At 49.0% G+C, this 115,343-nt stretch carries 103 protein-coding genes and 1 pseudogene (1 of these 104 only partly in view); 54 read left to right on the forward strand and 50 right to left on the reverse strand.

Annotation, left to right across the window (positions count from 1 at the left end; genetic code table 11):
- The first annotated feature begins 167 nt into the window (after positions 1-167).
- Positions 168-1,745, forward strand: a complete 1,578-nt coding sequence (locus AAIH57_RS10395) for an ATP-binding protein (protein ID WP_430021573.1) — start codon at positions 168-170, stop codon at positions 1,743-1,745.
- A gap of 89 nt (positions 1,746-1,834) precedes the next feature.
- Here the strand turns inward: AAIH57_RS10395 and AAIH57_RS10400 are convergent, their stop codons facing one another.
- From AAIH57_RS10400 to AAIH57_RS10415, 4 genes are all read right to left on the reverse strand, one after another.
- Positions 1,835-3,661 carry an ABC transporter ATP-binding protein gene (locus AAIH57_RS10400; protein WP_430021574.1) on the reverse strand — a complete coding sequence of 609 codons (1,827 nt, stop codon included), beginning with the start codon at positions 3,659-3,661 and terminating at the stop codon, positions 1,835-1,837.
- Positions 3,645-5,426 (reverse strand): ABC transporter ATP-binding protein, encoded by a 1,782-nt coding sequence (locus AAIH57_RS10405; RefSeq protein WP_430021575.1) that lies wholly within the window; start codon positions 5,424-5,426, stop codon positions 3,645-3,647. The genes AAIH57_RS10400 and AAIH57_RS10405 overlap by 17 nt, the downstream gene beginning before the upstream one ends.
- A gap of 60 nt (positions 5,427-5,486) precedes the next feature.
- Positions 5,487-5,921, reverse strand: coding sequence for a MarR family winged helix-turn-helix transcriptional regulator (locus AAIH57_RS10410; protein WP_430021576.1), 435 nt, complete (start codon positions 5,919-5,921; stop codon positions 5,487-5,489).
- Between the two features lie 230 nt (positions 5,922-6,151).
- Positions 6,152-7,303 (reverse strand): DUF418 domain-containing protein, encoded by a 1,152-nt coding sequence (locus AAIH57_RS10415; RefSeq protein WP_175398038.1) that lies wholly within the window; start codon positions 7,301-7,303, stop codon positions 6,152-6,154.
- Between the two features lie 193 nt (positions 7,304-7,496).
- Between AAIH57_RS10415 and AAIH57_RS10420 the strand changes: the two genes are divergently transcribed.
- From AAIH57_RS10420 to AAIH57_RS10435, 4 genes are read left to right on the forward strand one after another with little or no spacing between them, the layout of a single operon-like run.
- On the forward strand, positions 7,497-8,426 hold the full coding sequence (locus tag AAIH57_RS10420) for an NUDIX hydrolase (protein ID WP_175398039.1): 930 nt from the start codon (positions 7,497-7,499) through the stop codon (positions 8,424-8,426).
- A gap of 31 nt (positions 8,427-8,457) precedes the next feature.
- On the forward strand, positions 8,458-8,934 hold the full coding sequence (locus tag AAIH57_RS10425; protein WP_430021577.1) for an NADAR family protein: 477 nt from the start codon (positions 8,458-8,460) through the stop codon (positions 8,932-8,934).
- A 1-nt stretch (position 8,935) separates the two neighbouring features.
- Positions 8,936-9,844: a TIGR02452 family protein gene (locus AAIH57_RS10430; RefSeq protein ID WP_430021578.1), complete on the forward strand. Its 909-nt coding sequence runs from the start codon at positions 8,936-8,938 to the stop codon at positions 9,842-9,844.
- A 32-nt stretch (positions 9,845-9,876) separates the two neighbouring features.
- A complete protein-coding gene (locus tag AAIH57_RS10435) occupies positions 9,877-10,299 on the forward strand; it encodes a macro domain-containing protein (protein ID WP_430021579.1) in 423 nt (140 codons plus the stop codon).
- Positions 10,300-10,442: 143 nt separating this feature from the next.
- Here AAIH57_RS10435 and AAIH57_RS10440 read toward each other — a convergent pair whose 3' ends face one another.
- The 6 genes from AAIH57_RS10440 to AAIH57_RS10465 form a co-directional block, all read right to left on the reverse strand.
- Positions 10,443-11,384 (reverse strand): iron-hydroxamate ABC transporter substrate-binding protein, encoded by a 942-nt coding sequence (locus AAIH57_RS10440; protein WP_430021580.1) that lies wholly within the window; start codon positions 11,382-11,384, stop codon positions 10,443-10,445.
- 76 nt (positions 11,385-11,460) lie between these two features.
- Positions 11,461-12,477 carry a FecCD family ABC transporter permease gene (locus AAIH57_RS10445; protein ID WP_175398044.1) on the reverse strand — a complete coding sequence of 339 codons (1,017 nt, stop codon included), beginning with the start codon at positions 12,475-12,477 and terminating at the stop codon, positions 11,461-11,463.
- A 2-nt stretch (positions 12,478-12,479) separates the two neighbouring features.
- Entirely contained in the window at positions 12,480-13,451 is a 972-nt protein-coding gene (locus tag AAIH57_RS10450; protein WP_430022121.1) for a FecCD family ABC transporter permease, read from the reverse strand.
- 204 nt (positions 13,452-13,655) lie between these two features.
- On the reverse strand, positions 13,656-15,341 hold the full coding sequence (locus AAIH57_RS10455) for a helix-turn-helix domain-containing protein (protein WP_430021581.1): 1,686 nt from the start codon (positions 15,339-15,341) through the stop codon (positions 13,656-13,658).
- Between the two features lie 36 nt (positions 15,342-15,377).
- Positions 15,378-16,127 carry an ABC transporter permease gene (locus tag AAIH57_RS10460; protein ID WP_430021582.1) on the reverse strand — a complete coding sequence of 250 codons (750 nt, stop codon included), beginning with the start codon at positions 16,125-16,127 and terminating at the stop codon, positions 15,378-15,380.
- Complete coding sequence (locus AAIH57_RS10465; protein WP_312884342.1) at positions 16,109-16,876, reverse strand: ABC transporter ATP-binding protein; 768 nt, start codon at positions 16,874-16,876, stop codon at positions 16,109-16,111. Before AAIH57_RS10465 ends, AAIH57_RS10460 begins: the two co-directional genes overlap by 19 nt.
- A 337-nt stretch (positions 16,877-17,213) precedes the next feature.
- Here AAIH57_RS10465 and AAIH57_RS10470 point away from each other — a divergent pair, with 337 nt between their 5' ends.
- Positions 17,214-18,218 (forward strand): Gfo/Idh/MocA family protein, encoded by a 1,005-nt coding sequence (locus tag AAIH57_RS10470; protein ID WP_175398048.1) that lies wholly within the window; start codon positions 17,214-17,216, stop codon positions 18,216-18,218.
- Between the two features lie 91 nt (positions 18,219-18,309).
- Positions 18,310-18,930: a pyroglutamyl-peptidase I gene (locus tag AAIH57_RS10475; protein WP_430021583.1), complete on the forward strand. Its 621-nt coding sequence runs from the start codon at positions 18,310-18,312 to the stop codon at positions 18,928-18,930.
- Between the two features lie 540 nt (positions 18,931-19,470).
- Here AAIH57_RS10475 and AAIH57_RS10480 read toward each other — a convergent pair.
- Both AAIH57_RS10480 and AAIH57_RS10485 read right to left on the reverse strand, forming a co-directional pair.
- Positions 19,471-20,304: a 1,4-dihydroxy-6-naphthoate synthase gene (locus tag AAIH57_RS10480; protein ID WP_175398050.1), complete on the reverse strand. Its 834-nt coding sequence runs from the start codon at positions 20,302-20,304 to the stop codon at positions 19,471-19,473.
- A complete protein-coding gene (locus AAIH57_RS10485; protein WP_430021584.1) occupies positions 20,301-21,131 on the reverse strand; it encodes a futalosine hydrolase in 831 nt (276 codons plus the stop codon). The genes AAIH57_RS10480 and AAIH57_RS10485 overlap by 4 nt, the downstream gene beginning before the upstream one ends.
- Positions 21,132-21,514: 383 nt before the next feature.
- Here AAIH57_RS10485 and AAIH57_RS10490 point away from each other — a divergent pair, with 383 nt between their 5' ends.
- From AAIH57_RS10490 to AAIH57_RS10535, 10 genes are all read left to right on the forward strand, one after another.
- Positions 21,515-21,904 (forward strand): GntR family transcriptional regulator, encoded by a 390-nt coding sequence (locus tag AAIH57_RS10490; RefSeq protein WP_175398052.1) that lies wholly within the window; start codon positions 21,515-21,517, stop codon positions 21,902-21,904.
- On the forward strand, positions 21,897-22,799 hold the full coding sequence (locus AAIH57_RS10495; protein ID WP_430021585.1) for an ABC transporter ATP-binding protein: 903 nt from the start codon (positions 21,897-21,899) through the stop codon (positions 22,797-22,799). Before AAIH57_RS10490 ends, AAIH57_RS10495 begins: the two co-directional genes overlap by 8 nt.
- Positions 22,774-24,798, forward strand: a complete 2,025-nt coding sequence (locus tag AAIH57_RS10500) for a hypothetical protein (RefSeq protein WP_430021586.1) — start codon at positions 22,774-22,776, stop codon at positions 24,796-24,798. Before AAIH57_RS10495 ends, AAIH57_RS10500 begins: the two co-directional genes overlap by 26 nt.
- Before the next feature lie 300 nt (positions 24,799-25,098).
- Positions 25,099-26,004 (forward strand): hypothetical protein, encoded by a 906-nt coding sequence (locus AAIH57_RS10505; RefSeq protein ID WP_430021587.1) that lies wholly within the window; start codon positions 25,099-25,101, stop codon positions 26,002-26,004.
- 122 nt (positions 26,005-26,126) lie between these two features.
- Positions 26,127-26,609, forward strand: coding sequence for a nickel-responsive transcriptional regulator NikR (nikR, locus tag AAIH57_RS10510; protein WP_430021588.1), 483 nt, complete (start codon positions 26,127-26,129; stop codon positions 26,607-26,609).
- A gap of 291 nt (positions 26,610-26,900) precedes the next feature.
- Positions 26,901-28,544: an ABC transporter substrate-binding protein gene (locus AAIH57_RS10515; RefSeq protein WP_430021589.1), complete on the forward strand. Its 1,644-nt coding sequence runs from the start codon at positions 26,901-26,903 to the stop codon at positions 28,542-28,544.
- Positions 28,545-28,586: 42 nt separating this feature from the next.
- Entirely contained in the window at positions 28,587-29,582 is a 996-nt protein-coding gene (locus AAIH57_RS10520) for an ABC transporter permease (RefSeq protein ID WP_430021590.1), read from the forward strand.
- Positions 29,579-30,574: an ABC transporter permease gene (locus AAIH57_RS10525; RefSeq protein ID WP_430021591.1), complete on the forward strand. Its 996-nt coding sequence runs from the start codon at positions 29,579-29,581 to the stop codon at positions 30,572-30,574. Before AAIH57_RS10520 ends, AAIH57_RS10525 begins: the two co-directional genes overlap by 4 nt.
- The gene (locus AAIH57_RS10530) at positions 30,561-31,514 is read left to right on the forward strand and encodes an ABC transporter ATP-binding protein (RefSeq protein WP_430021592.1); all 954 of its coding nucleotides are present in this window, start codon (positions 30,561-30,563) and stop codon (positions 31,512-31,514) included. The genes AAIH57_RS10525 and AAIH57_RS10530 overlap by 14 nt, the downstream gene beginning before the upstream one ends.
- On the forward strand, positions 31,504-32,106 hold the full coding sequence (locus tag AAIH57_RS10535; protein WP_175398060.1) for an ABC transporter ATP-binding protein: 603 nt from the start codon (positions 31,504-31,506) through the stop codon (positions 32,104-32,106). Before AAIH57_RS10530 ends, AAIH57_RS10535 begins: the two co-directional genes overlap by 11 nt.
- Before the next feature lie 79 nt (positions 32,107-32,185).
- On the opposite strand, the gene AAIH57_RS10540 is transcribed toward AAIH57_RS10535, so the two are convergent.
- Together AAIH57_RS10540 and AAIH57_RS10545 are read right to left on the reverse strand one after the other, a co-directional pair.
- Positions 32,186-33,370: a MalY/PatB family protein gene (locus AAIH57_RS10540; RefSeq protein ID WP_175398061.1), complete on the reverse strand. Its 1,185-nt coding sequence runs from the start codon at positions 33,368-33,370 to the stop codon at positions 32,186-32,188.
- Between the two features lie 294 nt (positions 33,371-33,664).
- Positions 33,665-35,662: a S9 family peptidase gene (locus AAIH57_RS10545; protein ID WP_175398062.1), complete on the reverse strand. Its 1,998-nt coding sequence runs from the start codon at positions 35,660-35,662 to the stop codon at positions 33,665-33,667.
- Between the two features lie 347 nt (positions 35,663-36,009).
- Between AAIH57_RS10545 and AAIH57_RS10550 the strand changes: the two genes are divergently transcribed.
- The 6 genes from AAIH57_RS10550 (at position 36,010) to AAIH57_RS10575 (ending at position 40,236) form a co-directional block, all read left to right on the forward strand.
- Positions 36,010-36,573 (forward strand): STM3941 family protein, encoded by a 564-nt coding sequence (locus AAIH57_RS10550; RefSeq protein WP_175398063.1) that lies wholly within the window; start codon positions 36,010-36,012, stop codon positions 36,571-36,573.
- 32 nt (positions 36,574-36,605) lie between these two features.
- Positions 36,606-37,472 carry an aldo/keto reductase gene (locus AAIH57_RS10555; protein WP_175398064.1) on the forward strand — a complete coding sequence of 289 codons (867 nt, stop codon included), beginning with the start codon at positions 36,606-36,608 and terminating at the stop codon, positions 37,470-37,472.
- Positions 37,473-37,680: 208 nt separating this feature from the next.
- Entirely contained in the window at positions 37,681-38,091 is a 411-nt protein-coding gene (locus AAIH57_RS10560; RefSeq protein ID WP_175398065.1) for a GntR family transcriptional regulator, read from the forward strand.
- Positions 38,084-38,782, forward strand: a complete 699-nt coding sequence (locus AAIH57_RS10565; RefSeq protein ID WP_175398066.1) for an ABC transporter ATP-binding protein — start codon at positions 38,084-38,086, stop codon at positions 38,780-38,782. The genes AAIH57_RS10560 and AAIH57_RS10565 overlap by 8 nt, the downstream gene beginning before the upstream one ends.
- Complete coding sequence (locus AAIH57_RS10570; RefSeq protein WP_175398067.1) at positions 38,779-39,519, forward strand: hypothetical protein; 741 nt, start codon at positions 38,779-38,781, stop codon at positions 39,517-39,519. Before AAIH57_RS10565 ends, AAIH57_RS10570 begins: the two co-directional genes overlap by 4 nt.
- Before the next feature lie 228 nt (positions 39,520-39,747).
- Positions 39,748-40,236: a hypothetical protein gene (locus AAIH57_RS10575; RefSeq protein WP_175398068.1), complete on the forward strand. Its 489-nt coding sequence runs from the start codon at positions 39,748-39,750 to the stop codon at positions 40,234-40,236.
- 43 nt (positions 40,237-40,279) lie between these two features.
- On the opposite strand, the gene AAIH57_RS10580 is transcribed toward AAIH57_RS10575, so the two are convergent.
- Complete coding sequence (locus AAIH57_RS10580) at positions 40,280-41,128, reverse strand: WYL domain-containing protein (protein WP_430021593.1); 849 nt, start codon at positions 41,126-41,128, stop codon at positions 40,280-40,282.
- On the reverse strand, positions 41,076-42,431 hold the full coding sequence (locus AAIH57_RS10585) for a helix-turn-helix transcriptional regulator (RefSeq protein WP_430021594.1): 1,356 nt from the start codon (positions 42,429-42,431) through the stop codon (positions 41,076-41,078). The genes AAIH57_RS10580 and AAIH57_RS10585 overlap by 53 nt, the downstream gene beginning before the upstream one ends.
- A gap of 226 nt (positions 42,432-42,657) precedes the next feature.
- Here AAIH57_RS10585 and AAIH57_RS10590 point away from each other — a divergent pair, with 226 nt between their 5' ends.
- The 3 genes and pseudogenes from AAIH57_RS10590 (at position 42,658) to AAIH57_RS10600 (ending at position 44,278) form a co-directional block, all read left to right on the forward strand.
- Complete coding sequence (locus tag AAIH57_RS10590; protein ID WP_430021595.1) at positions 42,658-43,461, forward strand: nucleotidyltransferase domain-containing protein; 804 nt, start codon at positions 42,658-42,660, stop codon at positions 43,459-43,461.
- Between the two features lie 3 nt (positions 43,462-43,464).
- Positions 43,465-43,782 (forward strand): annotated as a pseudogene (locus AAIH57_RS10595) (polynucleotide kinase-phosphatase); the annotation flags it as partial.
- A gap of 244 nt (positions 43,783-44,026) precedes the next feature.
- Positions 44,027-44,278: a hypothetical protein gene (locus AAIH57_RS10600; RefSeq protein WP_095288864.1), complete on the forward strand. Its 252-nt coding sequence runs from the start codon at positions 44,027-44,029 to the stop codon at positions 44,276-44,278.
- Positions 44,279-44,387: 109 nt separating this feature from the next.
- Here AAIH57_RS10600 and AAIH57_RS10605 read toward each other — a convergent pair whose 3' ends face one another.
- Positions 44,388-45,308 carry an AEC family transporter gene (locus AAIH57_RS10605; RefSeq protein ID WP_430021596.1) on the reverse strand — a complete coding sequence of 307 codons (921 nt, stop codon included), beginning with the start codon at positions 45,306-45,308 and terminating at the stop codon, positions 44,388-44,390.
- Positions 45,309-45,401: 93 nt separating this feature from the next.
- Between AAIH57_RS10605 and AAIH57_RS10610 the strand changes: the two genes are divergently transcribed.
- The 3 genes from AAIH57_RS10610 (at position 45,402) to AAIH57_RS10620 (ending at position 48,262) form a co-directional block, all read left to right on the forward strand.
- The gene (locus tag AAIH57_RS10610) at positions 45,402-45,908 is read left to right on the forward strand and encodes a mismatch-specific DNA-glycosylase (protein ID WP_430021597.1); all 507 of its coding nucleotides are present in this window, start codon (positions 45,402-45,404) and stop codon (positions 45,906-45,908) included.
- Between the two features lie 190 nt (positions 45,909-46,098).
- Positions 46,099-46,671, forward strand: coding sequence for an RNA polymerase sigma factor (locus AAIH57_RS10615; protein ID WP_430021598.1), 573 nt, complete (start codon positions 46,099-46,101; stop codon positions 46,669-46,671).
- Positions 46,652-48,262 carry a DUF4179 domain-containing protein gene (locus AAIH57_RS10620; RefSeq protein ID WP_430021599.1) on the forward strand — a complete coding sequence of 537 codons (1,611 nt, stop codon included), beginning with the start codon at positions 46,652-46,654 and terminating at the stop codon, positions 48,260-48,262. Before AAIH57_RS10615 ends, AAIH57_RS10620 begins: the two co-directional genes overlap by 20 nt.
- 138 nt (positions 48,263-48,400) lie before the next feature.
- Here the strand turns inward: AAIH57_RS10620 and AAIH57_RS10625 are convergent, their stop codons facing one another.
- Positions 48,401-49,453: a LacI family DNA-binding transcriptional regulator gene (locus tag AAIH57_RS10625; protein WP_430021600.1), complete on the reverse strand. Its 1,053-nt coding sequence runs from the start codon at positions 49,451-49,453 to the stop codon at positions 48,401-48,403.
- Positions 49,454-49,686: 233 nt separating this feature from the next.
- On the opposite strand from AAIH57_RS10625, the gene AAIH57_RS10630 reads away from it, so the two are divergent.
- The gene (locus AAIH57_RS10630) at positions 49,687-51,006 is read left to right on the forward strand and encodes a glycoside hydrolase family 125 protein (protein WP_430021601.1); all 1,320 of its coding nucleotides are present in this window, start codon (positions 49,687-49,689) and stop codon (positions 51,004-51,006) included.
- 171 nt (positions 51,007-51,177) lie between these two features.
- On the opposite strand, the gene AAIH57_RS10635 is transcribed toward AAIH57_RS10630, so the two are convergent.
- Positions 51,178-52,191 carry a Gfo/Idh/MocA family protein gene (locus AAIH57_RS10635; protein WP_217506559.1) on the reverse strand — a complete coding sequence of 338 codons (1,014 nt, stop codon included), beginning with the start codon at positions 52,189-52,191 and terminating at the stop codon, positions 51,178-51,180.
- Positions 52,192-52,245: 54 nt separating this feature from the next.
- A complete protein-coding gene (locus tag AAIH57_RS10640) occupies positions 52,246-53,133 on the reverse strand; it encodes a sugar phosphate isomerase/epimerase family protein (RefSeq protein ID WP_430021602.1) in 888 nt (295 codons plus the stop codon).
- A 129-nt stretch (positions 53,134-53,262) separates the two neighbouring features.
- Here AAIH57_RS10640 and AAIH57_RS10645 point away from each other — a divergent pair, with 129 nt between their 5' ends.
- Positions 53,263-54,171, forward strand: a complete 909-nt coding sequence (locus tag AAIH57_RS10645) for an AraC family transcriptional regulator (RefSeq protein WP_430021603.1) — start codon at positions 53,263-53,265, stop codon at positions 54,169-54,171.
- Positions 54,172-54,276: 105 nt separating this feature from the next.
- On the opposite strand, the gene AAIH57_RS10650 is transcribed toward AAIH57_RS10645, so the two are convergent.
- Complete coding sequence (locus AAIH57_RS10650; RefSeq protein ID WP_175398081.1) at positions 54,277-54,960, reverse strand: serine/threonine protein kinase; 684 nt, start codon at positions 54,958-54,960, stop codon at positions 54,277-54,279.
- A 261-nt stretch (positions 54,961-55,221) separates the two neighbouring features.
- On the opposite strand from AAIH57_RS10650, the gene AAIH57_RS10655 reads away from it, so the two are divergent.
- Positions 55,222-56,139: a PD-(D/E)XK nuclease family protein gene (locus AAIH57_RS10655; protein ID WP_430021604.1), complete on the forward strand. Its 918-nt coding sequence runs from the start codon at positions 55,222-55,224 to the stop codon at positions 56,137-56,139.
- Positions 56,140-56,295: 156 nt separating this feature from the next.
- Here AAIH57_RS10655 and ald read toward each other — a convergent pair whose 3' ends face one another.
- Positions 56,296-57,429 (reverse strand): alanine dehydrogenase, encoded by a 1,134-nt coding sequence (ald, locus tag AAIH57_RS10660; protein WP_430021605.1) that lies wholly within the window; start codon positions 57,427-57,429, stop codon positions 56,296-56,298.
- A 189-nt stretch (positions 57,430-57,618) separates the two neighbouring features.
- On the opposite strand from ald, the gene AAIH57_RS10665 reads away from it, so the two are divergent.
- The gene (locus AAIH57_RS10665; RefSeq protein WP_430021606.1) at positions 57,619-59,289 is read left to right on the forward strand and encodes a PucR family transcriptional regulator; all 1,671 of its coding nucleotides are present in this window, start codon (positions 57,619-57,621) and stop codon (positions 59,287-59,289) included.
- Positions 59,290-59,315: 26 nt separating this feature from the next.
- Here AAIH57_RS10665 and AAIH57_RS10670 read toward each other — a convergent pair whose 3' ends face one another.
- Positions 59,316-59,597 (reverse strand): hypothetical protein, encoded by a 282-nt coding sequence (locus AAIH57_RS10670; RefSeq protein ID WP_430021607.1) that lies wholly within the window; start codon positions 59,595-59,597, stop codon positions 59,316-59,318.
- Between the two features lie 338 nt (positions 59,598-59,935).
- Between AAIH57_RS10670 and AAIH57_RS10675 the strand changes: the two genes are divergently transcribed.
- Complete coding sequence (locus AAIH57_RS10675; protein WP_430021608.1) at positions 59,936-62,011, forward strand: hypothetical protein; 2,076 nt, start codon at positions 59,936-59,938, stop codon at positions 62,009-62,011.
- 31 nt (positions 62,012-62,042) lie between these two features.
- Here the strand turns inward: AAIH57_RS10675 and AAIH57_RS10680 are convergent, their stop codons facing one another.
- Both AAIH57_RS10680 and AAIH57_RS10685 read right to left on the reverse strand, forming a co-directional pair.
- Positions 62,043-63,725: a sigma-54 interaction domain-containing protein gene (locus tag AAIH57_RS10680; protein WP_430021609.1), complete on the reverse strand. Its 1,683-nt coding sequence runs from the start codon at positions 63,723-63,725 to the stop codon at positions 62,043-62,045.
- 490 nt (positions 63,726-64,215) lie between these two features.
- Complete coding sequence (locus tag AAIH57_RS10685) at positions 64,216-65,139, reverse strand: proline dehydrogenase family protein (protein ID WP_430021610.1); 924 nt, start codon at positions 65,137-65,139, stop codon at positions 64,216-64,218.
- A gap of 256 nt (positions 65,140-65,395) precedes the next feature.
- Here AAIH57_RS10685 and pruA point away from each other — a divergent pair, with 256 nt between their 5' ends.
- On the forward strand, positions 65,396-66,943 hold the full coding sequence (pruA, locus tag AAIH57_RS10690) for an L-glutamate gamma-semialdehyde dehydrogenase (RefSeq protein WP_430021611.1): 1,548 nt from the start codon (positions 65,396-65,398) through the stop codon (positions 66,941-66,943).
- A gap of 115 nt (positions 66,944-67,058) precedes the next feature.
- Complete coding sequence (gene rpoN, locus AAIH57_RS10695; protein WP_430021612.1) at positions 67,059-68,363, forward strand: RNA polymerase factor sigma-54; 1,305 nt, start codon at positions 67,059-67,061, stop codon at positions 68,361-68,363.
- A gap of 121 nt (positions 68,364-68,484) precedes the next feature.
- Here the strand turns inward: rpoN and AAIH57_RS10700 are convergent, their stop codons facing one another.
- Positions 68,485-69,909: an aspartate ammonia-lyase gene (locus tag AAIH57_RS10700; protein WP_430021613.1), complete on the reverse strand. Its 1,425-nt coding sequence runs from the start codon at positions 69,907-69,909 to the stop codon at positions 68,485-68,487.
- A gap of 326 nt (positions 69,910-70,235) precedes the next feature.
- Between AAIH57_RS10700 and AAIH57_RS10705 the strand changes: the two genes are divergently transcribed.
- The 3 genes from AAIH57_RS10705 to AAIH57_RS10715 all read left to right on the forward strand — a co-directional run bounded on the left by AAIH57_RS10705 (position 70,236) and on the right by AAIH57_RS10715 (position 73,479).
- Entirely contained in the window at positions 70,236-71,513 is a 1,278-nt protein-coding gene (locus AAIH57_RS10705) for a methyl-accepting chemotaxis protein (RefSeq protein WP_175398092.1), read from the forward strand.
- 167 nt (positions 71,514-71,680) lie between these two features.
- Complete coding sequence (locus tag AAIH57_RS10710; RefSeq protein WP_175398093.1) at positions 71,681-72,526, forward strand: hypothetical protein; 846 nt, start codon at positions 71,681-71,683, stop codon at positions 72,524-72,526.
- 245 nt (positions 72,527-72,771) lie between these two features.
- The gene (locus AAIH57_RS10715; RefSeq protein ID WP_175398094.1) at positions 72,772-73,479 is read left to right on the forward strand and encodes a stalk domain-containing protein; all 708 of its coding nucleotides are present in this window, start codon (positions 72,772-72,774) and stop codon (positions 73,477-73,479) included.
- 116 nt (positions 73,480-73,595) lie between these two features.
- On the opposite strand, the gene AAIH57_RS10720 is transcribed toward AAIH57_RS10715, so the two are convergent.
- Positions 73,596-74,570: a ring-cleaving dioxygenase gene (locus AAIH57_RS10720; protein ID WP_430021614.1), complete on the reverse strand. Its 975-nt coding sequence runs from the start codon at positions 74,568-74,570 to the stop codon at positions 73,596-73,598.
- Positions 74,571-74,808: 238 nt separating this feature from the next.
- On the opposite strand from AAIH57_RS10720, the gene AAIH57_RS10725 reads away from it, so the two are divergent.
- Complete coding sequence (locus AAIH57_RS10725; RefSeq protein ID WP_430021615.1) at positions 74,809-75,579, forward strand: TIGR02206 family membrane protein; 771 nt, start codon at positions 74,809-74,811, stop codon at positions 75,577-75,579.
- Between the two features lie 89 nt (positions 75,580-75,668).
- Here AAIH57_RS10725 and AAIH57_RS10730 read toward each other — a convergent pair whose 3' ends face one another.
- The 3 genes from AAIH57_RS10730 to AAIH57_RS10740 all read right to left on the reverse strand — a co-directional run bounded on the left by AAIH57_RS10730 (position 75,669) and on the right by AAIH57_RS10740 (position 78,001).
- A complete protein-coding gene (locus AAIH57_RS10730; protein WP_175398097.1) occupies positions 75,669-76,463 on the reverse strand; it encodes an SDR family oxidoreductase in 795 nt (264 codons plus the stop codon).
- A gap of 171 nt (positions 76,464-76,634) precedes the next feature.
- Positions 76,635-76,892: a YqkE family protein gene (locus AAIH57_RS10735; protein WP_430021616.1), complete on the reverse strand. Its 258-nt coding sequence runs from the start codon at positions 76,890-76,892 to the stop codon at positions 76,635-76,637.
- A gap of 455 nt (positions 76,893-77,347) precedes the next feature.
- Positions 77,348-78,001: a peptidylprolyl isomerase gene (locus tag AAIH57_RS10740; protein ID WP_175398099.1), complete on the reverse strand. Its 654-nt coding sequence runs from the start codon at positions 77,999-78,001 to the stop codon at positions 77,348-77,350.
- 165 nt (positions 78,002-78,166) lie between these two features.
- On the opposite strand from AAIH57_RS10740, the gene AAIH57_RS10745 reads away from it, so the two are divergent.
- Positions 78,167-79,489, forward strand: a complete 1,323-nt coding sequence (locus AAIH57_RS10745) for an MFS transporter (protein WP_430021617.1) — start codon at positions 78,167-78,169, stop codon at positions 79,487-79,489.
- Between the two features lie 184 nt (positions 79,490-79,673).
- Here AAIH57_RS10745 and AAIH57_RS10750 read toward each other — a convergent pair whose 3' ends face one another.
- The 3 genes from AAIH57_RS10750 to AAIH57_RS10760 form a co-directional block, all read right to left on the reverse strand.
- On the reverse strand, positions 79,674-79,853 hold the full coding sequence (locus AAIH57_RS10750; RefSeq protein ID WP_430021618.1) for a hypothetical protein: 180 nt from the start codon (positions 79,851-79,853) through the stop codon (positions 79,674-79,676).
- A gap of 43 nt (positions 79,854-79,896) precedes the next feature.
- Positions 79,897-80,268, reverse strand: a complete 372-nt coding sequence (locus AAIH57_RS10755) for a hypothetical protein (RefSeq protein WP_430021619.1) — start codon at positions 80,266-80,268, stop codon at positions 79,897-79,899.
- A gap of 246 nt (positions 80,269-80,514) precedes the next feature.
- Positions 80,515-80,676 (reverse strand): hypothetical protein, encoded by a 162-nt coding sequence (locus tag AAIH57_RS10760; RefSeq protein WP_175398102.1) that lies wholly within the window; start codon positions 80,674-80,676, stop codon positions 80,515-80,517.
- Between the two features lie 141 nt (positions 80,677-80,817).
- Between AAIH57_RS10760 and AAIH57_RS10765 the strand changes: the two genes are divergently transcribed.
- On the forward strand, positions 80,818-81,099 hold the full coding sequence (locus AAIH57_RS10765) for a hypothetical protein (protein WP_175398103.1): 282 nt from the start codon (positions 80,818-80,820) through the stop codon (positions 81,097-81,099).
- Positions 81,100-81,306: 207 nt separating this feature from the next.
- Positions 81,307-83,208, forward strand: coding sequence for an ATP-binding protein (locus tag AAIH57_RS10770; RefSeq protein WP_430021620.1), 1,902 nt, complete (start codon positions 81,307-81,309; stop codon positions 83,206-83,208).
- A gap of 83 nt (positions 83,209-83,291) precedes the next feature.
- Here the strand turns inward: AAIH57_RS10770 and AAIH57_RS10775 are convergent, their stop codons facing one another.
- Both AAIH57_RS10775 and AAIH57_RS10780 read right to left on the reverse strand, forming a co-directional pair.
- Complete coding sequence (locus AAIH57_RS10775) at positions 83,292-83,534, reverse strand: NHLP leader peptide family RiPP precursor (protein WP_175398105.1); 243 nt, start codon at positions 83,532-83,534, stop codon at positions 83,292-83,294.
- 44 nt (positions 83,535-83,578) lie between these two features.
- The gene (locus AAIH57_RS10780; protein ID WP_430021621.1) at positions 83,579-84,538 is read right to left on the reverse strand and encodes a hypothetical protein; all 960 of its coding nucleotides are present in this window, start codon (positions 84,536-84,538) and stop codon (positions 83,579-83,581) included.
- A 223-nt stretch (positions 84,539-84,761) separates the two neighbouring features.
- Here AAIH57_RS10780 and AAIH57_RS10785 point away from each other — a divergent pair, with 223 nt between their 5' ends.
- On the forward strand, positions 84,762-85,493 hold the full coding sequence (locus tag AAIH57_RS10785) for a hypothetical protein (RefSeq protein WP_430021622.1): 732 nt from the start codon (positions 84,762-84,764) through the stop codon (positions 85,491-85,493).
- Positions 85,494-85,618: 125 nt separating this feature from the next.
- On the opposite strand, the gene AAIH57_RS10790 is transcribed toward AAIH57_RS10785, so the two are convergent.
- Positions 85,619-86,869: an acyltransferase gene (locus tag AAIH57_RS10790; RefSeq protein WP_430021623.1), complete on the reverse strand. Its 1,251-nt coding sequence runs from the start codon at positions 86,867-86,869 to the stop codon at positions 85,619-85,621.
- A gap of 126 nt (positions 86,870-86,995) precedes the next feature.
- On the reverse strand, positions 86,996-87,970 hold the full coding sequence (locus tag AAIH57_RS10795) for an LCP family protein (protein WP_175398109.1): 975 nt from the start codon (positions 87,968-87,970) through the stop codon (positions 86,996-86,998).
- Positions 87,971-88,151: 181 nt separating this feature from the next.
- Here AAIH57_RS10795 and AAIH57_RS10800 point away from each other — a divergent pair, with 181 nt between their 5' ends.
- The 3 genes from AAIH57_RS10800 (at position 88,152) to AAIH57_RS10810 (ending at position 91,946) form a co-directional block, all read left to right on the forward strand.
- Positions 88,152-88,703, forward strand: a complete 552-nt coding sequence (locus tag AAIH57_RS10800; RefSeq protein WP_430021624.1) for an undecaprenyl-diphosphatase — start codon at positions 88,152-88,154, stop codon at positions 88,701-88,703.
- 212 nt (positions 88,704-88,915) lie between these two features.
- The gene (locus AAIH57_RS10805; RefSeq protein ID WP_430021625.1) at positions 88,916-90,652 is read left to right on the forward strand and encodes a methyl-accepting chemotaxis protein; all 1,737 of its coding nucleotides are present in this window, start codon (positions 88,916-88,918) and stop codon (positions 90,650-90,652) included.
- Between the two features lie 499 nt (positions 90,653-91,151).
- Positions 91,152-91,946 carry a C40 family peptidase gene (locus tag AAIH57_RS10810; RefSeq protein WP_175398112.1) on the forward strand — a complete coding sequence of 265 codons (795 nt, stop codon included), beginning with the start codon at positions 91,152-91,154 and terminating at the stop codon, positions 91,944-91,946.
- A gap of 129 nt (positions 91,947-92,075) precedes the next feature.
- Here the strand turns inward: AAIH57_RS10810 and AAIH57_RS10815 are convergent, their stop codons facing one another.
- Complete coding sequence (locus AAIH57_RS10815) at positions 92,076-92,981, reverse strand: ArsR/SmtB family transcription factor (protein ID WP_376768990.1); 906 nt, start codon at positions 92,979-92,981, stop codon at positions 92,076-92,078.
- Positions 92,982-93,163: 182 nt separating this feature from the next.
- Between AAIH57_RS10815 and AAIH57_RS10820 the strand changes: the two genes are divergently transcribed.
- Positions 93,164-94,672, forward strand: a complete 1,509-nt coding sequence (locus AAIH57_RS10820) for an alpha-N-arabinofuranosidase (protein WP_175398114.1) — start codon at positions 93,164-93,166, stop codon at positions 94,670-94,672.
- 86 nt (positions 94,673-94,758) lie between these two features.
- Here AAIH57_RS10820 and AAIH57_RS10825 read toward each other — a convergent pair whose 3' ends face one another.
- From AAIH57_RS10825 to AAIH57_RS10835, 3 genes are all read right to left on the reverse strand, one after another.
- The gene (locus tag AAIH57_RS10825) at positions 94,759-95,523 is read right to left on the reverse strand and encodes an MBL fold metallo-hydrolase (RefSeq protein ID WP_430021626.1); all 765 of its coding nucleotides are present in this window, start codon (positions 95,521-95,523) and stop codon (positions 94,759-94,761) included.
- Positions 95,524-95,692: 169 nt separating this feature from the next.
- Positions 95,693-97,438, reverse strand: coding sequence for an ABC transporter ATP-binding protein (locus AAIH57_RS10830; protein WP_430022122.1), 1,746 nt, complete (start codon positions 97,436-97,438; stop codon positions 95,693-95,695).
- Between the two features lie 106 nt (positions 97,439-97,544).
- Positions 97,545-99,293 carry an ABC transporter ATP-binding protein gene (locus AAIH57_RS10835; protein WP_430021627.1) on the reverse strand — a complete coding sequence of 583 codons (1,749 nt, stop codon included), beginning with the start codon at positions 99,291-99,293 and terminating at the stop codon, positions 97,545-97,547.
- Between the two features lie 360 nt (positions 99,294-99,653).
- Between AAIH57_RS10835 and AAIH57_RS10840 the strand changes: the two genes are divergently transcribed.
- Both AAIH57_RS10840 and AAIH57_RS10845 read left to right on the forward strand, forming a co-directional pair.
- Entirely contained in the window at positions 99,654-100,577 is a 924-nt protein-coding gene (locus AAIH57_RS10840) for an S-layer homology domain-containing protein (protein WP_175398117.1), read from the forward strand.
- A 316-nt stretch (positions 100,578-100,893) separates the two neighbouring features.
- Positions 100,894-101,739: an EcsC family protein gene (locus tag AAIH57_RS10845; RefSeq protein ID WP_430021628.1), complete on the forward strand. Its 846-nt coding sequence runs from the start codon at positions 100,894-100,896 to the stop codon at positions 101,737-101,739.
- Between the two features lie 159 nt (positions 101,740-101,898).
- Here the strand turns inward: AAIH57_RS10845 and AAIH57_RS10850 are convergent, their stop codons facing one another.
- From AAIH57_RS10850 to AAIH57_RS10880, 7 genes are all read right to left on the reverse strand, one after another.
- Entirely contained in the window at positions 101,899-103,173 is a 1,275-nt protein-coding gene (locus AAIH57_RS10850) for an MFS transporter (protein ID WP_175398119.1), read from the reverse strand.
- Positions 103,174-103,596: 423 nt separating this feature from the next.
- Positions 103,597-104,070: a preQ(1) synthase gene (gene queF / locus AAIH57_RS10855; RefSeq protein ID WP_175398411.1), complete on the reverse strand. Its 474-nt coding sequence runs from the start codon at positions 104,068-104,070 to the stop codon at positions 103,597-103,599.
- A gap of 155 nt (positions 104,071-104,225) precedes the next feature.
- Positions 104,226-105,002, reverse strand: coding sequence for a 7-carboxy-7-deazaguanine synthase QueE (gene queE, locus AAIH57_RS10860; RefSeq protein ID WP_430021629.1), 777 nt, complete (start codon positions 105,000-105,002; stop codon positions 104,226-104,228).
- Positions 104,995-105,486: a 6-carboxytetrahydropterin synthase QueD gene (gene queD / locus AAIH57_RS10865; RefSeq protein WP_154893068.1), complete on the reverse strand. Its 492-nt coding sequence runs from the start codon at positions 105,484-105,486 to the stop codon at positions 104,995-104,997. The genes queE and queD overlap by 8 nt, the downstream gene beginning before the upstream one ends.
- Complete coding sequence (gene queC, locus AAIH57_RS10870) at positions 105,483-106,163, reverse strand: 7-cyano-7-deazaguanine synthase QueC (RefSeq protein WP_175398412.1); 681 nt, start codon at positions 106,161-106,163, stop codon at positions 105,483-105,485. Before queC ends, queD begins: the two co-directional genes overlap by 4 nt.
- Positions 106,164-106,634: 471 nt before the next feature.
- The gene (locus AAIH57_RS10875; RefSeq protein ID WP_175398121.1) at positions 106,635-107,339 is read right to left on the reverse strand and encodes an AIM24 family protein; all 705 of its coding nucleotides are present in this window, start codon (positions 107,337-107,339) and stop codon (positions 106,635-106,637) included.
- An 18-nt stretch (positions 107,340-107,357) separates the two neighbouring features.
- Positions 107,358-107,816 carry a hypothetical protein gene (locus tag AAIH57_RS10880; protein ID WP_175398122.1) on the reverse strand — a complete coding sequence of 153 codons (459 nt, stop codon included), beginning with the start codon at positions 107,814-107,816 and terminating at the stop codon, positions 107,358-107,360.
- A 302-nt stretch (positions 107,817-108,118) separates the two neighbouring features.
- On the opposite strand from AAIH57_RS10880, the gene AAIH57_RS10885 reads away from it, so the two are divergent.
- The 3 genes from AAIH57_RS10885 (at position 108,119) to AAIH57_RS10895 (ending at position 110,314) form a co-directional block, all read left to right on the forward strand.
- Positions 108,119-108,286 (forward strand): hypothetical protein, encoded by a 168-nt coding sequence (locus tag AAIH57_RS10885; protein WP_430021630.1) that lies wholly within the window; start codon positions 108,119-108,121, stop codon positions 108,284-108,286.
- 207 nt (positions 108,287-108,493) lie between these two features.
- Entirely contained in the window at positions 108,494-109,198 is a 705-nt protein-coding gene (locus AAIH57_RS10890) for a hypothetical protein (protein ID WP_175398124.1), read from the forward strand.
- Positions 109,199-109,354: 156 nt separating this feature from the next.
- A complete protein-coding gene (locus AAIH57_RS10895; RefSeq protein ID WP_430021631.1) occupies positions 109,355-110,314 on the forward strand; it encodes a helix-turn-helix transcriptional regulator in 960 nt (319 codons plus the stop codon).
- A gap of 57 nt (positions 110,315-110,371) precedes the next feature.
- Here the strand turns inward: AAIH57_RS10895 and AAIH57_RS10900 are convergent, their stop codons facing one another.
- Positions 110,372-111,043, reverse strand: coding sequence for a 3'-5' exonuclease (locus AAIH57_RS10900; RefSeq protein ID WP_175398126.1), 672 nt, complete (start codon positions 111,041-111,043; stop codon positions 110,372-110,374).
- Between the two features lie 535 nt (positions 111,044-111,578).
- On the opposite strand from AAIH57_RS10900, the gene AAIH57_RS10905 reads away from it, so the two are divergent.
- Positions 111,579-113,357, forward strand: a complete 1,779-nt coding sequence (locus AAIH57_RS10905; protein WP_430021632.1) for a proline--tRNA ligase — start codon at positions 111,579-111,581, stop codon at positions 113,355-113,357.
- 611 nt (positions 113,358-113,968) lie between these two features.
- On the opposite strand, the gene AAIH57_RS10910 is transcribed toward AAIH57_RS10905, so the two are convergent.
- Positions 113,969-115,343 carry the 3' portion of a 5'-nucleotidase C-terminal domain-containing protein gene (locus AAIH57_RS10910; protein ID WP_430021633.1) on the reverse strand. The gene runs 440 nt beyond the window's last position, so 1,375 of the gene's 1,815 nt are visible here — the last part of the coding sequence; the start codon falls outside the window, past its right edge; the stop codon is at positions 113,969-113,971.

Below are 115,343 nucleotides of genomic sequence, written 5' to 3' on the forward strand. Positions count from 1 at the left end.
CTGAAATATTGTTCGATACAGAATGTATATGGGTATTTATTCCATGAGACCTTCCATTCCAATTTGGAGAGCTTCCATTAATCGACAACATTAGCTACTCATTATGGCTATAATACATGTAAATAAAATGTTAGATGTGAGTAGATTGTCAAAGGGGGCGAGGCTGTTTGCTAACGTACACGATGAAAAGGGTTATATTCCCGCTGGGCTGCCTGCTTGTAATCCTGTCCTCCTATTTTCTGGGCCGCACTTCCAGCCTCACATTGATGATCATTGCGGGATCCCTGTTTGTTGCAAGTATTTATGGGGAAAGACGATATCCTGTATTGCAAAAAATCCAGTGGATCTTCCTTGGACTGTTTCATTACTTCAGTGAATTGAATTGGTGTAACATGCTGTATTATCTGCTCATCATGACGATGATTCAGGACAAACAGCGAGTAGTTCAGACTCTGCCCATTTCTCTCCTGCTCGTGTTGGAATATACTTCGATTCGCCTTTCCTATGTCACCATAGATGCTTACACACTGCTCGTTTCCCTGTTTGATGTACTCACAGCTTTTGTGATTATTTTTCTGTACCATACACTGATTAATAGCGAAGCCGAGAAACGCAGATTGCGCGAAAAAAATTATTTCCTCACCCTACACGATCCACTTACTGGTATGCTCAACTACGAAGGATATATGAATGCACTGCAAGAGACGGCTGACAAGGAGCGTTCCTTTTTCTTAATCCTTCTGAATATTCAGAATTTCAACGGATTCAACAAGGAAGTGGAAGACAATTGGAGCACGATTATAACGGGGACAGGGGACAGCATCTCCAGACATTTCGCGGATGCGTATGGGGTATCCCGCTATGCGGGAGATCGATTTTCAATCATTTTGCCCGAGGTTGCGGGTATCGAGGAACGAATGAGTACGATGCAAACCACCGATCTGAAAGGATTACAGGTTACGTATAGCATTTCGGTCTATCCGGAGACAGCAGAGACCCTCCAGCAGTTAATAACGATTGCAGAGGAGCGACTATTTCAGGCACAGCGCAGCAAGTGGATTAAGAATGAAGAAGAGGTCTACCGTTCGGAAAGGCTCAGGGCTGTTGGAGAACTTGCAGCCGGCATGGCGCATGAAATCCGTAATCCGCTCACGGCGATTCGTGGATTCTTGCAGCTGTCACGCGGACAAGCGTACAATATTGCTCCGTGGTACGAAGTGATTATGGGTGAGGTTATCCGGGTAACGGACCTGACAGCCGAGTTTTTGCAATTCTCCAAACCACAGGCACATCTAATGAAACCGGAGAAGCTGGGTCACTGCCTTGAACGCGTCTTTTCATTAACCGAATCGGATGCAGCATCACGGGGTCACCGGATTTCGCTTGAGTTGACCGGGCAAGGAGTTATGGTGCATATGGACCGGGACAAAATTGTGCAGGTGCTGATTAACCTGATACGCAATGCCTTTGAAGCGATGGATGATCCGGGAGAGGTACATATTGTTCTTTTTCATGAGGGAGACAAAGCTTATACATCCATTAGAGATACGGGAAGCGGTATACCGGAGCCGGCCCTTGCCGAGATATTTAATCCATTCTATACAACCAAGGAAGAAGGGACAGGACTTGGGTTGGCGCTCTGCCAGAAGATTGCCCATGATCATAATGGGGAAATTACGGTGCGAAGTGAAGTGGGAGTTGGGTCCACGTTTACTCTGGAGCTGCCTGTAATGATTGTAGAATAGAGGTTACGCTCAAGTCCAAAAGAAAACGCCGCAAAGGTCCGAAGAACGGAACCTCGTGCGGCGTTTTGTCTGGAAGGGCAAGCGGTGAATCAGTTTTGCTGCCCTTGTTGAAGCTGATAATAAAACCCTTTTTGATGCATGAGATCTTCATGATTACCTCGCTCGGCAATCTGACCTGAATCGATGACCAGGATCTGATCAGCCCCCCGGATTGTGCTCAGTCTATGGGCGATCACGAAGCTGGTCCGGTCTTTCATCAATGTACGCATCGCCTCTTGAATTTGCATTTCCGTACGGGTATCAATGCTGCTGGTTGCTTCATCCAAAATAAGAATGGCTGGATCCGCCAGGATGGCCCTGGCGATCGTCAGCAGTTGCCGCTGCCCTTGGCTAAAGTTGCTTCCGCCCGCAATAATAGGGGTGTCGTAACCTTGGGATAACTTGCGAATGAATGAATGGGCATTGGCCAGCTCGGCTGCCTGCCTGATCTGCTCATCTGTAGCTTCCGGCTTGCCATAGGCGATATTGTCACGGATGGTCCCCGAGAACAGGTAGGCATCCTGCAGCACGATGCCCAGCCCGCGCCGAAGGTGGTCCTTTTCCAGTTCCGAGATGTCGGAGCCATCAATGGTAATTCTTCCGCCTGTAATCTCATAGAAGCGGGGGAGTAAGTTGATAATGGTTGTTTTGCCTGCACCTGTCGGTCCGACGAGGGCGATCATCTCGCCAGGCTGAGCGGTGAAGCTGACATTTTTTAAGATCTCTCTTTCGGAACTGTATGCAAAAGACACATTTTCAAAAACAACTTTGCCCTGAATGTGGTTCAATTGTTTTTGCTGTTTCTCGTCATATTCACTCGGTGTATCGATAATCTGAAACACACGCTCAGCACCAGCAATAGCTGCCTGGATCAGGTTGTACTGGTTCGCCAGATCATTGATCGGCCGCTCAATCTGGCGGGAGTAAGCGAGAAAACTCACAATCAGTCCAATTGACGTCAGATCGTGGTAAGCCATCCATCCACCTACTGCTGCCAGAATGGCAAATCCAATGTTGTTCATGACGTTCATCGTAGGTCCGACCAGTCCGGATACGGTTTGAGCCTGCGTACTGGATGTACGCAGTTTTTCATTCAGGTTCATAAAATGCTTGTGTGCCTGCTCTTGACGGTTATAGGCGGCGACCACCTTTTGTCCGGCAATCGTTTCCTGCGCAAAACCATTCAGCTCCCCGAGCAATTTCTGCTGGGCAGAGAAATGTTTGCGGGTCCTGGAAGCGATCAGCTTGGTGGCGATCGTGATCAATGGCACGGTCACCAGACTGAGGAGTGTCAGCCGGAGATCCAGCGCAAACATGATTGACAGTGAACCAACGAGCAGGATGGCACTGGACATCAATTGCGTGACACTCTGGTTCAGCGTGGTGGAGACGTTATCGACATCATTGGTAGCCCGGCTCATCAGATCTCCGCTTTGATTTTTGTCAAAAAAGCTGATGGGCAGCTGCTGCAACCTGGAGAACAAAGCCTGACGCAGATCCTTCACCGTCAATTGGGAGACACCGATCATGACATAGGACTGCCCCCACATCATAAGCGAACTCAGCACGTATACAGTCAGCAGCTGGAGACAGTCTTTCAAAAGACCATCTGTCACTTTTGGAACGATATGCTCATTGACGGCACGCCCAAGAAGGTAGGGCCCTGCCAGATTAAGCAGTGTTCCCAGAGCGGTAAGCGCCAGAGCCACGATAACCCCTTTGCGATGGCGTCCCATGTACGACCAGACTCGGAGGATGGCATGCTTGGCATTTTTGGCTCTTACTTTGGGAACGGTTCCCCGGCCTGGCGGTCTTCCAATGGGAGGGACGACAGGTGGCTGTGTGGAGGAAGTTGCAGGTTTAGCCAAATTGAACATCCTCCTTCCGCTGTTGTGAATAATAGATGGACTGATAATGTGTGGAGTGGGTCATGAGCTCGTCATGTGTACCACTTGCAACGATTTTCCCCTCGTCAAGCACATAAATGCAGTCTGCATCCTTCACAGAGGAAATGCGCTGTGCAATCAAAAAAGTTGTGCTGTCTTTCATCAGGGAATGCAGTGCTCGCTGAATGCTTGCCTCGGTTCGCAGATCAACTGCACTTGTACTGTCATCCAAAATAAGAACCTCCGGTCGCATGAGCAGGGCACGGGCAATGGAAATACGCTGTTTCTGCCCGCCGGAGAGATTGACTCCCCGTTGTCCCAGCTCCGTGTCATAACCATCTTTCAGGTTCGTGATAAATTCATCCGCTGCCGCTGCCTGTGCCGCAGCACGAATCTCGGCATCGGTGGCATTTGGTCTGCCGAAACCAATATTATCCCGGATGCTGCCACTGAACAGAATGGATTCCTGCAATACGATGGACACCCGGCTGCGAAGCAGCTGAAGATCCCAGTTCCGCACGTTGACTCCGTTTACAAGCACTTCACCCAGCGAGGCATCGTACAGGCGGGGAATCAACTGAACGAGTGATGTTTTGCCTGAACCTGTGGAACCGAGTAACGCCACTTTTTCCCCGGCACGGGCTGTAAGCGTAATTCCCGTGAGAGCATCTTCGCCATCGTAACGGAAGTAGACATCCCGGAATTCCACCTCACCTGTTCTGTTAGCGGGCATGGAGGCCGGATCAGGGTGCATCGAATATACCTGATTTGGCAGTGCCTTTTCCCTGTGAGGCTCATGACCGGATTGAATATCCGGCTCCGTATAGAGAACCTCGTTGATCCGCGCGGCAGATACCTTGGCACGGGAATAACTCATCATCATCATGCCGATGGAGGTAAGGGAAGAGAGTACTACGGTTACGTAATTGATAAAAGCAATCAGATCCCCGGCTGCAATATCGCCCCCTACAACCTGAAAGCCTCCAAACCACAATACGGCCACAATCGTCGCATTCAGCATCAAGCTGAGGACAGGTGCATTCAATGTAACAATGCGCCAGGCTTTTACGGCTGTTCCCGTATAATCCTCATTGGATTGGTTGAAACGCTTTTTCTCCATAACGGCACGGGCAAAAGCCTTAACGACGCGCATACCAGCGAGATTTTCCTGGAGAACGGCATTCACTTTATCCAGCTTGTTCTGCACACTGGCAAACAGCGGGTAGGAAGCGGATATGAGGATATACAAAATAACAAAGAGAACGGGCACGGTCATCATAAGAATCAGGGCCAGCTTGATACTGATCGTGAAGGCCATAATAATACTGCCGATAATCAGCATGGGCGAACGGATGAACATCCGCAGAAGCATCTGCACAAATGTCTGCATCTGGGTAATATCACTCGTTAGCCGCGTGATCAGCGACCCTTCCTGGAACGTATCCAGGTTACGAAAGGAAAAGGTTTGGATATGATCGAAAAGTTCCTGACGCAGATCGGTGCTATAGCCAACAGATGCTTTGCTGGAAAAGAGCGTACAGCCTGCACCACCAACCCAGCCGATCAGGGCAAATAAAAGCATGAACAGTCCTGTGCGCACAATGTGGGACAGGTCCCCCGCAAGTACACCATCATCTACAATGCTGGACATCAGCTTCGGTTGAAGCAGGTCCATGGCGACCTCAAGTACCATGAGTAGTGGAGCGAGTATGGCCGCTGTCTTATAGGGGGTCAAAAATCGTTTTAACGTCCACAATAGGAAAATCACCTCATTCAGTTATGACCTGGAATCATGCTGTAAAAAACCACACATGACTCAGGATTCACGGAGATTCTGAATCATGCGCTGTGCAAGCGCTGACATCAGTTGTGTCTCTTCTGGTGTAAAACCTTCCTGAGCCTGGCGTTCAAGTGCCTGGAACGCTTCTCTCAAATCTTTGAGCGCTGCCCGTCCCTGGTCGGTCAAATAGACACGCAGACTACGCAGATCATTCGGATCGGCTTCACGCCTTACATATCCCGCAGTTTCCATGCGTTTGAGCATGACTGTAACGGTTGCAGGGGCGCGGCGAAGCTGCTCGGCCAGACTTTTCTGGGTTTGACCATCTTCCCGGTCAAGCTGGAACAGCAGTGGCGGTTGTCCGGGGTACAGCTCGGGGTGGTTAACAAGCTTCTCATGAACCTTATAACGCTGCAGCTTCACGAGTTCCGATAACTGCGCCAATAGCCGTTCATTTTGGGCTGAATTCATAAGCTCTCATCCTTTTAATTAGTCGACTAACTAAATCATAGGTTTTATCTGACATATCGTCAAGAGATTTGTGATATCAAAAACGTGCACTTAACTGGGTTTGAGAACGCCCCCTAACTCCAAGGGAAGGTTGTATTTGCAATCAGTAAAACAGGGCTCCGGATAGGATCCGCAGCCCTGTTTGGATAGGAGAACATTTTACAAATGGATAGAAGGGGGATAGCTCGATATTACATTGGTTCAGATCGTGACGGATGTTTGGCTGCAGGAGAGATGGAGAGCTTGCGCCAAAGCCACTCGACCGGACCCAGCGAAAATTGGCGAAGCCAAACATGTGAGAATAACATCATCAGGATACAGATGCCGGCCCACATAGATAAGACCAGAAGCGAGGACGGATGACCACCTAATCCCAGACCCCAACCATAGAAGAGTACAGAAGCCAGAATGTTCTGCAAAATGTAACAGCTCAGCGCCATCTTGCCGATTTCTCCTAAGCGTTCGAAGAGGCGGGGCAAAGTATTTTTTTCCAACAGGTAAGCAATCAGACCAAGATAGCCCAGCGTAAGGACGGGGGCACTGATGTAACGAACAAACAGGTCCATCATTCCTCCGGGGATCAGCAGGAGCAGGTTCAGCGGAATGCCTGCGGCAAGTCCGATGTTCATTAATTTGCGGCGTTTACGTCGTGCAGAAGGGTGGTCTGAAAATACGCCCGCACGCATGAGCAGGGCACCAAACAAGAACAGAAATATATTAAGAGGGATAATCGCGATGGATTCCGTTCGGAAGAAAACGAAGTTGCTGAGCCGGAACAGGACTTGCTCCCACCACGTTCCCGCTGCATATAGCTGCGTAATTATCTCCATGCCATTAAAGGAAGAACCGGACTCTGAAAGTGCCAGCAATGCTGTAATTCCGCCCACTCCAATGAAGTGTATACTGCCCATGATCCCCATGATGATCAAAATGAAACGACGGGAACGGTGGATGATGAAAGACACCATGATGCCTGTAATCGCATAACTCATCAACACGTCATATTCCATGACCAACGTGTAATGCAGCAAACCATCGATGAACAGCAGCACACATGTCCATATGTAAATGCCAGGCCAGGTGTATCCTTTGCGCAGTGCTTTTTGCCTCTTTAATTCCATGCCAGCTCCGAAGAGAAGTGTAAGCAGGCCGAGAAACTTTCCGTTTACCAGCAAAAGCATCAGCGTTTGCAATATGCGATCACCTGTGGCCCACCATGGCTGAAGGGGATCTCCAAACATTTTGTTCAAGTTGCCCAGATAGGCAAAGAGCCAAATATTTGTACCCAGTGTACCGATAATAGCAAATCCCCTGAGAACATCCAGTAACACGATTCTTTTCATTACGGCGTAACCTCCTCTTTTTATAACACGACTGAATTAAAAACAATATAACACAATTGTATTAAAATAAACAACTGAAAGAATGGCTTTTACATAGAGTATGGGAAATATTGACGGAGGAAAAAAGCTGTGTTAAATTCTTATTATCTAATTGTTAATAACAAATTGTTAATAACAGAATGGGGTCGTATATATGGCAAACGAAGGTCATTCTGGTGGTCGTCCGTCGGAGCATCAGGATCACGTAAATATAAGTGAGCAGCAGTTTCTCGAGACATATGATGCTGGGGATTATGAGCGTCCATCCGTAACGGTGGATATGCTTGTATTCACCATACGGAGTGAAGCTCAGTCCAATTACCGCAAGCTTGCCGAGCCGGCACTGCAGCTGCTGATGATTCGCCGGGGTGGTCATCCCGATCTGGGGAAGTGGGCATTACCGGGCGGATTCGTGTCGATGCAGGAATCACTTGAAGATGCGGCACGCCGTGAACTGGTTACAGAGACCGGGCTGGATAACATTTATCTGGAACAGTTGTACACGTGGGGGGATGTGCATCGTGATCCTCGTACAAGGGTTATCAGCTGCTCCTATATGGCACTTGTGGATAGCAGTGAGCTTGAACTGGAAGCTGGAGATGATGCAAGTGAAGCTGGGTGGTTCAGGGTAGATCAGCGATTGGTGGAAGAGAAACGTCATCTTCATGAACACGGTCGTACGACAGAACGGAGAGTACAGTTGATGTTGTCCAATGGAACAGAGGAGCTATCGGCTGTGATTGAGGTGAAGGAAGCGGTAGAGGGCAGTGTGCGAAGCAGCAGCATGACAGTAACGGAGGTTGAGGGCATAGCGTTTGACCACGCCAAAATGATTCATTATGCACTGGAACGGTTGCGATCCAAAGTGGAGTATACGGATATTGCATTTAATCTGATGCCAGAGACATTTACGTTAACGGCACTGCAGAAAGTATATGAGATTATCAGTGGCAAAAAGCTGCTGGCTGCCGCTTTCCGGCGCAAAATCGCGGGTTGGGTGATAGAGACCGGAGAGTTTACAGGTCATGCAGGACACCGCCCTTCCCGCTTATACAGGCTAAACCCGGATCGTCTGACAACATAGTGGTTTTATAAAAAGGAGGGCACATGAATTCATGGAGAAGTTTACGTTTTTCTGGCGTACCGCGTCACCCTTTTCCCAGTGGCATCCGGCGGATTTTACGGTGAATGGAACACATTATACCAGCGCGGAACAGTACATGATGCATCAGAAAGCGCTGCTGTTTGGTGACCAGGTCATTGCGGACAAGATTTTGAAGGCCAGCTCCGCTTCGGTACAAAAAAAGCTTGGCAGACAGGTCGCCGGGTTTGACCAGAAGATATGGGAAGCCGAGTGCAAACGCATTGTTTATGAGGGCAACGAAGCCAAATTCACACAAAATGAAAACCTGCTCGCCGCATTGCTGGCCACTCGAGGGACGACCCTTGTCGAAGCAAGCCCGGATGATCGAATTTGGGGTGTTGGGCTGGCAGAGGAAGATTCGCGCATTCGAAACCGAAGAACATGGCGGGGAACGAACTGGTTGGGCGAGATTTTGACCCGTCTGAGAGAAAATATAGGAAGTGATTAGGATGAATGAAAACAACCAACGAAAAAGTACGAATCAACTGAAAAGCAATAACCAGCGTTCAGGCCGGGCGCGTATCGCTCAGGAGACACTGGCTATTTTGGAAATAGGACAATATATCAACGGATATGATCGCAGGGTACCAATCGATGCAGATCTGAAAAAAGCAATCCAGGGTTCGGTTCTATACCGTCCCAACGAGCTTCCTGCACTTCGGGAGCAGGTGCATCAATTGAGGCTATCGTCTGAGGCAGCAGCTGTTCAGATCGAAGTTACGGGCGAGACCACACTTACGGCAGCTTCACGTCTCGTAGTGGACGAGGGGAGAACGGATGTCGTTTGTCTTAACTTTGCCTCAGCGAAAAATCCTGGCGGAGGATTCCTGGGAGGAAGTCAGGCACAGGAGGAGAGTTTGGCCCGGGCTACAGGGTTATATCCATGTATCGTACAGATGAATGAAATGTATGACCACAATCGCAAGCTGCGCACTTGTCTGTACTCGGATTACATGATCTATTCACCGGATGTTCCGGTCATTCGGGATGATGAAGACCGGCTGTTGGATAAGGCCTATGTAACTTCATTCATTACAGCCCCAGCGGTTAATGCTGGCGTCGTGAGAGAACGGGAGGAAGCAAATGAGCAGCAGATCGAAGCGGTTATGAAACAACGAATTCGATCTATTTTGGACGTGGCTGTGATAAACGGACACCGCGCCCTTGTCCTTGGTGCTTATGGTTGCGGAGTGTTCCGGAATGATCCGGTTGATGTAGCAAAGTATTTTCATGATGTTTTGGTACAGGAAAACTTCAGGCATTCATTTGAGCGAATCGTATTTGCCGTATTCGATCGGTCAACTGGACAGAAAACATTTATGGCATTTCAAGATCGTCTGCATTTGGCTGGCGAGTGATTAAACTTTTTTTCGGAAAGGAGAGGATTCGGATGCAATTTCGAGAGATACAACAGGATTTGTTTGCGATGGATGAAGCCTATACGCTTGCTCACTGCATTTCAGCGGATGCTCGAATGGGTGCGGGGATCGCAGTACAGTTCCGGCAAAAATTCGGATTGGAGGTTCTTCAGGAACAGGCGAAGCAGGAGCCGCTGGAGATCGGCCAGTGTTACGCGGTAGGACGGACATTGAATCTCGTGACCAAGGCGAAGTTTTCAAACAAACCGACCTATTCGTCCTTTACCCAAGCTGTGAAATCCATGCGCGACATATGCGTAGAACAAGGAATCGGCAAGCTGGCGATGCCGCAGATTGGCTGCGGGCTCGACAGATTGAAGTGGGATAAAGTGAGCGGTATTATTCAGGATACGTTTGCTGATACGGATGTTGAGATTGTTGTTTGTACCATATGAGCAATGACAGCAGCATTAGCATATTTAACATATACAGAAAAAAACCTCTGCTTCGAACGGAGGGGAACAGCGCAGTGTTAGTGGCTGCAATGCTCTCCAGTTTCGTAAGCGAGGTTTTTTGTCATTTCATCCTGACATGTTCCTTATTTGCTCTGGGTAAACATCTCTTTGGCGTCATCCAGTGCCATTTTGTTGCCAATCGCGGAATAGTCGAGCCAAGGTTGTGCACCGATCGTATAGACGTGACCTGCCTTAACGGCTTTCAGACCTTGCCAGATCGGATTGTCTTGCAGTTCTTTGAACATGTTTTCCGCTTCTTCATCCGAGTTCACCACCACGAAGATGGCATCTGCATCGAAGTCAGGCAGTATTTCACGGGAAATGACCTGGTAAGGCTTCGAGGAATCAATGTCGGCGATGCCTTTGGCCGGGGTCAACCCGAGATCATCATACAAAATTGGACCCATTGGACGGCGCGTACTGAACACGCGCAATTCTTTGGCCGTTACACGGATGGCCATCACGGTACCGTCACCGATCTCGTCATGAATCAGCGATTTTACTTCATCCGTTTCGGTTGCATAATCCTGAATGTATTGCTCCGCTTCCTTCTCACGATTCACCAGTTTGCCGATGGCTTTCAGATGGTCACGCCATGTGCCGTCATCCAGATTAAATACATGCACAGGAGCAATTTTCTCAAACTTGGCAATGTCATCACCGGAGAATTCTTCATCCAGATAGATGACATCGGGCTTCAGGGCAAGCAATGCTTCCATGTCCGGATCTTTCACCGGGCCCAGTGGAGTTGTGTTTTGCAGTTGATCTGCGACATGGGACAGGAACCCTTTCGCTTCGCCGCCAATAACGGAACCTACAGGTGTGATGCCGAGCGCCAGCAGGTCATTGGTCAAATGAATGGACATGGACGCGATGCGCTGTTCTCCGGAAGCTGGGCTGTTACCCTCTTGTTCGGTTGAAGTGCTGCCAGCAGATGAAGAGCCTGAAGGGTTGGCATTTCCGCAAGCGGCAAGCACAAATATCAGACAGAGGCTCAGGGCAAACAATAGGTTTTTCTTTAACATGAATATTCACATTCTCCTTGAACATCACTTGGATGCTAGTTAGTAATAGGTTTAAAAAAGTAGATCAGCGTATCAATCATTTGGTTCTCACCAGCAGATATAAAAAGTAGGGCGCACCGATGGCAGCCACCACAATTCCTGCGGGGATGGCGTTTGGTTGAAAAATCGTTCGGCCAATCGTATCCGCAGCGACCAGGATCACCATGCCGATCAGTCCGGCCGCCGGAATCAGGTGGCGATGCATGGGACCCACAAGTCTGCGGGCGAGATGCGGTGCTGCCAGCCCGATGAAGCCGATGCCGCCAGCCATGGATACACTCACGGCGGACAGCGCCACAGTACATAAAAGAAGCCATATGCGCTGCGATCTGACGGGTGTGCCAATGCCAGTTGCAGCCGCGTCTCCTAGACCAAAAGCGTCCAGCGTTTTGGAGCGGCTCCAAATGTAGGGGACACAGAGTATAATCCAAGGCAGCAGAGCCTGTACATGAATCCAGTCCCGTCCCCACACACTACCGGCCAGCCAGCGGGCAGCGAAGGAATAGGTGTCTTCATCCAGGCGTAGGGACAGATACAGCGTTAACGCATGAAATCCGGCGGCGACAGCGATACCGACAAGAATGAGCTTGATGGGAGATACCCCGTTATGTCGGTCATAGGCCAGCAGCATAATGATCAGTGCCGAGATGACACCTCCTGCAAAAGAAAACAATGGGATCAGCAGGGCAACCGAGCCGTCGATCGAATAGGACAGACTTACGAAAACCATGAGCCCCAGGGCTGCTCCAGCATGAAGACCAAGAATGCCGGGATCAGCAAGCGGATTGCGAGTGATACCTTGCAGGGCGGCTCCCGAGATGCCCAGTCCTGCTCCGGCCAGTACCGTAATCAGAATGCGGGGCAGGCGGTAATCGAACAACACAATCTGATCGTCCGGACTGCCATTGCCGAGCAATGTTTGCAGTACAGCAAGGGGAGACAGACGAATTGTTCCCGTATTCAGGCTGATTACGATCACTGCACATGCGATACAGAGCAGCGTAACACTGACGACAATGGATCGTTTCCCTCGTGAGGGCACATGGGATCTCATCGTTACAATGCCCTCCTTTCCTTGCGGGCCAGATAGAGGAAGAACGGTACGCCGACAAAGGCAACCATGATGCCTACTGCCAGTTCCTCCGGTGGATTCACAATGCGTGAGCCCAGATCGGCCAATACCAGAAGGATGGCTCCGAGCAGGGAGGACATGGGAATGATCAGACGGTAATTGACACCGACCAGCTTGCGGGAAATATGCGGAATGACCAGCCCGACAAAGCCGATGGAGCCAACGGCGGATACCGACACGCCTGCCAGTATGACGACAGCTGTCAGCGCGAGCAGTCTGGTCATGCGAATATTAATCCCCAGATTAAGCGCGACTTCTTCTCCGAGCGACATGAGCGATACGCGCCGGGCAAGAGGCATGGTCAGCAGCAGCGTGATCAGAAGCACAGGAACAATAAGTCTCAGATGCCGCCATTCAATGCCGCCAAAGCCGCCTGCATACCAGAAAGCGAGATCCTGACTCAGGTCAAAATAAATGGCGACACCCGTGCTGAGCGAGCTTAACATGGCTGCAACGACAGCACCTGCAACAGTCAGCCTCATGGATGTCAGGCCCCCAGGCGTGGCTGATCCAAGCAGGAAAATAAACAGGGTGCTTAGCACCGCACCAGCAAAAGAAAGCCCCATTAGCCAGGCATAAGGCAGTCCTGGCCATAGGGCAAAGCTCAACGCCACCATGAATGTGGCGCCGGCGTTAATGCCCAGCACCCCCGTATCCGCCAGTGGATTGCGGGTGATTCCCTGCATTAAGGCACCGGCAACAGCAAAGGCAGCGCCAACGACAGCAGCAGCAATAACCCGGGGAAGACGGAGCTCATGAATGATCTGGTGAGGTGTCAGAGCCGGGTTATACTTAAATATGGCAGACCATACCGTTTCGAGTGTTAACGATTTGGCACCCAGCGAAATGGCGACAAACAGGCTAATTAGCAAAATGGCGATGGCTGACAAAAACATTAGTCCAACCGTCACCGGGGATTTTCGAGAATTGGACGGACGACGCGGTAGTCCCGGATGTTGAATGGGAGTCACTCCTTTTGTTGCCAGCAAAGTCATTTCTGCTGTTATTGATTATCATTATCAATTAGAGTTCATTATAAAATCTTAATTCAGGCCCGTACATGGCATAAATTAAGATTTGGGAGATGGACATTTTTTAGATTACATAAAGGATAGTTTATTCGTCAACAGCGTTACGGCTTCATCCAGCTGGATGTTGATGGAATAGGGAGCGTATACGACCCAGGAATTCCAATTAATAATATGAACGCGACCGTTCCGTACGGCAGGATACTGATTCCATAGCGGATCAGCAGTGATCTGCTGCAGCAGCGATTCACGTTCCTTTAGTGAAGGAACAGCGAGCAGCAGAATATCGGCCTCCAGTCCATCCCATTCTCCGGGTGTTATGGACATCCAGTTGAACCCCACGCCGGGAGGTTTGCCAGCGAGCTCGGATTGAATACGTTCAGGGGGATTCAGCTCCAGGCTGCGGTAGAACACATGGCCGAAGTTGCGGGTGCTGTACATGCGTGGTCCCTTCGCAGTTAAAGTACAGACTGCAACAGTGGCTTGTCCAACCGTCTCCCTGATCTTCTTGCGTGCACGCTCAGCCTTGCGTTCATGCCGTTCCAGCCAGTCATTCGCTGCCTGGGTGCGGTCCACGATAGATGCAATCGTATGAAGATGACCGAACATATCGGTCTGATTCCAGGGAATGGTGATAATCGGAGCGACATCTCCGATATGTTCCATGGCTTTTGCCGCTGCATTGTCCTTGGTCAAAATGAGGTCGGGATTCACCTCCAGGAAGGCCTGACGACCTTGCTCCCAAGGCTCATAGGCATGAAATGGCAGAGTAAGCGATTTGGGAATATGGGGAAGATGCCCCTGAATCTGAGCTGCACAAGGTGTAATGCCCAGTGTCATCAGGTGATCCGTGTAAGGATACGAGAGAGAAACAATGTTGCGGTGCACCTGTTTCGCATAGGTTGTCGGTGCGTATCCGGCATGATTTCGAAAACGGCGGCTGAAATAGAACTCGTCCCGGTAACCGACACTTCGGGCAACGTCACGAATGCGCATGTCCGAGGCCATCAGCAGCTCCTTGGCCCGATTCATGCGCAAATGGGTTAAATATTCAATCGGGTTTTTGTGCATCCGGCTCTTGAAGAGCTGCGAATAATACGATGGATGCATGCCTGCCAGTTCGGCCAGTTTTTCCAGTTTGATCTCATGCATATAGTTGTCACGCATATATTGCATCGTGAGTTGGAGCCACTGGTTCGCATCCCCATGTGCTTCTGTACCCGTCTGTATCTCCTGAGGCCAGAGCGTGGTCAGCAGCTCAGTCATTAGCAGTTTCTTTTTATGAGCAGGCTGTCCGGTTTCAGCAGTCAACTGCGCTGCAATGCGCTGTATGCCGTAATAAGGGCCTTGTATCCAGCCTGTTACCGGGAAGTTCTGTTCACGTTCGTAGATGCGCCGCTCGTCGGTTTTCTCTGCAGCACGGAACAGATCATAACTGATGATATACAGCTCGGTCTCGTTTCCTGCGTCACTGGATAATTCCAGGGCAGTGCCAGGCGTGCAGAGGAAGGCAGATTTGCGGTTGACCGGGTGCTCGGTCCCGTTCATCATCAGTTTACCCGTAAATTTGTGCATATATATGAAGGTATGGTGGGCAATGTCGGGTTTGCTCCAATACCATTCCTTATCGTCGAACCTAATCAGGTCTGCTTGGTGAAGTTCGAGCAGGGTATCTTCCAGAAAAAGCTCCAAACCCTGACGTTCGCTCACTTCCTGGCCATGATCCGGAGAATCAACTGCGTTTGAATGGCTTATCACCCCGAGTGCCCCCTTTCTTGGTTAGGTTAATTCCTTCTACATGGAGCGTAACCGCATATCTGAAGTAAACCACTGCCGATATGTCAGTAAGCTCAAGATGATGCTGGTAATGGCAGCTGAGCTGGTGAAGGCAAACACAATCAAAATCTGATAACGGACAGCTTCGACCGGGTCGGCTCCTGCGATAATCATGCCGGTCATCATGCCTGGAAGCTGCACAAGCCCAACGGTTTTCATACCGTCAATGGTCGGAATCATGCTTGATTTTACAGAGCGTTTTAATACGTCCTGAAATGCACGCCTTGGCGTAGCGCCTAGGACTAACAGTGTCTCAATTTCACCTTTGGAAGCCTCGACCTCACGTTTCATCTGATTCAAAAACAGCCCCGAGACAACCATCGCATTTCCGATCGTCATGCCGCTCAAAGGAATGATGTATTGCGGGGTCGGCTCCACTATGTGAAGACCTAACAGCAGCCCCATCATCAATAGCTCGGTCACCGTAATGGCAGCTGCAATATAGAGAGAGATTCGGCGAAGTCCCTTGCCGCGCTTGCCCGCGTTGATCGATGCCACAGTAATCATAAAAGCTACAATAACAATAATCAGAGCAGGATGATCCGAGTTGAAAATAAACTGAAGGACATAACCCACCAGCAGAAGCTGTACTGCGGAACGAATCGTACCTATAGCAATATCTCTTTCCAGACCAAGCTTCTGCCAAACGGAAACCAGCATGGTCAGCATAATAAATATGATGGTGAAACTCAGTGCGAGGATGGACATGGGTTCTCCTTATCTGCCTCAGGGGCAGGGTGCAGAATAAATTGCCGGGCCAATTCCGTATTCGGGTGGGCAAAAAAGAGGGATGTGGACTCCCGTTCCAGCAGGGTCTGATTGCCCATGAACCATGTCGTTGTGCTAAACGAGCGCGCCTGTTCCTGATCATGGGTGACCCAGACCAGCGAAATGCCTTCCTGCTTGCTCCATTCCGTCAATTGCTGTTCCACAAGCCGGGCATTGGTCCGGTCCAGAGAAGCCGTGACTTCATCCAGGAGCAGTACCTTTGGACGAAGCATCATGGAACGGATCAGCGATATGCGCTGCTTCTCTCCGCCTGACAGATCACTGGCCCGCTTATGTATATCCAGTCCTTCCAGACCCATTCCGGCAAGCAGAAGTAGAGCCAGTTTCTGATCATAGGGTGTCCGGTGCAAGAGATGGACGGTTTTCAAATTATCTTCAACGCTGCCTGCAAGCATGACGGGTTGCTGCGCGACATAGGACATGCGCATGCGCCAGGCTCTGGGGTCGGAATCAAGGTAAGAAGTGCCTTTCCACAGGATATCTCCATCATCGGGTACATCCAGCAAGGACAGGATGCGGAGGAGTGTGCTTTTGCCTTGACCGGATGCACCCAGTATGGCAATTCGCTCTCCTTCGGCGATGGGGGCATTCACTTTTTCAAACAATAGTCGTCGTTCGGTCGTACCCATATATTTAGTGAGATGCTGAATGGTTACCAGATTAGACACAGCGGGATCGTCCTTTCATCCGTGATCTGCTGATAATCTTAGCAAAAATGCTGGAGAATTGAAATGAAAGCGGGGCTTAGCCAGGCATGCAGGAGCAGAAGGTGAAACCATCGTCTGACGCCAGAGGTTCTTTTTGGTAATATAGAGGAGAGTCAGATTTGGAAATGCATATAATAGAGCATTTTGCATAAACCGATTGAGTGATTTCCAATCAGCAAGATATAAATCGAAATGATACTATTCGTCTAAATCTTGTATTCGGGAGCGACTTGAATCGAATTATGCAAAATGCGGAGTGAAGTCGGTTCTACCAATTTGGTACTAGGGAGGCTTTAATATGACGGGAGTTACTGGAGGACAGGACAAAGTCAAGTGGGGCATTATGGGCACGGGATGGATCGCATCCCAGTTTGCCAGAGATCTGGAACATGCCGGAAATGCCGTGAAGGCAGCTGTTGGCTCGCGGACGCAGGAAAGCGCGGAGAAATTCGCAGCTGAATATGGTTTTGCAAGCGGATACGGATCATATGAAAAATTGCTGCAGGACCCGGAAGTGGACATTATCTATGTCGCTACACCCCATCCGTTCCATAAGGAGAACGTAATGGCTTGTCTGGAAGCGGGAAAAGCAGTGCTGTGCGAGAAGCCGTTCACGATGAATGGCCGCCAGCTGGAGCAATTGGTGGAAACGGCGCGTAGCCGCAAACTCTTCCTGATGGAGGGCATGTGGACCCGTTTCTTGCCTCCGATCGTTCAGGCGCGGAAATGGATTGCGGAAGGTCGAATTGGCGAAGTGCGACTTGTCAAAGCGGACTTTGGTTTCCGTATAGGCTGGGAGCCTGAAGGAAGGCTGCTTAACCCGGACCTAGGCGGGGGTGCGCTGCTGGATGCAGGCGTATATCCCGTTTCATTCGCCTCCATGATCTTTGGGGAGCAGCCGCAGCATGTGTGGAGCACAGCGAATATCGGAGAGACCGGTGTGGATGAACAATTCTCTGTACTGCTGTCCTACTCGGAAGGGCGTTCGGCGTCATTGAACGGGGCGGTTCGGCTTAATTTGAGTAACGAAGCGGTCGTTTATGGTACAGAGGGGTATATTCGTTTGCCGCTTTTCCTCGCCGGGAAAGAAGCGTATCTGCATGTGAACGGTCAGGACGAGCCTGAGACATTTACGGATGACCGGATAAGTATCGGTTATGCATTTGAAGCTGAAGAAGCCGGGCGCTGCATTTTGGAAGGCAAAACGGAAAGTTCGATTATACCGCTGGACGAGTCCCTTGAGATTATGAAGCTGATGGACACCATTCGTGGTCAGTGGGGCTTGCGTTATAAATTTGAATAAATGAAATCACAACCCCAGGACGGCTTTAAGCCAGGCAATTGCACGGAGAAACGATGGGAGATATGCATAGATGGATGGGAGTGGGATAAGGATGAAAATTCTGGTTTCGGGGTTTGAACCTTTTGGCGGGGATGCCGCGAATCCTACGGGAGAACTGATGGCAGCTCTCGCGCAGGAAGTGGTGGAAGGTGCCGAGTTGAAAACGGTACTGCTGCCGGTACATTTCGATGAATGTGCGGATCTGCTGATCGCAGAGATGGAAGCATATCGCCCGGAGGTGGTGATTGCCTGCGGTCTGGCAAAAGGCCGGACAGCGGTTACCCCTGAACGCATTGCGGTGAATGTAAAAGACATTCCGCCTGGATCCTACGCGGATAACCAGGGACAGCGCCCTGTGGACGAGCCCATAACCGAAGGCAGCCCGGACGGTCTGTTCTCGACCTTGCCCATTCGTGCCATGGTGAATGAGATGATTGCAGCGGGCATTCCGGCAGCGGTATCCAATACAGCAGGAACGTATATCTGCAACAATACGATGTATTGTGTGCTGGATCGAATTCGTTTGGAACAGCTGCCGATCCGGGCGGGATTTGTTCACTTCCCGGCCTCCACCGAGATGTCGTTGCTGCAACCCTCGGTGCCTTCCTTGCCGATAGGTGTAATGCTGGAAGCCTTGCGGGTTATGATTCGTACAGTGGTGGCAGAAGCATGAATTAAGGATTGGTAAGTAAGTAAGTAAGTAAGTAAGTAAGTAAGTTGGGTGGAATGTCAGTTTGAGAGTGATTTCTTTCTGATTATTGCGGCTCCTAAAACGTTTTCCGAATTCATCTTCAACATATATATCTTTCGTGTCTGTACCGAAACAGATGAAAGGGGCTGTCCCATTAAGTCATGTGAATGACTATGGGACAGCCCCTTTTGGATAATTAGCCCGTGACAGTCGTGCAGCTAACGGGAGTTCGCCGCATAGATGACGATGGTTTAACGAACTTCGCACGTGTTATGGGGTGAGATTCCGCTGAAATGGCGTTCTAACGAATTGTAGAGATGTTATTTCTTCGTTCCATTCGCCCGATCACAGGTTTTTGGTGGAATAACGTGTCTGATGTTCATTAGTGTGTCCTATTCGAACGAATGCTCCAAATAAGATGCGACCGGTTCGTTAGCGGCCTAAGCATGAGGCAGCAGGTTCAGCAAAAATTCAAACACGTTTCTTACCGTATAGTCGTCCAATATGACTGCTGTTGCTGGCTCAGATCCGCAGCAGATTCAAGTCAAATTCGGGAACAAGGCCTTCTTTCATGGCTCGTCCAAGCAGTGCTGTAATCGCACCGTAGCCGTCATCGCCCAGATGGGCACTAAATTCGTTCACATACAGATCGATATGCTGCGCTGCCACATCCGGGTCCATTTCCTGTGCATGCGCCATGACGTACTCTCTGGATTCATCGGGATGTGCCCAGGCGTATTCTACAGATGCGCGTGCCCATCCGGCGAGTGCATGAGCGTCCAGATTGCGACGTGCAATGATTGCTCCAAGCGGGATCGGCAGACCTGTGTCACTTTCCCACCAGCTGCCCAGGTCGGTCATCAGCTTCAGGTCGTAGTTCTGGTATGTGAAGCGCGCTTCATGAATGACCAGGCCGGCATCGATTTTGCCGTCACGGACAGCAGGCATGATCTGGTCGAACGGCATCACAACAATTTCGCCCACTCCGCCAGGGACATTCTGAGCTGCCCACAGACGGAACAGCAGATAAGCGGTTGAACGTTCACTTGGCACGGCAACCCGGCGCCCCGACAGATAAGCAGGATCGGTCGTACCGTCAGCGGTAAGAACCAGTGGCCCGCAGCCTCTTCCCAGTGCACCGCCGGAAGGCAGCAGAGCATATTCGGACAGCACATAAGGCAGTGCTGCATATGAAATTTTCAGTACATCCGGACCGCCAGGATTGGCAGCCAGACCGTTGGTAATGTCAATATCCGCATAACGGACGTCCAGTTCAGGGGCACCCGGAATCAGACCGTGTACCCAGGCGTGAAAGATGAACGTATCGTTAGGACAAGGGGAAAATGCAATTTTCATGATGTAAGTACCTCCCGTAAAATGGAACTTGCTGCCTGGAGCGCATCCAGGGCATCCTTGATGCGCCAGGCATCGCGGTCGCGTGGACCGACCGCGTTTGATATGGCCCGCAGTTCGAGCGCAGGCACGCCGAACTGCTTGGCCGCTGTTGCCACGCCGAAGCCTTCCATGCCTTCGGCGGTGGCATCCGGCACGCGGCGCAGCAGCTCCGCGGCCGTCTCGGCCGTTCCGGTCGCCGTGGACACGGTGACCGCCGTACCTCCGCTGACAGCGTGCCCGGCCCGCTGCAGCTCATGGCGCAGGCGCGCGGCAAGCTCCGCGTCCGCCGCCACACGGGACGAGCCGAATCCGAGCTCGTCCACGCTCAGGAAGCCGTCTGGCGTCTGCGAGCCCAGATCGGCGGCAACCATGGCGTCGGCCACCACGAGGGAGCCGACGTCCGCCCGGCCGGGGAACCCGCCGCCGATGCCGGCACTGACCACCAGCGAGTACGCTGGGGTCAGTCCGGTCCCGGCAAGGGGCCCCGGGGATGCGGCAGATGACTGTGCCGCATCCGGTCCGGCTGGCGCGGTGGCACCCTGCGCCAGTGCCTGCACGCCAGCCGCTGCGGCCAATGCCAGCGTGGCTGCCGTGCTTGCTGCAACCGCTGACGGGCCAACCCCGCCAGCGATCACGTCAAACATGCCCGCGGGGTGGTCACCCAGGCCGCGGAGTACGGCTTCTTTTTCCGCATCGACAGCGGTCACGATTAATACACGCGGAGCCGCTTTTTCGGGTGCTGGGCCCGTTGGCCCTGTATGGTTTAACGCTTGATTTTGCTCATTCATCGGAGTTCTCCCTTATAAGGTGTTAGATTCAACGCTGTATTTGGTCATCTCCATCATAACGGAATGGGAAAGTGCGGAACAACCTTTGCATTCATTTATCTGAGCATTTTGCCTGAATCCAACAAGCTCACTTTACCGAATGATGCCTCAACTATAATTCCATGTTTAACTGCCCACGCGAGCCCTATATGTCATTTCATATATAAAGTTATCGCGGATCAAACGGGAAGTCAAAGTTAACCGTTGACAATCAAATCTAACTGTATTAATAATAATAGTACAGTTAATACACCTCAGTGTTAGAAGCATACACTTCAGATACAGTCAGTCATTATTTAGCTTACGGGGTATTACATCATATTTTTTTGGAGAGGAGGTGCGGGATGTTCGAATTAGATGTACGCAGCCGTAAGGCGATCTACGAACAGCTAGTGGACAAAATCAAGGAAATGATCGTGTACGGTGTTCTCCAACCTGATGAGCAGCTTCCTTCCGTGCGCACACTGTCAGCGCAGCTGACCGTCAACCCGAATACGATTCAGAAGGCATATCGGGAGCTTGAACGTGAAGGTTATATCTACTCTTTGCAGGGAAAAGGGAGCTTCGTATCATCGTCTGTGGAACATCCGAATGCAGCCATGAGAGATGAGATTAGAGCGGCACTGGTGAAGCTGATTGCAGAAGCTTCGTATTCCGGTTTAACCAAGGCGGATCTGACGCTTTTGTTCCAGGAAGCGATGGCCCGTATAGAAAAGGGGGAGCCGAATGATTGAGCTGAATCAGGTCATTAAAGCGTTTGAACATGAAAAAGCGGTTGATGGCGTAACGATGCACATACATAAGGGATCAATCTACGGTTTGCTCGGTTCCAACGGGGCAGGCAAAACATCGCTGCTCAAGATCATAGCAGGCATCTATCGTCAGGACAGCGGAACAGTTCGCATCGATGGGGCTGAAATTTATGAAAATATGGACCTCAAGGGCCGCACTATCTTCATGGCAGATGCGCCCTACTTTTTCCCGCAATCTTCCATTACCCAGATGGCTGCCTTTTATCGTTCGGTATATCCGCGCTGGAATGAGGAACGGTTCGCGCAGCTGGCGGCAGTGTTCAAACTGGACGTAAAACGCAAACTGCATCGCATGTCCAAAGGCATGCGCAGGCAGGCAGCTGTGTGGCTCGGGCTGAGCTGCATGCCGGAAGTGCTGCTCATGGATGAGCCGATTGACGGCCTTGATCCGGTGATGCGGCAGCAGATCAAAAATCTGCTGTTCCAGGAAGCCGCCGAGCGCCAGGTGACCATTATTATTTCGTCGCATAATCTGCGTGAAATCGAAGACCTTTGTGATCACGTCGCCATTATGCACAAAGGCCGCATTATAGTAGAGAAGGATCTCGATGATCTGAAGGCCGATACACATAAAATTCAGGTTGCTTTCCGCCATCCTGACGATGCGAAGGCAGTGGACGACCAATTGAACATTTTACATGAAGAGATGCGGGGAAGTGTCTCATTATACATTGTCAAAGGTAACCGTGAGGACGTGACGGAACGGTTTCGCTCCCTGAATCCTTATTTGCTGGACGTGCTGCCGCTGACGCTGGAAGAAATATTTATTTATGAAATGGAGGATGCAGGGTATGATATTCAACCGATTATTCTGTAACCGGGGCATCCTGTACCAAAATTTCAGGCAGCATGGCTGGCTCGGCATTCTGTACCTGATCACGCTGCTGTTTTCGCTGCCGCTCCATATTGCGACGGAGCATAGGGATATCCCGCAGCAGATTACCAGCTTGTTTCAGTCGAACGGGGAAACCCACATTTTGTTTGCAATCACCTTCCCGGTGGCGATGGGCATTTTTCTTTTCCGTTATATGCAATCCGGAGCGCCGTCGGATTTGTTCCACGGTTTGCCGCTGCAGCGCAAACATCTGTTAACGGTGAATCTGCTAACCGGCTTCGGGATGATTCTGGTTCCAATCTGGCTTACCACAGCGATTACCGGCTGGGTATGGGCTGCTCAGGATGGACTCGCTTTTATCTTTAACGGCAGTGAGATCTGGATGTGGGGTCTTAGCATGAGCATTTATTCGCTGTTTATGTTCATGCTGACGGTGGCTGTGGGCATGTGCATCGGCCAATCCGTACTGCAGGGACTAACGGTCTATGCAATCCTGTTGCTGCCTGTCGTGTTCTGGTTTATCTTTACGCTGCACCTGCAGCATTATCTGTTTGGATATCCATACGGTGATATGAACAGCTACGCGGAGAAAATATCCCTTGTTCTGCGTATGGCTTCAATCAGCAATTATCCGGTGATTGGTAGGGAACTCGCAATCTACGCAGCTTTGGCCCTTGTATTCATCCCATTGTCTTATGTCTTATATGCCAAGCGCAAAGTGGAATCCGCTACCCAGGCCATTACGTTTACCCTTGTAAAACCAATATTTCGCTTTGGTTTGATGTTTACGCTGGTACTGATTGGCGGAGCCTACTTCACGATGATTGCACCGCCAGGATCAACCGGGTGGACCATCTTCGGGTATGTTCTCGGTGGTATTGTCGGGTACATTGTGGCCGAGATGATCATTCGTAAAACGTGGCTGATCTGGAACGGCAGATTACTGCCCAAGCTGGTTCTATATGGTCTCTTGTCTGGGTTGATTCTGTACGTGCCTGTTGCCGATTGGAACGGATACGCTGCCAGAGTGCCAGAGATGAATGATGTCAAAAGCATTAAACTTGGCGGGGATCATTACACTTACGTTAACGGTGTGAATCAGAAGGTGGATGATCAACCATTTTACTCGGATGACCCTGAATTTATGGAAGCTGTCCTTGCCCTTCATCAAAAAATAATCACTTCGGATCTGTCTTTGCCAGACCCCGTTTATCCGGATGATAATTATGATGAGTATGTTTACATTAACTACAAATTGAATAACGGCAAGGTCATGAAGCGCAGATACCAAATTCCTGAAGCCGAATTCAGACAGGAACTGATGGCTTTGAAACAGTCCCCGGATTATAAAAGGGTGGCCTATGATACGTATAAACTGGATGAGGATTTGCTCAGTATTGGTATCCGTTCAACCATCAGTTCGTATCGCAAAGTATACATTGGCAGTCCTGACCAGGTCCGTGAGTTCAAGGAGCTGCTGAAGCAGGATATTCTGGACCAGACCTATGAGGAGCAGCGTTCCCCGTGGCAGTCGTTTGCATACGCGGAAATGAACCAGGAATCGGCTTCAAATGATCCGCATCAACCGAAAGAGATGTGGAGTTTTGAAATTAAACCCAGCTATGACCGGGTGATCGGATGGTTAAAAGAGAACAAATTATACGATCAACTGCTTATTACTGCCGATGAAATTGCTTCGGCCCAATTCGTGAAGCAGGAAATCAATAGTCCGGGCTATCCTCAGTGGGTAACTACTCAGCCGGAATATATTGATGGGAGCTTAAGTGGCAGCAAACAGGTTGCGACTAAAAATAAAAAGATCATCAGCGACCTGCTTGAACGTCAGCGATCAGGGGAACGGACGGAGAAAGCAACCGTTTATCAGATCAAGCTGAATGCCATCCGCGGTGAGAACATCTACATGATGCTGAAGGAAGAGGATTTGACCGAAGACATGAAGGCCATTTTGGCCGATCAGTAGATTACATTGTAAGCGGGAAGGGTTCTCCCGCTGCATGATGTTGTATGATGTACAGCCTGGAGGCTGACTTGACGAAATGAGAGTGTTGGAATATATTAGAAAAGGTTGAGATTCGCGCTAAAAACAAGATAAAACTGCGAATTATATAGGGAACGGTTAATAAGGGAAGCACCCGTAAAATCAGGCAATCGTCTGACTTTGCGGGTGCTTTTTTTGTGTTTGTTTCGGCCGCTTCACCTTGGATCAACTGGAGAACGAAGAAGTAGTATTACATTTAGAGTGAACGAGGAGGAAGGTTCAATGAACATGGTGGAAGATCGATTCAACATGGACCAAGGCACGAGTCACGGTCATGTTGCGAGGAGAACTGCAAGGTGGTTTATCATCCGCCTGTGCATCTCGCTGCTGCTGGTTGTCAGCATGGGCTCAATCCATGCCTTCACACCAGCTGCCGAGGCGGCAGGACCGGATCTTGGTGTAACCGCGCAAAAGTCGTGGGAAGCCCTGCTTAAGAAGGCGGATGCTCAAACGAAAGCTTCCCTGCAGCAAGCGTACCAGAAAGTGGGGAACTGGACGACACAGGAGCAGAGCTGGGAGCAGAAAACCAAAACACTTCATGCAGCGAATGCGGCTGAGTTATCCAGGCTTCGTCAGGAAATACGGAAAGCAGATGAAGCGAAACTGGCTGCTCTGGCCGATACGTTGAAGCGTACCCAAACCCGGTATGAACCGATGTTTACGTTGTATACCACAGTCAACAAGCAGCTTGCAGCAGCAAGAGCCGCCAAAAACAAGGAATGGACGGCCGCACTCCGAGCCCAGGCGGAGATACTAAAACCGGCTGTACAGCTGGCGAAGGCAGATGTTCGCATGAAGAAACAGCAGCTTGCCGATGCCCGCAAACGCAAAAGTACCGAGGATAAGCGTCTTCGAAGTATGCTTGCGGCGGCTGACCCGTTCAAGAAACAGATTCAAACAGGCAAAAAGCAGGCAAGCCTAACCAAAGAAAGATACGCGAACGCATTGAAGCTGTTCAAACAGAACATTAAACAAGGCCAGCCCTCACGTGTATTGAGTTCATTGAATCAGCTCTCATCTGCTGCTGAGAAGTGGGCGGGCTCACAGCAGAATATCCATGCACTGGAGCAAAAGGTTGCTGATATCTACCTGAAAGCAAAAAAGGAGCTCGCAAAGAGAACACAATAGATGAAGTCCAGTTCGGTACCCCACCAACATAATGAGTCCATTCCACTTTTTGCATGAGTACAGTCGAAGATGAACCGGGACTATGATACACTCGGATATAAACGACGTGCAGGAGGCTGTGAATGGCAGACAAAGAAGATTTGACCCGATTCGGCGTGGCATTTCCTACCCCGCTGATTGAACAGTTTGATGAGTATATTGAAGAGCGGGGTTATAAAAACCGATCCGAGGCTTTTCGTGATTTGGTTCGCAAAACGCTGCTGGAGCCTTCTCATCTGCAATCGGAGCAGGATGTGGCGGGTACCATTGTCATGGTTTATGACCACCATATCAGCGATCTGCCGATTCGGCTGATGGAATTGCAGCATCAGGCACATCATGACATTATCTCCAATATGCATGTACATTTGAACCACGATCAGTGTCTGGAGGTTATCGCAGTAAGGGGCAACCTGGGGCGCCTGCGTCATCTGCATCAACAGATCCAGGTGCAAAAAGGGGTACTCTATGCCGAATTGTCCGTGACATATGTGGATGAACTCAACAAACTCGCGACCCGTCACAGCCAAGATCACGATCACAATCACAGCCATCATTATGAATGAGTTTCAGCTCTTCATCATGTAGCCCCATACATTTAAAACAGACTGTTGGTTAAGAGCCAACAGTCTGTTTGTGTTGTCAACGTTTCTGACCTGGTTGTTTGAGGTGACAGAGTAAACACCATAAATCCACCGTAATATTTTGTGAAATGAAAATAAATGGATTTCGAAGTCAACTTAGTTAACACGAAAAATAGTAATTGTGCTACAATTGCTAAAAATAGTAACACGGTTACGGATTGAACAGCATCCAGTCTGGAGAATTGCTGCATATCCAAAGGGGGAAAAGGGTAGATGGGCCAATTTTCATGGAGAAAACGTTCAAGCCAAGCAGGGCTGAGTCTTTTGCTTGTATGTGCGGTTGGACTGGCAGGATGTGCACAAGGTGCATCCTCGGTCAAGGAGAGTGGGCAATCAGCAGCTTCACATTCAAGTGACGAGCTGGTGCTTGCGGTTGGTACGGAGCCTGAAGGTGGATTCGATCCGACAACAGGTTGGGGACAGTATGGTTCACCGCTCTTCCAGAGTACTTTGCTGAAAAGGGATGCCAAGCTGCATCTGGTCAACGACCTGGCAACAGACCATTCCGTCAGTGAAGACGGTCTCACATGGACGATAACGCTGCGGGATGATGTGAAGTTCTCTGATGGTGAGCCACTCACGGCAGAGGATGTAAAGTTTACGTTTGAAACGGCGGCCAGCAGCGGATCGGTGATTGATCTAACCAATATGGCTGGTGTACAGGCTCCTGATCCAACAACGGTTGTATTCACATTGAAGACGCCGCAGTCCACGTTTATCAGTGTTTTGACTACACTCGGGATTGTCCCTGAACACGCCTATGGCTCCGATTATGCCGAACACCCTGTCGGATCTGGTCCATACAAGCTGATTCAATGGGATAAGGGGCAGCAGGCCATCGTGGAGGCCAACGAGGAATACTACGGCCAAAAGTCTGCATTCCGCAAACTGACATTCCTCTACCTGGATGAAGATGCAGCCTTCGCAGCGGCACAAGCCGGATCCGTGGATATTGCCGCCATTCCGGCCGCATTCAGCAAGCAGCAGGTGAACGGCATGACACTGGAATCGGTCAAAACCGTGGATAATCGGGGCATCATGTTTCCCATGCAGCCAGCTGGCGGGACTTCTGCAGACGGCTTTCCGGCAGGGAATGATGTGACGTCCGATCTTGCCATCCGCCAAGCGGTGAATGTAGCCATTGACCGCAATGCATTGGTCGAGGGGGTGCTTGAGGGATATGGCCGTCCGGCTTATTCCGTCAGTGATGATCTGCCTTGGGGCAATCCGGATACTGTATTCGCAGATGGGGATGTTCAAGAAGCGAAGCGGATTCTGGCGGATGGAGGCTGGACCGATGCAGACGGTGATGGGATTGTTGAGAAAAACGGTGTAGAAGCCGAGTTCAACCTGCTCTACTTTGCAGGAGACCTGACCAGACAGTCGTTAGCGCTTGCTGCAGCGGATATGGCTGCTCAAGCTGGAATCAAAATCAATGTGGAAGGCAAGAGCCGTGAAGAAACGAAAAAACAGGCTTACGCCAATGCCGTCCTATTTGGATGGGGCAGTCACGATCCGCTGGAAACCTACAATTTGTACAGCAGTACGCATAAAGGAGAGGGGTACTATAATGTGGGACTGTATTCCAACCCGGCGGTAGACCGCTGGATGCAGCAGGCCCTTCAGGCTACGAGTGAAGAAGAAGCCCTTCCATTCTGGCAAAAGGCAGAGTGGGACGGGACGACCGGATTCAGTTATCAGGGGGACGCCCCATGGGCATGGTTGGTCAATATTGATCACCTGTATCTGGTCAAGGAGGGTCTAAACATTGGTGAACAACAAATTCACCCGCATGGTCACGGTTGGCCGGTGACATCCAATCTGGAGGAATGGTCCTGGGATGACAATGCGAAATAGGCATCGAGGGGACAGATCCAGCCTGAATCAAGGAGAGATGGTATGACAGGCAGTCGTGGATGGGCCATGTTTATTGGTGTTAAGATGTTGCGACTTTTATCTCTGCTGGTAGGAGTCAGTGTAGTGGCTTTTATATTGATGCAATTTTCGCCTGTGGATCCGGTAGAGGCCTACATTGGCGGAGACATGATCAGGGTGAGTGCTGAGCAGCGAAGCCTTATTGAAGAACGCTGGGGATTGAATGAACCTCCTACCCAGCGGTTATTGGCCTGGGGCAAGGCACTGCTTCAGGGTGATCTGGGAACATCGATGATCTACAGACAGCCGGTTGCTGATATTATTCAGGAACGATTCCTGAACTCTGCTGCGCTTATGGCGGTGGCTTGGGTTCTATCCGGTGTGATTGGATTTGGTTTGGGTGCAGCCGCAGGGATGAGAAGGGATTCCAAGCTGGATCGTCTGATCTGCTGGTATTGTTATACGCTCGCTTCCACCCCGGTATTTTGGATGGCCTTGCTCCTGCTCATGGTGTTCGGTGTATGGCTTGGATGGCTTCCGGTGGGTCTGGGAGTACCCGCAGGGATGGCAGCCGATCAGGTCACATGGACGGATCGAGCCATTCACATGATTCTCCCTGCATTGACCCTGAGTCTGACAGGTGTGGCAGCCATTGCCCTGCATACCCGTCAGAAGCTGTTGGACGTACTTGAATCGGACTATATTGTCTTTGCCAGAGCAAGAGGCGAGCGAGGGGTACAGCTGTTTCGCAGGCATGGATTCAGACATGTCGTGCTGCCCGCGCTAACACTGCAGTTTGCTTCATTCAGTGAATTGTTCGGCGGAGCCGTTCTTGCAGAGCAGGTATTTTCCTATCCGGGCCTGGGGCAGGCCACCGTTCAGGCTGGGCTGCGCGGAGATGTGCCGCTGCTGCTTGGGCTTGTGCTGTGCAGTACCGTCTTTGTTTTTACAGGCAATATGATTGCAGACATTCTGTATCGTATCATTGATCCGCGGATGAAGGAGGAGCTGGTAACATGAAGCCGAAAGTAGAGCAGTCCTCCAGACCGGTCCGTGAAATGCCTCGGTTGCAGAAAGTGATATTGGGCAATAAGGGGAAGCGGTACAAGGGTGAACCACCGAAGCTCCAAGCAGGAATGTCATTAGGGGGAAATGACTTCAAGAGCCAGCAACGGTATCACAATCCGCGAAAACGGGCACTGATCAGGGGGAGTTTTGCATTGATCTGGATCGCGATCGTGTGGCTGACAGGGTTCATGCTCCCCGCAGAATCAACCTTAACTTCATTAATGGATCGGAATTTGGCCCCGGTATGGGCACATCCCTTCGGCACGGATTGGCTGGGGCGAGACATGTTCATGCGGACATTAAAGGGATTGGCGACCAGCATTCAGGTTGGGCTGCTTGCTGCCTGCGGTGGTGGGCTCGTGGCACTGCTGCTCGGTTTAGTCGCCACTTCGGGCAAGCTTGCTGACAGGATCGTTTCCTGGCTGATTGATCTGTTTCTGAGTGTGCCTCATCTGGTGTCACTGGTAATGCTGGCCTTTGTCTTTGGTGGAGGGTTGTCCGGCGTGGCGGCTGCCATCGCCTTCACTCATTGGCCGAATCTGGCCCGGATTGTACGTGCGGAGATGATTCAGCTGAAATCCGCAGACTATATTCATATTTCACGCAGGCTGGGCCAGTCCCGGTTTCGTATTGCTGTACATCATATGCTGCCTCACCTTGTACCGCAATTGTTTGTTGGTATATTGTTGATCTTTCCTCATGCCATTCTGCATGAGGCTGCCATTACGTTTCTGGGACTCGGGCTGTCGCCGCAGCAGCCAGCGATTGGCATTATTTTGTCAGAGTCGATGAGATATCTATCAGCAGGCATGTGGTGGCTTGCCTTTTTCCCGGGGCTCGCGCTGTTATTGGTTGTTCGTGCCTTTGATGTACTGGGAAGCAGTTTGAAGGTATTGACAGGTACAGGCAGTTCAAGGGAGGTCGGATCATATGGCTCTTCTTGAAGTAAAGGGAGTCTCCGTTTCGTTCAGACGTGCTCGTGGCTGGTTTGCACATGAGGAGAGCAAGGTCATTCAGGATCTGGATCTGACCGTGAATGAGGGCGAGATTGTAGCTGTCGTCGGTGCGAGCGGGTCTGGTAAAAGTGTGCTGGCACAAGCGATCATGGGCATTCTTCCGGCCAATGCCAGGATGGAGGGACAGATCAGTTATGCGGATGAACCACTGACGAGAGAGCGGCAGCTTCGTCTGCGCGGGGATGAACTGGTGTACATTCCCCAATCCGTTAGTTATTTGGACCCGCTGATGAAGGTGGGGAAGCAGGTCCATCCTGTTAATCGGAAGTCAGATCAGCGCCGATTGTCATCCAGATCACAGATGGAAAAAGCAGAACAGGAGCTGGCGGGCCGCTATCAATTGCCTCAGGGAACCTCCAGGAAATATCCGTATGAGCTGTCCGGAGGCATGGCCCGGCGGGTGCTGATGGCTACAGCGACCTCCGGTGAGCCCAAGCTGATTATTGCCGATGAGCCGACTCCTGGTATCCATCCGGAAGTGCTGGCTGAAACGATGAGGCAATTTCGGAAACTGGCAGATCAGGGAACAGGCATTTTATGGATTACCCATGACATTGCCTCTGCATTGACCGCAGCAGACCGTATCGTCGTATTCTATGCCGGTTCCTGTGTAGAGACAGCGCAGGCTGTCGATTTTACGGACAATGGAAATGGTTTGAGACATCCTTATACACGTGCACTATGGGATGCTTTGCCGCAGAATGGATTTCAGCCCATCCCGGGCTCCCAGCCCCTAGCGGATCAACGGATGGAGAAGGGATGCCCGTTTGCACCCCGCTGCCAAGCGGCGACTCATGCATGTATAGATAAACATCCTGAAATACGCAAGGTCCGAGGTGGAGAAGTGAGGTGTATTCATGCCACTTGAAGCACGGAATGCAGGTTACCGATACAACAAAGATAACTGGATATTTCGCGAGATGAACATGGAAGTGGAGCGTGGACAAGTCGTGGGATTGTGGGGACCCAGTGGATGCGGAAAAACGAGCTTGGGGCGCATCCTTGCAGGATATGCCGAACCTGTGACAGGACAAGTGCTGCTGGACGGGAAGCCGCTCCCTTTAACGGGAGTTTGTCCAGTCCAGCTCGTATTTCAGCATCCCGAGAAAGCAGTCAATCCACGCTGGCGAATGCGGCGTGTGCTGGGCGAAGCTGGGATGGAGGACCAACAGCTGCTGGATGCATTGGGTATTCAGTCTGGCTGGATGGATCGCAGACCCGGCGAACTGTCTGGTGGTGAGCTGCAGCGTTTTTGCGTAGCACGCGCACTGGGCAAGGAGACGCGTTACCTGATCGCCGATGAGATGACTACGATGCTGGATGCCATTACTCAGGCCCAGATCTGGCATACTGTAATGGACACGGCTCGCCAGCGCAAATTGGGGCTGCTTGTCATCAGCCATGATCATGATCTGCTGAGCAGGCTGTGCGACCGGATTATTCCCATGCCTACATTGTAGCTGCAATCAGAAATAAGCCATCTTCCCTTGATCAAATCCAGGGGAGATGGCTTATTTTCAGTATTTTGCATCAATCATTTTATTTGTTTATTTTGTTCAAAAGCACGGATAATCTGCGCATGGCTTCTTCAACTGTTGACCGTGGACAGGCTACGTTCATGCGCATGAATCCGGTGCCTTCCAATCCGAAGACTGTTCCGTCATTAAAGGCGAGGCCTGCGTCGTTCAGCAGCATCCGCACAAGATCTTCCTGCGGGATACCCAGCTTGCGGAAGTCCATCCAGAGCAGGTAGGTTGCCTCAGGCAGCTCGATTCCAACGTCCGGCATATGCTCTGCAGCATACTGCTGTACGTATTCCATGTTTCCGCGAATGTACGCAAGACAGTCGTCCAGCCATTGCTCGGCTCCGTTATAGGCTGCCTCTGCTGCAACAGCACCCAACGTGCTGATGCTGGCGAGCCCCATCGTTTTTACACCTTGCATAAAGGATTCCCGCAGGCTGGCGTTCGGAATGATGATATTGGAGGTGCACAGGCCGGGAATATTAAATGTTTTGCTTGGTGCCGTGCAGATGATGCTCAGATCCGCGATCGCATCCGAGACAAGAGTCAGCGGTGTATGCGCGCCACGTTGGTGCACAAGATCGGCATGAATCTCATCCGAGACCACCAGTACATTATATTGCACACACAGAGCAGCAAGACCTTCAAGCTCTTCGCGAGACCACACACGTCCAACAGGGTTGTGAGGGCTGCACAGGATTAACATTTTGACCCGGCCTGTCTGCAGGCAGGACTCCAGATGTTCCAGATCCATAGTGTAATGGCCATCTTCGAGACGCAGTGGGTTGGTCATCAGTTCTCTGCCTTGACCACGTACAACTTCATAGAAGGGGGCATAAACCGGAGTCTGGATTACAACGGCATCTCCCGGTACTGTGAACCGCTGGACGGCAATACTCAGGGCAGGAACGATCCCAGGTGTGAATACAACCCAATCATCACTGATGGTCCAGTTGTGACGCCGCTCCATCCATTCTCTCAAAGCTTTATGATAGGATTCCGTACGTACCGTATAACCGAAGATGCCGTGTTCCATGCGAGTCTGTAACGCCTCAATGACTGATGGTGGTGCGGCAAAATCCATATCGGCCACCCACATGGGCAGGGCATCGGCCACACCGAAAATTTCCTCCAGCGCGTCCCATTTCTCTGATCCGGTAGAGAGACGATTAATCGGCTCATCAAATGTGTTTTTCTTCATTATTAGGTTCCCCCTTCTAATCCGTTCATTCGACCACAATCGACAGATTATTATCTAATAAATTTGCTGTTTTCGCAACTCCCAGCCTCAACTTAAACTCCATAAGGTATGGTCCGAATTCCCTGAATTTATTCATAAATTCATGCATTTTCTATCATTTGATTCCAGTCACGATGTAAAAGCTACTTTTGGTTAAAGGGTTATTCCCTACAACTGAAAAAACCATCACAGTGCCATCTTACGATGACTTCCTGCAATGGTTATAGACTGGCTCAGCTTGTCTCATTCAATGAATTACAAGTGCTCGTTGAACCATCCGGCGATGTGCTCAAGACGTCGTACCCTCAGATGTGGGTGGCCGCCTCTGGACAGTTCATGATTAGCACCGGGGAAACGAACGAGCCGGGTTGTCTGTTTGCGGCGCTTCAGAGCAACATACAGCTGCTCAGCCTGCTCAATCGGACAACGCAGGTCCTGTTCACCATGCAGGATCAACAGCGGCGTATTTACATTACCGACGTAAGCAAGAGGGGAGTGTTTCCATAATTTTTCCGTATCGTCCCACGCATTGCCGCCAATCTGATCTTCTGTGAAAAAATAACCGATGTCACTCACGCCGTAAAATGAGAGCCAGTTGGAGATGGAACGCTGGGTGACAGCCGCTTTGAAGCGGTTCGTGTGCCCGACAATCCAATTGGTCATGAAGCCCCCGTAGCTGCCCCCGGTCACGCCCAAGCGGGTTTCATCAATGAATTCGTAGGTGGATAAGGCATAATCAACGGTCTCCATAAGGTCGCGGTAATCACCACCGCCATAGTCACCACGGCAGGCGTTCACAAATTGCTGTCCATAACCCAATCCGCCTCGTGGATTGGTATACACAACGGCATAGCCCTGTGCTGCGAGCATTTGGAATTCATGCATAAAGGTAAAACCATACATCATGTGAGGACCGCCATGAATTTCAAGAATGGTGGGGATCTTGATGCCGTCTACCATGCCCGCCGGTTTCATGATCCATCCTTGCAGTTGAATTCCATCCGAAGTATCAAACCAGAAGGTTTCCGGTGTACTGAGCTGGATCTCCCCTTCCAGCTGGGGATTACTGTGAGTCAGTTGAATGGAATCTGTTCCTTGATCATCAAGCTTGGGATATAAAAAGAGGTCACCTGGGTTTAGCGTATCCGCTGCGCCTGCAACGATGTGTCCGTTTTCCAGTTCAGCGAACTGATAAAATTCCTTCTCAGCTGGTAATATATACTCAGCGTGACTGCCATCCCGCGCAAAGCGTGCAATTCGGACACTGCCCTGGGCAGTAGCCAGACAGAGAATGGATGAACCGTCGCGGCTAAATACCGGACCTGTCGGGGTCAGATGTGCGCGCATATCCCCAACAAGGCTGTGATTCATCTGTACGTCCCAGTCACTGCTCAGGCACACAGGTTGGCCGCCCGAGATAGGAAGGGTGTAGAGTTTCACGAGTGTGGCATTTCCGTAGGATCGATCACTGGCAAGCAGGGCAAGAGATTGTCCATCTGGTGCATAAGCCAAACGGCTGAAAGTAAATCCTTCCGGGGTTAGCTGCTGCACATCGGACCCGTCTGCTTTGGCCTGGTACACGTGATTGGTCAGTGTATAATCGTTATGCTCCTCACCTTCCTCCGGCATTTGGGCAATCCAGACAATGGATGCTCCGTCAGGTGCCCACGCATAATCTCCGACATCATAGTGACCTGAGGTTACTGGTGTGGCTTTACCACCATCGATCGGGATAAGGAAGAGGTGAGTCCGTCTGCCATTCCATAATCCTCCGCCATCGGACTTCATGCGAATACGGTCCACAACGAGTTCTTGCAGCAGTTTGCTGTCCTGATCGGAGTCTGCTTCAGTTTCTTCAAGGATATCGACCGAAGATTTTACAAGTAACGTCAGGCCGTCCGGAGACCAGGTGAGTGAACTGGCCCCGTGCTTCAATCGGCTGATCTGTTGTGCTTCTCCCCCATCCGAGGCGATTAGCCAGACTTGTGTTTTTCCGTCATGCTCCCGCAAAAAGGCAAGCTGTGACCCATCCGGCGACCAGCAAGGTGAATGATCCTTATCACCGGAGGTGAAAGCTCTGTCCTTCCGGCTCTCCAGATGGAAGAGTCTCAGGTGAGAAGAATAACCGTCTCGTTTTTCGTTCGTTTTCCGGCTTACATATACCAGCTGTCCGCCATTGGGAGACGGAGTTGGATCATTAACCCATGTCATCTGAAAAAGATCTTCCGATGTGATGCCACGCAGACTGTTCATTGTTTGTCCTCCCCCTGATTTAGCAGATATAATTTCCTGACCTTTCCATTAATACTAAAGGAAAGCGGGAATGAGGACAACATGCTTCTACACGTCTGGCGATTACTCTACTCAACATGTGCCAGCGTAGAAGGAATTGCTGAATATACGGCGAATCCTAATGGTTGAATTGTTATGAAAGAGCTGGATATTGGCCTGATCATGCTGTTTGATATGTTGGTGTTTTGGTTAATAAGTTATGTTATTTCTGTCTGTCTATCTGTCTATCTGTCTATCTAGTAAAGAAAGAATTCATATATAGATATAGATCATACATATTTCTGTTGAAATGAAGGAGGAGTACGAAATTGTCGACATCCTATGAACAGCAGCATGTGGAATATCCTAGCCGAAAACGAATGGGATGGCTTGCGATGGGGGCGGCACTTTTTGTGGCAGCCGGATTTTTTTTGATGTTTAGCGACTCTTCTGATTCAGGAGATTCTGTAATTTCTTCGGTGGTTGGTCTTGTTTCTGTCCTGTTTTTTGGACTCTGCCTCTGCTACAGCCTGGTGAAGATCATTAAGAAGGAACCTTCCTTTGTCGTCGATGACCAAGGATTCGTGGACTCCTCATCGTATACATCAGGAGGATTCATCCCCTGGAAAGATGTAGAGAATATTTTCATGTATGAGCTGATGGGGCAGTCTATGATCGGAGTTAAACTTAGGGACGAGAAGGCCTTTCTGGATCGTCAGACTGGCGTAAAACGCAAGCTCATGACCGTGAACACACAGATGGTGGATGCTACGGTGAGCATTGCTCAGAGCAGTCTGTCTTTACCGCTGGAACAGCTATATATCATGATGGTTGGAAGATGGAAGCGGGCGAGTGAGGAAGCGCGTACGCGTAACCCGCTGGGCAAGTCTTAAAATCGAACTAGTCTCAAATAGGAGGTATGCAAATGACACATGGACAGAAGAAGCGCACCGTTCTGCTGCCTGATGGTACTGCACTGCCTGCCATTGGGCAGGGTACCTGGTACATGGGAATAAACCGTTCCGTCCGAGCAGAAGAAGTAAAAGCATTGCGTAACGGCATTGAACGCGGAATGACGGTGATTGATACCGCAGAGATGTATGCTGAAGGCGGAGCGGAGGAAGTTACCGGAGAAGCGATAGCGGACTGCCGGGATGATGTTTTTCTGGTTTCCAAGGTCTATCCGCATCATGCAGATCGCAAGCAGATGGTTACCGCTTGTGAGAACAGTCTTAAACGTCTCGGTACGGATCGGCTGGATCTGTATTTGCTGCATTGGCGGGGACGTGTGCCGCTTGAGGAGACAGTTCAGGCTTTGGAGCAGTTGAGAGAAGCGGGGAAAATTGTGCGCTGGGGCGTATCCAATCTGGACACGGAGGATATGCAGGAATTATGGGATATTCCGGCTGGACAGCATTGCGCCGTGAATCAGGTATTGTATCATGCGGCATCACGCGGCATTGAAAACGATCTGCTGCCCTGGTTGCGGGAACGACATGTCCCTGTGATGGCGTATTGTCCGCTCGCTCAGGGAGGAAGGCTGCGGACCGAGCTGCTGGAGCATCCGGTCATTCGTGATATTGCCGGACAGCGGGGAGTCAGTACATCACAGATTGCATTATCCTGGGTCATCCGTGATGGTGATGTGTTGGCAATTCCCAAGGCCGTACAGTTATCTCATGTGGCAGAGAATGCCGCGGCCATGGACATTGTTTTGACACACGAAGAAGTGGAACGGTTGAATGGTGCATTTCCTGCACCTGAAGGCAAAGTTCCTTTGGACATCGTATAGATTCGGTGTATTACACTAGGCTAACTCACAGATAGCTGATGCCAAGAAAGAGCAGATCTCATGATCTGCTCTTTTTTTATTTTGCTCAGAGTGTTTGGACATTCATGAGAAATGATTGCATAAAGTTAGAAAGGAATGGGCTTTACATTACCAGAACACCAGTGTACTATATAACTAACACACCGATACAGGAAGGAGCGAGTGCTTTGTGACTATGGAATTTGATAACAACTTACCTATTTATCTGCAGATTATGCAGTACATCAAGAAGCAGATTGTAACAGGCACACTGAAGGCTGGAGATAAGATTCCTTCGGTTCGTGAACTGGCGGCTGAATTACAGATTAATCCCAATACGGTACAACGAACATTTCAGGAGTTGGAGCGGGAAGAAGTAGTGGAAACGAAACGGGGTCTGGGAAGATATGTGACAAGTGAGGAGTCGAAAATTATGACGATCAAAAAAGAAATGGCAGGAGAGCTGCTGGAGCGTTTTTTGACAGGCATGCAGGAACTGGGCATTGAGGAGCAGGATATCGTTACGATTGTAGCGGAGGCCGTAGCGCAAGGGCAGCATTCACAGCAGGGCAATGAACAGGGAGGGGCGGGGCATGAGTAACATCCTTGAATTGAATCACGTTAGCAAAATGTATGGCGGCAAGAAGGCGCTAAGCGATGTTACACTTGCCATCGCTCCGGGCAGAATTGTGGGACTGCTCGGAAGTAACGGCAGCGGCAAGAGCACCCTCATGAAGCTGGTTGCGGGTTTGCTGCATCCTACGAGTGGAACCATTCAGATTACGGGTAAACCGGTTGGACTTGAGACCAAGTCACTCGTTTCTTTTATGCCGGATCGCCCATTGACCGAGAAATGGATGAAGGTTCGTGATGCCATCGCATACTACCGCGATTTCTATGCTGATTTTGATGAAGTGAAGGCCAGGGAAATGCTTGATTTCATGAAGCTTGCAGAGGGTGACAAGGTACGGCATTTATCCAAAGGCATGAACGAAAGACTTCAACTAACACTAGCTCTTTCCCGCAAGGCTCGTCTGTACTTACTGGATGAACCTATTGGAGGTGTCGATCCGGTTGCCCGCGGCAAGATTCTGGATGCCATCGTGAAATTTTACGACGAAGACAGCAGCCTCATTATTTCCACCCATCTTGTGACGGATATTGAGCGGATTTTCGATGAAGTCATTTTCATTCGTGAGGGCGAGAAAGTGATGCAGGAAGAGGTAGAGACGCTTCGCCTGAAATACGGTAAAAGTGTGGATGAAATGTTCAAGGAGGTTTATGCGGAATGATGACATTGTTGAAGTATGATTTTAGAAGAAATATAAGCAGCCTGCTGGCTGGGCTGGCGATCCTGATTGTCATTCAGATCGTTCTGGTATCATTCCTTCCTGAAGTGGAGTCAGGCATTCTGGCTATAGTAGCCTACATCGGCATAGGCGTGGCCCTGTTTGTGAAAATGATTAAAACCTACTGGTCCAACATCCGAGCCTACAATCGGCGGCTTGTACCCGTGTCGGAATTATCCCATGTGATCTCTCCACTTTTGTTTGGAACGATCTGCGGATTGGCATTGTTCGCTGTGGGGGTACTCCATTTCACCATCTATAATGCCGCATACCCGGGTTCACAGGTCGCAAGTTATATCGAGATTATCAACATTGGAATTTCGGATGTAGCAACGGGTGTCCTGTTTGCCTGGTGGACTGCGATGTTCATGGCCGTTACCATCTTTTTGTCGATCTCCATTGGTGGAAGCTTCCGTTTCAAAGGCGGACCTTGGATTGGCATTGTTTCATTTTTCATCCTGAGCACCCTGGTAAGCTGGCTGGATAATCTCATTTTCTCCGGACGGATTGATCCGATGGACGTTTTCCAGGTTACCGAGAGCGATACCGAAATTTCGTTTACCTCCAGCATGTTCGAATGGTCTGGTGCCGTGTATGCGCATATTGTGTTCGAAGCTGTGCTCATGGCTCTGTTTATTGCGGCGGCGGTTTATCTGAACAGCAAAAAGGTAGAGGTTTAGACCACCAATTCATTCTTAAGTTAGCACATCTGTCAGATGGATCAGAGGATTGGTTATACTCCAGGCAGCACAGCTGAAACGGGCGATCACGATCGCTCGTTTTTTTATGGTCTGGAAGCTGGGAATTCTCCACGTTATGAAGCCTTTTCCAGTTCGCATACGTAAATAGAGATATAATGTGTGCTTTATGCCGGAGCAGGTTTAATTTGAGTAAAAGGGGAGGATGTCATGGAGCTGTATTTCAGGGACAACTTTTTCAACGCAGGCTACACCGAAATCATGACTCAGGATCAGGAGCAGGCAGGACATTTGGATTTGAAAAGTGCATTTGGCACATCGATCGATGTGTTCGATCCAGCGGGGCTGACCTGCAGCGGTCAATTCCGCATGTTAAGCAATCGCTGGGAAATAACCTCAGCGGATGGAGGACAAATGGGTGTCTTACGAGCCAGAATGAGCTTTTTCAGCAAAAGGTATGAATATGATGCGGGACCACGAGGTGTGTATGAGGTAACCGCCCCGGCATTTTCTCAGGAATATGACATTACCGGGATGGGCGGCAGAACGGTGGCAAGCTTTAGACGTACAAGCGGCTGGTTCAGTTCGGGAGCTTTTGTACTAAATAATGAGTCTGATCAGCTGGAATCCTATGAATTGATAGCCGTCGTTATGGGTGTGCATGCGATTAACAAAAGACGGAATTCAGCCGCCACATAGATCATATTAACCAACCCGAACCAGATGGTTCGGGTTGGTGTTGTTATGGGGTTATTCGCATCACGTGAGCCGGTTCAGACCTCACTTCTGGCTCCGGATCTGCATAGCGGGCAAGCACCTTGGCAGCGGTCTCGGACATGCGCTTTCGAAGCGCCGCATTCTCTACAATTCGAACCCGTTTGCCCAGAAAACGCATTTTGGACAGCACATAATCCATTTCACTTCGGGGAATCGTCAGCTCAATCCGGTAAGAACGCTGTGCTTCCACGTACTCAACCTGTTTCTCGAAGCAGGAGAAGGCATATAGAATTCGCGACAGTTCCTGGTTGAATTCAGGCAGCACTTCAATCGTGACCGTTGTCTTTCGTTTCTCGGTCAAAATAGGAATCAGTGCGATGTATTGCGACAGACTTTCCGGTTCGATGTGCTGTGGCTCCGCAGTGATAATGCTGCGCAGCTTGGTTGACATCAGCTTGCCGAAGCGGGGAGCGTACCAGAGCACGTACCATTCTTTTTTGACCATGGAATATTCAAGCTTATAAGGGAACCCGAATTGATCCTGAATGATTTGCCCATTGCGGACCCGCCCCGTCAGACGAAAGCCCTGCTGATGCATAATGATCTTTCGCAATGGTTTGAGCAGGGGATGGGAGACGCTGTTTTCTTCACTCTTCGCTTTTTCGGTCAAGTACTCCTGCAGGTTCAGATCCTGCTCCATATCCAGCATATCTTGCAGTTTGCTGTACGTGGAAGGGGTCAATGCTTCCTGGGCAGCCGTGTGATTCAACATCATTCGGAGCCAGGACCGTTCCTGCGAAGTCCAGGTGAAGAGTCCAGTCTCATTCAATCTCGTCATGATCTGATAGTTGAACATCTTCTCGAACAGATTCATAATATTGCGCAATCTCCTTCCATTCCTTGATCATCTCCTGACGCAGCCTATGAGGTGCGATGACCTCGCAGCTTGAGCCGAAGCTCCGAAGCCACGGCTTAATCTCCGTTGTACCATTCACCCGGATTTCATACAGAAAGGTGTGATCCGTTTCGGGTGTAATCGTGCCCCACTGGCCTTGCAGACGCACCCGATCCAGAATGAAGTTGCGCTGCTCGCTCTCGGGATGAAAAAAACGGACTTGAACGGTTACCGTTTTTGCCGTATCCACCAGCCAGCTGTACCGGCTGGCCTCAGCCCATTGCTGTTTGAGTTCAAGCATATACGCTGCGTCGACCGCATCCAGTTCCTCCATCTGTGTAATGCCTTCCATCCGAAACTTCACAAACCCACGGCGCCCTTGATATCCAATGACATACCAACGGCCATACTGGTGATCATAAACCACTTCGAGCGGAAGAATCCGATTGGCGTGTCCGCCAACTTCCCGTTCAAATCGCGGATTTGTATTCTGCGAGCTGTAGCTGGAGGGCTTTTTGGGTGGAAAATAGACAAACTGGACTCGCTTGCACTGGCGAATGGCACTAAGCAAGGTGTACAAGTGCGCTTCGTCCAGAATGCGGGAATAATAATGGTACTTGTATATAAAAGGTTCAGTGACTTCCTGCTCGGGATAGCTAGTGGCAATTGCCTTCTTGAGACTGTCTCTTAACAAATATCCCTGTACTGACGGGACTTGGGTATTGGCCATGATGTCTACAAAATCATATAACTCCAGCTGCTCCTGGGCCGTTAGTTTGGTGAGGACGTCCTGCTGCAGCATATATCGATAAGGCCTGCCACCTGATTCCTTCCGGATCACGCCGACTTCCTCCAGATACTTCAGATCGATGCGGATCGTTTTTTCGTCAGGCAGTGCCAGTTCCTCGGGCAGATCGGCACAGCAGGCATCCAGTAGTTCCAAGGCGGTCAGTGCGCTGCCTTGCAGCGTATGTAAAATGACGGAAAGTCGCTGAACCTCCGTCTCTTTCATCGATTTGGCACGATAGAGGAACAGCAGCATGGGTTCTGCAGTTTCACCATACTGAAAACGGACGAGGTCCGTCATCTCTTTGCTTGGCTCGGATCCGCTGCGCGGGTCCGCAACAGTTTGCATGATTTCTTTTAACCTGCGTGTGGTTTTATCAAAGGTATGTACGGAGATGCCAAGTCGTTCGGCATACTGTTTGCGATTGTATGCACCGCTTGTCAGTGACAGCATGCGGAGAAACTGAATTTCTTTGTCAAAGCTTTCTTTGGCCATGAATCATCACTCCCTGGTGGCCTGGAGTCAGGCAAATAGGATAATGGAATGCTAAGCTTCTCACTTCTCGTATCCCTTCATTGTAACAGGAAGAGTGGCTGGTTTCATTTTAAACTTATAAAGGTCGCCATACTTTCGCCATGTTCTTGTATAGATGGGTTAGGCATAATGAGGGTATGAAGAGATGTTTGGAAAACAACAGAACAGATGAAGGAGGCAGGCAGACATGACCCACGTTCATGAAGAAATGAGAGAGACGATTCGGCAGCAGCTTGCACAGATTGAACAGGAGGAACGGGTGCGCATTATCTATGCCTGCGAGTCAGGCAGTCGAGCCTGGGGATTTCCTTCACAGGATAGTGATTATGATGTGCGTTTCCTGTATGTGAGACCGCTGGAATGGTACTTGTCGATTGAAGATAAACGGGATGTCATTGAACGGCCGATCAGTGATCAGCTCGATATTAATGGTTGGGATCTGAAAAAGGCGCTCAAGCTGTTTCGCAAATCGAATCCACCGCTGCTGGAGTGGCTGCAATCGCCCATTCGCTATGACGAACGGTACAGTGTGGCAGAACACATTCGTTCATGGTCTCCGCTCACGTTCTCGCCCAAGTCGTGTATGTACCATTATCTGAACATGGCCAAAGGGAACTTTCGGGATTATTTACAAGGCGAGCAGGTGAGAATCAAAAAGTACTTCTATGTGCTGCGTCCACTGCTCGCGTGCGGCTGGATCGAACGATATGATGCAATGCCGCCAATGGAGTTCGATCAGTTGCTTGAGGAGATTATACCTGCCGATACCCTGCTCTATGCAGAAATTCAAGAGCTTTTAAGACGAAAAAGAGCCGGCGAGGAGCTGGATCTGGAGCCGCAGCTGCCAGCCATTCAATCCTATTTGGCAGAGAAAATTGAGCATTACGAACACATGGCTGCGTCCATGACGAATGAACAGGTAATTCAATATGAAGAACTGGATCGCATTTTCCGCTTCGCACTCGAAGAGGTATGGGCGGATGAAGTGTAGGCAGAAGGACATGAAGGCATAGTAATCAAACCGGAAACGTTCCGCGCCTGGAATGGGAACAAAATGATCCAGCCTGCGATTAAAGTACGAGGACGTGCATATTTGCACATCATCTATGGGATGGATTACCTGGAACCCGACAATTTGTCCCGGCTCAGTAAACGCAAAACGTCCAAAAAAGAACGTCATGCCCTGATGGAAAGCGCACTTGGGATGGAGGGGATTGAGCGTTTTGTACGCAGGGAGCCTGTGGAGCGGGTTCATGAATGTGTGCTTGCGACACTCTCTCTGGAGTCCGAAAAGGTCGATCCTCGATTGTAATAGAGTTCGAAAAAGCGGGGAATGCATATTGTATTAGCTAGAAATAAGGCAGGTTTGGATGAGATCCAGGCCTGTCTTTCTTTTTATTTGTAAAAATTTTGCATTTAAGATCATTTGAATTAGGAGTCTTAATTTCAATATAACTAACCTAAGCCCTATATCCTTCCCATGTCATCTGGGTAATAATGTTATATAAGCAAGTAGTCATTGGAATCTCATAACGTAACGATAGGGGGTAACCTGCATGGCGTCAATGATTCTGCTGGTGAAACAGACGGAGGACGATGAAAAGGTTATTTATCGATTCGGACCCAATGAGCGGAAGATGGGACTGATTGAAATGAACAAAATCAAGGAAAGCGTGAAGGAATTGGAACCCGTTCAGGTCGAAGGGGTAAACCCCAGCTTTTTCTTCAATCGGGCAGCACAGCGGCTGGTCCGATGTTTGTTCAGGGAAGGTGGTAAGTTTCCAGAACGGACAACGTTTGAATCCTAATTTTCCTCGGGCTGTGCAGTAAGAGTTACTCGCACAGATGGCATATGTTGTGACACGAAAAAAGTCCAAGCTCATCCGATTTACGGAGCGCATGGACTTTTTTTGTGTATCAAAATGTTTTGGCAAAAGAAATGAGTGCCGTAATGGTAATGATGTTCAAGAGTGTCGAGATGAGCACCGTCTGAGCGGCAAAGTCAGGTTCGTTGTCATATTCCTCGGCCAGAATGGACGCATTTACACCGGTAGGCATACCGGATGCAATAATCAGTGCCTGTGCAGCAATCCCCTCCAGACCCAGTAGCAATACAATCGAGATGCCGATAGCCGGACCAATCAGGAGACGTAAAAATGTGCTAATATACACATCAAGACGATACAGCCGAATAGGATATTTTACAATCTGTGCTCCGAGTGTCAGCAGTGCCACGGCAACCATACTTTGCTGTGCATACGTCAGCGGCATGGACAAAAACGTTGGCAGTGGCACCTTCCACATATGGAACAGAATCCCCAGTAAGAGTGCATAGGGAACCGGCATTTTGAGAAACCCGATAATCACCGCACGGTAGTTACCTTTTAGCTTCGCACCCTGGATGGATAGTACTCCATACGTAAAGGTCAGCAGGGACTGCAAGGACATGACCAAAGCCTGTATGGAAGAGGCAAGCGGGTCTCCGCGAAATACGAGCGCATTAATCGGCAGACCATAGTTGCCTGCATTGTCCAGCATAACACTGTTGTTGAATGCTGCCTTCATGCCTTTACTCAACCGAAGTGTACGTGCAAACACAGACCCTACGATGTACAGAATAACTACATATATGGCATAGAACAGAGTGACAGTCCCGAGCAGTTCACCCGACATATCGGAATGATACATGCTCATAAAGACGGCTGCGGGGGTAATACAATAGAAATTGATTTTGGCGAGGGTGTACAAGTCGAGCTTGAACACCTTTTGCATCCAGGACCCGACTCCGATCAGGAGAAAGACGGGCAGGACGACTTCAAGCATGATGTCTGCTATCATCAGTTCAGCTTCCTTTTTCATGAAAATTTCAGTCCGATTTCGAAAACACTTCAACCATTATATCATTTTATACACCAAGGAGGTCATGTGAATATGATTCCAGATCATCTGGATGTTGGGTTATCGATTCTGTTTATCGGATTCAATCCCAGCATTACATCAGGCGAAACCGGTCATCATTATGCCTATAAAGGCAACCGTTTCTGGCGCATTCTTGAACGTTCCGGCTTGACTCCTCGTTTATATCATCCGGAAGAAGACGGTGAGCTGCTTAAACTAGGGTATGGATTTACCAACATTGTAGCCCGGCCCACTAGAGGCGTGGAAGATATTACACGTGAAGAATATGCGGAGGGACGCCAGATTTTGCGGCAAAAGCTGGAGCAGTACCGACCGGAAGTTGCCTGTTTTGTTGGAAAAGGAGTGTACACCCAGTACAGCAAGCGCGCGAAAGTGCAGTGGGGCTTCCAGGACGACCCGGTAGTCCCGGAAATTCAGGAATTCGTTGCACCGTCCTCCAGCGGACTGGTACGCATGTCGATGGATGAGATTGTTGCTATCTACTCACAGCTTAGTGACTTTGTTTCGCAGAAACGATGAGGATTATAAGCGGGAGAGAGAGGCTGAACAGGTTTACTAACTTAGCCAAAGCTCGATGTGGATTCGCCCAACCGGCTATAACCGGATCGGAGCGAATTCTTTTTTTTGGGATAAAGTGAGAAGTTTTGGAAAGTACTTCCGTCTATATAGTACAGAACCATGCATGGAAGCTGTAGAGAAGGGGGATTACATGACTCAACATATGCAGGAGGAGGAGCTCATCGAGCGAATTATGGCGGGGGATAAACAGCTTTTTGCCGTGCTCGTGGATCGATATAAAAATAAAGTCTACGGCATTCTACGCGGAATGGGCGCGAGTCATCCGGATGCGCAGGATCTTGCACAGGACACGTTTATCCAGATCTATCGCTATCTCCCAACCCGGAGGGAAGGAAGCAGTTTCTCTTCCTGGGTATATACCATCGCTGTGAATCGGATGCGGGATTTTATCAGGCAAAAGAAACCCGTGATGATGGCAAATGAACCCGGTATGGAGCCAGCCAGTGAAGAAACACCGGAAAGGCATGTGCTGCATAAGGAGATGCAGCGGGAAATATACCGCCAGATGGAACAACTGCCGGAATCTTATCGGCTTGTCCTGCTGTTGAAATATACCAATGAGCTGAGCTATGGAGAAATTTCAGATATCACCGGCATGAGTGCAGCACAGGTTCGTAACGCCATGTACCGCGGGAAAAAGATGCTGAAGAAACAGATGGAGCGCAAAGGAGGGTTGGCTACATATGAAGCCTATTCCAAATGATGAGGACCGATTATGGGAACAGCATTTGTTCCGCGAGGAGCCGGATGCAGACTTTACACTTCAGGTGATGAAGAAACTGGTTGATGTGTCCATGGACAGTGAGGCAGACAGGAATTTATTCGTGAAAAAGGCTTCTAGAACCCATTGGATGCGCCGTATGGGGGTTACAGCAGCGGCTGTTGTAATTCTTGCAGGGGGAGCCTGGTTTGCTAGGGATTATAAAATAGGGCCTGAACAACCTGCGGTCAACGCAGTGAATAATCCTCCACTTCCCAATATTCCTGTACCAGAGGAACTGAAGTACTCCTATCTCGCCGATGATTACAAACGTCTCAAGCCACTCGGTCTTGTAGTTAACCCAAATATTCATATCGAGGATCAGGGCTACACGCTCAAGATCGAGGATGTGCTTGTGGATCGCTCGCAGATCGTAATTACTACGCAACAAACCATGCCTGATGGTTTAAATCTAACTGCGTTAACCCCTGAAATGGGGAGAATCCATATTACGGATGATCAGGGGCGACAGGTTGCTAGTCTCGTTAGAGATACCAGATCAAGTAATTCTACAGTTGAACGATTTGCATTTCAGCTGCACGATAATATTCCTGATGAGGTAGTTGTACGTGGGGAGCTGGGGCATTTGAATATAGGAAGCTATTATAATTTCGAGACAAAATCGTACGAAGATAAAGATGTCACGGTGGATTGGAGCTTCCAGTTCAACATCGATATGACCAAAGCCAAATCCCTGGCTGTAGAAGCTCCTATGAATAACACATATACAACGCCGGAAGGTTTGAAATTGGATATGACGCAGCTGGTACGAACGCCAAACGGAACCCGGCTTGATATGAATGTAAGTCTGAATGATCAGTTGAGTGCAAAAGTCGGAGAGGATTGGGAGGAACAAATGGAACTGCTGTACCATCTGGAGATACCTGAAACTAATGAGTACCGTGTATTTAACGGAAGCAGGTCGAATGCCCGTCAAGCCAAATTCAGATTACGGGATACAAGCCAGTTAAGCCTGGATGGGGGACAGATGAGATTGTCTGAGACGTGGGACCCTGCATTTGTGACGGTGGATGCGAAGAAGATTCGCTTTGTACTGGATGGCTACACCATTCCGGTGAAGGAAGAGAAACTCATTGAGGTGGATTTGGAACAGATCCGCAGCAAACCGATACAGTATGATGATCCGGACGGTAAAATTGCATTGCATGATTATAGTTTTGAAGCTGCACAGGAAACATATAATTTATCAAAGGGGCAATTGGAGAAAGAATCCTCCCTTGTTCTAGAAGGAACTAGCAGCACCACTATTAAGCACTTTAACTATAACGAGCATTTGGTGGCTATTGATGATCAAGGAACAGAATATCCTGTTGAATTAATGGGTAGTTCTACAGGTCAACCCAATAGCAAGGGAGAGTATACCATAGAGGATCTCAGACTGATTATCCGTGGCTTTTATAAGAACAAGGGGACAAAACTTACCATAAAACGAACGGTCTTGAAGCAGGATTTTAGTGATGTTGATTGGGAAGTTGATTTGCCCACGTATACAAGCCTACCATGGCAGAAATGATGATCATTCCAGAGAGACCAACGAATTGTTAATAAACACACATTTGCAATGCATGAAGAAGGCTTCGCACATTATAAGTGTGAGGCCTTCTTTGCGTCTGTTCCGGCACAATAATGCTAGACGTTTGCCCGAACGTAGTTAAGCCGATTCCCGTGGAATAAGGGAAGTGGCGAGCATGACCGTCTCCTTCGGTGTACCTGGGCGTTCAATGCGTCGCTGCAAAGCCTCAATGGCCCGCTGTCCAAGTTCTTCCTTACACAGATTGACCGTCGTCAAAGGTGGGGAAGAAGTAGCGGCAGAGTGGACATTATCAATGCCGATCACGCGGCAGTCTTGAGGCGCAGAGATCCCCATCTCCTGCAGCTTGTTCATCCATTGCAAGGCGATATCATCATTCACTCCAATCCATGCATCGGGTCTTTCATCCTCGGGCATCTGCATGATCTCTTTTGCCAGTTGGTTAACCCATTCCCCTTGCTCATAAGGAACATTCCACTCCCGGAATGTCGCGATGTGACCCTGACCTGTATGAAAATGATTCAATGCCAGCTCCATACCAATCTTGCGCTGGGCGAAGCTGGCCGCACGGCCGTCGTCCGTGATTAATCCGATTCTGCGTGATTGTAGTGATAATAGATACCGGACCACGGTGATGCCTGCCTCCAGATTATCATGGCTGATCGTATCGCAGTTCAGGAGCGGCTCCTGATGATCCGCCAGAACGATGGGACGGCCTGTCTGAGCAAGTCGCTGCAGAACGGCATGAGGAAATGCACCCATAACAATGACGCCAGCGCAGCGTTCCCAGTCCAGATGCGGAGCGATTGCCCGTTCCGGCGGTGTATGTTCATCCCCGGTACCAAGTGAAGGGGATACAATGGCATGATGCCAGCCACGCTCATTACAGCCAGAGATCATACCGGATAACACCCGCTGCCAGTAGTGAGGCTCCCCGCGGTTTAGCTGATTCATGCAGATGAGCGCAAACGGTGGTTCCGATTGATCTGCAGCCGTGGGTGCACCACTACTGCCAGGCGTGTTTTGACGGTATCCCAGAGCTCTGGCTAATTCAAGCACACGGGCGCGGGTGGACTCGCTGACTCCAGTCTTGCCACTGAGTGCACGGGAAACGGCATATTTGGATAATCCAAGCTGGTCAGCCAGCGTCTGAATGGATACTTTGCGGGACATTTTCATGACTCCTTCATATGTAAACAAATATTATTTTGAAGTGAACTCGTAGCAGTTTTAAATTGACGACATCACCAAGACACAGTACACTACACTTAATAACGTTATTATATATTATGATAACAAAAATAACAATAATAAACCTGCGAAAAGAAGACACCATCTCTGGGAGAGTAAAAGAGCAGCTAAATCCAGACACCCAACCATACTTCATGTCGAAGGAGATAACGCCCATGGAACAGTTCAAATTACCGAAAATCCCCATGCCACATCTGGAATTGCCGCAGGCTGTGCAAGATATTCTGATCGAGGCGGACCAGCAGCTGCAGCACAGACCGAGACTGCTTGCGCAGTTCCGCAACTGCTTTCCCAATACATTGGAAACGACGACCAAGCTGCTTGAGGATGGGACAACGTTTGTCATTACCGGAGATATTCCAGCCATGTGGCTGCGTGATTCAGTGGAACAAGTCATGCATTATGTGCCGCTCGCGAAGGAAGATGTAGCATTACAGCGGATTATCGGAGGACTGATCAAACGGCATATGTTCTATGCTGACATCGATGTTTATGCCAATGCGTTCAACGAAACGGCCAATGGCTGGCACTGGGATGCGAATGATGAGACCGAGATGTCGCCATGGGTGTGGGAGCGCAAGTTTGAACTGGATTCCCTTTGTTTCTCCATGAAACTGGCCTATACATACTGGCGTGAGACGGAATTAACAGATATTTTCGATGATCGCTTCAAACGGGTGATGGAGAGTGTGGTCCATTTATGGCAAACAGAGCAGCGTCATGCCGAGCAATCGCCATACCGGTTTATGCGCCGCAATTGTCCTGCCCATGATACGATGCGCAATGCAGGACTCGGAATGCCTGTGAACTATACGGGAATGATTTGGTCCGGTTTTCGTCCGAGTGATGATGCCTGTGATTTTCACTATAACATCCCTGCAAATATGTTTGCTGCGGTGACCCTGCGCCAGATGGGGGAGATCGCCAAATGGGTATTCCGGGACGAACAATTGGTTAGCGAAATGACACGGCTTGAAGAAGAGATTCGTCATGGGATCTCTCTTTACGGCATATACAATCATCCGGTCTATGGACGAATCTATGCCTACGAAACAGACGGTTACGGCAATTATTGCCTGATGGATGATGCGGGGACGCCGGGGCTGATGTCCATCCCGTATTTTGAATATGCGTCAGCGGAGGATGCCGTGTATCAGAATACGCGCCGGTTTATTTTAAGCAAGGAGAATCCGTTCTATTATGAAGGGCAAGCAGCCAAAGGGATCGGAAGTCCGCATACTCCGCCAGGATATATCTGGCATATGGCGCTGTCCATGCAGGGACTGACGGCGGACAATGACGAGGAGATGCTGGAGATGATTGAACTTCTGGAGAATACAGATGCAGGGACGGGGTATATGCATGAAGGCTTTCATGCCGATGATCCGGACACCTTTACAAGACCGTGGTTTGCCTGGTCCAACAGTCTGTTCTCGCAGCTGGTGTACAAAGCAATGAAAAAAGAGATCCTATAGAGGGATATAAATTGGTTATACTGTTACACTCAAATACTGCAATTGCATTACCATCTTTCGATCGCTGTTATCATTTTGTGAAGATGCAACAAAATACTAAACAGTCAAGCCCAACCCACAAATCTGTGCGGTTGGGCTTGACTGTTTATGAAGCTGTGGAAAGTCTCCGTGCTACATTGTTTTCAGCAGATCGGCAATGAACACTTTCCGGCCCGAGCGGGCGCTTTCCAGGGAAGCGAGCACCATCGCCATGCTGAACTGGTTGTCGCTGCAATCCGTCTCTGGCAGTCGCCCCGATTCGAGCGCAGTGAACATGTCTTCGAGGCAGCCATGATGTCCGGATTTCTCCATCACAGGCAGCTGACCTTCAATTCGTTCTGAAGGCTGGAAAAAGGAAGGTTTTCCGTCAGGACCAAGGTGCTCCGCAGCAACAACTTCTGCATAAATATCATCATGTCCATCCCAGATGGCCGTCCCTTTTTCTCCTGTTACACGCCATGACGCTTCCCATGAGGTAGGTGCACCTTCTGCACACCAGGATCCGCGATAGTTGAATACGGAACCGTCAGACATTTCGAAGATGCATAAAGCCATTGCATTGCCTGCATACCAGGAACCCGGAGGATTGAATTCGTGACAGTAGACCGACACTGGATTGGCTCCGAGGATAAGTCTGGCCTGATCAAATGTATGAATGGCCATGTCCAGCAGCAGCGGACTGTCCATCATATCACGGAATCCGCCAAAATGAGGTCCGAGGAAAAAATCTGCCCCCGCATAACCGACCTTGCCAATGCTGCCTCCGGCGATAAGCTCCCGAAAGGCACGAATGCGCGGATCGAAGCGGCGATTCTGCATCACAGCCTGGATGCGGCCTGTCTTGCGTGAAGTCTGGACAATGTCCTCACATTCAGCGAAGGATTCTGCCAGTGGCTTTTCGCCAAACACATGGCATCCTTGCTGCAATGCTGTCATGGCGATGCCATAATGACTTGCGGGAATGGTGACATCAAATACAATATTGGCTTCTGTAGCTTTAATGGCCTCAGCAATATCCGTAAAAATGGGACAGGAGAGACCGTGCCGTGCAGCCAATGCTGCTGCTTGGTGTTCCTGTAGATCGACAAGCCCAACGATTTCCGTGTCCGGTCTTTGCATGGCGTAGTCCACCCAAGTATTGGACATGGCTCCACAACCTGCGACAACTATCCGATGCTGCTGACTCACTCAATCATCTCCTTATACCGGATTCGGAACAAAATCACCGCCGCGGCATTGTTTCAGATAGCGAAGAGCGTGCACCTGTCCCGTCATTTCCAATTCATCTCTGTACACCGGGTCGTGCCAGCCTTCAATGTCGATCGTTCCCTGGTATCCGTTTTGCCGCAAAATGGTGATGATGTCGGACCAGTTGGTATCTCCGAAGCCGGGCGTGCGATGCCAGACAAACTCATGTGGACCATGAACACCATGTTCCTTGACGATATCCCAGGCAATGGTTGCATCCTTGCCATGCACGTGGAACACTTTGGGCGCCCATTTGCGAAGCTGGGGAATCGGGTCAATGAGGCTGGTCATCTGATGGCAAGGCTCCCACTCGAGGCCAATGTTTTCATCCGGAACAGCATTGAACATCATTTCCCAAGCCGTCGGATTGTGGGCGATATTCCAGTCGCCTTTCTGCCAAGTTCCGTCCATATCACAGTTTTCAAAAGCAATTCGTACACCCCGGTCTGCCGCCCGGCGTGCCAATTCGCCGAAAACCTCCTTAAACCGCGGTATGGACTCGTCAATGGGCTGATCGGTAAGACGTCCCGTGAAGCCGGAGACAATATCCGCTCCAAACAAGTGGGCATGATCAATTACCCGTTCCCAGCTGGCTAATGTGTCTGCGTTGTTCCCGGCACCGGTCAGCGGATTGCCGAAAACACTGACTGCAGAAATGGTAATGCCATGTTCGTCTACCAGCTCGCGGACACGTTTGGCTGTTTCGGTAAGGTCCAGATCACCTGTCGTTTGCCAGAAGGTCAGATTGAATGATTCGAAACCATGTTTCATGATCTGCGGGATTACACGGACAGCATCTGCTCCACCCACGAGGGTGCCAATGCGCAATTGATTTTTCATGGTTGTATTTCACTCCAATATTGGCTTATAGTACTTCGTGACACACTCATTATAGCCGCGCATCTGCCGTGTGGCTCTATACAATCTTGTGCAATATTAGTCCGATTTTGTGAGGAAGGGGAAGAGGCCGTGCTGGACCTGAAAGCGCTTCACGAAAATACCCGAATTGATCATAAATCACATCCGTTTCAACTGTTCCAGAATCGCTGCTCAGGCATGAAATCGGAAGAGTGTATCATGTATCTGCATTGGCATGAGCACTTTGAATTGATTGCCATGCGTAAGGGCAACGCCGTGTTTCATATTGACAGCAGGCCTTATACGGCTGGACCGGGAGAGGTACTGGTCATTCCGGGAGGGACGCTTCACGTGGGTTATGCCCTGGAAGAGGGGGATTTGGAGTATGATTCGGTCGTCGTCAATGCGGCATTATTTCATGACTTCACGCATGATCCACTTCATTTGCAGTACGTGGCTCCGTATCTGGAGGGGCGAATTCGCTTTCCGGTAAAGCCAGCGGAGCAGGACAGGATCTGCCTCGACTACTACTCGCTAATCCATGATGCGATTGAAGAGATGGTTATGCAGCCGCCTGCCTACCAGCTCGTTGCAAAGTCCAAACTGCACGCCTTGTTTACGATGCTGGCCCGTACCTTTATGCCCCAGCAGCTTCCGGAAAGAACAACGGGTTCGTATTTTCCAAACCGGGAAAGGTTTAAACAATTGATCGAACATATCGAAGCCAATGCTGCCGATAAAATGTCCGTGACCGAAGCGGCCAGTCAGGTGGGACTGAATACATATCATTTTTGCAAAATGTTTAAAAAACTGACGGGCCGTACCTTCGTCGAATACGTGAATGGATGTCGGATGACAGAAGCCGAACACTTGCTGCGAACCAGCAATCTGACCATAACCGAGATTGCTGCCAGAGTGGGGTGCGACAATGCCAATTATTTTACGAAACTGTATAAGCAGTACAAGGGGATGACTCCTTCCGAGGGGCGGATGAAGAAGGAGACTGGAAGACTGCACTGATCTCCCTTGTACGTACGGAAAAACCCGGATAGCTGCCATCTCTGGCTCTGATCCGGGTTTGAATTATTAATGCTCTGAAGTGAGAAGGCATCTAACCTTCCATTCTTATTTCATAAACCTGGCGAACAGGCGATTTGCTTTTTTGGAAAGGTCGTCCATTTTGAGATTGGCTTGATCCAGCTGATTGTAACCCCATTTGATCGTCTGCAGCATACGTGGTGAAATGGGCGTGCCTTTGATTTTTGGATAAATGTTGTGATAAGCCCAGACGAGATGTTCCCATCGATTGTCATTGCCTTCCTTAATGTACTCGGATACATCAAGCACTTTCGCACGTCCATTCTGAAGCAGCACATTTTTGAGATGCATGTCCCGTGGATTCAGGCCCCGGCTGCGTACGGCTGCACGGGCTTCGTCGACATCAATCATGACCTGCTCGGGAACCGGGATTCCTTTTTCCAGACACTCCAGCAGGGTATCTCCGGGTTCATAACTGATCACGAGAATGTTTCGTCCGCTGCCGTAATAAGTGGGGAAATAAGGCAATCCTCTGAGTTGTTCATAGACCCGCTTCTCGTTCTCCAGTTTCTCCAGCGCGTGATCAGAATACACTTTGAAGGCGTATTGCGGCAATCCGTCATAGGTAAAGACAGCCGCATCCGTACCTGTTCCGATGCAATAGATACCTTCTGCATGACCGATGATATTCACCAGCTCATTCCGGTCGCTGCCAATGACCTGGATCTGTTGCAAAGCTATTTCCGCCTGGAACCAATCCGGTCGATTCATGGGTGGTGCCTCCTTTTAGGATATGCCTGTACATGTTCTAATGATATGCAACATCCTGTCCTCTATTTAGTATATTATGCGTTTTGCTCCGCAATTTCATCTTTTGGTGATGTTACTATATAAACGTTACGCTTCGAATCGGAAACGGTTGCGTGCAGAAGAAAATAGCGGGAGAGCTTGCGGCATTTTTACCCTATCCTTTATACTGTGAGCATCAAGGGATCTCAAGCAGATCCGGTATACAGAAAGGCAGAACAGCTTATGGCACAATACCCGCAGTGGTCTTATTCGCAGTCGCGGGCAAGCATGTTCGATGAGTGCCTGCGCAAATATTATTATCATTATTACGGAGCCCATAACGGCTGGAAGACCGAATCGGCTGATGAGATGCAGGTTCGACTGTACCGATTAAAACAGCTCAGCAATCTATATCTCGTGTTTGGTGATCTTGCACACCGCATGTGTGAGTCTGCGGTTCGCAGCAGGGAGGAAGGCAAAGACAAGCCGCGTGAGCATTTTCTGGAACAGACGATGCGCAAGCTGCTTAATCAGGCCTATGTGGAATCCATGGATCTTGATCAGTGGCGGCTGGACCCGAAGAACCGGGTGATGTTATCCGAGATCTATTACGGAGATGACACGCTGAATGACCGAATTGCAACCATCAAGGAGCGAGCTTCGGCATGTGTCCACAATATGTATCAGACGCTTACCTGGGAAGACCTGTCCCGGGCGAGTACGGACATTTTGGAAATTGAGAAATGGGACACCATGATCCTGCATGATACGCGTGTATATGTGAAGATGGACTTGCTGTATCGCCGCAGCAACGGCAACATTGTGATTGTGGATTGGAAGACAGGCAAGGAGGATGACTTCACGGATCAGCTGATGCTGTATGCAGCGTATGTGAGGGACCATTACCGGGTGCCGCTGGAGCAGATTGAGCTGCGAGTGGAATATCTGTTGACCGGAACACATCGCGAGTTTACCCCGACCGAAGAGGAACTGCAGAAGGTCGAGGACAATGTGGGAAGATATATCGAAGAGATGCGTTCCTGCGTGGCGGATGAGTATTACAATCGGCCAAAGGAGATGGCGTACTTTACCCCGATGCCCTCACACCGGGCATGCAGGGATTGCAATTTCCGGGAAGTGTGCAGTGACCGAGCAGTTTGAACCATATGAATACCCAGAACTTATAACCATACACGAGTCTATTCCATGCAAAAATAAATCAAGAAGCGCCAGTTCGGTCAATGCCTGACCGGACTGGCGCTTCTTCTCGTTCCACAGGCCAGCGACAAGGCGCCGGGTGGAACGACCATATACAGATTACTGGACAGCGGCAGGATTCTCCAGCGCCTGTCCTGCAGGAACATAGGCATGCCCGAGATCCCGGGCAACTGCCTCATACGTGATATGTCCATTCAGCACGTTGACCGCGCTGCGAATGGACGCACTGCCGCGAATCGCGGAGGCTGCACCATGGTTGGCCAGCTGCAGCGCATAAGGCATGGTGGCGTTGGTCAGCGCCACCGTGGACGTGCGCGGCACCGCGCCTGGCATGTTCGCTACCGCATAATGCACGACACCATGTTTCACATAAGTTGGTTCATCATGGGTCGTGATATGATCAATGGTTTCGACAATCCCGCCTTGATCAATCGCCACATCCACAATGACCGATCCGGGTGCCATGGTCGTAACCATCTGCTCGGTGACGAGTTTGGGCGCTTTGGCGCCGGGGATCAGCACCGCACAGATCAGCAGATCTGCAGCAGCGACAGCTGCCGCAATGTTGGATGCACTGGATACCAGCGTATGAATCTGATTGCCGAATATATCATCCAGCTGGCGCAGGCGATTCAAATTCAGGTCAAGGATGGTCACATCCGCTCCCAGACCAATTGCAATTTTTGCCGCATTGGTACCGACCGTACCTCCGCCAATAATGGCCACCTTGCCACGGGTAACACCAGGGACACCGGATAACAGAATGCCTTTGCCACCTTCGGTTTTCTCCAGCAACTGGGCCCCGATCTGAGCCGACATTCGTCCGGCAACTTCACTCATTGGGGTTAGCAATGGGAGCGTACCGTTAACCTCAAGCGTCTCATACGCTATGGCGGTTACCCGGCTTTCGATGAGCGCTTTGGCCAGTGCTGGTTCCGCAGCCAGGTGCAGATAGGTGAAGAGAATCAGTCCTGGACGGAAATAGGCGTACTCACTCGCAAGCGGTTCTTTGACCTTGATAATCATATCCGCCTCTGACCAAACGGCTTGGGCCAGATCCTGAATGACAGCTCCGGCTGCCTGATACTCGCTGTCCGTAAATCCACTGCCCAATCCTGCGCCCTGCTCAATCATCACCTGATGCCCCGCTCTGACAAAATCAGCAGTACCGGCAGGGGTTATGGCTACACGGTTTTCATTGTTTTTGATTTCTTTTGGAATTCCGATTCTCATACCCATGCACCTCGTCCATTTAATGGTTGTCAACTTATACTACAAGTTTATGACCTGACTAACGGATTTGCACCTTACTTTATGTCTATGTTTTCGAAGGTTTAATCAACATCATGTCGAAAAGGGCTGTTCAGGACATTTGTCCATGAATTATAATGTAAGAAAAAATAACATTACGAGGGATCGATATTGAGAAATGATCGTGTTTTTACGATAAAGGATCTTTTGGCACGGCCTGTCTTTGCCAAAGCGCGTCTGGCTGCAGGACAAGGGGGAACATCTCGTCAGGTCGGATGGGTTCATGTCTTGGAGATTACCAATGTTTCTCCATATGTCAGTCCCCATGACCTTATATTATCCACTGGGCTGTGGCTTCAATCGGAAGAGGGACGTGAAGAATATCTGCTTCAGCTGATTCAGAGTGAAGCGGCGGGGTTGTGCGTCGAGTTCGGCACCAGCATACATGGCATTCCTGAAGAATTAATTAAACTTGCGGACAGTCACCAGTTTCCGCTCATCGTATTTGAACAGCCGGTAAGGTTCGTTGAGATTACACAGGATATTCATGCTCTGCTCATTAATCACCAGCACCAGCTGCTTAAGAGTCTGGAGACGTACTCACGTCAGCTTCAGCAGCGGACGTTACAGAGTACCGACATGTCTGCTGTACTGAATCTGCTTCATGAATATGCGGCCAAACCGGTTGTGTACATCTCTTCCATGGAGCCAGGCAGCTTCGTGCCAGGTCTCCCCCCGGAGATGGAGCAGGCAATCTATACCTGGTATGAACAGGAAGTGGAGCATTTGGATCTCAATGATTCGGATACCGAATTATGGTTTCGCATCGATGAACAGAATGTATTGCTGTGTCACCCGGTCGTCTGTTTTGGCCAGGTGTTCTCTGCAGTGGGCATGATCGTGCATCCTTCTGCACCAGTGGAGTACCTCAAGCTGCTGCTTGATTATACAGCGAAAGCAGCAGCAGCTTTGACCCTGCGTTCGCAGTTTCTCGAAGAGAAGATGGTCCGCAATCAGAATGAATTAATTCAGGATTTGATGAATGGTCATATCCATCAGGAGGAGCAGGCACAGACCCGGATGGGACTTCGATTGCTGGTGAAGGGCCAGTACTGGTTTGCTGGAGGGGTTATTGAAATTGAGCATCAGCTGAAAGGGACAGGACGGGAACGGATGGAGGCAAACCATCAGGATATTCTGGTTTTGTTAAGATCCCTGCTTAAGAAGAACAATCTGCCCAGCCTGATCATGCTGAAAAATAACCAGGTCTACCTATGCTGTGCCAAGGAAGAGAGCAGTACATCTACGTCCCAGAAGCTGGCTAAAGCACTTGAAAACATTATTGGTGATGTGAGACGGTTTGCGGGTCGCAATCTGAAGCAGGTTGCGATTCATGCCGGGTTTGGCAAGATTCGCAACCGCTTGACCGGCATGCCGGAGAGTCTGCAGGAAGCTTATCAGGTTATTGAGGTTTCCCGATCCGTGAAGCGGATGGAACATATCTGCTTTTACGAACGTATGGGTATATATCAAATGTTGAAGGCGCTGCCTCAATCGTTCCTTCGCCCTTTCGTGAACGACCATCTGGGTGTGCTGATCGAATATGACCGTACACACCACCTCCAGCTTGTGGAGACGCTTGAAGCCTATTTGCAAAATTTTGGTTCCAAGCGTGACGCTGCTGCCCAATTGTTCATACATCGACAGACTTTGTACAATCGATTGGAGAAGCTGGAAGAGCTGATGGGACCTGGTTTTATGGAACAGGGGAGAAGAGTCTGCCTGGAGATGGCGCTTCTTGCTCATAACATGATTGAGGATGAACAGGCTCAACGTTCCTGATGCTGTGGAAGCAGTGGAAAAGTGGTTTAGTAGTTTTTACCGATACGGCGGGACGGACGCAGTTCTGGCAAAATCGAATGACCTGACACGGAACGTCGACCGCGAAAGAGCTTGGGTTGACCCGTGGATGGGGCAAGGGATAATGAAGTAGGAGCCGCTAATCGGTAAGGAGATAACGTTCGATCAGTGCTGCCCCCTATCTCTGACTTTTGGGAATAAAGTTCTTTTTCTCCCAACCATTCAACCAATCGTTCATGTTTGATTCCGAGTTGTCCGCTCAAATTACAGATATCGAGGTTTTTTCTCACACAAATCCGCCTTTCCTGGAATATCGTCTTATGGTATATGGAAGGTAAGCAAGAAGTTTGAGATCAGTGAATGCTTATGTATTTCAGAGTCTGCCATAGGCAAATGCCACTAGATCGGTGTGCTCGATTGGCGGAACGGTTAATTATGTTTAAACAGCGAAATTAGTTCATCTATCCCGTGTTAAACGTTTGCATCACGCTGTTTAGAGATTTTTCAATTATTTGGCTTTCTTCAAGATTTTATCATTTCATGTGTTACTGCGCGTCTCAATATAGTCTCAATTTTGCAAGGGTATCGCGTATAGTAAAAGTAGCAGTATCTAGTACGGAGGACATACATGGGAAACAGTAGTGAGGTACAGAGCGACAGACACGATGAACATGGCAAACGTTTTGTAGGACGGGCCAAGGAGATGATGACCCTCGATCGATGGTTTGACGATCCGGAAGCTCCTTTAACCATTTTTTCAGTAATGGGAATGGGAGGGATCGGCAAATCATCCCTGCTCTCGGAGATGTTGTCGGTATCCCGTAATCGGGGGGCTACGGCCATATGGATGGATGGCAGATCCTGTGGTTCAACCCCCTCGGTCTTTTTGGAGTATCTGTCCTCGACTTTGGGGCTGGAAACGATGGAGAGCAATGTCGATCTCCGGCCTCTTAGCCGTCTGAATGAAACATCAGTGCACAAGAGATTGGTGATTGCGGTAGACAATTATGAAGAGCTTGCCTTGCTGGAAAGTTGGTTTATGGAGGTTTTTGTGACCAAACTTTCATCTGCCGGGGTACTGGTCATTTTGGCATCAAGATCTAAACCAACTACGGCATGGCGATCGCATCCCCGTTTGCAGCAGCGTCTGGTGCAGATGCCGCTTCAGCATTTTACGAATGAAGAAGTTTCGGAATACATTGCTAGTGCTGGATCGTTAAATACCGGCATGGCGGGGACCATTGCACGCATGACGGACGGGCATCCGTTTGGGCTTGCCCTTGCGGTGGAAGCGGCGAACCATCGACAAAATGTAAACCTGGCGGAGTGGGCAGAACTGTCATACATGATCAGTGCACGGCTGCTGCTTGAATTGACGCTGCCGCGGCTGCATCCCATGATCGAGGTACTCACGCTGCTCGAAACAGCGAATCAGGAATTGTTATCTTCTGTCCTGCAAACGGAGGTCACACTGGAAGAGTACCAGGCGCTTAAGCGAATGTCCTTCATCCGCTCGGATCCGGATGGTCTGGCATTGCATGATCTGGCCAGATTGCACCTGCTTCGGGACTTTCGTCAGCGTGAGCCGCAGCGGCTGCAAGCCATGCGTGTACGTATTGCGGGCTTGTTAATGCCTCTTCATGCACAGGCCGGACCGCATGAACAGCGACAGATTGCCCGGAGGATGCTCCTTTTGTGTCAGGAATCCATGCTTCAGCATCGAAAATATGCGGATGTATCCACCGATTCCCTGTTTTCACCGCTGGAGGTGATGCGGGAAGGTGACCTGCCCTTACTGCACAGATTGTTGGAGGAATGGTGCGGATACAGTGTAGAACCATGGCAGGCGGAGCCTTACCGTCCTTTTTTAGATGAGTTGGCACAGCGTTATCCTGAAGGAATTGTATTGATGCGTGACAGGAGCGGTGATCCCATTGCCATGTTTATTACGGTACTCGTCCACCGGGAGAGCAGTGAGATGCTGCTAAGATATTTTCCGGCAGAAATGAAGGAATGCTTTACCCCGCAGGAACTGCATTGTGATCCGGATCAGACGGATACCCATTTTGCCGTACTGGCAGCTGCAAGGGACGATGTGCCGGGTTACAAACGTGAAGAACTCGTGGGCTATATGGCATTGGACAGATTGTCCCTGCTGGGTGACGGGGCGAGAGTGATGCTGGTCGCTACCAACCCGAACCTCAAGTTGTTTTTACAAAGCATCGGTTTTCGAATGAGGCGAGCGCGAACTCGCGTCTGTGACCAGTATGAAGATCAGGCGGATGTGCTGGATCTGGATTTGCGCAATGGACAATTCGGAGAATGGGTAATGTCCCTGCTGGATCCCGAAAACCAAGGGAGCAGGATACAGCATGGCTCGAAAGATGGGGACATGGATCAATTGCCCTGGACTGAATCGGATTTGCGAAAAATGCTGGCACATCTGCACTCTCCAGGTGAACTGCATACCTATGCTGCACGAGTAAAAGGTGTGCAAGATGGGATGGAGCTGCAGCTGCGCGTGCTGGATTTGCTGGAGGGACGTGCCCACGGAATTTCTCAGCAGGACCAGATGCTTTTGTATGCAGCTTACTGGACCCATGCGGGCAATCCGACGGCCGCGGCTCAGGCCTGTTCGATGAGCCGGGCGACATTTTACCGCCATTTGCGAACTGCGCTGATCCGGCTGGCACGGGTATTATAACTTCATATGGAAAAAATGAAGAAGAGGCTGGTCATAGACCAAGTCTCTTCATTCGGTTATAGAGCGTTGCTCGTGAGATGCCGAGCTGCCTCGCGAGTGTCCGCTTATTACCACCTGTTGATTGTAGACACTGGAGCAGGAGATTCGATTCATATGCATCCATCTGTTCCTGATAGGACAGGGGAGAGACTTCAAATGAGGGGCCATTGTTGTCTTCTTGAATGATTTCCCGTACGTCTCCGGTAGAAGACAGTGATGCCAGATCTGTTATAGTTTGTAACGTTGCTGGCTCATCAGCTGTGGAAGACGGCAGTTCCACAGTTAAGGTGAGGGATTCCGGCAGATATTCCGGCTTGACCTCACCGTCTGTTGTAAGAATGGTGATGCGTTCAATCACATTGCGAAGCTCCCTTACATTGCCTGGCCATTCATAGCTGAACAGCAGCTTGAATACTTCGGGAGGGACCAGTTCGATGTGGCGGTTATAGAGCAGAGAGAACTCCTGGAGAAAGCTTTGGGTTAGTTCGTATATATCTTCCTTGCGCATGCGCAGGGGAGGAATGATGAGATTAATGACATTCAGGCGGTAGTAGAGATCTTCCCGAAACTGGTTTTTGGCAATCATGCCCAGCAGATTCTGGTTGGTTGCCGCGATAATCCGGCAATTCGCCTGTTTCATGCGTGTTCCGCCAACGGGGAAGTAGCTCTTCTCCTGAAGTACACGCAGCAGTTTTACCTGCAGATCCAGTGGCATTTCGCCGATCTCATCCAGAAAGAGTGTACCGCCTTCGGCAAGTTCAATTTTCCCCTTTTTCCCTTTTGGATCTGCCCCGGAAAATGCCCCTTTCTCGTATCCAAACAACTCACTCTCGAACAAAGAAGCGGGGATGGCTCCACAGTTAATGGCAATAAAGGGGGCTGTCTGCGGCTCGCGCAGGTCATGAATGGCTTTGGCAAACAACTCCTTGCCTGTTCCGCTCTCCCCGAGAATAAGTACCGTGGCTGAGGTCGTGCTGATCTTGCGTATGGTCTCGAGACACTGTTTGATGACCGGGCTGCTGCCTTTGATTCCTGCGAACGGGTCCAAATCCGGGCGCAAACGCGCGACGGCTTTCTCCAAATGCTGAACTTTGGATGTCATATGTAATAATTCCTGATGCAGGCGAATTTCAGTTGTTATATCTACTTCGGCAGCTACCGCACCCACAATGCGCCCATCCAGTACAACTGGACGAGCATTGATGAGAGCAAACAGATCCGGCCGAGGTTGATGCTGCTTGCGATAGACGGTTTCGCCAGTGTACAGCGTCTTGAGCGATTGCAGCCGATCAGGTGGGAAAAAGTTTGCTGCCGGCTGTCCGATGATGTCCTTTTTGTTAATGGAAAAAACATGCTCTGCACCTGACGTCCAGTAAGCCACCTTGGCTTCTTCGTTAATCAGGGTTAGCGCAGTCCCTGCCGTTTCGAGTGTGGTCTCAAAATAAGCCTCTATGAGGCGATGGGCGTGCAGCATTTGTTGCAAAACATCATTTAGCGAAATATATCCCATTGGAAGACCTTCATCCTGAACCAGCAGGTAGGGGCTTTCGTTGAAATGGTGAAAGGTCTCTGACAGGTCGGTGGACGAAGAAATAATGGGTATAGGAAGGGACTCATTCAAATTACTCAGGTCTGTCCTCAGAAGGGACATCACATCTGGAAGTAAATGTTTCATCGGTTTCACCTCATTCGAGCATGATGATCAGAAACGACACCTGTTTTGTTCATCGCTACTTGCGGTACGAATCGTTGTTGAGCAATGAAATGATCGGAGAATGATTGTTAGACATATTATAGCGCTCGAAATAAGTTGTGTATATATTTTTTGACATGGGGTGTAGGTGTTAAAGAGTTGGAATCTAAATAGACAAGGTTAACAAAATTAGTATACGCTTACATAAATACATATTGCTTCTCTTTTTTAACTAGTTTTAAATATATTAAGTCCCTAAGTTAGAATTAAGTGAAGAAAAGTGACATCGTAATAGGGTGGTTTACACATGGGGGGAATCGCGTTGTGTCTCGAATTTTGGACATTTCAATTTGGGATGCTTATTTTTTAGACATTAAACGTGAGGGGAATGTGCTATAAGGGTGTGGAATAGAAAAAACCATGCGACCTGAAAAACCGGGGATCACATGGTTATATGCATAGAGGAAACTGGTTATCTAAACATGTTTTTGACCACCATCCAGAGATTTGCCGGTTTTTCGGCAAGACGGCGAGTGTAATATGGATACCACATGGTTCCGTAGGGGACGTAGCAGCGAATCCGGTATCCTTCCCGGGCAAGCCGTTCCTGTTCGCTCATCCGCAGTCCGTACAGCATCTGAAACTCAAACGCATCAGGAGAGATTCCCCGGTCTTTGGCATACTGTTTGGTCCATGAAATAATGTGGTCATCATGTGAAGCTACTGCCGTGTAGACGCCCTGATCCAGATGCTGGCGAATCATGGACTTGAATTGCTCAATGACTTCGGAAGCGTTCTGATAAGCTGCTGCGGCAGGCTCTTTATAAGCGCCCTTGACGAGGCGAAGCCGGATGCCTTCACGAATCAAGTCCCGTGTATCCTCTTCAGTCCGATGCAGATAGGCTTGCAGCACCGTTCCCGTATTATGAAGTCCCTCGGCATGAAGACGGCGAACGATATCCAGTGTGGCTTGGGTGAATGGACTGTCCTCCATATCAATGCGGACAAACAAATTATGCAGCTTCGCCTGTGCTGCCACGGAGCGGATATTTCGATAACCTTCCTCCGGGTCGAGCGCAAGACCCATCTGGGTTGGCTTCAATGATACGTTGGAGTCTGCACCCTGGCGAGCAATGCCTTCCACGAGCCTTATATATTCATCGCGGTACAAGGCAGCTTCGCTCAATCGGGTAATGCCTTCTCCCAGATGATCCAGTGTGGCCATAATGCCTTTGTTGTTCAGAACCCGAATCTCTTCCAGCGCTTCTTCCAGTGTGTTGCCTGCGATAAACTTGCCTGCCAGTTTTTTGCCGTATTTGATGGACAGATTCTCCACAGCTTTATTGCCCGCAACAGTCAGCAGTGTTTTGCGGTACATTTCCGTTCCGATACTCACACTAGTTTCCTCCTTATGGATCATGCTTCTTATAATCCGTTTATTAAGCAAGAATCGTGCCAAAGTGTCGTATTCCGCTGAATCATTCGTAAATTGGAATGGTTGGACATCGTGGGCATTGGGCAGATCTTTTATTTTATTCCTCCCCAACCGGAGTTGGCACGGATCTTGCTACATATATTGGGTGATAAGTAAAAATGCATGGCAAGTCAGGCAAGCAGCCAGCAACCCCAACATCCTGAAGGAGGAATTATTCATGAATATCCCTTTTGTTAACGAACCATTTACGCCCTTTGCTGTACCGGCCAACAAGGAAGCCTTTGAGAATGCACTTCGCAAGGTGGAATCCGAGCTGGGACAGGAATATTCCATTATTATTGGCGGGCAAAAGATAACGAGCACTCGTACCTTAACCTCCGTAAACCCGGCGGCCAAGGATCAGAAGGTTGGAACGATTTTCCAGGCGGATCAGGAGCTGGCAGAGCAGGCGATTCAGACGGCAGCAGAAACATTTCGAACCTGGAAGCATACGGACCCGAATGAACGCGCACGGTATTTGTACAAAGCAGCCGCGCTCATGCGCCGCCGCAAACATGAGTTTTCTGCCTGGATGGTGTATGAAGCAGGCAAGACCTGGCCGGAAGCGGATGCGGATACAGCGGAAGCCATTGATTTTATGGAGTTTTACGCCAGGGAGATGCAGCGTCTTAGCGAACCTCAGCCTTTGACCCGGATTGCAGGCGAGGACAATGAATTGACTTATATCCCGCTTGGTGTGGGGGTCGTTATTCCACCATGGAACTTTCCGCTGGCCATTATGGCAGGCATGACTTCAGCTGCACTCGTTTCGGGAAATACAGTCGTCCTGAAGCCTGCCAGCACCACGCCGGTTATTGCAGCCAAATTCATGGAACTGCTGGCTGAAGCGGGAGTACCGGATGGCGTCGTGAACTATTTGCCAGGACCAGGCAGTGAAGTCGGGGATTATCTGGTGGATCACGCGTTAACCCGTTTTATCAGTTTTACCGGGTCAAGGGATGTGGGTCTGCGGATTAATGAACGGGCAGCACGCACAGCTCCGGGACAAAAATGGATCAAGCGGGTGATCGCGGAAATGGGCGGTAAGGATTCCATCGTTGTGGACAGCGAGAGTGATCTGGAGCTGGCTGTGGAATCCATTACGGCATCGGCATTTGGGTTCTCTGGACAAAAATGTTCCGCCTGCTCCCGAGCCATTATTCATAAGGATGTGTATGATGAAGTATTGCAGAAGGTGATTGAGCGTACGAAGAAGCTTACGATGGGCAGTCCACTTGAAGCAGGCAGTCAGGTGGGGCCAGTAATTGATGACAAGGCATATGCCAAGATCAATGAATATATTGAAGTGGGCAAAGGGGAAGGAAGGCTGGTATTGGGCGGAGGTACTGGGGATGCCCAGGGTTATTTCATTGAACCAACGATTATTGCGGATGTTGACCCGCTGGCCCGGATTGCACAGGAGGAGATTTTTGGACCTGTGTTGGCTTTTATCAAGGCAGATACGTTTGAGGAAGCACTGCATATTGCCAACAATACTGATTATGGCCTGACGGGTGCGGTTATCTCGCGGAATCGTGAACATCTGGAACAGGCGAGACGGGAGTTTTTTGCAGGCAATCTGTACTTTAACCGGAAATGCACGGGAGCATTGGTAGGCACTCATCCGTTTGGCGGATTCAACATGTCGGGGACCGACTCCAAAGCGGGCGGAAGAGACTACTTGCTGCTATTTACACAAGCCAAGCTGGTATCGGAAAAATATTAAATTGAACAGTGGCTCCGGCCTCTAACAAACCAACGTTTTTTATGCTATCATTCCGGGAAAATATACTCGTTCGTTGATCTGGAAGCTGCAAATTCGCGCAAAAGGAGGGAGAACCATGTTAGGAATGCAGTTGGTGCAGGAGCAGCGTGTGCGGCTGTCCATCACACCAGAGATGAAGCAGTCCATTCATTTGCTGACGTTGTCCAGTCAGGAACTGGTCCGTTATCTGCTGGAAGCAGCGGATGAAAATCCGGTCCTTGAAGTAGAAGAACACGCTGCCCCGCTGGTTCGGCTCCTGCGAAGAGGGAACCAGGGAACGTTTGCTTCCTATGATCCGCTGCTTCAGGCCAAAGGTGCTGAACCAACACTTGAGCAGCAGCTGTCCGCTCAGATTCGCATGTTGGATCTCCCGCCAGCGCTTGCGGCAGCAGCTGTATATTTGGCAGGGTGTGTCAATGATGACGGCTATCTGACGATGGATTTGGCTGAGGTGTCATCTGCATGCGGTATATCCATGGATAAGGCGGAAGCAGGATTGAATATCCTTCAATCGCTGGACCCGGCAGGCGTGGGTGCACGCAGCCTGCATGAGTGCTTGCTGCTTCAGATCCGGCGGGATCCGTCAGCCGTTCGCTATGCAGAGCGGATGGTAGAGGCGGGACTGGCGGAACTTGTACCGTTCCATCCGGGCAAAGCGGGGACCCGGCTCGCTATTACTTCAAGAGAGGCTCAGGCTGCGTATGATTATATTACCCGGCTTGATCCCAAGCCCTGTCGTTCCATTGGCTGCAGTGAGCGTCCGCACTTCATTATCCCGGATGCCGTTGTGGAATTGCGACATGGCGAGGTATATTTGGGGCTCCATTCGGCAGGGAACCTCCGTGTATCCTTGAATGAAGCATGTTCTCGCTGGATCAGACATGGATCTCCGGACGAGGTCTGGTCTGCCCGGGCAGCGGAGGCAAGAGCAATCGTTCGCAGTGTACAGCTGCGGCGCAGAACATTGATACGTGTACTCACGGCTGTGATGGATGAGCAAAATCGCTTTTTGCATGAGGGGCCAGCGGGGCTGAAGCCGCTCAATCTGGCGATCGTTGCCAAGAAGATTGGCATGCATGAGTCCACCGTAAGTCGTGCTGTTAACGGGAAATATATTCAGACGCCTCATGGGGTATTTGAACTGAAGTCTTTTTTTGCCACAGCCATTGGGACAGCATCTGGAGATCAGATGTCTGCCGCAGCGGTTAAGCTTCGGTTGAAGGAATTCATTCGTACAGAGCAGGTTAACCAGCCTTATTCTGACAGCCGATTGGCAGCACGGTTAGCCGAGGAGGGAATCGTGATCTCCCGTAGAACGGTGACAAAGTACAGAGAAGAGCTTCAGATCCTGCCTTCGCTTGAGCGAAAGCGCTGGGGGTAACATCACAATGCGTTCTCTCATAACATAACAACAGAAGCCTCTGCAGACCGGGTTACGGTCTTGCAGGGGCTTCCTGTTTCATTTTCATATAATCTCAATAAATCCAATTAGCGTAGGTTCATTACATATTATGCAGGAAACGCTCCCCGGCAATACCCGGAGTTGTCATCTGTTCCGGATGCATGATCTCTTCAAGCTCTTCTATTGTGAGCAATCCGCGTTCCAGGATGATTTCTTGGAGCGAAGCGCCGGTCTTCAGGGCTTCCTTCACGATGGACGCAGCTACATCATAGCCCAAATGCGGATTGAGTGCCGTAATGACGCTGAAGCTTTGTTTCATGATCAAGGCACAGCGTTCGCGGTTTGCTTCCATTTCCTCCACGGCATAACGGGTGAACACATCAATGCCGTTATTCATGATTTTCAAGGATTGCAGCAGGTTGAATGCAATGACTGGCCCCATGACATTCAATTCAAATTGTCCGGCTTCACAGGCCATACAAATGGTATGATCATTCCCCATCACCTGGAAGGAAACCTGGTTGATAACCTCAGCCATAACGGGATTGACCTTCCCTGGCATGATCGAAGAACCGGGCTGGCGAGCCGGAAGGCGGAGTTCGTTGAATCCCGCACGCGGGCCGGATGCCATCATTCGAATGTCGTTACAGATTTTGGACAGGTTGACCGCGCATACTTTGAGTGCAGCAGACAGCTCCATATAAGCATCCGTATTTTGCGTGGCATCCACGAGGTCATCAGCCGTCTGCAGCTTCAGTCCGGTAACATCGGACAAATGCTCGGTTACCTTGAGGATGTACTCCGGTTTGGCATTAAGTCCGGTACCTACTGCCGTAGCGCCCAGATTAATTGTAAGCAGGCGGCGGTTTGCAAATTGCAGACGTTCCATATCGCGTCCCAGCACACGTGCATAGGCACCGAATTCTTGTCCCAGACGGATGGGCACTGCATCCTGAAGATGGGTGCGTCCTACTTTGACCACGTCATTAAATTCCAGTTCCTTTTTAAGAAAAGCGTCCTGCAGCCGCTTCATGGTAGCGAGTAACGTTTCAGACAATCGAAACGCGGCGATTCGCAGTGCTGTTGGAATGACATCGTTGGTGGATTGCGACATGTTCACATGGTTGTTGGGGTTGCAATGGAAGTAGTCCCCTTTGTTCTGCAGCAGCAGTTCAAGTCCGCGATTGGCCAAAATTTCATTCATATTCATATTCATGGAGGTGCCTGCACCGCCCTGAATGGAGTCAACAATAAAATGATCCAGATGATGGCCTTTCATCATCTCTTCTGCGGCCATGACGATGACATCGCCAATTTTGGGTGGCAGCATTTTCAGCTCCATATTCGTGACTGCTGCGGCCTTCTTCACGGCAGCCAGAGCTGTAATCAGCTCCCGGTGCACCGGAACGCCGGTAATCGGGAAGTTTTCCACGGCCCGCACCGTCTGTATTCCGTAATAGGCATAAGCAGGAATTTCTTTTTCACCAATAAAATCTTTCTCCGTCCGTGTGGACATTGTAGACATTTCTTTCGCCTCCAGTGGCATCCAAAAATAGGTCAGCTCCGGCGATGCCGAAGCGCACTCAGTATATCACTTAAGCAAAATGGATGCCAGGCTAAATGATTTTACCCGAATTACCGATAATAATTAAAATTAGGGGTATTAACCTGGCTTCATGCTGGGTGGATCGAGGTGTAACAAACTTATCTTATAAATTATGCACCACAAGGAAGAAAAGGTATTCATGGTGGACAAGATGGGTGTGCATTTGGTTTTTTTCAGTGATGTAGATCACATGATATTTGGTCGATGATTGGTAAAATAGGAAAAAAGGACTATGAGGTGTGAATATGAAGTGGACTTTAGGCGCAAAGACAGTCGCAGGTCTGGTGCTAATTTCAATTATTACGTACGGAACTAGCGGCTTTTTTATATTTTTCCTCCAGGACTGGCTCTCGTTTTCGATGCCAAGCTGGTTATATATCACCTTAGTGCTCATTCTAGGGGTATGCTGGAACGGAATTCTTGGATGGTTCGCCTCACGCTGGCTGACCCGTCCGATTGTTCACCTGGCGAAGGCAGCACAGCAAGTCTCTTCAGGAGATTTGACAGCCGAAATCCCCCAGCGCCGTGCGCAGGACGAGCTAACCGTTTTATATGATGCGTTCCGCGCCATGGTTGCCAATCTGAGAAGTATTGTGAACGACATTGCGGACAGTACGCGTACCACTTCACAGAATGCCCAGTCTCTCAGTGAGGCGATTACCCAGGCGGCAGAACAGATCGAGATGATGTCGGAAGCGGTAGATCACATTGCGGTAGGGGTAGAGGAGCAGAAAGTGACTTCCCACCAGTCGTTGATTACTGCGGACGAGATGTTGAACGATTTCCAACGCATGCACAACCAGTCGATTGGTATGACAGAGATGTCAGGGCAGATGGAACGTTCGGTAGGCCACACGAAGCAGACATTCTCGTTTCTGATGAAGGGAATGGATGAGCTGGCTGTATCGCATAATCGTTCCCGTGACATTATGCTTCTGCTGGAGAAGGAAGCTTCGGACATCGAGGCCATCACACAATCGGTCAAAAACATTGCCGAAGAAACTGCACTGCTTGCCCTGAATGCATCCATTGAGGCGGCTCGTGCCGGGGAAGAGGGAGCAGGGTTTGCAGTTGTTGCGCAGCAGATTCGCAAATTGTCGGACGAGAGTACACAATCGGTTCACCGAATTAACGAACTGATTAGTCGTGTACAGCAGCGCATCCGTGATACGGCCCAGTTGATTCATGAGCAGCATGGACTTGTCGTGACCGAATCCCAGCGGACCATTAATGTGGATCAGACGCTGCAGGAACTGACCGGAACGGTTGAGGTATTTATGAAGGGTGCACATGATATCGGATCCAAAATCGCGGAGCAGACGGTTCGGGTTGAACGGACTCATGGGCACGTAAAACAAATTCAGGGGAAAGCCGGCTCGTTCTCGGACGAGGCCAGACGGATTATGGATGCCGCACATGAAGAAACGGCAATCATGCAGGAAATCTCCTCCTCGGCTGAAGAGCTGAGACAACTCACCGATCGTTTGATGGACAAAACCAAAGCATTTCGGATGCAGCCTTAGGCTGTTTCCGGAATGTTTTTTTCTTTTTATGGATAAAGCCGAACATTCTTTCGTAAAAATAGATGTTTGTAAAGTTTTTTTATGAAACATTAACAAATTCGCAACGACTGGGCGATAAATGACGATATAATAGTATTATTCCATTTTAAAAGAAGGAGCCCAGCATATTGAAAACTTGGACAGGTATCCTGCTGATGATCGTTTTGGCGGTTGTTACCATCAGTACAACCTCAGCTTCCAGAACTTCCAATGAACAACAAAAACAGCTTAACATAGATGATCAATCCAGCCAGACCGAAGCGGTCGTGGCATCCAATATTGAAACGATGAATGAAGCATCCTTTTTATCGAAAGAAGCAGCTCCTGTAAAAAAAGAGAACGTTTCGGTTGCTCCGGAAAATGAAAATGTGAGACTATACCCCATGCAAGTTGAGGGTTCAGGATATATTTACAACGGCATGATTCTTGAAGTGAATGGAAAGACGCGTGAGTTCAGTGAGTGGCAGGGGGAAGGCGGTTCCTACAAACCCGAAGTACATGAACTGGATTTGAATGGAGACGGCAAGAAGGAGATTGTTGTGCTGTTTACCGAAGGACATGGAACAGGTATTTATTTGGGGCAAGCGCACATTATAGATCCGGACACGCTCGAAGAGATGAAGATGGAGTCTCTGGATGAGGTCGTGAAGCAGCATGTCCAATCAAGAGTGGACGTAACGTCAGGGCAAATTACCATTAACGTCGCTGTGAATGGAGTGAATGTAGAACCTTCTAAGATAGAGGGAGAAACGGAAGGCTTAACCTATAGTGATGAACTCAAGTTCGGCGATGTGGTGTATTACAGTGTGGAGAACGGCCAGCTGGTAGTGACAGCGTCCGGTGCATATGGTCCATCTGAGTACGACGGTGATCTGACATTTGTCTATGCCTATCAAGATGGCGAGTGGAAGGCCGTGAACGTGGAATACAGTACAGAAGAGTATGAAGATGAGTATTACGAGTCCTTTGATTGAATTTACTAGGTAGAGAAGAATTAAAGGTTTGATTGCACGTAGGAAAAGAATAACTTATGCTTCTGTCTTTTTAGACAGGGGCAGTAACGGTGAGGCTGAAAAAAACGAGGATATTTAGCCTCGCTTTGTGCTGTGCCAATACAGAAAAATTCCCATAATATTGAATTAAAATGGTTGACAATCCCACTTTAGTCGTTTAAATGTATAAAGGACAATTCAATTTTAGTGTCTGGGAGGGATTTATAATGAAAAAAAAGGTCGTGCTGGGATTAATGGTGGGCACACTGACACTCGGGATTGGTACAGGTGCACTGGCAGCAACAGGGCTTGAGCCAATTAAGGCATATCTGAATAGCAAGATTTCTCTGAAAATGAATGGTGCAACTGTCACAGCCAAAGATGCCAATGGCAAGACGGTACTCCCCATTACCTACAATGGAACAACGTATTTGCCAGTGCGTGCAGTGGGGACATTGCTAGGTACGGAAATCACTTATGACAGTGCAACCTCTTCGGTTCTGATCGGCGGCAATAATGGATCTGCCCCAATCGAAGAGAATAAGTTGTCGTTGAGTTCACTTGGAGAAGCCGTGCTTGGAACCTCCGGGTGGCACACCAAGGACCCGGGCGACACCGAGTACAAAGGGACAGATTACAAAGATGTATATCTTCATACAGACTCCGTGAAACAAGGGGAGAGCTTTCAGATTATGACACAAAAAAAGTATTCCAAGTTACATCTGGAACTGGCAGCCATTGCGGGTTCCCACGACATCAGAATAATAGATCATAATAATACAACACTGAAAACACTCACAGTTGCAGCAGATAGTGGGTTGCAGGGTGTAGATGTTGATGTTTCCGGGGCTGATTTTGTCTTTGTGGAGATCGTTGATGAAGAAGCGGGTTCTTCTCTTTTCGTTCCATTGACCACTTCATATCTGACTAAATAATTTATTCTTGATTAAAAAACGATTATTGTCACGTCGTTATCTGGTCCAGTTGAACCTTCGACGCATCCAATAATCGTTTTTGGTGTGAGAGAAAATGATCTAGAGTTATGAGTTGGTTAACGAATCATCGTGTCCAGCGGTTTCAGATTGGCTTCGATCTCTGCCCGGCGACCTTCAAGGAATGGTGGCAAGGCGAGCGATTCTCCCAGATGGGCTAACTCTTCGTCTGTATCAAAACCAGGCCCATCTGTTGCGAGCTCAAACAGGATGCCATTGGCTTCACGGAAGTACAGGGAACGGAAGTAAAAGCGATCGACGAAACCGGAATTCGGGAAACTGAAATTGCGAACACGTTCCACCCATTGTTTCAATTCTTCTTCATTGTCTACGCGGAAGGCAACATGGTGCACGCTGCCGCGTCCTGGTCTCTCCATCGGCAAGTCGTTGCGTTCCTCAACGTGAACCTCTGATCCGCTTCCTCCTTCGCCGGATTCAAATACGATGACATCCGGCTGCCCTGCGACAAAAGCAGGATAGGTCCCTTTTTGGCGGAAGCCAAGCAGTTCAGTGAGGACCGGAGCCGTCAATGATGCATCCTGAACGGTAAGGTGTACAGGGCCAAGACCGACAATGCCATACTCAGCCGGCACCGGGCTCTGATCCCATGGTTTGCCGCCAGGTACACCTTTATTGTTCTCGTCGGAAACCAGGATCAGACGCTGGCCTTCGAAGTCGGTAAATGAAAGGGTAGCCCGGCCTCCACGGTCCGTGATTTCACCATGAGGGACTTCAAACTCATCAAAACGTTTTATCCAATATTGGAGTGCTTCATCACCAGGAACACGCAGGGAGGTGGCAGAGATGCTGTTAACGCCTTCCCGTGTCTGTCCGGCCATCGGGATTTCGAAGAAGGTAAGCTCAGTGCCGGGATTGCCTTTTTCATCTCCATAGAAGAGGTGATAGACGGAAACGTCGTCCTGGTTTACTGTTTTTTTGATCAGGCGAAGGCCCATGACAGTTGTATAAAAACGATAATTCTCAGCGGCGCGTGCGGTCAGTGCAGATACGTGGTGCAATCCTTTGATTTGCATTTCAATTCCTCCTGAATAAGTGGGATAGGGATATATCTAGTATTTGTATACTTATTTAACTTTTATAAAGCGACTAACTTTTAGTTTGTTTTGATCTGGATTTATCTTAACATAAAGATAATTAGAAAGCAACACCTATATACAACATTCAATGGGATAGACTTTCCCTTCGTTTAATGCCAAAATGAAAAATATGACATTTCGAGATACTACTGCTTGTTTATGAAAGGAGATGGAGATGGGATTTCCCCAGTGGCTCGACCCTTATGATGCAGAGCCCTTTATCATGTTTTCGAATCCACATTTGTGGGCGATGGGCTCATCAGCAATGATGATCATCCTGCTGTTCCTGTTTCGAAACCGATTGAGGGCATGGCCGGAGCGTGCACGTCGAGTGATGCGAATTGCTCTGGCAATCTTCATGCTGGGCTGCGAAGTTGTACTTCAATTCTGGTACGTCTACGGTGGAGTGTGGAATGTAAGGACTTCGTTGCCGCTGGAGCTATGCAGTCTTTCCCTGTTGTTGTCAGCCGTGCTGCTGTTAACACGAAGTCGCCTGCTGCATTCTGCTCTATTGTTTGCAGGGATTGCAGGTGCCCTGATGGCGATCATAACCCCCAACCTGGGATATGCGTATCCACACTTTCGTTTCATTCAATTTTTTACAGCCCATGCCTGTATTATTCTTGCTTTACTCTACATGACCTGGGTGGAACAGCTTCGTCCAAGTTGGAGGTCTGTAGCAGGCTCGATGATTTTTGTGAATGCGGCTGCGCTGGTTGTATACGTAGTGGATGTGCTTCTGGAAGCCAACTATATGTTCCTACGTCACAAGCCGGAAACGGCATCCGTACTTGATATGCTGGGACCTTATCCGCTATATATTTTGGGGGAAGAGGTGCTGGCACTGGTGATGTTCTCGCTGATGTATGTGCTGTTCTTCGCCATCCCAGAGCGATTAAAGAATCGAGTGAAGAAGGGGGAGAAGTTCGGCGGTGTGAACAACTAAAGTTAAAAATAAAAATCCCGCAGTATCCTGAGCATCAGGAGACTGGCGGGATAATTGATTTTTTCGAGAGAAACATATTGGCGAACACGTTATCCACGAAGCAGGGATTCTGCACCATCCACGTAGATACGCGTACCGGTTACATGGGAAGATTCATCGGAAGCCAGGAAAAGCACCAGGTTGGCTACCTGCTCGGACGTGCCGGGTTCGCCTTTGAGCGGATGTTCATGACCTTCCGGGAATTCTACGGGGATCTGCACTTCCTTCAGGTCATCTGAAGGATAAGTATTGTCATCAATATTGGTATCAATGGCACCAGGGCACACCGCGTTGACACGGATCTTGTAACGCGCAAGTTCCAGCGCAGCCATCTTCGTAAAAGCGGTTTGGCCTGCTTTGCTGGAAGCGTATGCAGAGAAACCGACGCCAGAGAACACCCGGTTACCATTAATGGAACTGGTGATGACGATGCTGCCTCCGTGGTCTTTCAGATGCGGGATGGCATACTTGACAGTTGCGAATGTACCGCGCATATTAATCCCCATCGTTTGGTCCCAGTCTTCCGGTTCCATCGTTTCGATAGGGGCCATCGTCCCGTTGATGCCGGCATTCGCGAATACGATATCCAGTTTACCGGCTTCTGCTGCGGCCTGGTTAATTGCCTTCTGCACATGATCGGGTTTGGAGATATCGCATTCGATAACGTTAGCTTCTCCGCCGGCTTTTTCAATCGTCTGCTTCGTTTCTTCTGCGTTTTCGGGTGTACGGTCCAACAGAAATACTTTGGCTCCATGCTCGGCGAAACGTATGGCGGTTGCCTTCCCAATTCCCGAACCACCTCCGGTCACAATCGCTACTTTCCCTTTCAGACGCTGTTCACTCATCCTAATCCCTCCGTGTCCTATAAATTTCAGTGTACTCTCTATCTCTACATACCCGGTTCAGGGGAGGTGAATCATATCCATATATACTTGTCCATATAAAAAAACAGGGCCGCTGAACGGCCCAGTGTGCGTACATAAGATGACGTAGATATAAGATGATATAGCTGAAAGTTATTTATGTTTCTTCCAGTCCAGCGAGCTGTTATTCAGCAAATACTCAAAGTCATTATCCCGCCGTTTTTGTTCCGCTTTGCGAGCTTCCTCCGCCTGCTGGCGTTCCTGTTCCTTGCGCTCTGCCTCGGCAGCTTTAGCCTCATCCGCCTGAGCTTTCAGTTTCTCAAGCACTTCGCTGCTGAGCAGGTCCTTCAGTGTCGTTGGTTTATCCTGAGCTGCTTTGGGAGCAGCAGGTTGTTTTTTGGATTTTGCCATGGAAAAATCTCCTCTCAAACATAAATCAGGTTCCCTGTATCGATCAGTAGTCATAGTATATCAGGTTCCCCGGATCCATTCCAACGAAACGATGCAATAAAAGAAGGAGATTGACTGTTCCGTGACGAATGAAAACGGGTATAAAATCATATAGTATTACCGATACTGCGACTATTCCCTGGAGAAAGGAGTCGTTGTTCGTGGAAGTTGACCGTAGTTTATTGAAAGGGCTTGCATGGGGAATTGCCTTCAGCTGCCCGCTATGGATTGCGATAATTGGCTGGTTCCGTTTGTTGGGGTGGATGCTGTGAGATCAGCGGGTTGCAGAGCTGCTGTGTATATATGACGTAGAGGGCTGTTTTTTAACACCTTCTATGTAAACGCTATCATTGAATAAAGCTCTGCCTTGCGTTTTACGCAGGACAGAGCTTTTGTTTGTCGTGTACCGAGGAGATTTATTCCTCTGGCATTTTTACAGGTTGAGGATATTCCAGCCCGTGAGTATCTACAGTCACTTTTTTCATCACCTGATCGGTAACCGGTTTGTCTTCTTGGCCTATTTCCTGAGCTGCAATTCCATCGACTACGTCCATACCTTCTGTAACTTTGCCGAAGGTAGCATAAGCATTATCAAGATAATCAGCATCGGCTAACATGATGAAAAACTGTGAGCCGGCCGAGTCTAGGTTATCTGATTGACGAGCCATAGAAATCACTCCACGTGTATGATTCAGATGGTTTTTGTGTCCGTTGGATGTGAATTCACCCTTAATGGCATATCCTGGACCTCCCGATCCGTTACCATTCGGATCCCCGCCCTGAATCATGAAGCCTGGAATGACGCGGTGAAAGATCAAGCCATCATAGAAACCCTGATTGGCGAGTGAGATGAAATTGTATACCGTGTTCGGCGCAATCTCCGGATAGAGCTCGATCACGATCTTTTGCCCATCCTGCATTTCAATCGTGGCCACCGGATTTGGCCCTTCAGGAGGAGCCGGAACGGCTTCCGTAGCACCGCTTGAAGGACGTCCGCAACCACTAATAACGATAAGCAGCAGCACCATAATCAGCGATGCAGCTGTTGTTTTTTTCCATCGTAAAGACATGAAAACGTTCCCCCTTGCATCTCTGCATAATATGTTTCAACGGATTTATTTTGGGATAATCCATCAACTATCATACCGTTTTTTGGGACTGAAAGGCAATCCAAGCTTTGATATTGCGGGTCCCAGGGATGGTCTTCATGGAAGCATAGGTGTAAAATAAGGAAAATGCTTCCGCAGCAGGGACGTACGGGTCTGTTCCGTCCGCTCCAATACACGGCAGTCCCGACGTCAGTAACGGAAAGGACGTGCGGGTATATGAACTTCTCGTGGAAGCGTAATTTGGTGATTTTGTGGATTGGTGTGTTTTTTTGCAGCACCGCGTATTCAATCTCCATCCCGTTTCTGCCCTTGTTTCTGAGTGGCGATTTGGGCGTTCGTAATCACCTGGAGTTTTGGTCAGGGCTTGCCTTTGGCATTACGTTTCTGGCCAGTGCGTTGGTGTCTCCCTTCTGGGGGTCACTGGCTGACAAATACGGGCGCAAGCCAATGCTGATCCGGTCGGGATACAGCCTTGCGGTGTTGTATTTGATCAACTATTTTGTACAGGATCCATATTCACTCATCGTTGTTCGGCTATTTCAGGGGCTGCTCGCTGGTTTTGTTCCGGCTGCCATTGCACTGGTGGGCACCAATACGCCGGAAGAGAAGACAGGGTATGCACTGGGGATTATGTCCACGGCCGGAGCTACCGGCGGTATCATTGGTCCGTTAATTGGCGGGGTTGTCAGCCACTACTTTGGCAACCGGAATGCGTTTTTATTTTCGGCCATTGTAGTGTTGGTCTCTGCGATCATCGCAACCTTCTGGGTGAAAGAGGAGAATTTCAACCGCAACAAGGCGCGCTCCCATGTCATGGATGATATTCGTGAAGCCAGGGCGAATCGGTTGTTTGTTACCGTGCTTGGCATGATGGGCATTTGTACATTTTCCGTGATGATCCTGGAGCCGTTATTGACGGTCTACGTCATGGAGATGGGCATTCAGCCGGATCGGGCATCGCTCAGTTCGGGTATTATTTTCTCAGCAGTGGGTGTAGCCACGGTCATTATGGCACCGAGATGGGGGAGAATCGGTCAGCGCGTCGGTTACGGTAAAGTACTGATCATTGGACTCGTAGGTGGGGCAGTGGGGAATTTACTGCAGTTTTTCACTACAGGTTATATCGGATTTGGTGTATTGCGGTTTGTGTATGGCCTGTTCTTCGCAGCTGTGTTTCCGGCCATCAATGCCATGATCGTACAGGTGACTGATCCGGGTTTCCGAGGCAGGGCTTTTAGCCTGAATCAATCCGCATCGCAGATCGGTACGATGGCGGGGCCGATTATCGGCGGTATTCTTGGCGGATGGCTGCCTATTCGCTGGATTTTTATCATTAACGGAATAGCGCTGCTGCTCACCGCCATTGTGGCCAAGTGGTCCGGGTTGGAACATAAACTTCCGGGATCAGGCAGATCAACATCAGAGAAAGCGGTATCAGCGGATCGTTAGATGGATATGAAGAGAGGAGATGGCGCTGTAGCAATACGGCAGCCATCTTTTTACTGTTACAAGCTATGCTGAAATGTCATATAGACTAAAAAAGGAACCCCCCTTCCTTTGCAAGAGGATTCCTTTTATATGAGATATTCAGATTGTACCATTTTAGACTGTTCCACTTCGTATTGCACCTGCGTTATTCTTCAGGATCGGATTTCTCCTTCGGGATGGCATGCTCCACAGCATCACGTTGATCTTCATCCTCCAGGGCATCCGGAAATGAATCTTCCGTAAAAAGTCCAAAATCAGGATCGATATCCCGCTCGGTCACCAGATTATCCGGTGTATGGACATGTTTTTTGTGATCGTCCTCCATTGTGCTGCACCTCCTTATCCCGCTTTTGGGGGGATCGCCAGAACTAACGTCGCGGGAGAATATCATCCTGCGGTTTGGCATCAGCACCGGCACCATTGAGCAGATCGGTACCATGGAGGGCATCCGGGTCAGGTGCAGCAGGATCAACCGGGCTATCCGGCTGCAGAAGATCCGCATCAGGTACGGATTCCAGCGCAGGCTCTGCCAAACGTGATTCCAGTTCCTCGTCTTCTACCGCAGCTGCAGGAGGAAGAGCGGACTCATCGGTTTCGATGCGTCTTCCGGATACTTCATCGAACGTATCCATATCACTTTCCGGCACTTCTGTTTCTGGTGGAATATCGCGGGACCTCTGGTATCGGTCGTAATAGCGGTCGCTCTCGTCATTGCTAATAGGTCTGTCCTGCAAAGGCATAGGTAAGCAACTCCTCTCAAAAAGTTATATTTGATTCCTGCATCGATTGTGCTGATATCTTCAAAAGGTTCATACCCCGTAGTTACCCAAAGGTTAAACGTTGTAATCTCGCGCTTCTTAGCATTCCCTTGGTTGCACCGAATATGACTAAATAGCATGAACTGTTAATTCAACAATGAGGAAGGGGCAGAATAAACCTGAAGAAGCGAAGTAACAGGTGTAGTAATGCCTAGATTGTTATATGTTTTAAAATTTGGGGAATACATATTTGACCAGAAAGTACAGGAAGCCGAAAAAAATGATCACATAAGCCGCATATTTAATAAAAGTGGAGGCGACCATGCTTGAATCCGATTTATGCTGAATGTCTTTCCGTTCTACCTCTACCGTTTTGTGTGGCTCGTTCATTTGAATCATCTCCTTATAGGTGGTGGTTGCTTTGAGGAACCATTACACCCACTGGAGCAAATTGAATCGCAAAGTCGCAATACAGCTTTCGCCCGAGGCCTATGTTATGATGGAGCATGATGAAGCAGGGAGGGATTCCAGTTGGAATGGTACACACTTGGCAATATGATCACTCGAATTCGGATTGGGCAAAAGGCATCTACACCCGGATTTTCGCGCACGGTCATCAGGCGTCCAGATGGGTTGTTCTGGGTTGGTGGCATATGGTCTGGACAAGTTGTCCAATTGCGAGATTTTCTTTTTTCGGATATATGGACGATTTATGAGGATGAGGAAACCGAGCAGTGGTTGAAGTTTCGCGACTCCTATGAACGGACGGAACGCGAGATGATTGAGAACCAGTTCGAAGATCTGCGCGAGTAAAACGAGTGATAACTGGATTTCCCTATTATAAAATGGAAATAAATATAGGGTTAAACCAAAATGTGATTTTTTTCGTTTGTCCCTAGAAGGTGACACGTTAAATCGTGGCGAATCATAAATGATAGAGTTATGGGATTGATAAAATCAGCATGATGTGTCAATGAATTAATGCAAAATGCTCAAAATATGAACTTTGAGGTGCTGTGAATGAAAAATGTGCCCAAAGCTATCATCGTCCTATGGATCAGCCTGTTATTCATCATGTATTGGCCGCAGGGGGTGAGCGCGGCAAGTGTACAGGAAGATAATAGACCTGTCCCCATTACGACATGGGAAGTTAAATGGGGGAATGAACACGATCAGGGATTTATCAGCGAATTGGGAAGACCCGATGAAGTCTGGGAGCGGCAAGGAGTGGACAGGCCGGATTACACCACGGTTAATCCTTCTGCGGAGTCACTTTGGACTCGCTTGACCATTCCACAATTGCACGAGGATAACTCTGCCATTCGCTTTGAAAATATTAAAGGTCAACATATTGTGATTTACCTTGAAGATCGTAAGGTGTATGAAAATTATCATTATAATTACGACAATAATGCGGTGCTTTTACCACTATCCATCAAAAATTCGAATGTTCCACTGTATATATGGACTGAAAATGCCAATGGTCGACTCGGAATATTCGGGACGATTGAGGTAGGGAGATACACCATTTTGCAGGAAAGATATATTCACAATGGCTTGTTGGATGTGATATTAGGGGCGACCTTTCTGTTTACAGCCATTACGATGCTGAGTTGTACGTTCTTTTTCGGCAAGTTCCATAAGGGGTTATGGATCTCGTTATGTATCGTCATGGGTTCAATTGGAACAATGATTATAACATATTCGCAATTTTTATATACGTTCTACCAGATCTACGGGGATCTGTATTCCATACTGTTTGATATGGCGATGCTGGTAGGAATGCCTGCGTTATGTTATTTCTTCGAACAGATTATCGGAAAAGGTCCTTATGGAGTTTTTACCAAGTTGAGAAAATTCCAGCTCGTTTATTCGGGTATTGCGATTATGGCCCTGCTATTATATTTCATATCGAGCGGTCAATGGGATTTCTTTTATGTAATTTTGGTTCAAAAGGCAATCGGCGTCATTTTGGTGATTCTGCTGACTTTGCTAATGATTGGCGCCATCTCCCAAGCGCTTCAGCGAAATAAGGAAGCGATGCTGCTGGCTGCGGGATACAGCACGTTTGCACTTATCAGCGTAGCGGAACTGTTATGGTACTACCAGCGCAATGGCACATATCATCTCATATGGTGGAAGTGGTCTATGGTTGCTTTTATCGTATCGCTTATCGCGATTCTGGGCAGTCGTTTTGCGGAAAAACACAGACAGGTCATTGAATACTCCAAGGAACTGGAGTTGTTCAACAATGAGCTGCAGCGCTCCGAGAAGATGGAGATCATTAGTGAATTGGCTGCTTCTGTGGCCCATGAGGTTCGGAATCCACTCCAGGTGACCAGAGGTTTTCTGCAGCTCATGACTGAGCAGGAAGACAACAAAAATAAGGGGTATGTGCGCATTGCACTGGAAGAACTTGACCGGGCATCAGGGATCATTACGGACTTTCTGACATTTGCCAAACCGGAGTTCGATCATATTGCCTCTCTTAATATTGCAGATGAATTCACTCATATTGAAGGGATTCTGGTGCCTATGGCCAATCTGGAAGGTGGTAAAATAACGACCGATATTCCGCCAGATCTCTGGATCCGAGGCAACTCTTCCAAGTTCAAACAGGCTTTTATTAATATTATCAAAAATAGTATCGAAGCTCTGCAGGGGCAGGGACAGATTGACATATGGGCGTATGCCCAGGATGGAATCATTAAAGTTCATGTAAGGGATAATGGGGAAGGGATGGATGAGGAAGCGCTGGTCCGTCTGGGTGAGCCTTATTTCTCCAACAAAATCAAGGGCACCGGTCTTGGCATGATGGTTACCTTCCGCATCGTGGAAGCGATGCATGGCGAGATTTCATTTACAAGCACAAAAGGGGTAGGAACGGAAGCCGTTGTATCTTTTGCCGAGTTCGTCGATTGACGGACTGGCAGAAGATTTGGCGGCTTCAGTCGTTCTCTACCCCTTGTTCATTTAGTGGTTGCTTAGAGCCTTCAATGGTTTTCTCAGGTTCTCCATGGTCCGCAATTGACGTCATAGTTTACTTTGGACGGATTGGGAGGAATAACAAGAACATAGTCGTTCTGCTGCTCTTCCACCGTACGGATCTTCACCTGTTCCGGAATATCAATGCCGAATGCATCGCGAAGTGCCTGTTTTGGATTGGAGTGCAGTTGTTGTCTGAAATGCTCATCGGTCCAGGCCTTTTCAATAATATCCTCATGCAACGTTCTCTCAGATACCATCATTGTTCAACAATCCCTTCTTATATGAAATTTGAACTTTCACAGCTTCATGACTTCCCGCGGAGGGTTAAGGCATGTTCGCTGATCCAGTAGTGAAACCCGCCTTGATGAAGCGATCTTTTATGCTGCTTGATCGCCTCGACAGCTTGTACAAGTGTCTCGCATAAGTGAGTATCAAAAGCAAACAAGTGCGAAATTCCTGAGTTAGACGATGTTAGCGTATTATGATACCGGTAAGCAATATCTACATATGAGTTCATGATAGGGGTGCTGTACATGTTGTTCCGGATCCGCTCACTTAACGTTCGTGTAGGATAAGGTAGTTTAAGAGCAGCAGAGACATGGGAAAGAAAACTATTGTAATTCCCTTGCGCTGCATCCTGATCCATGTCGTTAAAATCATCTGTCATCTGGAGGGTCATGAGTGCGATGTTAATGTCAGGACATACTGCAGCTATCCGGTGTGTCTGGTCCAGAAGAAGAAGGGCACCTACGGCACCGAGCTGAAGTGGGGCTGCTTTATGGGCAATGAGAAGCGGGTTGTCCTTGAAGTAATCCATCTGTTTCTCGCCGTTAACACTTACAGCCCAATCCGCTACATATTGTCTGAAGTACGTCCAAAACTGGGAGGACGGGCTAAATAAGTCTGAGTAAACACGTAAAGCATCCATATAGTATAGATTACCCAAGGATAACTTCAGCGTACTGTCTTCAGGACGTTCATCCATAACCTCATCCAGATTGAGAAAATACATCATATGAATCAGACAGGCCGTGCTTAACTTGTGTGCAGTCTGTGGGGGGAGTCCGTCTGAAATTTGCATCCAGAGCGGAATAATGTAGCCGATATAGCTGTGACCTGAATCACGCAACAGGGGATTAATCAAATGAAGTTGTTCCAGTGCATGTCCTGCCATCGGTTCAGGATAGTTCTGCACCAGCTGCTCGGCAGCAGCGAACACCACCTCCAAATCGGATCTAAACGGATCAAACCATTCTCTCCGCATCGTTTTCTTACGCCCTTCCTGCAATAAAATGATTAAGGACTATTCGACTAGATCATGGAGTTATACCCAGTATAGCGGATATGAATTGAAAAAAATAGGATCTTTTGTGATGAATTGTGAAATAAATGATGACATTTTGTATTTTTATGGGATAAAAAAGAGGGATTTAGGCTCAAACTAGAGGTAGATCACAGTATTTCGACATACGAAAGGCGGAAAAGAAATGAAACACAGATGGAAAACATGGTTGGCAAGTGGTATGACAGCCATATTCATATTAGCGGTATCGGGAAATGCTGTCTCTGCCAGTTCGGTAAAAAAGCCCGACAGTACTGACCAGAAAACCCCAGCTGCCTCCACGAGTGACAAGCATCCGTGTATACAGGCAGGGCATGGATTATTTATGATTGGGGAAACCGCTGATCTGCTCGGAATCGGGTTAAGAGACCTGAAAGAGCAGATGGAGCTTGGAAAGACGTTGACTCAGATTGCCAAGGAGCGTAAGGGCCTTAGCGAAGAACAGTTACTGCAGAAGCTGAAGCCCTCTCTTGCTAAACGTCTGGATCAAGCAGCGGCAGATGGCTGCTTAACCAAGGAGCAGGTCTCCGCAGCCAAGGCTGGCATGGATGAAAAGCTGAAAAAGGTCATCAATACCCCGCTCAGAGAGCTGCGGAGGGAATTTGCAGGTCATGGAAGAAAGCATCCTTCCTTGAACCACAAGACGATTGCCCAATTTATCGGCATCACTCCCGAACAGCTTCAGGAACAATTGAAAAGCGGCAAGTCGCTTGCTGAAGTTGCCAAGGCACATGGGATCAGTGAAGCACAATTAATTGATAAGCTAAAGGAGCAATTGACCGGTGACCTGCAGCGGCTGGTGAACCGTAAGGGCGGGACACACCAGGCCCCACGGGAGCAAGCGCCAGGGCACCCGGCTTCGACCGAGTCTGATTGATCTATGTATATGCAGGGCGCCAGTCTTCCTTGGAAGACTGGCGCCCTGTCTTCGTCAATTCGTATTAAAAGCCAAGATTACCGAATGTTGTTTGGCCGGCGAGGTCTACACAAATTCCAACGATCCTAGCTTGTTTCCCTGGAATGGCTTGCACGAATCGGTGTAACAGGCCCGGGTGTTCTTCGGGGATCCATTCCATCCAAACCATGAACAGGCGAGTTGTGTTTTCTCTTACGCTGCAGCCCAACGGTATAGCGGGAACCCGGTAACCGTGAAAGTCCGCAGCTAATCGCCAGCGCTATGGCTGCCGTCACCAGGAATGACAGCAGGGTTATCGGCAAATGCCAGCCACCCAGCTGGAGTGGTCTGGTAAAATAGGCGATTGCATAGATGATTAATGCATGCACGAGATATCCGCCGAAAGAATAACGGCCGATCCAGGTCAGCAAGTTCAGAAATTTCGTTGTTTTGCCCCTTAAAAGGATAAGGAATCCATACAACATGAACATTTGCGCCATGATAATAATGAACGTTGTCGGCTTCAGATATGTCGATATATTCAGATTGACGACATCTCCTGATCCTCTCAGCACATCGTAACCCAGCCAGATGTACATGCCAATGAATACACTTACCATCCACGGCAGTGCCCGAACGCTCCAGTTTCTCCATGTATCCACGGCCCATGCACATACCGCGCCCAGCAAAAAGTAGAACCAGTACATCACCCAGGAGTAGGAACGATACTCCAGCAATGTCGACCAGGGCTGAGAAAGGGATGCTGCCCAGCCGCCCATGTCATAATAGGACCATTTCATCAGCAAGCCATATATTCCCGCTGCAAACAGAACAAGGAACAGGACGGAACGAATAGGTGTTATCCTGGTTAATTTAATGATCTGACGATATACCAACTGGACTCCGATCCAAAACAGAGGAAATAACACGTAAAACTGAAAAATCATAATGACAAACCAGAGGTGATACCCTGTCTGCGGGATAAAGAATTCACGGATCAGGCTGCGTACATCGAGCGTACCTGAGGTCCAAAATTCAGGCGTGAAAATGCGGACAGACAGCCAGTAGATCAGCGTCCAGAGGACAAACGGGACATAGATATCTCCGAACCGTTTACGGATGAACCGGGTGTATTCCGGCCTGGCCTGACGATGATGATAAAAGAGCATTACACCGGACAAAAACACAAATGTCGGCGTTCCGAACCGGGTCAAATGATAGATCATGGTCAGCATGATGGAATCCGGTTGTTCAATATCCGAACGATAGATATATTCGGCGATGTTGTGCTGCATAACGATGGCGAGAAACGCGATCCCCCGCAGCTGCGTCCACTCTTCTATACGCGGTTTACCCAAGTGTGGACCGCCTCCTTCCAACATACATGATCATTAAAGGTTACTCTTTCAACATTAAGAGGAGATTAAATGGTGAAAATAGGATAAAAAAAACGGCAGCCATTAAGGCCACCGTCATTATGTTTATTATTGCTGCGCCTGAGCATCTTCATCAAACAGATTTTGAATATAGGCCTGGAGTTTGCTCTTATCTACACCCAAGACTTGAGCAGAACCTGCTAGCTCGTTGGTTAACAGTTTATTTGGCGGAATCTGCTGTTTGTCCACTTCACTCACGTTAATATCAAACCCGAGTGAGGCCAGCTTCAGCATCTGTGTAGGGCTGAGATCTGTCTCAATATACGGAGCAACAGCCTCCAGGATGTCCGGAATTTTAAAGAGTGACGTGGTACTTTGCAGCTTTTTGGCGAGCTCGGTCATGAAGATTCGCTGCCGCTCGGTACGGGTGAAATCGGAGGTGGCATCATGCCGGAAACGCACATATTGAAGGGCCGTTTTGCCATCCATGTGCTGAAGTCCTTTTTTTAGATCAATATCGTACATATGTTTATCAGCTTTGCTGGTGTAATACATGTCTTTTTCCACATCAATATCTATACCATCGACAGCATCGACAAGAGCCATAAATCCGATGAAATCGGTGTATACGTAATGCTGGATCGGGATACCGAGCAGATTGCTTACGGTTTGTTTGGTCAATTCTGCGCCGCCGTAGGAAAAGGCAGCGTTAAGTCTACTTTTGCCATGTCCGGGAATATCCACATACGTATCTCGCAGGACGGAGAATAAATGCGCCCGTTTGGACACGGGATCAATGGAAGCCACCATCACGGAATCCGAGCGTCCTGCATCGTCACCTCTGGAGTCACCCCCGAGAAGCAGGATGTTTACACGTTCCTTGCCTTCCCACTTGGGAATTGGAGTCGTTGAAGTGTCGTTGCCAGGGTCTGTCTGAGGAGTGGATGTGGACGATGAGGAAGTACCTGAAGCGGTTGAGATGCTATTGGCAAAATGAACAATGGAATATCCGTAATATACAAGGACACCCGTTACGGCAAGTGCCAGGGTCAGGGTCGTCCCCCACAACCATTTTTTAAGCATAATCTTCACCTTTCTATTGTTGAACTGATATGTAACCCAAACCATTTTAACAAAAAGTAAGGAAAAAGTCCTCTTTGATTTCGAATATTCGGTCAGTAGTCGTATTGTTTGACAAATAGTTGGTGGGTATTATAGTGTAAAAACGAATCACGTTTTATGTAATGGAGGTATGAACACACTTATGAATCAATCTGTCTTTAACTGGATCAATCAGTTCGCTGACCAGGTTCCGCTTCTGGACTGGTTCATGATTACTTCAGCCGAATATGCAGTGTGGGTTATGATTGCCCTTCTGGTTATGGTCTGGTTTCTGGGTAATCCGTCCAAGCAGCGTATTGTCTTTTATGCATGTGTAGCTTCCATTCTGGCCCTTGGTCTGGCCAAGTGGGGCATTTCCCCGGCAGTAGGTCATCCAAGGCCGTTCGTGGAAGGGAATGTGCATCAGCTGGTGCCGCATGTACCGGATCCCTCTTTTCCAAGCAAACATGCCTCGTTTGTATTTGCGCTTGCTGCCGCTTCATTTTTCATCGGACGCCGTTTCGGATTGTGGATGCTGCTGCTTGCCGTGCTGACGGGTGTCTCGCGTATATATGTGGGTGTGCATTATCCGGGAGATATTTTGGGCGGATTTATTCTGGGCAGCCTGGTCAGTATCATTCTGATCACGACGCGTCACTATACCAAGTCGATTCCGGATTTCTTTATCAACATCCATCGGCGGGTTTTTCGGTAGAAATGAATGGATGCCATTGAGTGGGGAAGGGCGTACATTTTACATTAGGGTCTTGAGTTTTTGGCGTTGCCAAAGACTTAAGGCTTTTTTGTTTTTATTTCGAAGTTACATGAAATTAATGAAAATTAAATTCGCATATCTACAATTCATGTCGATAGGTGTCGATATATTATTCATATGTATAGTTTATGGCCAAGTTGGGAGTGGGGAATATGAAAAACACGCGGGGAAGCATGGTGGGGAAAATGAGGTTAACAATTCGTATGAAGTTGTTGGCTGGGTTTCTGGTGGTGGTTGCATTGCTTGCGTTTGTAACTACCTATGCATTGACTCAGATTCAGGGGATGTCCAAAACTTCTGAAGAAATCGACCAGATATGGATGCCCAGCGTTAGTCTGCTTGGCATAATGAATGGTGATGTTTCCGATGTGGAGCGTCAGGCTCTTGCAGCCATTGTTGAGACGGATGAGAATTCAATTGCAGAGATAAGTGAATCCTTGGAGCAGCTGCAAGTCAAGATTGAGGATGAGCGCAAACAGCTGCTTGAGCTTGTTAAGGGCAGTGACGAAGCAAAGGCACTGTATGATACGTTCAGCACCAATTATGATGCCTATTTGGCGAAAATGCCTGAATTTGTAGAGCTGGGTATGGCTAATAATTTCGGGGGAGCCAGCAGGCTTCATACAGAAGCCTATCCATTATGGTATACAGCCAATGATACACTAGCTCAACTGATTACGATGAGTAATGAATTAGCGGGACAAGCTACAGCTGACTCGTTGGATGAAGCCAATAGTGCTTTTATCATCATTTTGGTAGTAACAATTATTGCCTTCCTGATCGCAGTCTTTATTGCATTCTTCATTGCTAGCATTATCTCGAGACCGATTCAAAAGATGAACGCTTCAGCGATGCTGATTGCGAATGGTGATCTAACAGGTGAAACGATCATGCTTAAAAATAAGGATGAGCTTGGCACGTTGGCTGCTTCCTTCAACACGATGACGGAAAACCTGCGTGCGATGATTCAGTCCGTTTCCATGACTTCCGAACAGGTAGCCGCTTCGTCGGAAGAACTGCTGGCGAGTTCAGAGCAAAATACGCAAGCATCCGAGCAAATCTCCGCGACGGTCGAGCAGCTGGCTGTCGGCACTTCGGACCAGGTGAACATGGTGAAACGTTCTTCCCAGGCGATGAGTGAGATGGCCATCGGTTCGGAACAGATTGCAGAGCTTGCTCAGAGTGTATCCGTATCTGCTGTGGATGCAGCGAATCAATCGGCTGAAGGGAATATGATTATCCAGCAGGCTGTGGATCAAATGGGATCGGTTCGTACTTCCATTGCTTCACTTACTGAGCTCGTTACAGGGCTGGGAGAACGTTCTGCTGAGATTGGCAGCATCACAGAGGTAATTAACAACATCGCCCGTCAAACCAACCTTCTTGCATTGAATGCCGCGATTGAGGCTGCACGTGCAGGGGAACACGGACGAGGTTTCGCCGTTGTTGCCGGAGAGGTTCGTAAATTGGCTGAAGAATCATCGGAATCCGCGCAAAAAATTACGGAACTGGTACAGCTCATTCAGAATGATACGAACCATGCGGTACAGGCGGTAAAAGTGAACAGCAGTGAAACCGAAGCCGGAATAGAGATGGTTACTGCGGCAGGACAAGCCTTTGAGCAAATCTCGGAAGCAGTAAACAAGGTCGCTGGAGAAATTCAGGAAGTATCTGCCGGATCGGAAGAAATGTCAGCAAGTACGGATGAAGTGGTTCGGTATGTGGACCAAATCTCCAACATAGCTGAAGAGGCATCAGGCGGAGTACACAATGTCTCTGCGGCAACCGAAGAACAGCTGGCTTCCATGGAAGAGATTGCATCTTCAGCAGCTTCTCTTTCCAAAATGGCAGAAGAATTGCAGGAACAGATCAACAAATTCAAAGTATAGAAACTACCAGAGACGGTTACTTCATGCGCGCGATCAGGCGTCATGAGTAACCGTCTTTTTTGCTCTAAGGTAATTTTGACCTATCTATTTTTCGAGAAGAGAAGGAATGCCTGAAGTAGCTGTTAGGAATTTGAATCAATAAAGCGGCAGTTTCTGTTGATTTTGGACGTAGTAATGTTTACCACTTATGGAAATTAGCATTGCGATGATGGGTATATGGACCTATATCATGATTTAGTTGAAATAAACTACCCGTAACGGTTGGAAACGAAGTGGTATCAAATAGTTACAATATTTTAACCTTTAGAAAACACTTCATATTCCTGCTGTTTTCCATGTGGATGACGGTTTCATTCCTGATTCTTAGTGCTCAAATGGCCTGAGATGAATACAGGACTTTGGTCTGATGATCGCAATGGACAGCCCGTTTACAATGGGGCAAGCCCGGAGAGAACGAAGCCAGGTTAAAATTCTGTAACATCAGGGGGAACACGACATCATGAACTGGAAAAGCAAAATCATTACCGCAAGTCTAACAGCAACGATGCTGATGGGAAGTCTGACAACAGGAGTACTAACGGCACCGGTTTCCGCAGCAGCTGTTGAACATTCCAAACTGAAAGTAATCTGGGGAGTTAACATGCGTACTTCACCATCATCTTCTGCTGGCGTTGTTCGTATGGTACCAAAAGGGGAGACTGTTACCGTACTTAAAAAATCCGGATCTGCATGGTATAAAGTACAAGATTCCAGCAATCGGACAGGCTACATATCCTCTTCTTCAAAATACACAAAAGCTGTTAGCGGCAGCACAACGACTTCCGGTTCGGGCAGCAGTACTTCTGAGACAGGCAGTGCAGCTGTAGAGAAAGTTATTGCCGCTGGCATGAAATATTGGGGAACACCTTATGAATTCGGAGCGAGCAGAAACAGTACCGCTACGTTCGACTGCTCCAGCTTTGTCCGCCAGGCATTTATCGATGCACTCGGAATCAAGCTTCCTGCAGATTCACGCCAGCAGGGCACTTATGTAAAAGGCAAAGGTGCCGTTAAGACGGATTGGACTAAACTGAAGCGTGGGGATTTGATGTTCTTTATGTCGTATAAGGGCACGAAAGCTTCCTCTTACGCTGGGGTTAACAAGTCTACTGCAAGAATTACGCATGTCGGAATCTATCTTGGAGACGGAAAGGTACTGCACACCTATTCCAACGCTGGTGGCGGAGTAACGACCAGTGACATCTCGGGTAAGCACTGGGAATATCGTTTCCTCTATGGCGGAAGTGCACTGTAAGATCAGCAAAAGGCCAATTTCGAAGCTCACGCAGAATAAATAGGATCGTGTGACAGGAAATTTGGATACAGCAAAGGACCTTCCATCATTGCCGAAGACGGCAGATGGAAGGTTTTTTTGGTCCTGTTTTTAATCCTGGTAGTAGAGACGGAACATAATATCCTGATTATAGTTACCGAATCCTTCACCGTATAAGGTAAGGCCGCCCACATGCTGCGCGTCCTCCTCAACAGACAGCCGCAATGTCCATTGATTGCGTTCCACCGGAATATCCGAAAGTGTGACTTCAGAGACACGCTGCCCATCAATAAACGTTCCTTCCTGGGTAATTCGCAGCACCTTCAGCATGCCGTATTGATTGACACTCTCACTCCACCAGTCAGGGGTAAATACACCCCGTCCATTCCCCGAATCACCCGGGCTTGTCCATTCACCCACAACTATTCCATTGAGCATAAAAGTAATATCCGAGGGCCAATTCGGATTGACCGAGGGCGCTTCAGAACCGATCTCCAGAGAAAGTTCAATGGAGTTGATCTGCTGTCCGGATAAAATGTAGTTTGGAATTTTGTATTCCACAAATCCGCGTCCAAACCAGAGAATATGCGCATGCATCCGTTCCGGGTCCAGGAAGTAACGCGGATCGTCGTATTGCCCGATCACATGGCTGGACGTAGCCAGACCACAAGTGGGATATACGTCAAAATGGGTGTAATGTCCGACGGGAACGGCAACTTCATGAACCTTGCTGGATGTTCCGGTTTCCTGCGGCATGGAGATGCCAATCCAATCAATGGCAAGGCTGTTCATTTTGTGAGTACCACCATCCTTGCGGACCATCTTGGACTGGATGATGCCTACATCCTGCAGCTTTCGAACGTGCATCGTTACAATCGCACTGCTTAGGCCAAGAGAAGCCGCAATATCTTTTACGTTCATCGGGTTCTCCGCAACAAGTCGTATAATCTGCAAACGGACCTCGCTGGCGAGTGCTTCATATAGGGGCAGCCATTCTGCATCAGTATTTGCTCTAATCAAGGGGGTTCCTCCATTATCAAATTCTAGAATTAAGTTAAACATAAATTCATCCAAAAGAATAACATTTTTAAAAATTCAGGTTGAAATTGGCGTTATAATCGATTTTAATATAAATATGAACGTTGATCCATAGATTATCAATTAATTTTTATATTAATCTTAAGGAGCTGAACTTCACGATGGTAAAAGCAAAAATGACGGTAGACAAGGATTTCACAATTGGTGTAGTTGACAAACGTTTATATGGTTCATTCATTGAGCATCTCGGACGTGCCGTATACGGCGGTATTTATGAGCCAGGACACTCCTCGGCGAACGAGGCGGGATTCCGTACGGATGTGCTGGAGATGGTCAAGGAGCTGCAGGTTCCGATTGTCCGTTATCCTGGGGGAAACTTTGTATCCGGTTACAATTGGGAAGATTCCGTAGGCCCGGTGGCAGAACGTAAACGCAGACTTGAACTGGCCTGGAGAACCATTGAGACAAATGAATTCGGTTTCAATGAATTTGTGGACTGGTCCAAACTTGCAAATTCAGAAGTGATGATGGCCGTCAATTTGGGAACAAGGGGTGTGGATGCAGCCCGGAACATCGTGGAGTACAGCAACCATCCGGAAGGTTCGTATTACAGTGATCTGCGGATCAAGCATGGTTACAAAGAGCCTCATGCGGTCAAAACATGGTGTTTGGGTAACGAGATGGACGGCCCATGGCAGATTGGTCACAAAACGGCAGAAGAATATGGACGGGTTGCACTGGAAGCGGCCAAAGTCATGAAATGGACAGATCCCACCATTGAACTGGTTGCCTGTGGTAGTTCATCGCTTGGCATGCCGACGTTCCCGGAATGGGAAGCGACGGTGCTCGATCATACCTATGATCATGTTGAATACCTGTCTCTCCATCAGTATTACGGCAACGCGGATCAGGATACACCAACGTTCCTGGCGCGTTCACTGGAAATGGATCGGTTTATAGAGACGGTTATGGCGACCTGTGATTATATCAAAGCGAAGAAGCGCAGCAAGAAAACGATGTACCTGTCCTTTGATGAATGGAACGTATGGTACCACTCCAACGAGAGTGACAAGAAGCTGGACCCATGGCAGATTGCACCTCCACAGCTGGAGGACGTATACAACCATGAGGATGCGCTGCTTGTCGGCTGTATGCTGATTAGCATGCTCAAGCATGCGGATCGTGTGAAGATGGCTTGCCTGGCACAGCTGGTCAACGTTATCGCTCCGATCATGACGGATACGGGTGGTGCGGCCTGGAGACAGACGATTTTCTATCCGTTTATGCACGCTTCCGTATTTGGACGCGGAACAGCGCTTGTGCCGCTGATTCAATCTCCGAAATACGATACCAAACAAATTACGGATGTTCCGTACCTGGAAGGTATTGCGGTTCATAATGAAGAGCAGGGTGAAGTGACTGTGTTTGCCGTAAACCGCCATCTGGAAGATGCACTCCAGCTTGAAGTGGATCTGCGCAGTTTTGGTCAATGCAGCCTGCTGGAGCATATCGTGCTGGAAAGTGATGATCTCAAAGCAGCGAATACCGCTGCACAGCCGAATCGCGTAGCTCCACATAATCGTGGTGGTGCAGAAGTGTCAGGTACCCTGGTTACCGCAAGTTTGGCGAAAGCTTCATGGAACGTCATTCGACTGAAAATTCAGCAATAGAATTGAAGGTTCAAGATAAAAAGACTGGATGCGAATCAAACGCATCCAGTTTTTCGTTTTTAGGGTGACTTTCAATTCCCGAAAGTTCACAACTTCGAATCAAAAACAAAGCTTTCGCCATCCCGGGGAATGAGCACCTGTTCGTGCAATTGTTCGGAAGCCAAATAACTGGAGAGGTCCGTGCGGGACATCATGCAGTGATTAATGGCATCCATATGAACAGCAATGACATGCGCATCCGGTGCTTGCCTTATCACTGCAGCCACATCAGGACCGTCCATGGTGATCGGATCGCCATGGGTAAAACGGGCGCCTCCCGCATTCACAACAATCACTTCGGGTTGATAGCGCCGAATAGCCTCAGCCGGTTCGTTACACCAGATTGTGTCCCCTGCAATATACGATACGGGTTCCCCATCTGCCTCCAGTACAAAACCGGACACCTTACCCATCCGTTCCCCAATTTCTCCTGTACCATGCTGCCCAGATGTTCGTGCAAAACGAACCGAGTGGTATTCATGCTTCTCATCCACAGCAGTAACGTTGGTGAAGCCGGCTTCGGTAAATACATTCTCATCCCCTGGCTGACACAGCAGGGGTACATCCTTGCGAAGCTGCTCCGCAGCGGCTGTATCCCAATGATCCACATGGGTATGAGTAACAATGACCAGATCCGGACTCGTGTAATCTGTCTCTGTTTCCGGCAAGGAAACCCTCGGATTACGCAAATCATTAGGTGTGTCAGGAAAAGCAGGCATGACCTCAGGGTCCATAAACATGGGATCAACGAGGATGTTCAGATTTCCATATTCCAGCCATAGGGTGGCATGTCGAATCAATTGAATTTTCATTGAACCTGCACTCCTTCAAGATGTAATGATATTCTCCTATATGTTATACAACCCGTTTTCGCGGTGAATAACACGCCGATACAATATTTACATGAGATAGGTAATGTTCAATCTGCCCAAAAGAAAAACATGCCGCACTGCAGCGCAGGCGGCATGTATAGGCATTCGTTTATCCTGAGATGGCTGTGTCACCGCCGGCTTCCCGTGCATGGGTGTACAGATCCGCGTAGATACCTTTGGCTTCAATCAGATGCTGATGAGATCCTTCCTCGACAATTTCCCCATGCTCCATGACCAGAATACGGTCGGCGTGCATAACGGTAGACAGGCGATGCGCGATGACGATCGTGGTTCTTCCCTGAGAAACGGTTTCCAGCGCTTGTTGCACCAGCTGTTCCGTATGGGAATCCAGATTGGCCGTAGCCTCATCGAGAATGAGGATTCGTGGCTGGAATACCACAATCCGTGCAAAAGAAATCAGCTGGCGCTCCCCGGCAGACAGTCCGCTGCCGCGTTCGGAGAGGCGGGTATCATATCCCTGCGGTAGCCGTGAGATCATGACATGTGCGCCGACAAAACGGCAGGCTTCAATGGCCTGCTCTCTCGTAATATCCTCGCGAAACATGCGGACATTGTCAATAATGGAGCCTGAGAACAGGAAAGGTTCCTGCTGAATAAGTCCCACGATCCGGTGAAGTTTGGCTTGAGGCAGCCGCCGAATGTCTATGCCATCAATTTCGATGCTGCCCTGATTAACATCGTAGAACCGATTAAGCAGGGAGATCAATGTGCTTTTGCCAGCTCCCGTTGTTCCCACAATGCCAACCATTTCCCCTGGATAGAGGTGCAAATTCAGATGTTGAATGAGTGGGCGGTCTGCCCGATAACCGAACGACACATCGTTAAAATCAATTTGCCCCATCACGTCACGTGGCTCCAATGAGGAGGCCGTTCCGGTTTTCGGATCAGCGACTTCCGGACGGGTATTCAGAATGTTCCAGATTCGATCCATGGAAACGGTGGTAGATTGGAACGTATTCCATTGCATTGTAATTTGGTTGATTGGCTGAAAGAACTGGCGGATATAGCTGATAAATGCGTAGAGCACCCCGACCTGCAGCGACTCACCTAGCACGGCACGTCCGCCAAGCCAGACCATCATCACCAGAGCCGCATTACCCAGGATGTCAAACGTTCGGTTAAAGATGACATTGGAGCGGGCCTGGGTAATGTTGGCCTTTAAGTGAAGTTTGTTTTGCTCCGTGAAGCGTTTCTTCTGTTCTTCTTCCTGATGGAAAACCTGAATCAGAAACATGCCGGACAGATTCTCCGCCGTAAAAGCAATCAGACGGGAGAGACGGGTACGGGCATTCTGATAGGCTTGGCGCAGCTTGCTGCGAAACAATACCGCAACGATGGCAATCACAGGCAGTACAATCAGGGAGTACCCTGCGAGTACCGGATCAAGCTGGAACATAAAGAAGATAATGAGCACCAGCATCATGCCATCCCGAATCAGGCTGAGCAGAACCTGGGTGAAGAAGCTGCTGATCGTCTCCGTGTCACTGGACACATTTGTGACCAGGCTGCCAATATGGAAGCGGTCGAAGAAGGACATGGACATTTTGGAGATATGCCGGAAGAGGTCTTTGCGAATGCGAGAGACGATGTTCTGCCCGACATGCTGCAGCAAGTTATTTTGTACATAGGTGAAAATAAAGCTGATCACGGCCAGTGCCAGATAGACGGCTGCCAGTTTTACGAGAAATCCCACGCTGGTCTGGCCAATCGCCAGATGGTCATCAATGGCTATTTTGACCAGATACGGCTGAAGCAGGTCGGCAGAGATTCCGAGCAAGGAGCATAAGAAGATACCCAGAAAGGCGAACCGATGTGGCTTGGCGTAACCCATCATCGCTTTAAAAGAAGAACGCTTGTCATGCTCCTTTGCTGAGGCTAAATCAGCGTTGTTCCCGGATGGAGACTGCAGTGCGGAACTCGTTTCGGTATGGCTGCGACCCTTATGATCCCTCATGATGCAATCCCTCCTCCTGTAAACGGTAGGTTGCAGCATACAACCCTTCCGCAGCCATCAATTGTGAGTGAGTTCCCTGTTCTGCAATTCGTCCTTCATCAAGGACGATAATTTCATCCGCATGGCGGACGGCACTGATGCGGTGAGAAATAATCAGGGTGGTCTTGCCTTTGCCGATTTCCCGCAGGCTGCGCAGAATGCCGCTTTCGGTGACAGCGTCCACCGCACTCATGCTGTCATCCAGAATGAGCACCTGGGCTTTTTTGATCAATCCACGGGCCAGACTGGTTCGTTGACGCTGACCACCGGACAACGTCAGCCCGCGTTCACCGAGCAGCGTGTCGAATTGATCCGGGAAACGAATGATGTTGTCGTAGATCATGGCCTGCTTTGCACTGCGTTCCACGGTATCGAGTGGTACCTCCCGGTCGCTGAATGCAATATTGTCACGAATGGTAGTGCTAAACAGGAAACCATCCTGCGGGACATAGGCGATGCGGGAACGAAGACTTTCCAGCGAAAGCTGCCGTATGTCCGTACCATTCATTTGGATCGTTCCTTCAGGCGGTTCATATGTACGAAGCAATAGTTTAACCAGTGTGCTCTTGCCGGAACCGGTTTTGCCTACAATACCCACGGTCTGTCCAGCCCCAATCTTCAGACTGATGTGTTTGAGTGCCGAAGCCGAACTGCCTGGATAGGAGAAGGACAGGTCATCAATGGTAATGTCATTGACCGCACCGAGTGTTTTAGCTCCGGAGACTTCCCGCACATCCGGTTCTTCCGTCAGCAGATCGTTAACCCGTTCGAGTGATGCTCCCGATCGCTGCATGGTATTGATCACATTGCCAATCTGCTGAAGTGGGCCCATGATGATTCGCAAGTATAGTGTCAATGCCACAAAGCTTCCGAGTGTAATGGAATTTTGCATCGTCAGAATCCCGCCAACCAGAAGGGAAACGACCAGCGAAATGGCACCAAGCAGTGGCAGCAGTGCTTGAAACAGGGAAGAAAGGCGAACGAGCCGCAATTGCTTTTCCTTGATGGCATCCACCGTTGCTCCAAATCGTGAACGAGCGCCGTCTTCGATAGCAAAGGTCTTCGTTACGCGGATGCCGCCCAGCTGCTCTTCTGCAGATTCGGTCATGCTCGCGAGGGCGTCCTGCACATCACGGGAACGCTTGCGAATGCGGGGACCGAAAAACACAACCAGAAAGGGAATCGCCAGCAAGGGCACGATACTGATCAGGATGAGACTCATCGGAATTCCGCTAAGCAGCATCATCACGATACAGGATAACAACAGGAAGGTGGCGTTTGTCATCATCGTCACTCCATTGGATATGGCTTCACGCACGGAGGTGACGTCATTCATGACATAACTGAGCAGCTTCCCGTTACCCTGCTTGGAAAAATAGTGTTCACTCAGTTCGGAGAACTTGCCGAATATGCGCTCACGTGTCATGAATTCGAAGCGTCGTCCAAGTCTCATAATCATGAACTGTCCAGTGCCGAAGAGAAGGTTATAAGCGATGGCTATAGCCAGAAGCCACAGACTATACCGGATGACGGTGTCCATTTGAAGTGTATTCTGCATGAGCTGGTCCGTGAAACTGCCCAGAATTCGGGGTAAAGAGGCCTGACCGACATTGGAGGCAATAATCAGCACAATGGCAACCAGATACACGGGCCAATTGCTGACGACATAGCTTCGAAGTAATCCTGTCTTGGACATAGCATTGGTTCTCCTTTGTTCAGGTGGAAGTTGGTTACGCTGCGGAGGCAAGAAAAGGGCCGACACCTGAAATTAGCGCGTCGTGCCCTCTTACTTTATGCGATCCCGTTTGCTGTTTATCCGTAAAACAAATGATTTCTTTCTTTATCTTATTTTTGCGCTAATCCGAATCATTGTCAACGAAGCAAGGAAGAAGGGCATAAAAGTGAAAGTTCACAGGCCAAGCAGACATGGATATGTAGTTTTTTGCACAGGTATTATCCCAATGTCGAATTCTCTGAAACATTTCCTGAAGATGTCCCGTCTGTAGGATTGAAGAAGTCAAAAATAGGGTTTACTAATCTTAGGAGGTGCCAGGAAATGAAACATAAAAAAGGATTGGCTGCAGCACTCGCACTTTGCGTTTCTCTGACGGCAGGAGGTGCTTCTGTACTCGCTTTTTCGGACGTAAAAGATGAAGGACAAAAAACGATTGTGGATTCCCTGAGATCAAAAGGGATTGTCAGCGGTGTAACGGCGGATTTGTTCCGTCCGGATCTCGCATTGTCCGAGCCGCAGGGTGTTCAACTGATTGTGAAGGCATTTGGATTGAAAAATGAATACGCAGCCGCTTCTGCGCAAAATAAAATCAGTCCGGATACCTGGTATGCAGATGCGGTACAGGCTGCAACCCAGAATGGTCTGTCCATTCCGGTAGAATTGAATCCCCAAGGCAAGATGACACGTGAGCAATTTGTTATTTTGCTTCATGAAGGCATTAACACAACCGGGAATTATCCGGTCATCATGAAGTATAATCTTGTTAAGGACGAAAATAAAATCGGTAAGGACGCCATATCTGCAGTCCAGAACCTGCTGAACATGAACATCATTGAACTGGATAAGGACGGGAATTTCCGTCCAGATCAGTCGCTTACCCGTATGGAGGCTGCAAGCATGATCTTCAATGCACTTGAGTTTGTGGATAAACACGGCAATGGCGGCTCGGCAGAGCCCGCTCCGACGAATCCCGGTGAAGGCCAGCAAGCCATCGTCCCTGAAGTGACAACCACCAAGGTCGATGACAAAACAACCAAGGTCAAGCTCACTGCTGAAATGCCGCATCCTGGTTACGGTTTGAAGATTGATGATGTCAAACTGGAGAAGGATGGACGTGCCATCGTGCTGTACTCCATCATTCAGCCAGATCCGGACATGATGTACCCGATGGTTATTACAGAGGTTACGGCGGAGACCGACATTCCGACCGGTTATACCGCTGAAGCTCAGCCTTCCGGCAAATAAGCCGAACCGTTTCCTGTTTGTCCTTTCAAGGATCGCTTCATGAAGGAACGAACAACTTGCTATAATATACTTAAAACCCACCGCAACCATATAAACATGGACGGTGGGTTTTTGGTTTGTTTTTATTTTTCAGTCTGATGTTTGGTCTTGTGTTTCCAGGCAAAATCAATCCGATTAAAGCTTTGCTGTGCGACACGTAGGGGATTGAAGTATTCCGGGTAGATGCCCAGGAGTTTAAATGAAGTAACCATAGCCGCTTCAACAACGTATACAATCCATAGCGAAAGAATTAATCGAACATACAGGAGGACCACATATGGATTCGCGCGAGACATTGGATCAGGAGCTTGAACAGATTTTGAAGTGGGAAAAAGAACAGAAGGACTTGTTTATTTGGGATAAAATCGGTCGTTTGCCATTTGCGATGCTGGATAAAGTAATGCCAAAAGCGATCAAACAAAAAATTGGTGACGCCTTGAACGAAGTCGGACAGTACGTGCAGAATGGCGGCAAATTTCTCGTTCAAAAAAAGAAGGTGACCAAGCTGCTTCAAGAGGAAGCGGAAAAGTCCGGTTATTCCATGACAGACTATACCTATCACCTGGAACAGGATGCCGAGGCAGAAGGGACCGCTAAAATTCATAGTGTGGAGAAGCTACCACTTGAAGTTTTGGACCGTGTTGCCGACAATATTACCGAGAGCAGAACCAAGTTTGCCGCAGCACAAGGTGCCGCGACGGGAATTGGCGGAATTGTAACGATTGCAGCGGATATTCCGCTGGTGATGGGGCTTTCCCTGAAAGTACTTCAGGAAATGGCATTATGTTACGGCTATGACCCGGATGATCCCCAGGAGCGGATATTTATCGTTAAATGCCTGCAATTTTCCTCCGCCGATATTGTAGGCAAGAAGGCCATTATTGATGAACTGGCCGAGTACGACAATCCGGACAAGCAGGTACAGGTGGTTTCACAGATGCAGGGCTGGCGGGAGGTTTTTAATTCCTACAGTGAATCCTTCGGCTGGAAAAAGCTGTTCCAGCTCATTCCGATAGCCGGCATGGTGTTTGGTTCGGTGAGCAACAAAAATACGATTCGGGATGTCGCCGAAGCAGGTAAAATGTTATACAAAAAAAGGCTGATTCTTCAGCGCTTGAAGTAATCATTCATAACAAAAGGGTTCCCGCTTATCTGTCTACCAGATGAAGGCGGGAACCCTTTGTGATTGTATTGGATGCTATCTAAATCTGATTCTGAAAGATACAGCAAGTGGAGTGCAGCAGGTTGTAAGATATCTCATGTTCAGATCGATGTATATCCGTTATTCTTCACTGCCGTTTTCTTCCGCCCAGCGTTTCAGCACCTTATCCGATGGGAGCAGGAAGGTGAATATGCCGATCAGCGGCAGAAAGCTGCACATCTGCATGACTGGAGATACACCGAACACGTCGATCCAGTTCCCCAGCACGAGTGCACCGAGTCCTCCCATACCAAATGCCAGTCCGGTGATCAGGCCGGAGACGGTTCCGATTTTGCCCGGAATGAGCATTTGTGCATACACCACGGTCACCGAGAAGCTGGACAGCATGATGAATCCGATAATGGTCAGCAGCACGCCGGTCCAGAACAGATTGGCATAAGGCAGCAGCAGGGCCAGCGGAGCAGCTCCGGCCATCGACAGGAAGATCATGTTGCGTTTGCCGAAACGGTCCGCGAGGGGGCCGCCGAAGAATGTGCCCAGTGCACCTGCAGCCAGGAACAGAAAGATATAGATCTGTGCGTCCTCCGTGGACAGGTTAAACATATCCTTCAGATTAAACGCATAAAAGCTCCCGATGGAAGCGACATACCACGAACGGACAAAGACGAGCAGGATCAGAATGGTGATGGCAGCTGCAATTTTTTTGCGTAATGCCGGATTGGGGGCACGGCGGGCAGCCGCCTGTTTGCGCAGGTAACCTCCAGATTGCAGCATGCGGCCATACCAGCGGGCTATATAGATCTGTACCGCGATCCCCATGGCTGCAATGCCAGTGAATCCGATGGCACCAAACAATCCGAACGGGATGAAGATCCATCTCGTCAATAGCGGAGCGAGAGATTGTCCGGCGTTACCACCCACCTGAAAGATGGATTGTGCGAGACCCCGGCGTGGTCCTGCGGCCATATGGGATACCCGGGAACCCTCCGGGTGAAAAGCTGCCGAACCGAGTCCGACGAAGATGACCGAGATCAGGACAGCCATATAACTGTCGGCAAAAGCCAGCAACAGCATGCCGGTAAACGTGAATCCCATTCCGATCGGCAGGATCGAAGGCGTAGGTTTTTTGTCCGCAAACCAGCCAACGACAGGCTGCATGATGGATGCGGTAAAGTTGATGGCGAAGGATATCCATCCGATCTGGGTATATGTAAGGTGCATGGAGTCTTTCAGGATTGGAAAAATAGCCGGAATGACAGACTGGATCGAGTCGTTAAATAAGTGAACCAGACTGATGGCAATTAGAATCCGGTAAACGGTGCTTTGGGCATCCAATCCGGGTTGGTTTTTCGAACGCATGGCAGCGTCCTTGGATAATGAAGTTTGCATGGACATGTACTTTTCTCCTTTGGTCGCGGTCACGAGGGATCAGCGCCTGATAATGTATTGTGCCTAAGCATATTGTTACATAATAGGATAGATTCATTGAGGCGACAAGGGGAACAGGTGAAATAAATGCCGACGTTGGAAACGGAAACACAAGGAAGGACATTGAAAAACCAGATTGCATATATATCACATTTATGGTTATTTACGCTTCGTTTATTGAATACCCTCTTAGCCGTTCTTATTAACATGAATACTCGGTGGCACATTTCACCTGAACTTCACAGATGGATACGTGCCTGCTAACAATGCTTTCATTATGGTGATTTCAAATTGATATTAGAAATTGAACATGAAAAAACAAGCCGAACATCTTCCATGTGAAGAGTTTGGCTTGTTTTTTTAGTAGAGAATAGCAGAAGTGCTGGCCAATTACCGATTATCAATCGTCTCCGGGTACATATCATGGTTCATCATGCGATGTTCAGCCATCTGTTCATACTTTGTTCCTGGTTTGCCGTAGTTGGTGTACGGATCAATGGAAATGCCGCCACGCGGCGTGAATTTGCCCCAGACTTCAATGTAGCGCGGGTCCATCAACTTGATCAGGTCATTCATGATGATGTTCACACAATCCTCGTGGAAATCACCGTGGTTGCGGAAGCTGAACAGGTATAACTTGAGGGATTTGCTCTCTACCATTTTTACATCGGGAATGTAACTGATATAAATGGTGGCAAAATCAGGCTGACCCGTGATCGGGCACAGGCTCGTGAATTCCGGGCAATTGAATTTTACAAAATAATCGCGGTACGGATGCTTGTTATCAAAGCTCTCCAAAATTTCAGGATCATACTCAAATGTATATTTCACGCCTTGGTTGCCCAGCAGCGTCACATCTTTCATTTCATCAGGTTGTCTCGTCAATGTCTTAACTCTCCTCGTTCCGTTCAAGCGAGAAGCTTGCCGGTATATATGATAGGGATCCCAGGTCTTGAATTCAAAGCCTTTGGTTGTTCCCGAAAATTACATCATGCTGCCCATTCCACCCATACTGTCCATCAGACGCCGCGTTTGTTTCCCCACACCAAGGTGTGCAGCTGGGGAAGCACGCGGACATCGTTCAGGTCGTCCGATGCACTGACTTGATCAATCAGCCATTCATAACGGGCGAGCAGGGATGACGCCAGATCCGGCGTATCCGCAGAAGTGACATCCGGGTTTCCGGTCTGCAAAAACAAATCTGTGCCGGGATACCGTGCATGCACACGACGGGCATAATCCAGGTCTGTTTCATCGAAAATCACGATTTTCAGACTGTGGCTGCGTTCCGCCTGTCCAGCGGATAATCGTCCGATCAGGTCATCCAGCACGTCCCAGTCCGTGTTCATGCCGGAGCTAGGCGGCTTGGGCGAGACCGTAACTTCGTCAATGTCTGCCAGCCAAGGCTGCCAGCGGGAGCCCTGCGTTTCCACCGCTGTGCGGATACCGTGCTCCCGCAGCAGGGAGACCAGGCCGCCCAGCGAGGCGAGCAGGGCGGGGTTGCCGCCGGAGATGGTTACATGGGAGAAACGCGAACCGCCAACGCGGCGCAATTCTGCCCATACGTCCTCCGGCGTAATCATCCGGATTTGGTCCTTGCCACTGCCGTCCCAGGTAAAAGCCGAGTCGCACCAGGAGCAGCGGTAATCGCAGCCCGCAGTGCGGACAAACATGGTTTTCTGCCCGATCACCATGCCTTCGCCTTGAACCGTCGGACCGAAGATTTCCATCACGGGGATCCGTTTCTCTTGGCCTCGTACGGCAGCAGGAGCCGCGTTTTCTCGCAGACTACTCATCGATCATCCACTCCCGTCTAGCCTCGGCATAGCTGGTTGGTGTCTCGTAAAGGCGCACGAATTCGGTTCGGCCACCTTCAGTAAGCCCGGCATATGGTTCAGTCTGCAGCGCATGTTCCATCTGTTCGAACAGCCATACGACCATATTCTCGGCCGTTGTATTCATAAGGGGAAGAGTCTCGTTCAGGTACTGATGGTCCAGATACCCTTCAATTTGTGTTTTCCATATATCCTTGATATGTCCAAAATCAACGGTTAACCCGGTTTCGCCCGGATAACCGCTAATGCCAAAAACGACTTTATACGTATGGCCGTGCAGGTTTTTGCACTTGCCTTCATAACAATGCAGATGATGCGCAGCATCAAAGGTGAATTCCTTGCTGACGAGTACACGTTTGCGGTGGTAACGCAGCTGTGAAGGCAGAATATCCTCTCCTATCCGCTGCAGATGCTCAACAATACGGAACGTTCCTGGCTCCCTCATCGTACGTCTGCTCCCACGGATCCGGCAGCGGCGCGCTGCTCAACATAGCGATCCAGTCCGGCTTTGCGCAATTTGCAGGCAGGACATTCACCGCATCCATCACCGATCACCCCGTTATAGCAGGTCAGTGTCCGCTCGCGTACATAATCGAAGGCACCGAGATCATCTGCCATTTTCCACGTTTGAGCTTTATCCAGCCACATCAACGGAGTATGAATGACAAATGGGTAGTCCATCGACAGGTTGAGGGTCACATTCATCGATTTAACAAACGAATCCCGGCAATCCGGATATCCGCTAAAATCGGTCTCACATACACCTGTAACCAGGTGACGTGCTCCTTTTTGCTTCGCCAGGATGGCAGCAAAACTGAGGAAGAGCAGGTTGCGTCCATCCACAAATGTGCTGGGCAGCTCGCCTTCTTCATGAGTAATCTCGACATCGGTACGGGTCAGTGCGTTGGGCGCAAGCTGATTGAGCAGGCTCATGTCCAGCACGGTTTGCTGTACACCTAGGTCATGTGCAATGGCGGCAGCACATTCGATCTCCTGCTTATGGCGTTGTCCATAATCGAAGGTGACAACCTCGACTTCGGCAAATTGCTGCTTGGCCCAGAACAAACAGGTGGTACTATCCTGACCGCCGCTAAATACGACGACCGCTTTTTCTTCGTTCAACATAAAAAAAACTCTCCATCTTCTTAAGATCAATCCATGCACCTAGGCACAGAGTGTCGGAAGAACAGAGAAGTTCATGAACTGGCATCCATCAAAAAACACACCTTCCCTTAAACTGCTTCAAAAAAGCAGCACGGTAAAAGTGTCCTTAGTTTTTTACGTACGTTATCATTGTGTACGCAAGACTTGTAATGACCATTACAGGGTCAACGTCTTATAGAGGGAGTTCGCGAACCTCTCCCATGCCGAAGGCATGGATTTTCTTCTTCAATTGTCTGAACCATTATAACACGAAACCGCCCGGTGACCACCCCGCTTGTGTCATCGGTATTTTGCATCATTCGATTACACTCGTTCCAGGGTGCAATATATAGACGAATAGGACCATTTCGATCTATATATTGAAGATTGGGAGTCGCTAATTGGATTTTTGCAAAATGCTCATCATAAATGCGGTGATCACCGGGCAGTTCATTTAATCAACACATTGCCGAAGGGAATAACTTCCTTGAGAATGCGTTTAAATAGCCCTTCGTCATTAAGGTCCCGTTCCAGTCTGCTATTCTCGCGTCCTGCCTGGAAGAGCACCGAGCCCTGTCCCGTCATTTTCCAGTGGTAGTTCATATGCTGGCTGGCGAGATTGTTTCCATACACAGTGAGTTCCAGATGTGCATTTTCGGGATAAGCGATGATGCTGCCTGCATCCACATATAGTGGAGCAGTAGGGTGCAGTTCCTGTTGGCAGACCTGACCTTGGGTCAGCAGTCCAATCTTGCCCTTGCCGGAGAACTTCATTTTGACCGCATCCTGAGTGATCAGCATGTTTTTGATCTTCTGAATTTTGGTATGCATGGTCACACCGTCCGAGTAAAAAAAGAGATGCCGAAAATCGTACAGCAAATCGCTGTTCTCGGTGAGTTCAACTTCCTTCATGGTGAATCCAGGAGGCAGTGCCGCCACAAATTGGCATGGCCCGGTGATTTCTGATTTGATCAGCTTTTTTTTGCGAACCATGCCTGTGATGTTCATGAACTTGTCATTGCGGCTGCCGCTCGAGCCGCGAAAGGCAACGATTTGCTGAGGATGCAAAATATGAAGCCGGTCATCCTGGACCAGCGAGAAAGTAACCACTTGTCCAGCTCCGCCGGCTTCGGTGTTGTTCAGGTGAATGTGCATGTGCTTGCTCCTGTTCTTTTATACTCGGCCCGAACGACGACGCATTCCCCAACGCATAACACGAATCAGAACGAAATAGCCTAGTATGAGGCAAATTACAGTAATAATCATCGTTTGGATGCGTTTGGTCGTGGCATTTTTGGCATCCTGATCTTCCTGCAGTTTGGTGACCATATCGGTCAGTTTCTGATTCTGTTCTATTAATTGCTCATTTTGGGCCTTGAATGCTTCCACATTGGCTTGGGCTTGTCCCAATTGAGCCGAAGTCTCATTAAGTTGGTTCAGCGTTTGTTGGTAGCTTTCCTGCAGGGCGTTCACTTCCCCGGGTAGCTCGGAGACGCGTTCCCACCCGCTGTATATGTCTGAAAATATATTGGCACTAGCTGCACTTACGGTTGATGTCAGAGAGACGGTGAATAAAATGCAAGTGGTGAATAACACCCGAATGTAATGACCCTTGATGGGTTTTGGCATCATTGGCACCTTCTTTCGGTGAGGATTGTCTACTGCCGAATTCGTCATTATTTGTTGAAATACGACTCTTACATTATACGTCAAAACCAGCGTGTTGGGTTCAGGGCATTGTATTTTTTCCAAGAGTAGATACCTGTTTAATTCAGCGATCTGCAGGGTAATATACGTTCAAGGCAGCACGCGGACAGTTTGACAATATATCATTACCCCGGTTCCGGGTGTTTGCCATTCACAATGACGAAAATTATAAAAATAACAATATATCCGATTTTGGAAAAAGATCGTGAACGAAGGAGAAGAAATTTATGTATACGACAGAAACAACCACACCAACCAAAACAATTATGATTACAGTAAACGGCGAGCCAATTGGACGTAAATTGATCATTGACAGCGTGACCTATGCCCCGGTGACAGAGCCAGAATGGGCACCATCCATGACTGATTTGGGGATGAATCAATCTACCCTCTAAGTTGGGACTTGTCATAAATTCGGAGAAGAAAAGCTTGGCTTAATGCCAGGCTTTTTCGTCGTTTTTTGTCGTATTAAGGCGGATTTGGGGGTGAAAAATTATTTTATTGGAAAAATATTATACGAACATATGTTCCGTGACAATATAGTGTCCATTCACCCTGATAACTTATAAGATAATACATATAAATCGGGGGAGAGACTACCAGTGAACTCAGTCTTTGAAGTATGTTATTCGTGGAATAGAGAGGCCATACCGACAGGAGGGGCCGACCCCGTATATATGATGGTTGAATGGCGTTACGGGGCCCCTGCCAAAAGACTTAGGAAAGTAGCACCTAAAATTGTATCGAGAGACATGGAACTTTTGCTCAAACCGGAATTTGGAATTGAACTTAAAGGGATTTATGGTTGCCGATCCAAAGAGACGGACATTGGTTGGATTCTGCGGCTTGGCGACGTATACAAGGGGGAAAGTAAGCAGATTCTGCTTGAATTTGCGATGGGCCCCCGTGTATCGGGAAAAGCAGCCATATGCTCTGCCTACTGGAGTACACGCAAGGTGAAGCAAAGTCAGAGAGTGCTGCTGCGTCGGGAGCAATTATATATTCAATATACGAGTCACTTGGGAATGTTGAGACAGCCGGAGGATCCGAAGGTAGAGAAGACGATTAAATTAAGTGAGACCGTACCCTTGATCAAACAAGCCTTACGAGCTTATGAAAGAGGCCGTGCACAAGAGGGAAGCAACCTGCTTCGCAGGCACGCAGATGCTCTGTTAATCGAAGCGGCTCGCAAACAGGATCTGGATTATTACCAGGAGGCTGAGATTGTGGAAAAACTGCGTCACCACTATGAAATTACGTATGGTGCATCACATAACAGCCATGGAAAAGCCATGTCAGGCGAATAGGGACAAAGAACTATTGATGACCAAATAAAAAAGGATGTTTCTACATAGAATTTAAAGGTGAAAATAAAGAATGAGTCGAATGTACTATATATCATAATGATAAGTTGGTTGGGATTGTATCGAATTTTTTGAACAACAAGTGGAGGGTCCGGCAAAATGACAGACCGACTGATCCGGTTAATGCGCATTATAACTCTTGTGCAGGCGAAGCCGGGGATTCTTGCCCGTGAGCTAGCCGAGCGGTGCGAGACAACGGAAAGGACGATATATCGCGACATGGAGGCCCTCAGCGCAATGCATATTCCGATCGCCAATATGGGACATGGCAGAGGGTATAGATTTATCAGCCACTTTGCCATGTATCCGTTAAACTGGTCTGACGAAGAAGCTCAAGCTTTTGTACATCTGGCGGAAGTTATGGATGATATCCGCCCTTTGCTGAAGCCTGCCTTTGAGAGCGCATATGAGAAAGTGGTTGCATCAAATCAGAAAAACAAAACGGAGCGGGTGGAATGGTCGGAGCAAATTAGCGGTTTATTTCAAATTGGAATGTCCGCATGGCAAAATGACAAAGAACAGAGGGATAACTCACTGGTAACCCTGCTTCAAGCCGGCATTTCACAAAACACGATTGAAGCAGAACATCTCTCTCAAGGCACGAAGAAGATTGTGCGACTTGATCCCTACGGTCTGATTCCTCGTGAGTACTGCTTCGATTTGTTGGCATACTGTCATTTATCGGAGAGGCTACAAATCTATGAAGTAGGGAACCTACAGAAAGTTCGGATTCTGCCTCGTACATTCCGCAAAGATGACTTCCTCTTGCAATCCCATTTACGTACGATGGGAGCCAGTCAAGGGCAAGAGAGGATTGCCTTCAAGATTCGTTTCTCCCGCGATGCAGTTGAACATGTGATGAAGCAAAGATTTTTGGTGCGTCCCATTTTAACGATGGAACCCGAGGGAACGTTATTGCTTGAGACCATATTGAGTGATGATCATGAGTTCATGGGGTGGCTTGCCCAATATGGGCCAGAGGCTGAGATCCTTGAACCTGAGGCATACCGGATCATGATGAAGGAACGTCTGGAGCGCTGGCAGCAAATATATCGCTGAATCCGGCGTAACAGGCGTTCCTTTTTGCGTCATGAAGCGGAAGTTAACGTGGACATGCTATTCGTTAGTCTTGAACAGATGTGCCAGATTGCCAAAAGGTGATTCCTTCACATCATCATCTGTGCTGCTGGAATAGACGACTTTGGATGCAATTCCTTCATCATCAGCGGCACAATTGGTTTCCAGACTGAAGCGGTCAAATTGATGCATGAATACTTTGGCGGTATTAATGGCATCATCCAATGCACGATGCTGAGTACCGTCGAATTCAATTCCACATAATTCCAGTGCCTGGGTTAGGCCCAGCTGACGGAATTTGCCTTCCTTGCGAACAGTTCGCGACCACTGCTGCTGCAGATCGTTGTGGTTCGTGATCCAGGCAACATCAAGTTGATGTGTACGACAATGGGAAATCAATTTGCTGCGGTCATCCGGCCCCCAGGAACACATGTAATACACATCGTTCCCCATCCAGGCAATAAAGTTTTGCAGTGCCTCTGGAAAAAGTGGAGCGGCATCAATATCTTTTTGCGTAATTCCCGTAAATTGAATGGTGTCAGTCGACAGGACGGATTTGTTGGAGGGACGAACATATGTATGAAACGTGTCAGATACGTAAAGGCCGTCCGCTCCCTCTGTAACTTTTACCGCACCGATATCTATTATTTCAGAAGAGTAGCGAGCATTACGGCTAACCGTGAATTCAAGATCATAGATAATATATGGCATAGGACAAGCTCCTTTATCATTAATACATGTTCTATTTCTCTATATTACAGGGAAGCCTGCGGGATGTCAGCCTGTATTGCAATTCATTTTCCTGCATACTCGATTTGTACACAGGAGTTGACAATTTCTTGTAGATGCTCTAATGTGATCAAAAATGCTAACAGCGATTATCGAGGATATGATTACGTAAGCCGGCTTCAGGCAGAGAGGGAACCGATCGGTGTGAGGTTTCTGTTGCTGCTTCGTAGTTCCCACCTCGCGAGCTGCGGAGGAGAATGCCATCAGGCTGCAACCACCGCCGGAAGGGCCCGTTATGCCCAAGAAGGACTGCGTGATCTCGCATTGGACATATGGGGAACGGGACCGGTTTGTTCAGCATGCTCAGGGAAACTTGGGATATATCAGCGAACTGAAATGCGCAGTTAAATAAGGGTGGTACCACGACACATTCGTCCCTTGACGAATGTGTCTTTTTGCTGTTTACAAGCGCTAGTTTGCAATAAAAACGATCAGAAAAATAAGGGGTGTGGAATGGATGCGTCAAAGTGAAATGCTTGTTCCAACATTACGTGAAGCGCCAGCAGAGGCGGATGCAGCCGGACATCGCTGGTTACTCCGCTCTGGCATGATTCGCCAGCTGGCAGCAGGGATATACAGTTATTTGCCTTTGGGGCGACGTGTGCTGCTCAATGTTGAACGGATCGTCCGCGAGGAGATGGACCGTGCCGGTTGTCAGGAGGTACTGCTTCCTATTATGCAGCCTGCGGAACTATGGGAAGAATCCGGAAGGTACAATCAGTATGGACCGGAACTGATGCGTCTGCAGGATCGGCATGAGCGGGAGTTTGCCCTTGGACCAACTCACGAAGAAGTGGTGACTGCTCTTGCACGCGATGAGGTGAACTCCTATCGGAAGCTGCCGTTCACATTGTATCAGATCGGGACCAATTTCAGGGATGAACGGCGTCCGAGATTTGGCTTGTTACGGGGACGGGAGTTTATCATGAAGGACGCATACTCTTTTGCTTCCGACTGGGAAGAGCTGGACCATACGTATCAGGCGATGAATAAGGCGTATTCACGGATTTTGGAGCGCTGTGGCCTGGAGTATATTCGTGTAGAGGCAGATGCAGGCACAATAGGCGGTCAGGGAGAAACGCATGAGTTCATGGCACTGGCTGATGTGGGAGAGGATACAATTGTATCCTGTAAGGATTGCGGATATGCTGCAAATCTGGAGAAGGCAGGATATCAGACCAATGCAGTTGTAACACAGGATACAGAACAGCAGGTGAGCAAAGACGTTTCCGAGTCCGTGAATGAATCCCAGATCAGTGCCTTGAAACAATCGCCCGTTCCAATTCATACACCTGCCATTCGTTCCATTGCCGAGCTCAGTTCCTTTGTGGGCCAGGGACCAGAGCACATGATCAAAACGCTGCTCTATCAAGCAGATGGTCAACTGGTTGCTGCACTTGTTCGCGGAGATCATGAACTCAATGACATTGCACTGAAGCAGGTATTGGGCGTGGAGGAACTCATTCTGGCTGATGAAGAGGCGCTTGCAGGGCGTTCCGATCTGGCGGTAGGTTTCTTGGGTCCGATCGGTCTCCATTTGCCGATGGTGGTGGACGCTGATGTGGCTGCAATGGAGAGTGCCATTACGGGGGCAAATGAAGTGGATATGCACTATTCCGATGTACGTCCGGGAATTGATTTTGCCTTGGAGAAAGTGGAACGAATCCGCTTTGCAGCTGAAGGAGATAGCTGTCCGGCATGTGAAGCGAAACTCGTGTTTACCAAAGGCATTGAAGTAGGCCACATCTTCAAACTGGGTACCAAATACAGCGATGCGATGGGAGCTTCCTTTCTGGATCGAAATGGCCGCCAGTGTGCACCAGTGATGGGCTGTTACGGTATTGGGGTCTCCCGTCTGATGGCTGCCATTGCCGAGCAATATGCAGGAGATGACGGAATCAGGTGGCCAGCAGCCGTTGCCCCTTATCAAATTCATCTGATTCCGGTCAGCTGGAAGGATGAACAGCAGCGTCAACTTGTCCTGGAACTTGAACAACAATTATTGGATGCGGGATACACCGTATTGACTGATGATCGGGATGAACGGCCTGGCGTAAAATTCAAGGATGCGGAATTGATTGGTCTGCCTGTTCAAATTGTGGTGGGTAGGGACGCTGCAGAGCAGCGTGTCGAATTAGGCTCTCATGCTCTTGCCGACAAAGGGGAGACAAAACGGATCAGCATGAGTGTAGAAGAGGCACTGAATCATGCAAAGGAAGTGCTCCAGCTCAGATAAAGTCTGATCCGTTGGTGGATCAGAACACTGTACAGTTACATTGTAAAGTGACATATTTATAGGTCCGAATATTATGCGATAATGCTTATTAGGCGTATTATGCGGAAGAAAGAAGGAAAAGAAGGTCTATAGACATATAAATATGCAGAAGTGTCTGCGTAATATCGTACCAAATAACTAGTCTTTACTAATGGTGTATTCTGTATATTGGCAAATTAAAAAGTACACATCCCGGGGAATATGTTTAACCATACAAACAAGTGCAGGTATGCAAATCAAAGTTGTCCATTTTGTTTGCTTGGAAGGCGGGAAAATCGCGTGATAGTGGCAATTATGCACATATTTTCTATAGTCCGTGGTTAGGCACTCTGGGAGCGTGTGTACGATGAAGTACGTTTACGGATTTATTTTTACGGCAAAGCCTTTCCCGGTTATATGTGCTGGTATAACAAGTTAGCAGCATCTCATTGTTGCTTCCAAATACGAAGAAGAAAGGGTGCTCCTTCAGCCATTTTGGCTTGAGGAACACCCTTTTGTCGTTGCTGTTATGATCCCTCTTGGTCCTGTCGTACCGTGAAGCAGATCACGTTAATATCAGATCTTGCCTTAACTTAAGAAGCAGCAGGCAGTTTCAGTTGTTGACCCGGATAAATCCAGTGAGGATTTTTGATGTTGTTCAATTTTTGCAGTGCTTGCCAGGTTGTGTTGTATTTTTTGGAGATGGAATACAGGGAGTCTCCGGATTTAACAACATATACTTTGGCTGGAGCAGGTTTGTTCGGTGTCGGCTTCGACGGTTTTTCTGGTTTTGGTGTTTCCGGTTTTGGTGTTTCTGGCTTCGGTGCAGTTGGAGCCGGTGTCTCTGCAGCTGGAGCTTCTGGTTCAACTGCAGGTGCTTTCGCTTCCTTGATTCGGCCATCTGTTTTGATATCTACAGCGCCAAGTTTTTGCATGTATTCAATCAGCGCTTCGTCCATTGCACCGTACATGCCGGTAATGGTGTATTTGTTGAACATGGTGTACTCGTCACCACCAACAGCTGTGAAATCGTTGGTAGCCAGCGTATACGTTGCTTCCGGATCAAGAGCTTTGTCGCCAATCATCACGGAATGTACGCGGCTGCCTTTAGCAGCTGAAGAATCAATGCTGAACGTCATGCCGGATACTTGCGGGAAACCACCGCTTGGTTCCGGGTAGGAGGCTGCGCCGTTTTCAAGGGCTGCGAGAACATCGGAGCCTTTTACATCAAGCGTTACAACCTGATTACCAAAAGGAAGTACAGTGATAATGTCGCCTTTGGTTACGGTACCTTCTTCAATGGAAGCACGGATACCGCCACCGTTTGTGAGCGCGATATCTGCGTTGCTGACGTCACGGAGGGCGTCTGCGAGCAGGTCACCCAGGTTCGTCTCACCCGCACGAACTTGTTCGCGTTGACCATCGAGCAGAATGGCAGTATTTGCTACCTCTTCTTCGAGAATTGGTTCCTGTTCTTTCTGAATGGAATTTACGAGTGCTTCTACTTTTTCATTCGGTTTAATATCTTTTGCTTCTGTTTCATCAATGAGCGTAGCTTGTTTCTTCGTTACCTTGCCACCATCTACCCACAGATCGATGACACCTACAAAGTTGGTATACTCTCCTGCACTCGCGATCAATGTCCCGTTATCGGATACGAGACCGTCCTGCAGGATGGTGTGGCTATGTCCGTCGATGAATACATCGATACCCGGAACTTCTTTTACAACTTTGAAGCTAGTGTCTGTACTGGAAGCATCTTGTCCAAGGTGACCGAGTACAATTACAACATCTACTTTGCTGCGAATTTCGTTCACCAGCACTTTGGCTTCCGCAGTCGGGTCAGTAATATCCAGACCTTCAACATTTTTCGGATTCGTTTTGTACATCGTTTCAGGTGTAGTCAGTGCAATGATACCGATTTTGACACCGTCAACTTCTTTAATGAGATAGGGATCGAAGAGACGT

The organism is Paenibacillus sp. MABNR03 (assembly GCF_050455445.1).
Classification (GTDB): Bacteria; Bacillota; Bacilli; order Paenibacillales; family Paenibacillaceae; genus Paenibacillus; species Paenibacillus xylanilyticus.

Excerpts from the sequence above, each read along its gene's own strand:
- AAIH57_RS10400 (WP_430021574.1), bottom strand. The coding sequence starts at position 3,661 with ATGTTCAATTTGGCTAAACCTGCAACTTCCTCCACACAGCCACCTGTC.
- AAIH57_RS10410 (WP_430021576.1), bottom strand. The coding sequence starts at position 5,921 with ATGAATTCAGCCCAAAATGAACGGCTATTGGCGCAGTTATCGGAACTC.
- AAIH57_RS10415 (WP_175398038.1), bottom strand. The coding sequence starts at position 7,303 with ATGAAAAGAATCGTGTTACTGGATGTTCTCAGGGGATTTGCTATTATC.
- AAIH57_RS10420 (WP_175398039.1), top strand. The coding sequence starts at position 7,497 with ATGGCAAACGAAGGTCATTCTGGTGGTCGTCCGTCGGAGCATCAGGAT.
- AAIH57_RS10425 (WP_430021577.1), top strand. The coding sequence starts at position 8,458 with ATGGAGAAGTTTACGTTTTTCTGGCGTACCGCGTCACCCTTTTCCCAG.
- AAIH57_RS10430 (WP_430021578.1), top strand. The coding sequence starts at position 8,936 with ATGAATGAAAACAACCAACGAAAAAGTACGAATCAACTGAAAAGCAAT.
- AAIH57_RS10435 (WP_430021579.1), top strand. The coding sequence starts at position 9,877 with ATGCAATTTCGAGAGATACAACAGGATTTGTTTGCGATGGATGAAGCC.
- AAIH57_RS10440 (WP_430021580.1), bottom strand. The coding sequence starts at position 11,384 with ATGTTAAAGAAAAACCTATTGTTTGCCCTGAGCCTCTGTCTGATATTT.
- AAIH57_RS10445 (WP_175398044.1), bottom strand. The coding sequence starts at position 12,477 with ATGAGATCCCATGTGCCCTCACGAGGGAAACGATCCATTGTCGTCAGT.
- AAIH57_RS10450 (WP_430022121.1), bottom strand. The coding sequence starts at position 13,451 with ATGTTTTTGTCAGCCATCGCCATTTTGCTAATTAGCCTGTTTGTCGCC.
- AAIH57_RS10460 (WP_430021582.1), bottom strand. The coding sequence starts at position 16,127 with ATGTCCATCCTCGCACTGAGTTTCACCATCATATTTATTATGCTGACC.
- AAIH57_RS10470 (WP_175398048.1), top strand. The coding sequence starts at position 17,214 with ATGACGGGAGTTACTGGAGGACAGGACAAAGTCAAGTGGGGCATTATG.
- AAIH57_RS10475 (WP_430021583.1), top strand. The coding sequence starts at position 18,310 with ATGAAAATTCTGGTTTCGGGGTTTGAACCTTTTGGCGGGGATGCCGCG.
- AAIH57_RS10480 (WP_175398050.1), bottom strand. The coding sequence starts at position 20,304 with ATGAAAATTGCATTTTCCCCTTGTCCTAACGATACGTTCATCTTTCAC.
- AAIH57_RS10485 (WP_430021584.1), bottom strand. The coding sequence starts at position 21,131 with ATGAATGAGCAAAATCAAGCGTTAAACCATACAGGGCCAACGGGCCCA.
- AAIH57_RS10490 (WP_175398052.1), top strand. The coding sequence starts at position 21,515 with ATGTTCGAATTAGATGTACGCAGCCGTAAGGCGATCTACGAACAGCTA.
- AAIH57_RS10495 (WP_430021585.1), top strand. The coding sequence starts at position 21,897 with ATGATTGAGCTGAATCAGGTCATTAAAGCGTTTGAACATGAAAAAGCG.
- AAIH57_RS10500 (WP_430021586.1), top strand. The coding sequence starts at position 22,774 with ATGATATTCAACCGATTATTCTGTAACCGGGGCATCCTGTACCAAAAT.
- AAIH57_RS10505 (WP_430021587.1), top strand. The coding sequence starts at position 25,099 with ATGAACATGGTGGAAGATCGATTCAACATGGACCAAGGCACGAGTCAC.
- nikR (WP_430021588.1), top strand. The coding sequence starts at position 26,127 with ATGGCAGACAAAGAAGATTTGACCCGATTCGGCGTGGCATTTCCTACC.
- AAIH57_RS10515 (WP_430021589.1), top strand. The coding sequence starts at position 26,901 with ATGGGCCAATTTTCATGGAGAAAACGTTCAAGCCAAGCAGGGCTGAGT.
- AAIH57_RS10520 (WP_430021590.1), top strand. The coding sequence starts at position 28,587 with ATGACAGGCAGTCGTGGATGGGCCATGTTTATTGGTGTTAAGATGTTG.
- AAIH57_RS10525 (WP_430021591.1), top strand. The coding sequence starts at position 29,579 with ATGAAGCCGAAAGTAGAGCAGTCCTCCAGACCGGTCCGTGAAATGCCT.
- AAIH57_RS10530 (WP_430021592.1), top strand. The coding sequence starts at position 30,561 with ATGGCTCTTCTTGAAGTAAAGGGAGTCTCCGTTTCGTTCAGACGTGCT.
- AAIH57_RS10535 (WP_175398060.1), top strand. The coding sequence starts at position 31,504 with ATGCCACTTGAAGCACGGAATGCAGGTTACCGATACAACAAAGATAAC.
- AAIH57_RS10540 (WP_175398061.1), bottom strand. The coding sequence starts at position 33,370 with ATGAAGAAAAACACATTTGATGAGCCGATTAATCGTCTCTCTACCGGA.
- AAIH57_RS10545 (WP_175398062.1), bottom strand. The coding sequence starts at position 35,662 with ATGAACAGTCTGCGTGGCATCACATCGGAAGATCTTTTTCAGATGACA.
- AAIH57_RS10555 (WP_175398064.1), top strand. The coding sequence starts at position 36,606 with ATGACACATGGACAGAAGAAGCGCACCGTTCTGCTGCCTGATGGTACT.
- AAIH57_RS10565 (WP_175398066.1), top strand. The coding sequence starts at position 38,084 with ATGAGTAACATCCTTGAATTGAATCACGTTAGCAAAATGTATGGCGGC.
- AAIH57_RS10570 (WP_175398067.1), top strand. The coding sequence starts at position 38,779 with ATGATGACATTGTTGAAGTATGATTTTAGAAGAAATATAAGCAGCCTG.
- AAIH57_RS10575 (WP_175398068.1), top strand. The coding sequence starts at position 39,748 with ATGGAGCTGTATTTCAGGGACAACTTTTTCAACGCAGGCTACACCGAA.
- AAIH57_RS10580 (WP_430021593.1), bottom strand. The coding sequence starts at position 41,128 with ATGAATCTGTTCGAGAAGATGTTCAACTATCAGATCATGACGAGATTG.
- AAIH57_RS10585 (WP_430021594.1), bottom strand. The coding sequence starts at position 42,431 with ATGGCCAAAGAAAGCTTTGACAAAGAAATTCAGTTTCTCCGCATGCTG.
- AAIH57_RS10590 (WP_430021595.1), top strand. The coding sequence starts at position 42,658 with ATGACCCACGTTCATGAAGAAATGAGAGAGACGATTCGGCAGCAGCTT.
- AAIH57_RS10600 (WP_095288864.1), top strand. The coding sequence starts at position 44,027 with ATGGCGTCAATGATTCTGCTGGTGAAACAGACGGAGGACGATGAAAAG.
- AAIH57_RS10605 (WP_430021596.1), bottom strand. The coding sequence starts at position 45,308 with ATGATAGCAGACATCATGCTTGAAGTCGTCCTGCCCGTCTTTCTCCTG.
- AAIH57_RS10610 (WP_430021597.1), top strand. The coding sequence starts at position 45,402 with ATGATTCCAGATCATCTGGATGTTGGGTTATCGATTCTGTTTATCGGA.
- AAIH57_RS10615 (WP_430021598.1), top strand. The coding sequence starts at position 46,099 with ATGACTCAACATATGCAGGAGGAGGAGCTCATCGAGCGAATTATGGCG.
- AAIH57_RS10620 (WP_430021599.1), top strand. The coding sequence starts at position 46,652 with ATGAAGCCTATTCCAAATGATGAGGACCGATTATGGGAACAGCATTTG.
- AAIH57_RS10625 (WP_430021600.1), bottom strand. The coding sequence starts at position 49,453 with ATGTCCCGCAAAGTATCCATTCAGACGCTGGCTGACCAGCTTGGATTA.
- AAIH57_RS10630 (WP_430021601.1), top strand. The coding sequence starts at position 49,687 with ATGGAACAGTTCAAATTACCGAAAATCCCCATGCCACATCTGGAATTG.
- AAIH57_RS10635 (WP_217506559.1), bottom strand. The coding sequence starts at position 52,191 with ATGTCCAATACTTGGGTGGACTACGCCATGCAAAGACCGGACACGGAA.
- AAIH57_RS10640 (WP_430021602.1), bottom strand. The coding sequence starts at position 53,133 with ATGAAAAATCAATTGCGCATTGGCACCCTCGTGGGTGGAGCAGATGCT.
- AAIH57_RS10650 (WP_175398081.1), bottom strand. The coding sequence starts at position 54,960 with ATGAATCGACCGGATTGGTTCCAGGCGGAAATAGCTTTGCAACAGATC.
- AAIH57_RS10655 (WP_430021604.1), top strand. The coding sequence starts at position 55,222 with ATGGCACAATACCCGCAGTGGTCTTATTCGCAGTCGCGGGCAAGCATG.
- ald (WP_430021605.1), bottom strand. The coding sequence starts at position 57,429 with ATGAGAATCGGAATTCCAAAAGAAATCAAAAACAATGAAAACCGTGTA.
- AAIH57_RS10675 (WP_430021608.1), top strand. The coding sequence starts at position 59,936 with ATGGGAAACAGTAGTGAGGTACAGAGCGACAGACACGATGAACATGGC.
- AAIH57_RS10680 (WP_430021609.1), bottom strand. The coding sequence starts at position 63,725 with ATGAAACATTTACTTCCAGATGTGATGTCCCTTCTGAGGACAGACCTG.
- pruA (WP_430021611.1), top strand. The coding sequence starts at position 65,396 with ATGAATATCCCTTTTGTTAACGAACCATTTACGCCCTTTGCTGTACCG.
- rpoN (WP_430021612.1), top strand. The coding sequence starts at position 67,059 with ATGTTAGGAATGCAGTTGGTGCAGGAGCAGCGTGTGCGGCTGTCCATC.
- AAIH57_RS10700 (WP_430021613.1), bottom strand. The coding sequence starts at position 69,909 with ATGTCTACAATGTCCACACGGACGGAGAAAGATTTTATTGGTGAAAAA.
- AAIH57_RS10705 (WP_175398092.1), top strand. The coding sequence starts at position 70,236 with ATGAAGTGGACTTTAGGCGCAAAGACAGTCGCAGGTCTGGTGCTAATT.
- AAIH57_RS10715 (WP_175398094.1), top strand. The coding sequence starts at position 72,772 with ATGAAAAAAAAGGTCGTGCTGGGATTAATGGTGGGCACACTGACACTC.
- AAIH57_RS10720 (WP_430021614.1), bottom strand. The coding sequence starts at position 74,570 with ATGCAAATCAAAGGATTGCACCACGTATCTGCACTGACCGCACGCGCC.
- AAIH57_RS10725 (WP_430021615.1), top strand. The coding sequence starts at position 74,809 with ATGGGATTTCCCCAGTGGCTCGACCCTTATGATGCAGAGCCCTTTATC.
- AAIH57_RS10730 (WP_175398097.1), bottom strand. The coding sequence starts at position 76,463 with ATGAGTGAACAGCGTCTGAAAGGGAAAGTAGCGATTGTGACCGGAGGT.
- AAIH57_RS10735 (WP_430021616.1), bottom strand. The coding sequence starts at position 76,892 with ATGGCAAAATCCAAAAAACAACCTGCTGCTCCCAAAGCAGCTCAGGAT.
- AAIH57_RS10740 (WP_175398099.1), bottom strand. The coding sequence starts at position 78,001 with ATGTCTTTACGATGGAAAAAAACAACAGCTGCATCGCTGATTATGGTG.
- AAIH57_RS10745 (WP_430021617.1), top strand. The coding sequence starts at position 78,167 with ATGCTTCCGCAGCAGGGACGTACGGGTCTGTTCCGTCCGCTCCAATAC.
- AAIH57_RS10750 (WP_430021618.1), bottom strand. The coding sequence starts at position 79,853 with ATGGAGGACGATCACAAAAAACATGTCCATACACCGGATAATCTGGTG.
- AAIH57_RS10755 (WP_430021619.1), bottom strand. The coding sequence starts at position 80,268 with ATGCCTTTGCAGGACAGACCTATTAGCAATGACGAGAGCGACCGCTAT.
- AAIH57_RS10760 (WP_175398102.1), bottom strand. The coding sequence starts at position 80,676 with ATGAACGAGCCACACAAAACGGTAGAGGTAGAACGGAAAGACATTCAG.
- AAIH57_RS10770 (WP_430021620.1), top strand. The coding sequence starts at position 81,307 with ATGAAAAATGTGCCCAAAGCTATCATCGTCCTATGGATCAGCCTGTTA.
- AAIH57_RS10775 (WP_175398105.1), bottom strand. The coding sequence starts at position 83,534 with ATGATGGTATCTGAGAGAACGTTGCATGAGGATATTATTGAAAAGGCC.
- AAIH57_RS10780 (WP_430021621.1), bottom strand. The coding sequence starts at position 84,538 with ATGCGGAGAGAATGGTTTGATCCGTTTAGATCCGATTTGGAGGTGGTG.
- AAIH57_RS10785 (WP_430021622.1), top strand. The coding sequence starts at position 84,762 with ATGAAACACAGATGGAAAACATGGTTGGCAAGTGGTATGACAGCCATA.
- AAIH57_RS10795 (WP_175398109.1), bottom strand. The coding sequence starts at position 87,970 with ATGCTTAAAAAATGGTTGTGGGGGACGACCCTGACCCTGGCACTTGCC.
- AAIH57_RS10800 (WP_430021624.1), top strand. The coding sequence starts at position 88,152 with ATGAATCAATCTGTCTTTAACTGGATCAATCAGTTCGCTGACCAGGTT.
- AAIH57_RS10805 (WP_430021625.1), top strand. The coding sequence starts at position 88,916 with ATGAAAAACACGCGGGGAAGCATGGTGGGGAAAATGAGGTTAACAATT.
- AAIH57_RS10810 (WP_175398112.1), top strand. The coding sequence starts at position 91,152 with ATGAACTGGAAAAGCAAAATCATTACCGCAAGTCTAACAGCAACGATG.
- AAIH57_RS10820 (WP_175398114.1), top strand. The coding sequence starts at position 93,164 with ATGGTAAAAGCAAAAATGACGGTAGACAAGGATTTCACAATTGGTGTA.
- AAIH57_RS10825 (WP_430021626.1), bottom strand. The coding sequence starts at position 95,523 with ATGAAAATTCAATTGATTCGACATGCCACCCTATGGCTGGAATATGGA.
- AAIH57_RS10830 (WP_430022122.1), bottom strand. The coding sequence starts at position 97,438 with ATGATGGGTTACGCCAAGCCACATCGGTTCGCCTTTCTGGGTATCTTC.
- AAIH57_RS10835 (WP_430021627.1), bottom strand. The coding sequence starts at position 99,293 with ATGTCCAAGACAGGATTACTTCGAAGCTATGTCGTCAGCAATTGGCCC.
- AAIH57_RS10840 (WP_175398117.1), top strand. The coding sequence starts at position 99,654 with ATGAAACATAAAAAAGGATTGGCTGCAGCACTCGCACTTTGCGTTTCT.
- AAIH57_RS10845 (WP_430021628.1), top strand. The coding sequence starts at position 100,894 with ATGGATTCGCGCGAGACATTGGATCAGGAGCTTGAACAGATTTTGAAG.
- AAIH57_RS10850 (WP_175398119.1), bottom strand. The coding sequence starts at position 103,173 with ATGTCCATGCAAACTTCATTATCCAAGGACGCTGCCATGCGTTCGAAA.
- queF (WP_175398411.1), bottom strand. The coding sequence starts at position 104,070 with ATGAAAGATGTGACGCTGCTGGGCAACCAAGGCGTGAAATATACATTT.
- queE (WP_430021629.1), bottom strand. The coding sequence starts at position 105,002 with ATGAGTAGTCTGCGAGAAAACGCGGCTCCTGCTGCCGTACGAGGCCAA.
- queD (WP_154893068.1), bottom strand. The coding sequence starts at position 105,486 with ATGAGGGAGCCAGGAACGTTCCGTATTGTTGAGCATCTGCAGCGGATA.
- AAIH57_RS10875 (WP_175398121.1), bottom strand. The coding sequence starts at position 107,339 with ATGCACATTCACCTGAACAACACCGAAGCCGGCGGAGCTGGACAAGTG.
- AAIH57_RS10880 (WP_175398122.1), bottom strand. The coding sequence starts at position 107,816 with ATGATGCCAAAACCCATCAAGGGTCATTACATTCGGGTGTTATTCACC.
- AAIH57_RS10885 (WP_430021630.1), top strand. The coding sequence starts at position 108,119 with ATGTATACGACAGAAACAACCACACCAACCAAAACAATTATGATTACA.
- AAIH57_RS10895 (WP_430021631.1), top strand. The coding sequence starts at position 109,355 with ATGACAGACCGACTGATCCGGTTAATGCGCATTATAACTCTTGTGCAG.
- AAIH57_RS10900 (WP_175398126.1), bottom strand. The coding sequence starts at position 111,043 with ATGCCATATATTATCTATGATCTTGAATTCACGGTTAGCCGTAATGCT.
- AAIH57_RS10905 (WP_430021632.1), top strand. The coding sequence starts at position 111,579 with ATGCGTCAAAGTGAAATGCTTGTTCCAACATTACGTGAAGCGCCAGCA.